This is a genomic window from Pelistega europaea, from assembly GCF_013133775.1.
In the GTDB taxonomy this organism is placed as follows: Bacteria; Pseudomonadota; Gammaproteobacteria; order Burkholderiales; family Burkholderiaceae_B; genus Taylorella; species Taylorella europaea.
Map to the genome: position 1 here is coordinate 1 of NZ_JABGBO010000011.1, position 93,808 is coordinate 93,808.

Consider the following 93,808-nt stretch of genomic DNA (forward strand, 5'->3'; position numbering starts at 1 on the left):
CCTAACTCCTTCGCTATCGTCTTCTTTGGGTGAAAATGCAAAAGCCTTTCGCAAGCTTGTTTTTTTATAGATACGGATATCGTCATATTTTGGACTCCTTACTGTCCAAATTTTCCGTACCAGTACACTTTCAAGTGGAGAAAAAAGCCTTAATGCCTTTGTTGTTGAGGCTATTCGTGAACGAGTAATGGTAGTGAATAAAAGAGTTCTATAACATATTGATTTTATTCGATTAAACATCATTATACATCGAATGTATAATGATGTATAAAATCGAAGAAAGTGAAGAGACTATGGTGGGACATTATTTTGACAATAATTAAGCCTATCTGAGCCAATAAAAAGGGCTACCCACAATGAATAGCCCTTTTAGTCTTTAAGTTCTCAAACAATTTATAAAATCGTCATTAAACTTGCATTACCACCTGCAGCTGCGGTGTTAGTACTAATAGATTGTTCGTGTACCAAAGCAATCTCAGGGTAACTAGCGCCGTCACGTAGCTCATTGCTTGATAAGCCATAAGCAATAACAATAGGACCGCTACGCTTGCTCAAGCGAATATTTAATTCACGGAGCATATCGCTATCTCCCTCAAACACGGCACCATCAATAGCGACAGTATCCAATTCGTTGTCTTGAATAAAGCGAATTGTATTGCGTAATTTAGCATCTACTGTATTGAGCCACTCACGTACAGAAGGAGTGTCCACGATAACAACCTTATTACCACTTTGTTGAAGCTGGGTTAATTGGCTGACCAAACCGAGAGCCGTTGCAGGTACCGCCAACATAGTACCACGGGGGATGAGACGGTATGCATTGCTTTCACCGGTAGGACCTGGTAATAGCGTATGTAAGCTATTCTTATCTTTTAGGTTAAATGGTTTGGGTAGACTTTGATTGCCTGCACTGAGCAAGCGGAACAAGTAGAGAGGGCCACCAGCTTTAGGGCCAGTTCCTGATAAACCTTGACCACCGAATGGTTGTACACCAACAACAGCACCAACAATATTACGGTTGACGTAGATATTGCCTGCATGAATGCTGTCTGTCACATGTTGAATAGTTTCATCAATACGTGAGTGGATACCGAAAGTCAATCCGTAACCAGTAGCGTTGATGTCATTAATAAGTTGATCGAGGTTTTCTCGTTGGTAACGAAGTACATGTAGCACAGGGCCAAACACCTCACGTTCTAGGTCTTTAACAGAGTTAATCTCAATTAAAGTAGGAGGCACGAAAGTACCAAATTCTGCACTAGCAAGGGGTTTGATTTGTTCTACTTTGTGACCTTTGGCACGCATATTGTCTACATGTTTGTCGATGATAGCCTTGGCTTGTTCATCAATAACAGGACCAACATCAGTAGAAAGCACATGTGGGTTGCCTACACGCAGTTCATGCATCGCCCCCTTAATCATACCAAGCACACGGTCGGCACCATCTTCTTGTAAGCAAAGAATACGTAATGCAGAGCAACGTTGACCTGCTGAGTCAAAGGCTGAGTTTAATACGTCAGCCACTACTTGTTCTGCTAAAGCAGATGAGTCAACAATCATAGCGTTTTGTCCACCTGTCTCTGCGATAAGTGGGATAGCATGACCGTTTTTATCAAGGCGAGTGGCAAGTTTGCTCGCAATAAGACGAGCCACTTCAGTAGAGCCTGTAAACATCACACCGTGAATGCCATCACTAGAGATGAGTTGATCGCCGACTGTCTCACCACGACCAGGCAATAATTGTACGGCATCAGCAGGAATACCTGCTGCATGAAGAATGGCAATACCTTGTGCAGCGATAAGAGGTGTTTGCTCCGCTGGTTTGGCAAGTACAGTATTACCTGCAGCAAGAGCTGCCGCCACTTGTCCCATGAAAATAGCAAGAGGGAAGTTCCAAGGGCTGATGCACACAACAGTACCAAGTGGACGTTGTTGTTCTAAATCAAAGTTTTCTTCGATTTGATCAGCATAGTAACGTAAGAAGTCGACTGCCTCACGCACTTCTGCAATACCATTATTGAATGATTTGCCTGCTTCGCGTGTAATTAAACCGAGAAGATTTTGCATATTACCTTCTAATAAGTCGCCAGCACGACGAAGTAGGGCGGCACGCTCGGTAATTGGAGTGGATTGCCAGATAAGTGACATTTTTTGAGCTTTATCTATTGCCTGTGCGACTTCTTCCGAAGAGGCTTCAATCACTTCGCCCACCTTGTCTCGGCGATCAGCGGGATTTATTACAGCAACTGCACGCGAAGCATCCCAGTCAGCTAATGTGCTAGGAGCCGCTTGCCACTTGGTATTGCCGCTGCTAAGGAGTGATGCTGCTAGTGAACCAAGTCGATGCTCGTTACTAAGATCTAAACCAGTTGAGTTCTCACGTGAGCTAGTAGGAGTCTTGTATAGGTCACGAGGTAGAGGAATCTTCTCATGTGGAGCACCAAGAGGGGTGATTTTATTTGCAAGATCAATAGGACTTTGAACAAGAGAGTTAATATCAACATTGTCACTGGCAACTTGGTTAACAAATGAAGTATTTGCACCATTTTCCAATAGACGACGCACTAAGTACGCCAATAAAGTCTCATGTGTTCCTACAGGAGCGTACACACGGCAAGGACGGTTAAGGTTTTTTTCTCCAACCACTTCTTCATATAAAGGTTCACCCATGCCATGCAAGCATTGGAACTCATATTGACCACGGTAATAGTTGTTACCTGCAAGGTGGTAAATAGAAGAGAGTGTCTGTGCATTGTGTGTTGCAAATTGAGGGTAGATAGCCTCAGGAGCAGAAAGTAGCTTTTTAGCGCAAGCAAGGTAAGACACATCAGTATAAACTTTGCGTGTATAGACTGGGTAGCCTTCTAGACCGTCTAATTGAGCACGTTTAATTTCGCTGTCCCAGTAAGCTCCTTTAACAAGACGAACCATAAGACGGTGATTCGTGCGGCGTGCTAAATCAATTACGAAATCAATGACAAAAGGAGCTCGTTTTTGATAGGCTTGGATAACAAAACCAATACCATTCCATCCTTGAAGTGAGGGTTCTTGGCAGAGAGCTTCAAGTAAGTCTAAAGAAATTTCTAGGCGATCAGCTTCTTCTGCATCAATATTTAAGCCGATGTCATAGTGGCGACATAACTGCGTCAACTTAATCACACGGGGCAGTAGCTCACTCATGACACGGTCATACTGGGCACGAGAGTATCGAGGGTGTAAGGCAGATAATTTAATAGAAATACCTGGGCCTTCATAGATACCACGACCAGCAGATGCTTTACCAATGGCATGGATAGCTTGTTCGTAGTCGCGATAATAACGTTCTGCATCTTCCTCTGTGGTTGCCGCTTCGCCCAGCATATCATAGCTGTAGCGGAAACCTTTGGCTTCATATTTACGACTGTTGGCAAGTGCATCGGCAATGGTTTCACCAGTGACAAATTGCTCTCCCATCATGCGCATAGCCATGTCTACACCTTTGCGAATGAGAGGTTCACCGCCTTTGGCAATCATACGAGTAAGTGCACTAGAGAGGTTTTTCTCGCTATTGACAGCGACAAGTTTACCAGTAATCATCAAGCCCCAAGTTGCAGCATTGACAAACATTGAAGGTGAGCCACCCATATGTGATTTCCAGTCGCCATGACTGATTTTGTCACGGATAAGGGCATCGCGTGTGGCTCGGTCAGGGATGCGAAGCAATGCTTCTGCTAAGCACATCAATGCAATACCCTCTTGGCTAGATAGGGCAAACTCTTGAATCAAACTTTCAACACCTCCTGAAGGTGTTTTTTCCTTGAGAGCCTTGACAAGACGTAATGCTAACTCACGAGTTTTTTCTGGTTCGGCAATGCTAGCATTTTGCAATAATACGGGTACGCATTCAGTCTCTGGACGACGATAGGCAGAGGTAATTGCAGAGCGGAGGACAGACTGTGATTGAATATCTTGGCCAAACTCGAAGAATGGTGGGTAAAATTGAGGCTCCTCGGTGGTGACAGTAACCTCCTCTGTGGTTTCTTCGGTAGAGAGATGGGCAAGCTCTTTAGGCATTTCACCTCGCTCAATTTTATCCAAATAAGCCATCAGAGCTTGTTTGTGTAACCAATGTGGTGTGCAGTTGAGTTTGCGTGCGCTGGCTTGTAAGCGCTCCTTTGTGGTACTGTCTACTTTAATACCAAGCGTCGTATTATCAGTCATAAAAATGTCCTATGAAAAAATTAAGATGTGATAAGGGTAGTATTTTTTTATCGAAAATAATACTAGGGTTTACCCTAATATGAAAATAGTTAACCTATTATTTTTTAAGAAAAAAGTTGAATTTTATTGTGTTGTTAAAGTAGAGGGGGGAGATAAAAATCTTATCTTGTAATAGAGATAGGGGGAATCGTTAGGTCTGGAATTTATTTTGATGTGGGTATAATCCGCACCTAAAAGGAGCAGATTATATAACTAGGATTTTTTTGTAGAGTATGGTCTTTTTCATGATTGTTTCATTATCAGGGCGTCAACGATAAAACATGCTTCAGTTTTTTGATAAACTCAACCGTTCTTGCAAGAAAGTTTGTTAAAATGAGCAATTATTCTTATTTTCTCAATAGTTATGGTATCTAAGACAAAACATGCTTCCGAGATTATTCTGCAACTAGAGAATGTTTCGCTAGGCTATGGTGACCGTACCATCCTGTCGGATTTAAATATCCGCGTACACAAAGGAGAGGTGGTGGCACTTATTGGTGGCTCTGGTTCGGGGAAGACAACTTTGCTGCGTGCTGCAACAGGACAGATAATGCCTCAAGCAGGCAAGGTTAGTGTCTATGGACAGGATATTGCACAGGCATCTTCTGTGCAGTTGCGAGAATTGCGTCAGCGTATGGGTGTTTTGTTCCAGCAAGGGGCTTTGTTCACAGATTTGGGAGTCTTTGATAATGTGGCGTTCCCGCTACGAGAGTTAACACAAGATAGTGAGACGGAGATTTTTAATAAGGTTCTAAACAAACTTGAAGCAGTGGGGTTGCGTTCTGCTGCTCATTTAAGTCTCTCGGAAATTTCTGGTGGTATGGCACGTCGTGTGGCATTGGCACGGGCGATTGTTCTTGAACCAGAGCTTATCTTATATGATGAGCCGTTTGCTGGGTTAGATCCTATTTCTCTTGGTATGACAGCTAAGTTAATCCGTGATACAGCGACACGACTAAATTGTGGGTCTGTATTGATTACACATGATATTGAGGAATCTTTCCATATCGTGGATTATGTTTATATGGTAGGACGCGGTACTTTGATTGCGGCAGGCACTCCCGATGAGTTGCGAGCATCAGAAGATGCTTATGTACAGCAGTTTTTACATGGAAATGCCAAAGGCCCAGTGGTGTTTGAGTATCCTGATACCCCACATTTCCAACAATGGTATGCACAACGCAAGGAGCAATTAAATGTTGGCAAATAGTATTGCAGTACTTGGGCGTTATGTGATAAATGCTATCGTTGGCATGGGTGTGTTTTTCCGTTTGTTGCTAAGCTTATTAGGACATTCTGTCATTGCCATTCAACGTCCTCGGTTAGTGACTCAGCAAATTCATTTCATTGGTAATTATTCCCTGTCTATTATTGCGGTATCGGGCTTATTTGTAGGCTTTGTATTGGGGTTGCAAGGGTATAACACGCTCTCTATGTATGGTTCTGAAGAAGCACTGGGTTTGCTGGTTGCTCTGGGATTGATTCGAGAATTGGGGCCTGTGGTGACAGCATTGTTATTTGCTGGGCGAGCAGGTACCTCTATTACTGCTGAAATCGGTTTGATGAAGTCAGGTGAGCAAATTAATGCAATGGATGTGATGGGGATTAATCCTCTTCGTCGTATCTTGGTGCCTCGTTTCTGGGGGGGTGTTATTGCAATGCCTGTGTTAGCAGCAATTTTTTCTGCAGTTGGGATTATTGGTGGCTGGTTTGTTGGTGTTGTGCTTATTGATGTGGACCCTGGGGCTTTCTGGTCACAAATGCAAGCGGGTGTAGATATTTGGGAAGATGTACTTAATGGAGTAATCAAGAGCATTGTTTTCGGTGTAATGGTGATGCTGGTGTCACTATACGAAGGTTGGTATTGTCAGGCTACTCCAGAAGGGGTGGCAAGAGCGACAACACGTACAGTAGTTAGGGCGTCGTTGTTAGTATTGGGTTCAGATTTCATCATGACAGCATTGATGTTTTAATATAGGTTATAGATATGCAAGACAAAAAAACCGATTTTCTAGTTGGGCTGTTTGTACTTTTAGGTTTTTTAGCTATACTGTTTTTGGCATTAAAAGCAGGTAATTTAAGTACTTTTTCTTTTGAACGCACTTATAAAGTTATCGCTAAGTTTGATAATGTGGGTTCGCTTAAGATTCGAGCTCCAGTCAAGAGTAATGGCGTAGTTGTGGGTCGGGTTGCTGATATTAGTTTTGATAACAAAGAATTCCGTGCTGTAGTGGCGCTGAATATAGAGGCGAAGTATCAGTTCCCTATGGATACATCGGCTTCCATTCAAACCGCTGGTTTATTGGGTGAGCAGTATATTGGTTTGTCTGCTGGTGCCGAGGAAGAAAATCTCAAAGAAGGCAGTGAAATCACATATACACAAAGTGCAGTGGTTTTAGAGGAGTTAATCAGTAAATTCTTATTCTCTTCAGCAGAAAAAGAGGGTAAATCCGACTCTACTGATAATAAAGCGGACAAATAAGAGAGAGATGCTATGAAAAAAATATTTTCTATTGCTGTAGTAGGTGTGTTGCTGAGTGCATGTACAACGGTGAAAAATCCGTCACCAGAGGATCCGCTAGAAAGCTATAACCGTGCTATGTTTAATTTTAATGAAAAAGTAGACAAGGCAGTATTGCGTCCTGTGGCTAAGGGATATGAGGCAGTAGTGCCTCAGCCTGTACGTAGCTGTGTGCATAACATCTTTGGTAATCTTGGGGATGTTTGGTCTGGTATTAATAGTATGCTCCAAGGTAGGGGGTTAGACTTTGTAAATACTATGGGTCGAGTATTGTTTAACTCTACTGTGGGTTTAGGTGGTTGCTTTGATGTGGCCTCCAAAACCGGTGCCAAGAAAATTCCTAATGACTTTGGTATTACATTGGGAGTTTGGGGTCTTAGTGATGGAGCTTATGTTGTGCTACCTATTTTGGGGGCAAGCTCTGTTCGTGATTCTATTGGTCTGTTGGGTGATGGTGCAGGAACTCTTTACACCTCTACAACACCGTGGGCTATTGATAATGTCCCTCTACGCAACAGCTTAGTGGCTGTTCAGGCCGTGGATAAACGAGCAGCCTTGTTAAATGCTGATGATATAGCAAGTGATGTGTCTATTGATAAATATGCCTTTATTCGTGATGCTTACAAGCAGAATCGTATGGCTTTGTTACGCTCTAAATTTGAGGACGAGATTACTGACGGCACACCAGATACTGCATATCTTTACGAAGATACGACAGAGAGCGGTATTGTAATTCCGGGTCAAGAGCGTCGTACAGCCTATCGCAAGAAATTACGTGAAAGACGTTTAGAGAAACTAAAGTCTTTTGACAAATTTTCTGTGCCAGAATATGAGGATCCAGGCGAGTAATTGAATTGAGATACAAGGGGCTAGTGTATCCAAAGGGTATATTTACCCCCCCTATCAAGGTCTGGATTTGATAAACAACAATGACTATAAGGAGTGCGATAATGAATCCATTCGTTTCAAGTTTGAATAAGGCTTTTTTATCATCTATGCTAGCTGTAGGTTTGGTCTCAGTAGCACATGCAGAACAAACACCCAATCAGTTTGTTGAGCAAGTGGTTAATGATACCTTGACAGCCATCAAGAGCAATAATGCTGCCCGTAGTGGTGATATTGCTGCGATTAATCAGATCGTGAATCAACATGTGATGCCCTATGCCAATCTTGAGAAAACCACGCGTTTGGCGACAGGAGCCCCTTGGCGTAAGGCAACACCAGAACAGAAACAGCAATTAGTTGAGGCTTTTAAAGGTACATTGATTCGTACTTATAGTGGTGCCTTTAAAAATGTAAACGACTCAACTAAAGTTACCTTGCAACCTTTCCGTGGTGATTCTAGTGCCAAGGATGTAGTGGTGCGTTCTACCATTTCAGCAGCCAGTGGTCCTGTATCAGTAGATTATCGCTTAGAGAAATCAGGCGATAGTTGGAAAGTATATGACTTTAATGTTGAAAATATTTGGTTAATTGAGAATTATAAAAATCAATTCCGAGGAGAAATCAATAAGGGCGGTATTGATGGCTTAATTCGTAGTTTACAAAAATAATTTATGAGTGCTGTTTCTGTCCAACAACTTAGCAAAATTTACCCTTCCAATGATAGTCTATGGTCACGTTTTTTGGGTAAAACCAATGCATCAGGCTTTCAGGCACTGAAAGATGTAAGTTTTTCTGTGGAGGAGGGGGAGTTTTTTGGGTTGTTGGGTCCCAACGGAGCAGGCAAAACCTCTCTCATTTCAGTCTTGGCAGGGTTGTCTAAGCCCACACAAGGTAGTGCTAGTATTTATGGCTATGATGTCCAACGCGATTACCTGCAGGCAAGACGTACTTTAGGGGTAGTACCACAAGAGTTGGTATATGATCCTTTTTTTACCGTGAGAGAGACGTTACGTAATCAGGCAGGCTATTTTGGTCTATACCATCAGGATGATTGGATTGATGAGGTATTAACCAACTTAGGCTTATCTGACAAGGCTGATACCAATATGCGAGCCCTTTCTGGTGGTATGAAACGCCGTGTCTTGGTTGCCCAAGCATTGGTACACCGTCCTCCAGTGATTATCTTAGATGAACCCACTGCAGGGGTTGATGTGGATTTACGTCATAGCCTGTGGGAATTTATTTCTAGCTTGAATCGCAAGGGGCATACTATTATTCTCACTACGCATTATTTGGATGAGGCGCAGGATTTGTGCCACCGTCTGGCTTTTTTACGTAAAGGTGAACTCATTGCTTTGGATAAAACCGACAATATTATTCAGCAATTTGGTGGTCAGGATTTAGAAGAGGCATTTTTACAGATTATGCACTCAACTCATCGTGAGAAGCAAAGTATATCAAAAGAGAGTATCTGATATGAGCGATGTTCAGGCCCCAACAACAGATGCCAGCAAGAGCCAATGGCATTCTTTGCAAGCCAATCTTCAATTTGGTTCTGGTTTTCCTGCTTTACTTCGCAAAGAGGTGATGCGATTTTATAAGGTGTCGCTCCAGACAGTGGGGGCACCTGTGCTGACAGCAGTACTGTACATTGTGGTGTTTGCTCAAGTGATGCAAGATAGGGTACAGGTATATGAGGGAGTTTCTTACCTTGATTTTCTGATTCCTGGTCTTGTGATTATGAGTATGATGCAAAATGCGTTTGCAAACTCATCATCCTCTCTGATGCAAAGTCGTATTACAGGAAATCTTGTTTTTATCCTATTGCCCCCGCTATCCCCGAGGGAAATATTTACAGCTTTTGTGTTAGCTAGTATTTTACGTGGTTTGGTTGTAGGAATAGCTTTGTGGCTAGCTGGGTTGTTTTTTGATGCAGCTGTTCCATTGCATGTCGGTTGGGTACTTGTGTTTGCCTTTATGGCATGTGCTATTATGGGGTGTTTTGGTTTGGTGGCAGGCTTATGTTCTGAGAAGTTCGACCAACTGGCTGCATTCCAGAATTTCTTAATTATGCCAATGACATTCTTATCAGGTGTGTTTTATTCTATTCATACACTACCAGATTTTTGGCAAAAAGTATCCTACTTTAACCCAGTTTTTTACATGATTGATGGCTTTCGTTATGGTTTTTTTGGTATTTCAGATGTATCGCCATGGCGTAGCTTTTGCATAGTACTTTTTACTTTTTTACTTGTTACTGCAATTGCTTTAAGAATTTTAGCAAGCGGTTATAAACTACGGACCTAATACATGACAGTTACACCAGAACAAATTCGAGAATATATTACTAGTCACCTACCCTGTGAGCATTGTGAGGTTGAGGGTGATGGAGCACATTTTCAAGCAGTCATTGTGAGTGAAGTGTTTGTTGGAAAACGTTCCATTGCTAGGCATCAGCTTGTGTATGCTGCATTAGGCGATCGAATGAGAGAAGAAATTCACGCTTTATCAATGAGCACATTAACTCCAGAGGAATTTAAAAATAATGGATAAATTACGCATTGTTGGTGGTACGCCGCTGCGTGGGGAAATCACGATTTCTGGGGCTAAAAATGCGGCTTTACCTATTTTATGTGCGGTATTGTTGACTGATGAGCCTGTTATTCTACGCAATGTCCCTGATTTAAATGATGTTAAAACAACAATCCGAGTGCTGGAGCAACTTGGGGTTAAGGTGGAGTGGCTTGAACCAGAGGTGGTTAAGCTGCAAGCCGACAAAGTAACCTCGTATGAGGCACCTTATGAGTTGGTGAAGACTATGCGTGCTTCTATTCTCGTATTGGGTCCGCTTCTTACAAGATTTGGTTCTGCCAAGGTGAGTCTACCTGGCGGTTGTGCTATTGGGCAACGTCCAGTAGATCAACATATCAAGGGGTTAGCAGCGTTATCTGCTGATATTCGAGTTGAACATGGTTTTGTGGTGGCACAAGCCAAGCGTTTAAAAGGAGCCAATATTCGCACTGACATGGTGACGGTGGGAGGTACTGAGCAATTCTTGATGTCTGCAGCTCTTGCTGAGGGTACGACTATTCTTGAGAATGCCGCACGTGAGCCCGAGGTTGTCGATTTAGCAGAGTTATTGATTGCTATGGGTGCAAAGATTTCAGGTCATGGTACAGACCGTATTGTGATTGAAGGCGTGGACAAACTTCATGGTGCCGATTACACTGTAGTAGCAGACCGTATTGAGGCAGGGACATTTTTATGCGCTGTGGGTGCTACAGGTGGTGATATTACTTTACGTAAAGCTGCCCCTCATACGATGGGGGCCACACTGGACAAGCTAATTGAAGCGGGTCTTGAGATTGAAACAGGCGAAGACTGGATTCGTGCCCGCATGAATAAACGACCCAAGGCGGTAAGTATTCGTACACATGAGCATCCAGGCTTTGCGACAGATATGCAAGCCCAAATGATGGCACTCAACACTGTTGCAGAGGGTACGTCTGTTATTGTTGAGAATATTTTTGAAAATCGTTATATGCATGTTCCTGAGCTAGTGAGATTGGGAGCTGACATTTCCCTAGATGGACATACTGCTGTGGTTAATGGAGTAGAAAAACTTTTTGGCGCTAAGGTAATGGCAACAGACTTGCGTGCTTCTGCAAGTCTAGTAATTGCTGCTTTGGTGGCGGAAGGGGAGACGATTATTGATCGTATCTACCATTTAGACCGAGGTTACTCCAAAATAGAAGAAAAGCTTAAAGCCGTTGGTGCCAAAGTTGAACGCATCAAGGGCTGATGGAAAGATGATGAACACTGTAAATGATAATGTGGTAGCCGATGTGAATACTACTGAACAAGATCGTCCTTTAATTACTTTAGCCTTATCTAAGGGGCGAATTTTTGAAGATACATTGCCTTTATTGGCAGAGGCGGGTATTTCTGTAGCAGAAAGTCCAGAAAGTTCCCGCAAATTGATTTTTCCCACTAGTGATCCTTATCTGCGCTTGTTAGTGGTGCGAGCCTCTGATGTGCCTACCTATGTACAATATGGTGCAGCGGATATTGGTATTGCAGGCAAAGATGTCTTGTATGAGCATGGCAAAGAGCATCCTGGCGGACTTTATCAACCGATTGATTTGGATATAGCTAAATGTCGCTTGTCCGTTGCAGTGCGTAGAGGGTTTGATTATGAGGCCGCTGTTAAGCAAGGAGCTCGTTTGCGTGTTGCCACCAAGTATGTGAATGTAGCACGAGAACATTTTGCTCGTAAGGGTGTATATGTTGATATTATCAAACTCTATGGTTCGATGGAGTTAGCCCCTCTTGTGGGATTAGCAGATGCAATTCTAGACGTAGTATCTACTGGAGGCACGCTGCGTGCTAATGATTTAGTAGAAGTAGAAGACGTGTGGCCAGTGTCATCACGATTGATAGTGAATCAGGCCTCTTTAAAAACGAGAGCGAAGTATTTACAACCGTTGATTGATGCCTTTGCAAAAGCTAGCCAAAAATAACCATCTATATGGTTTTAGGTTTACAATGTTCCGATAAAGGATGAAGAAAGGATTTACTATGTCAGTCATTAATCGTTTAGACTCAAAAGAGGTAGATTTTCAATCGCGATTGAAAGCTCTGCTTGCTTTTGAGGCGAGTCAGGATGACGCTATTGAGAGTGCAGTTGCCAATATCTTGCGCGAAGTCAAGGAACAAGGGGACGCAGCTGTGCTTGCTTATACCCAGAAGTTCGATAAGGTAGACGCACAATCCATACAGGATTTAGAAATTCCGTTGGCTGAATGTCAGGTCGCATTGTCATCGTTGCCACCGGCACAGCGCCAAGCGTTGGAGGCCGCTGCCGCTCGTGTGCGAGCGTATCATGAGCGTCAGAAGGCTTCTTCTTGGACATATACCGAGGAGGATGGTACTGTACTAGGGCAGAAGATTTCCCCTATGGACAAAGTGGGTCTCTATGTACCTGGCGGTAAGGCTGCTTATCCCTCTTCTGTGTTAATGAATGCAATCCCTGCCAAGGTTGCCGGTGTAGGTGAAGTGGTCATGGTAACACCCACCCCCAATGGTCAACGTAACCCGCTGGTTTTAGCTGCAGCAGCAGTAGCTGGTGTTGATCGTGTTATCGCGATTGGAGGGGCTCAGGCTGTTGCGGCATTGGCTTATGGTACAGACACAATTGCCCAAGTGGATAAGATTGTCGGTCCTGGTAATGCATTTGTTGCCTCAGCCAAACGTAGAGTCTTTGGTACTGTGGGTATTGATATGGTGGCAGGACCCAGCGAGATTCTGATTGTTTGCGATGGATCGACTCCTGCGGACTGGATTGCAATGGACTTGTTCTCTCAAGCAGAACATGATGAGTTGGCACAAGCTATTTTGCTATGTCCTGATGCAGACTATCTTAATGCTGTAGAAACTTCCATTATGCGTCAGCTAGACGAGATGCCTCGCAAAGATATTATTCGTACGAGCTTGAAAAATCGCGGTGCATTAATTCATGTGGCTGATTTAGATGAGGCCTGTGAGATTGCTAATTTTATTGCCCCTGAACACTTGGAGTTATCTGTGAAGAATGCACAACAATGGGTGGATAAAATTCGTCATGCAGGTGCGATTTTCTTGGGGGCATATAGCTCGGAATCCTTGGGAGATTACTGTGCTGGACCTAATCATGTATTACCCACTTCACGAACAGCACGTTTTTCATCACCTCTGGGTGTTTATGACTTTCAAAAACGCTCCAGCATTATTCAAGTATCGCATACTGGAGCACAGACATTGGGGCGTATTGCAAGCGAGTTAGCTTATGGCGAGGGATTGCAATCCCACGCACGTAGTGCAGAATACCGCCTGGATACTAAAACTTCCTCTTAATCCGCTTACTACTGGAATTGTATATGCGTACAGCAGAGATTACTCGTAATACCAATGAGACTAAAATTAAGGTCTCTATTAACCTAGATGGCACAGGCAAACAATCCATTAACACTGGGGTCCCTTTTCTTGACCATATGATTGATCAAATCGCACGTCATGGCATGATAGATATTGCGATTGAGTGTGATGGTGATACGCATATTGATGACCATCATACAGTAGAAGATATTGGGATTAGTTTGGGTATGGCGGTTGCACAAGCTGTGGGCGACAAAAAGGGGCTTACGCGTTATGGTCACGCATATGTGCCATTAGATGAAGCATTGTCTCGTGTGGTAATTGACTTTTCAGGTCGTCCCGGATTGGAGTTTCATGTGCCATTTACTCGAGCTATGATTGGGCGTTTTGATGTGGATTTGGTACGTGAATTCTTTCAAGGATTTGTGAACCATGCACTAGTGACTGTGCATATTGATAATTTACGCGGAATTAACTCACATCATCAAGCAGAAACAGTGTTTAAGGCATTTGGCAGAGCATTGCGTATGGCAACGACACCGGACCCTCGTGCAGCGGGTATGGTGCCATCAACCAAAGGAGTGCTCTAATGCGTACAACGATTGCCATCGTTGATTATGGTATGGGTAATATCCACTCAGTAGAGCGTGCATTGCGTTATGCTGCACCTGAGGCAAATGTCTATCTTGCCAATACGGTTGAAATGCTTGAGAAAGCCGATCGAGTTGTGCTGCCAGGCCAAGGTGCCATGCGTGATTGCATGCAAAATCTGGAGCAATCAGGTCTCAAAGAGGCTCTTTTAACAGCCTCTCGCACTAAGCCTTTATTGGGGGTTTGTGTTGGTGAGCAGATGTTGTTTGAACACAGCCAAGAAGGAGGAGTGCCTTGCCTTGGTATTTTCCCAGGAGAGGTCAAAAAATTTGAAGGGGAGCTTTTTGCTAAGCCTCATCATAATGACCACCAAGAGCATCTTAAAGTCCCTCATATGGGTTGGAGTCAAGTCAAACAAGAACGTGACCATCCCATATGGGATGGGATTCCTGATAATAGTTATTTTTATTTTGTTCATAGCTATTATGTACAACCAGCAGATACTGACCTAACAGTAGGTAGTACCTTATATGGTTATCCTTTTACTTGTGCAGTAGCACGTGATAATATTTTTGCGGCCCAGTTCCACCCTGAAAAGAGTGCAGAACAGGGACTACGTTTGTATCGTAATTTCGTAGAATGGAAAATTTAATGTTTTCTCTACGTAAATGAGGTATAAATACACTTTGATGGGAACTTTGCTTAACAAGTGAAGCATTTTTGGCAATTTTTATAGTTAAACTTTTATGTTGTTAATTCCTGCAATTGATCTTAAAGATGGTCGTTGTGTACGCTTACGCCAAGGCGAACTTAACGATGCGACAGTTTTTTCTGATGACCCTGCTGCTATGGCGCAACAATGGCTAGATAAGGGTGCCAGTCGACTGCATTTGGTTGACTTAAATGGAGCTTTTGCAGGTAAACCGAAAAATGCAGAAGCAATCAAGCAAATTTTAAAAGTCATTGATGATGAAATTCCTGTTCAAATTGGTGGAGGTATCCGTAATATGGATACGATTGAAACCTATCTTGATATGGGATTGGAGTATGTGATTATTGGCACAGCTGCTGTTAAAGACCCCTTATTTCTACAAGACGCATGCTCAGCATTCCAAGGGCATATCATTGTGGGATTGGATGCCAAGGACGGCAAAATTGCTACTGATGGCTGGAGCAAAGTGACTAAGCATGATGTGATTACAACTGCTCAACGCTTTGAAGATTTAGGTGTAGAGGCGATTATTTATACTGATATAGGTCGCGATGGCATGTTGTCTGGTGTCAATGTAGAAGCGACATTAAAGCTTGCTCAAGCAGTGAATATTCCTATTATCGCTTCAGGTGGCGTACATGATATGAATGATATTCGCACATTGGCTCCTTTGACCAAAGATGGTGTTGAGGGAGTTATTCTTGGTCGTAGCATTTACGAGGGTACACTGGATTTTGAAGAGGCTTTACGCTACGTAGAGGCTTTAGAGGACGAAAATTGAATACACCATTGTCCACACTCACTAAGCGCATTATCCCTTGTTTAGATGTGACAGCAGGTCGTGTTGTAAAGGGGGTAAATTTTGTTGAACTGCGCGATGCAGGAGATCCTGTTGAGATTGCCCGTCGCTATAATGAGCAAGGTGCTGATGAACTGACTTTTCTAGACATTACAGCAACAAGTGATGATCGGGATTTGATTTTGCCGATTATTGAACAGGTGGCTTCACAGGTTTTTATTCCGCTCACTGTTGGTGGTGGGGTAAGGGAAGTAAAAGATGTGCAACGCTTGTTGAATGCAGGTGCTGATAAAGTGTCTATCAATAGTGCGGCTGTTCATCGTCCTGAATTAGTGTTAGAGGCAAGTCAGTACTATGGCTCTCAGTGCATTGTGGTGGCGATTGATGCTCGTAAGGTAAGTCAAGTGGGTGAACCCAATCGTTGGGAAGTTTATACTCATGGAGGACGTAAGCCTACTGGTATTGATGCTGTAGAATGGGCTATGAAAATGGCGGACTATGGTGCTGGCGAGATTTTGCTAACCAGCATGGACAAGGACGGCACAAAATCAGGTTTTGATTTGGACTTAACTCGTGCAATTTCTGATGCTGTTGCTATTCCAGTTATTGCCTCTGGTGGGGTAGGAAATTTACAGCATCTTGCAGATGGCGTGACCAAAGGACGAGCAAGTGCAGTATTGGCAGCAAGTATTTTCCATTATGGAGAGCATACCATTGCTGAGTGTAAAGATTTTATGGCACAACAAGGGATTGTCGTAAGGAGAGCATAATGAGTGCTTGGTTAAAACAAGTGCACTTTGATGATAATGGATTAATTCCAGCCATTGCCCAAGATTATCAGACGGGTCGAGTATTGATGATGGCATGGATGAACCATGAGGCTTTACAAGAAACAGTAAAGACCAAGGTGGCAGTGTACTGGTCGCGCTCTCGCAAGAAATTATGGCGTAAGGGTGAAGAGTCTGGCCATACACAAAAAATTCATGAAATTCGTTTAGACTGTGACCAAGACGTGATTTTACTTAAAGTAGAGCAGGTTGGTGGAATGGCTTGTCATACTGGTCGTGAGAGTTGTTTTTACCTGCGTTTAGAAGGCGATGATCCTCAATGGGTAGAGGCAGATGCTGTGATTAAAGACCCTAAAGATATTTATAAGAATCCCCATGAATAATACTGATATGTCTCATTTTTTAGCGGAATTAGCAGATACCATAGAAAGTAGATTACCTGCTCGAGGTGGAAACCCTGAAACATCCTATATTGCTAAACTCTATCACAAAGGTGAGGATAGCTTTCTTAAAAAAATTGGGGAAGAAGCAACAGAACTTGTGATGGCGTGCAAAGATGCTAAACACGATAGAATCGTTGCTGAAGCTGCTGATTTGTGGTTTCATAGTATGGTGGCCTTGGCTTATTATGGTCTCCGTCCTGAACAAGTGATTAATGAGTTGGCGCGCCGAGAGGGTGTTTCAGGGCTAGTCGAGAAAGCCTCACGCAAAGAGTAAATTTTATCTTTTAACAAAATTGATGTAACTAAATGATTAGGAGTGATTATGGGTGGATTAAGTATTTGGCACTGGTTAATTGTGCTTCTTGTAGTAGTATTAATCTTTGGAACAAAGAAACTTCGCAATGTGGGTGAAGACCTGGGTGGTGCTGTGAAAGGCTTTAAAAAAGGGATGCAAGAAGCAGATGATCAAGCTGCACTCACACAAAAGAAAGCCGATGATACCACGACAGCAGATGTTAATGCTAAGGAAAAGGCAGAATAATTCCTTACCTAGGGATAATTATTTATGTTCGGTTTGAGTTTTAGTGAGCTGTTGGTCATTGGTGTAGTGGCTCTGATTGTGTTAGGACCAGAGCGTCTGCCTAAAGTAGCACGTACTGTGGGATTGCTAATGGGGCGTGCTCAACGTTATATGAGTGATATTAAAAGCGATATACAACGCGAGATGGACATCCAGGAGCTTAGTAAGGTAAAAAATGAGGTGGAGTCCGCTGCATCGCAGATTCGCCAAAGCCTCGATAAAACCGTTGCTGATATTAAAGATCCTTTATCTGTCTTAAAAAATGAGGTAGAAGATAGGGCACAGCAGCTCAAACAGGAAATTACTCAAGAATTACCTGATTTATCGGCACTAAAACCCAAAACGGATACTAAAACAGACAATCAAGATAATCCTGACAAGAAAACGACATCATGAGCCAACAACAACCTCAATTAGAAGGCCCTGAGGATAAAGACGAATCACTGATTTCGCACTTAATAGAGTTGCGTTCGCGGTTATTATATGCCGTGCTTTCAGTGCTGGTTGTCTTTATTGTGTTGTGTATTTTTCCTGGTAGCAAGGCACTATATGATTTTCTCGCCCATCCTATGGCAGCTACCTTGCCCGCAGGGGATAAAATGATTGCCTATGGGGTTATCACTCCGTTTTTGGTTCCTTTGAAAGTGACCTTGTTGGTGGCCTTTGTGGTGGCATTGCCCTTTGTTTTGTATCAAGTTTGGGCATTTGTGGCACCAGGGTTATATAAACATGAAAAACGGCTTGTGCTTCCTGTGATTGTTTCTAGCTACATCCTCTTTTTTGTGGGGATGGCATTTTGCTATTTCTTCGTCTTTCAGACAGTTTTTCACTTTATCGCTACCGTTTCACCAGACAGCATTAATTTTGCTCCTGATATAGAAGCCTATCTGGATTTTGTGATGACTATGTTTATGGCATTTGGTCTCACTTTTGAGGTGCCTGTCGTTGTGTTGGTGTTAGTCGGTACAGGTATGGTGAGTGTGGATAAGCTCAAGAAAGCTCGAGGCTATGTCATTGTCGGTGCATTTGTTGTAGCGGCTGTGCTTACCCCTCCTGATGTGATTAGTCAATTTATGATGGCAGTCCCTTTAATCCTGCTTTATGAGTTAGGTATGGTAGCTGCAAAGTTGGTGCGTCCTAAGTCTGACTGAGCTGTTTTTTTAGTCTGGGCGAGTTCCTAATACAACAGGGACGGTTGCTGTTTTTCCATTGTGCAACACCTTGAGAGTAATTTCTGTGCCAGGCTTGAGTGGAGAGATGGCGTTCATCAGCTGATTCGCACTGATGATGCTTTTCTGATTGAGCTCAACCACGATGTCTCCCACGGCTAGTTTTGCTTTGGCAGCAGGACCATTAGCAACAACAGAGGCGATAATCACACCACGAGTTTCTTTGAGATTAAAAGCTTTGGCAATATCGGTAGTGACCTCTTGCAACTCCACACCGAGCCAACCACGAGTTACTTTACCTGTTTCAATGATTTCATGCATGATTTTAAGAGCCGTCTCAGCCGGAGTTGCAAAACCAATGCCTAGTGATCCGCCAGCATCTCCTTCGGAGTAAATAGCTGTATTTATTCCGATAAGATTGCCATTGACATTAATAAGTGCCCCGCCAGAATTACCAGGATTAATGGCCGCATCAGTTTGGATAAAATTTTCATAAGTATTAAAGCCTAGCCCAGAACGTCCTAACGCAGAAATAATCCCCATGGTTGTTGTTTGACCTACATCAAAAGGATTCCCAATAGCGAGAACCACATCACCAACATGAAGTTTTTCGTTTGCATCATAAGGGATGGGTACGAGACCTTGAGCTTCAATTTTAAGTACTGCTAAATCAGTATCTGGGTCTGCACCGATAAACTTACCTTGAAATTTGCGTCCGTCATAGAGGGCTATCTCAATAGAGTCGGCAGCTTCTACAACATGGTAGTTAGTAAGAATATAACCATCTGCTGTAGCAATGACACCCGATCCTAAGTCAGTTGGGGTGTTAAGTTTTTGGCGACGAGCCTGTTCTTGAATAAAAGCACGTAGAGCAGGGACATCAGGGAGGTTTTTAAACGACGAGTCTATCCGTTTGGTTGTGTATACATTGACCACAGATGGAGTGGCTAATTCTACCGCTCCTGCATAAGAAGTAATAATGGTTGTGGTTTGATCAGGCTTGTCTGCTGGGGCATCTTGAATCTTAACGACAGCTGTTGGTTGCTGGCTAAGCGGAGTATTTAGTAGGAATTTATGCACCCACGCAGGACGTAATGTTGCCAAAATAAACACGATGGCAAGACAAACAGCGACAGTTTGAGAGAAAATAGACCATATACGTTGCATAAAGGTGATCTTCAATGAGTTTAGTTAGTCGTCAAATGTTAAGCCAATGGCTTAGTCAGTCCCTAGAAATTTATAACTTTAAAGATTATGCCCCGAACGGTTTACAGCTACAAGGAAAGCCTTTTATCAAAAAGGTTGTCATGGGTGTGACCGCCTCCAAAGCATTGTTGGAACATGCTGCTCACATCCATGCTGATGCTGTTATCGTTCATCACGGTTGGTTTTGGAAAAACGAAAACCCATGCATTACTAGTATGAAGTATGAACGTATCGCGTATGCGATTCAACAGGAATTAAATATTTTTGCATATCATTTACCTCTTGATGCCCATCCCGTATGGGGAAATAACGCCCAACTTGCACGTGTGTTGGGCCTTCAGGTTAGTAGGGTGGATAACAAGCCAGAGACCTGCGGACAGGGTAATTTAATCTGGATGGGTAGTCCACCAGACGGTCTAGAGAAACTAGGCGATTTAGAACTACACATTGCTACAATTTTGCAGCGCAAACCGTTGTTTATAGGCAACAAAGAACAACGTGTTTCCCGTATTGCATGGTGTACAGGGGGGGCACAAAGCTTTTTTGAAGATGCAATTGCGGCAGGTGCAGAGGCATTTATTACAGGAGAGGCTTCCGAACAAAATTTTCATATAGCCAATGAAACTGGTGTGGCCTTTTTTGCTGCAGGCCACCATGCTACTGAACGTTATGGGGTGCAGGCTTTAGGGCATGCACTCAAAGAGCAGTTCCCTGCGCTAGAGGTGGTTTTTGTAGACATACCAAACCCTATCTGACGTATAACCATGCCGTTTTTCGTGTTGCAGTTACACCGTATTTTATAAAAGTGTCGTATTCTTGCTACGGTCTATGGCAACGTTTTTGTATTATTTGGTGAGGTAGTTTGCGAGTAGCTGTAAAAATTTTATGCAAAAGCCCCAAAACTTCATGTTGGGGCTTGCTACTACTCAGGCTATTCAATTCAACTTAAGTCAATAATCAGTTATTTTTTAAGTGCATCGCGGATTTCGCGTAATAAAACAATATCTTCTGGATCTGGTTCTGCAGCTTTTTCTTCTTCAAAGCGGGCACGTGCCTTGGCGATAGATTTCACGAAGATAAAGACAACCAACGCTAAAAGAATGAAGTTAATTAAGATGGTGATAAAGTTTCCATAGGCAAAAACCGTTGCACCTGCCTCTTGTAAAGCAGCTAAAGTTTGTGGGCCTGTATAGCCTTCTGGTTGTGATAATACAATGAATTTATTAGAAAAATCGACATTTCCGCCGATGAGAAAATTTACTAAAGGCATAATCACGTCTTTGACTAAAGAGTCAATAATCTTACCGAAAGCTCCTCCGATAATCACACCGACTGCTAAATCAATCATATTGCCTTTAACTGCAAATTCTTGGAATTCTTTTAAAAAACCTTTACTCATAATTTGTGTCCTTTATTTCCTTGAATTGAATAGACGGTATATAATAATAAGATAAGTTTAAATAAACTATCATAAATGTGTTATTTTTTTACACCTTGGCAGTATCAATAAGGATCGATAATGAGTCAGGATTCAAATTTACATCAAAATGAAGGGCAGTCTTCACCAGACGTCTTGCCCGATGACCCTTCGCGTCGTTTCTGGTTAGGCACGGCCTGTGCTGTGGGTGGTGTGGCTGGTGTTGCGACGTTGACACCGTTTGTCGCATCAATGAACCCATCTGATCGCGCAAAAGCAGCTGGTGCTCCTATCACTGTTAACTTGAGTGTTATTGCTCCAGGCACGATGATTACCGCAGAATGGCAAGGTAAGCCAGTGTGGGTATTACATCGCACACCTGAGATGATTGAAGGCCTCAAGAAAAATGACCCTTTCCTTGCCGATCCCAACTCTGATCGTCCAGGATTTACCCCAGACTATGCTAAAAATACCAATCGCTCTCGCAAACCAGAGTGGCTGGTAGTTGTTGGTATTTGTACACACTTGGGCTGTTCTCCTTCTCCTCGCTTTGCCGTGGGTGGTTCAGAGGGTATGCCAGCTAACTGGGAAGGTGGCTTCTTGTGCCCTTGTCACGGTTCACGCTTCGATTTGGCTGGTCGCGTGTTTAAAAACCAACCAGCTCCAGATAATCTTTTGGTGCCACCATATTACTTTGTGGATGACAACACAATTATGGTTGGTTTGGAACAAGCAGCAGGCTAGTTTTGCCTCATTAACTAAGGGAGCCTTTACATGGCCGGCGATAAAGTTGTAGAAACAAAGGGATTTTTAGGTTGGATTGACCACCGTTTCCCTGCAAGTAAACTCTGGAAAGAACATCTCAGTGAGTACTATGCTCCTAAGAATTTCAATTTCTGGTATTTCTTTGGTTCATTGGCATTATTGGTATTAGTGATTCAAATCGTCACTGGTATCTTTATGGTGATGCACTATAAACCTGATGCAGATTTAGCGTTTGCTTCGGTTGAGTATATTATGCGCGAAGTGCCTTATGGCTGGATTATCCGCTATATGCATTCTACTGGCGCGTCTATGTTCTTCGTGGTGGTGTATTTACATATGCTACGAGGTATGTTCTATGGTTCATACCGTAAACCTCGCGAACTAGTGTGGATTTTTGGTGTGGCAATTTTCCTCTGTTTGATGGCAGAAGCTTTCTTTGGCTACCTCTTACCTTGGGGCCAAATGTCATTCTGGGGAGCACAAGTAATCGTTAACTTGTTCTCTGCAATTCCTTTTGTTGGTCCAGACTTATCTGTATGGATTCGTGGTGACTTCGTGGTATCTGATGCGACACTTAATCGCTTCTTTGCTTTCCACGTGATTGCTATTCCATTAGTGCTTATTGGTTTGATTGCTGCTCATATTATTGCGTTGCATGAAGTAGGCTCTAATAACCCAGACGGTATCGAAATTAAGGCCAAGAAAGACGCCAATGGTCGTCCACTAGATGGTATTCCATTCCACCCTTATTACTCAGTGCATGACTTGGTAGGTGTGTCTGGTTTCCTTATCGTGTTTGCAGCGATTATGTTCTTCGCTCCAACTATGGGCGGTTACTTCTTAGAGTCTAATAACTTCTTACCAGCTGACCCATTCAAAACTCCTCCTCACATTGCACCAGTATGGTATTTCACACCTTTCTATTCTATGTTGCGTGCAACAACTGACGAGTTTACATGGGCATTGGTCGCTTTTGCATTAATCTTTGCTGTGGGTATCCTTCTTAGCAAGAAGATTAAAGCACCTTGGAAACTTATCTTCCCTGTAATTTTAGTGGTGGTAGCCGTATTGCTTCGTGTCTTTGATGCGAAGTTCTGGGGTGTGGTTGTTATGGGTGGTACAGTGGTTATCCTTGGTTTCTTGCCTTGGTTAGACCAATCACCAGTAAAATCTATCCGTTATCGTCCAGGTTGGCACAAACTTGTCTACGCTATCTTCATTATTGACTTCGTAGTATTAGGTGTTATTGGTACTAAAGCACCATCTCCTGTGCTCAATATCATTTCACAAGTGGGTACGGTTGTGTATTTGGCATTCTTCTTCTTTATGCCAATTTGGAGCCGTTTGGGTACGTTCAAGCAAGTGCCTGAGCGTGTAAATTACCACCCTCACTAAGATTTTTGAGGAAATAACATGATTAAAAAGATTTTAGGCGCATTACTTATGGTGGTCTCAGTCGGTGGCGGTGTAGCCACCGCTTCTGAGGGTGGCTATCCTTGGGACGTTGCTCCTGTGCCAGTCACTGATAAAGCTGCTTTACAACATGGTGCGAAGTTATTTATTAACTACTGTATGAACTGTCACGGCGCAAGCTTATTGCGTTACAACAACCTCACTCAAATTGGTCTTACAGAGCGCCAAATTGAAGAGAACTTGTTATTCACAGGCAAGAAAGTGGGCGATAAAATGACAATCGCAATGAAACCCAAAGATGCTAAGTTATGGTTTGGTGCAACACCACCTGACTTGTCTTTGATGGCACGTGCTAAGGCAGAGAACTTAGGTCAACCAGGTACAGATTATATCTATACCTACTTACGCACTTTCTATCGTGATCAGTCACGTCCTTTAGGTTGGAATAATCTTGTATTCCCTAATGCAGGTATGCCTAACCCACTTTGGGAAAAACAAGGCCCTGTAGAGGTGACTTTCAAGGATATTCACAAGGTTGAAAAAGACGGTGCAGAGCAATGGGTTGAGACCGTCTCTAAAGTAGACGCTCAAGGCTATAAATCTGTTATCAGCGAGACTGCCCTTTCTGACTATAAAGGTGAAGGTGGTAGTCATGCAGAGATTCATTACCTTGATAAAGACAAACAAGCCCTCTATGATAAAGATGTGGCTGACTTGACTGCCTTTATGGGCTGGATGGCTGAGCCTCAACAAGAGTTCCGCAAGACACTTGGTGTGTGGGTATTGTTCTTCTTGTCAATCTTATTTGTTGTTATTTGGCAGTTGAATAAAGCCTACTGGAAGCATGTTAAGTAATTGCTAGCGTTCGCTTTCAAAAAGGGTGAGCCATGTGTTCACCCTTTTTGTTTATCCTGTTTTGTGGATTTCTCTTTTTTTTATTTCCTCTGAAAGTGTTGAGGTTCTCGGCTGTTGTGAGTAAGTCTAGGTGGACAGTATTTGCTCATAAAATAAGGCAAATAAGAAAGAGGGGGTTATAGGAAATAAGAGAGGCGGTTTGAAATTGCTATAGCATTTCTTGTAGAATAGTAGATTGTAATTTGTGAAGCTAGATAGGGTAGTGGGGTGGTCAGTTTTGGTACGACCAATGCTGGCATAGCTTACTAGATTTCTAAAAATATCCCTGATTTTGGCATTTTTGCTAATACATTTTTATAAAAGGAGTCGCACATTATGATGGTGCTTTACTCTGGCACAACGTGCCCATTTTCACAACGTTGCCGTTTTGTTTTGTATGAAAAAGGCATGGATTTTGAAATTAAGGATATCGACCTATTTAATAAGCCAGAAGATATTTCTGTGATGAATCCTTATGGTACTGTGCCTATCTTAGTTGAGCGTGATTTGATTTTGTACGAATCTAATATTATTAATGAGTACATTGATGAGCGCTTCCCTCATCCACAGTTGATGCCTGCGGATCCTATTATGCGCGCGCGTACTCGTTTGTTCTTGCATAACTTTGAGAAAGAGTTATTTGTGCACGTATCTGTGTTAGAAGACCGCACTAAAGCGCATGACGAGGCTTTGTTGAACAAAACGCGTGCGATTATTCGTGATCGTTTATCGCAAATTGCACCATTGATGGTGAAAAATCGCTATATGCTTGGTGATGAGTTCTCTATGTTAGATGTAACTATGGCTCCATTATTGTGGCGCTTGGATTACTATGGTATTGAATTGCCTAAAGGTGCTGCACCTATTCAGAAATATGCTGAGCGTATTTTCTCTCGTCCGGCCTTTATTGAGGCGCTGACACCATCAGAGAAAGTGATGCGCCGTTAATTAAGCATTGCTTAAGTATTTTCTTGAGTCGACTTTTGATTTTTCAGTTACTTGTTTTGTTGAGGCTAAATCGTTATTTAATAGTGCGGATTGCGTTATTAGCAAGTAGATGAGTTGTGCATCGTTGAATGATAGGATGCAGTTTCGTTGAGCAACGGTTTGTATTTGATGGTCGATAAAATATATTGACTGAAATAAGAAGTGGGATGAGATTGGGCATTGGCTGTATTGGTTGATGCCCTTATTTTTGAAAAAATATTTATTGTTGAGGAGTTCCTATGTTACCTCCTAGTAGCAAACCTTATTTAGTCAACGCCATTTATGAATGGTGTGTAGATCAAGGTTATACCCCCTATATGATGGTTAAGGTGGATAAGCATTGCCGTGTGCCACAAGCCTATGTACGTGATGGTAGTATTGTGCTTAACGTGAATCCTGAGGCTGTTAAGGATTTTGTCATGAGCGACGGTTGGGTGGGTTTCACCGCACGTTTTAATGGCGTAGCACAGATGGTGAGCTTTCCCATTACGGCGATTGCTGCCGTATATGCACGCGAAACCCAAGAGGGCATGGGGTTTGAGGTGACGGAGTATCAAGGGGACGATAGTCCTAGCGATGATGGTGATGCTGATGCTGATGCTTCTTCTTCAAATACACCTCCTAAGAAACCGACATTTAGTTTGGTGGAGTAGGGAAGCTAAAGGTTTTGTGTTCAGATGACCTTTCGGTGCACTGATATTGATTGATGTGCTATGAATGGAAAGGTCGTCGCTATGACGTTTGACATGAGGATGGATTCACAAACACAATGCTTTCTTTCTTTAGAATGAGTCATGAAGCAGTAAATTTGTTGTTAAACAACAACGCTGATGCAAATAAAGCAAATTAATTGCGGTAACACTTGCCAAAACCTAAAAACCTACCTATAATTATATCTTCTTTCGATGCCGGCTTAGCTCAGCAGGTAGAGCAGCTGATTTGTAATCAGAAGGTCACGAGTTCGATTCTTGTAGCCGGCACCACAGAATTTTAAGCCCATATCTTCGGATATGGGCTTTTTACGTTTCTGGTTTGTAAACAGGTGTAGAACTCTTGCGCCTTTTTAAACATAAAGTCTCTCTGGTTCACACAATGCTAGATATAGCTAATTTTTAAAGACTACCTTATCGAAAGACGCATATTTCATTATTTGATGAAATAAATTTACCTCTTCCTTATTTTTGGATTGCCATTTTTGCAAATGATGACGATGACCAAAGAACAGAAGATGACGTCTTGCCCGTGAGCAAGCCACATTTAATCGCTTTTTATCCAAGATGAAGTTAAGATTGCCTTCTGTGCGAACTGTAGAGTAGCACACAATATCGGCCTCACTGCCTTGAAAAGCATCGACGGTGTCCACGGCTACAGAAACAGCACCAAGTTTTTCATCTTGCATATTCCAGCCGATTTGACCAAGGATGCGACGAATACAATGCTTCTGTGCGCTATAGGGTGTAATTACTGCAACGGAAATGGGGTTCGGATAATCACGCTTGGAGAGTATTTTTAGGAAATCAGCAATGGCAAAGGCTTCAAGTTCATTGCTTTTGCTTGTACCGCATTGCTTTTGCGTGCCCTTCACATCAACCCAATAAATACTCTTTTCTAAGAGATATTGACTGTCAAAATGCGTGTCAGAAAGCCCATTAAAGAGCCTCCGTTTACCCTGTGGACTATAAAAAAGATTAGCCACGAGATTGCCAATATCAGGTGCCATGCGATATTGTTTATTCAGTGTTTCCTTACACTCGGCAGGCAAGCGATTAAACATCAATTCAAAAAAGCTTTCTTCAAAGAAATTTTCTTGTAAAAACTCGAGCGCTTGCGTTGCTTCGTCATCGCGAAGCATGGGAGCAATACTTGGCGGTAGTTGATAGTGATCGCCCACCAAAACCACTTTTCTTGATCGTAGAATAGGAATGAGAATTTCAGGGACTGTTGCTCGCCCAGCTTCGTCAATGATGGCGACATCAAATTGAAGTTGGTCAATGCCTCCTTTGTTTGTCGCTAACCCTACACAAGTTGCTCCTACTAAGTTACGATTATTAAGTAAAGTGATAAAGAGCTCTTCTTGTCCTTTAGGGTTTTGTGAGAGCTGAGTAAGTTTTGCATACCATGAATAGCAAAGCGTTTGTTCATCCCCTGCTAAATGAGTTGCTGCTTGGATAGCGCTATTATTTAATTGACTTATAAAGTCGTTATATTGTTTGTTAAAAGACAAGGTCTGCACACTGGCACTCATTTTGTCCTGATTACCAATGCGTATGGCTTGTAGGGAGGAAGAAAAGCGAGATTGGTGTTTTTCTAAAAACTTGCTTAATGCATTGTCAACAGCGGTGTTTTGTTGAGAAACGACCAGCACACGGCAATGTGGATTTCTCAAGAATAATTGATAAAGAATTTCTACAATGGCTGTCGTTTTCCCTGCACCCGGTGGACCTTGAATCAAGGCAATATTAGGCTCTCTCAGTGCTAAACGCACCACATCTTTTTGGCTTTCGTCCAATTGGGTAGACCAAGCAATGTCGGTAGATATTTCTTCCTGATTAGGTAGGTAGTTTTCAGGCGCTAATAAAATATTCTTCAAGGCTGGATTAACCATGCGATCCATGGAAAAATCCTCTAGTGCTTGTTCCTGTCGTTTGAGAGGGACACTAGGAATGCTGACGACTAGGCGTAGCATGCAATCTGCATCGTTGTTGAAAAGGAATGAACCCTCAATTTTGATGCGACCTTCTTGCGAGGTATAGAGAGGTGGACGGTAATCGTAACGTGTTGCAGGAACATAGTCAGCTCGCTCTTTGTCCCAGTAATCTAAATGGATGCAGTATTCAGGACGAAGAGAGGATTCTTCATCAAGCACTTCCTTGAGTTTTGGATATAATTGATTAAAGTGATCAATGAACGGTTCTGGTAATAAGGCTTTTGAAATGGTTAGCGTGTTATTCGCTAAATCGTAATCGGCTATGCTTAGGGGAAATGTCAATACCGTGTTTTCATCTAGGTTTCGTTGGTACGCGATGACGCGTTCCCAATGTTGGTAAAAGCGTGCTTGTGCAAGACGAATCGGCGAATCACTTAAGTCTCGCATAGCTTGGGTACAGAAGTGGAGAAATTCTTTTATTCCGTAGTCCCAGCCTATTTGTTCGGCACGTGCGAGTTTGTGATCAATGAGAATGAAACTGAAAGGAGTATCTAGCCCAACGGATAAGTGATTGCCTTGGGTGACTTGCTGGACTTCTAATAGTGAGAGGTCGTTGCTCACTTGACAATCTATTCTGACAGACGACTTAGCAAGAGAAATCATGCCGGTAGCAGGGATATATGCTAATAGTGTCCAATGTTCGTTGGGGTGCCAGAATGCATCATCCGTAATTTGTCGAAGATGATGTTCTTGAATGCTGATGTAGAGCTGTTGGTATTGTTGGGCGGATTTGGTAGCATAATTAAATTGACTTACTTCAATGCCCCAACCATCTGGATTAAATGGATTTTTATGTAATGTTAAATCGTATGCACTCGGAAAAACAAGTATTTTTTGACCTGTTAGAAGTTTTAGTCCTGGGTGTTTTAGTTGATCTAGAGGCAGATGAGCCGGTACCATCCCATCACAGAGGAATCCTCTAGCATTTTTTCCCTTAATGCGGTCTACAACGAATTCTATGGGTTCTTCAGGCAGGATATGGTGGTAATAAATCTCACCACGAGCAACACAGCCATAGAAAAGATGGGAGTGTTCTTTATGTACAGACTTAATCAGTACAGGGATATCATCGCCATATTTTAGGGCGAGAGCGTTTTGGGTATTGTACTCGCGACCAAAGGAAATGGTATGATTAAAGGGGGCTAATTCTTTGCCTACTTCACTCATGGAAACTAACACGAGTTTGCCAGGATAAAGCCATTCAAGGGGCAAAGAAGAATTAATAGGAGGCAACCCAATCAATTGTTCAAAGTTTTCTTGTTCTACGAAATCATCTATTAGCACTTCCATATAATCAAGATAGCGGCGATATTCTTCCAACCGTATGAAGGCATCTTCCAAGCGTGCGTACTCGCGTCGTAACGCTGATTTGCGATAAGGGCTGGAGGTTTTATCGTTAATTTCTTGATCAATTGTGAGCCTTATGTGCTGCAAGTCTTCTGGTATACTTGCAACAGCAGTTCGGCGCTCTTGAATGTTCTTTTTCAAAAACTGAGCTTGAGCATCAGCTAGCGTTCGTTGGTGTTTTTGACGTGCAATGGCATCCCACGTCTGTGCTTTTTCTAGCTCCTGCAAATTCTTTTGTCGTCTTTCTTCGGCTTGCTTTTGTCGCTCTTTTTCTTCTTCTGTGTTGATGTCATAAAGCCAATCAATAGCGGTGGCGCTGGCTAGTACGACGAGCCCCGCTATAATAATGATAGTTTTCTCATCCATCTTATCTTAGTCTTGATTTTGTAATGCCTTTAACAGATTGCAAGCCTCTTCAGCCGAAATGGTTCCTGACGCTAACAAATCAAGAATTTTTTCTCTCGCCGATGCTTTTTTATCAAGGTTCTGCCCCTGTTGGGTTAATGCGGTCATATTGCGTTCATGTTGATCTTTGTTGGCTTCTTTTTCATTATCCAACTCAGCGAGGCGTTCAGTGTGTTTTAATTGAGATTTTGCTAAGTCTTTTTGAGCAAGATTTACCTCTTTTTCGCATTCTATGTGGATTTGTTTAGTTTTTTCTTTTTCTTTGGCGAGATCAAAACTAGCTTTGAAAGTATCTATCGATTTACCTACGAGGTTTAACGTCTTGTTTAAATCAAGGTTTCCTCCTGTTTTAGGTTCTGTATTGTTATCATTCTTTTTTTTCGTTGTCGCTAGAGCATGTTTCATTGGGACCTCCAGTTATATCCAGTAAAAGTGATAGCGTACTATTAATACAATTGTCAAGTAAAACCTGTAAATGAATGAGTTCCCCAAATGCGCCAGATTGTGACCGTTGTTTCATCAGCAACTGATGCATACGTTTTAGCAGAGCGAGTTGGTCGCGAATCTGTTGTTGAGTGAGTTGACTTTGTTTATTATATTCTATTGATTGGTATTCTTTTTTTTGTAGGAATATTTCTTGTTCTTTTTGTAATTTTTGTCGGCCTAAATCGTTTTTTTCTAATTGCAGACTGAGCTTTTTTTCGAGTGTCTCGTTTTCTATGCGGAGTTGTTTGGTGATTTCAGTTTCTGCACAATAGCGCAAATATGAGCCAGTAGCTTGAATAACTGCTTTTGTGGCATCTATCCATACCAGAATAGGGTTCATCTTGCTGACTGCCCCTTTAGCACCGTGACGGATAAGCATTCCACCATATTTGAGGAGATGCTCATTTTGGTGGGCGTTGTCTACAACTCTAGCGAATATATCAACTGTTTTCATACTGCTAATGAGAAAGTGTGTTTTTAACGAAGGAAAGAACTTATAACGAAATCTATAATTTGCTCTGCAGTAGTTTTTTCTTCTTGTTTCGGAACTGTATAGTGCCTTGTTCTTGGTGCGGTCACCTGTTTCTTTACAGAATTGGAGGATTGTTTTGCTTTATGATGAGGCATGACATCAGCCTGCGCATCACGCGAGAATCTTTTTCCAGAGTGTTCGTTTAGTTTTGTTCTCGTATTTTGGGTGTGTCTTTGGGCTGTACTCGTAGTTTGTTTTTTAACCTCATCAATGTTCTTCTTTATGATAGGTTCTTGCTCGTCAACAAAGAAAATACCCTCTTTGGGAGTGTTTTTTAGGTTTTTGATGAGAAAATCTCGGTTAAAAGAGAGTGGTTGCCAGTTCTGTATGAGGCGGTACTGACGATTAAAACCTATATCGCGTGTAAGTTTGAGCTGCTTAAGTAAATCTGGAACAGCATTTTGCAGGCATATCTCGTCTACATTAGGCCAATACCATTTTGTTCCCAATGCCGCACATTGCTGCTCATCTAGGAGTTGTTCGGGGGTAACATCTAACTTGCTAAAATTATTCATGAGCAAGCTATCCTCTGGCAGTCTATCCTGTAATGAAGCAGGGAAACCGGTTGGTAGGCTATAGCTTGTTTTTAGACAGAGAACTGGACTGAGTAATTTGTATTGTCCACTATGACCTATGAGTAAGTTCCGTGTATCCAGAGGGACGCTAATAGCATACACTTTACCGATGTCAGGAGGCGTGTATCGTACAACCAGTTCCCATTCTTTTTCATAAAAGCTACCCTCTGGAAAGCATTCATTAAAAACACCAAAAATGTGATGAAAGTAGGCCTCGTGGCGATGTAGTAGACGTCTTTTTTGCCTTTCACAGTCTTCGTTCCAGTCTTGGGTGGACCAAAAATTTTGCTGTTTAGCCTTGTCATCTGTGGGAGAGTCATGAATTATATAGCATGAAGCAGGGGAGTCGATAATTTCTGGCATCAGAGAGTCATTGCCCCAGAAATCGTGTGTTCGGTATTGACAATCCAACCAAATATAATGTGGTTTATCGTGTAAACACTGCTGCCATTTTGCTAGTTCACGCCCTTTGCTGGTGAGTGTAAAATTATCACTGACGAGCCCCACTCCTTGCAAACGAGTCAGGATGGGGTGTAGTTGTTGTCTCGTTAATCCAGTGATAGTGGACACAATCTCAAGACCATCAGTGTCGGATGTCAGGTCAGGACTATCTGAATTTGACATCACGAGTGCTTCTAGTATCAAATGAGAAAAATCACCCAGCTGGCTTAGCAAACGATGTCTTAGCGTCAATTCGTAGCGACGTACGGGAACGTAGGCGATGAGATCGTCTTGAAAATCGTGCATATGATTGTGAGTGTTCCTTGCAAAGTTAGCAACCGTTACCAAATTATCAGGGTCTTTGATATTGCGTATAGTAGCATCTGGCTATAGTGATGAACAATTATTTCTCTTGAGGAATAATCGTTACAGGACACACGCCAGAGTTAATAATTGCATAGCTGACACTGCCAAGCACACCGCCAAAGAAAGGATTAGTTCCTCGAGAACCCATAATAATTAAATCAATAGGGTTATCTGTGCCGTGGCTTTCTTTCACTTTTTCAACGATAACTTCTTTAGGGTCGCCTACACCCATCTCTAATGAGTAATCTAATCCAGAAGCTTTTAATTGATCCTCGACACCTTCGGTATTTTCTTTAAAGAGCTGTGTTTGATATTCCTCAATATCTTTGTGATTAAATAATGCTTTAGCATGAACAGTACCAAAACTTGGTTGTACATTTATCACACGTACACGGGTGCCAGAAAGTTTAGCGGCACTAATCGCCCACGCGAGAGCCTTTTTTGCGTTATTCGATGCGTCATAAGGAACGAGATAAGTACGAGCCATAAAAACCTCCATTGGCATAAATTTAATCTTGATGCTTCTATTCTACCCTAGAAATAGTGTTTTCTTAGAGAAACTTGAGTGCGATAGGGGAGAAAAAAGCTTGCTTGCCTTATTGAACATATTGGAGAACTTAAATGTGATAGGAAAATAAGCGTACATCGTTTTATTCTGATGTTTTGTGGGTTTCTGGTGTGTGGCAGGAAAATAAGCATACGTCATCTTATCCTGAATTTTTTGAGGATTCTGAGTGTGATGAGGTGAAATTGTTTTGTCGTATTAAGGGAATAAAAATTTGGAGAGAAAATTTTTTTGCGGTACGATAGAGAGAGTCAAATTCAAGAGGTAAATGATGAAAAACTGGATTAAAACAGCATTGTTAGTGGCTACAGCTTCATTAAGCGCAGTGGTTTATGCTCAACAACAAACCACGATTAAGGGTGAAGTACGTCGTATTGATTTGGATAAGGGCAAAATTGCGATTAAGCAAGATGCCGTATCGGATTTTAAACTCCCTGCGATGACATTGATGTATGAAGTTAACAAAGGTTTGCTCAATGGTGTAAAAGCAGGAGATAAAGTGAAATTCACAGCGACACAGCAAAACAATCGCTATATTATTAACGAGATTAAGGTGGATAATTAATTTGTAAAGTGAGGGGGTATCTCTCTAATGTCAGTTTGATAGGCGGATTTCATATTGATTATCCATGTGATTATATGAATAAAACCCTCTTTAAATAGAAAATCTGCCCTTATGCAATTTCTATGTGATTTATGACTGAATGATGGGCGCAATCTTCTCTTGCCTGCTGCATATCAATCACTATGTGACTTATGCTAGGCATGACGAAATTTAATGAATAAAGGAATCATAATGAAGATGAAATATGGAGTAGTTCTCAAAGAGTTCTAAGTTTTTTAACTTAGAAGGAGAACTCAATGAGTCGAAGTTATAGAAAGAATCCCATCGTAGGGTATTCTTGTGCAGAAAGCGAGAAAAAGGATAAGCAGTTAGCGAATCGTAAATTTAGACGTAGAGCAAAGGTCGCTATTCTTGCTGGTCGCGAACCACCCGTTCGTATGCGTGAGGTGGTTTGTGTATGGAGTTTTGCCAAAGATGGTAAGCAGTATTGCTCCAAAGAAACCATCAAAGCCTATCCTTCCATTATGCGTAAATAAGAAAGTCCCTGTTAGTAATAACAGGGACTTTTACATCCGATACAGTTTTAAGATATTTATAAGTAGGTAAAATTTGTCTTGCAAAACAATTGAGTTATTGCTAGACTACGAAAAGGATGTTTTCGGATGTGAAAAATGAGGTATATAGGATCTAAAAGATTATTGTTGCCATACATTAAAGATGTTCTTGATAGCCATACTACAGGCGCGGAAGAGACTTTTTTAGATTTGTTCGCAGGCACAAATTCTGTCGGGCTTTTTTTTAAGCCTAACTATACCATTTATAGCAACGATATCCTTTATTTCAGCTACGTAAACGCAAAAGCGCTCATCGAAAACAATCGGCTCTTAAGTTTTTCTCGCTTAAGAGAAGAAGGAGTATATCACCCTATAGAATATTTAATGGAATTAACTTCTCCTCTCGAGGGGTATTATGAGCGCTCTTACTCTCCGACAGGGGAGGCGATGTATTTATCGGTATCCAATGCCAAAAAAGTGGATGCTATCCGTGAGTGTCTAGAGGGGTGGCGTATTGGAGGATTAATTGGAGAATATGAATATTTTTATCTTTTAAATGCACTTATAGAAGCTATTCCTTTTGTAAGTAACATCACTGGAACTTATGGTGCGTTTTTAAAACATTGGGATAAGCGGGCTTATGACGAATTGAAGTTACGGACGCCATTGGTGTTCGATAACGGTCGCCGTAATGTTGCTTTCAATGAGGATGCCAACGAATTGGTTAGAAGGGTGCATGCAGACATCACTTATATCGACACTCCTTATAATGCTAGGCAATATGCCCCCAACTATCATGTACTCGAAAATATCGCTAGACATAAGAGGCCTATCTTGGCAGGTCGTACCAAGATGTTCGATTGGAAAATGCTCAGAAGTAGGTATTCTACATCTAAAGACGCTTTGCGGAGTATGGATGACTTATTACGGGATTTACAGTCTACACACGTGTTGTTAAGCTATAACAATGAGGGGCTTATTTCTGAGGCAGACTTGTATGATGTCATTCGTAAACATGCCCGATTGGGGTGCGTTGAGGTACATCGCATTCCATACAGAAAATATCAATCTAAGAAGAAATCCGAAAACATGGAATTGTATGAGTTGTTATTCTATTTCCAGAAAAAGAAACCTACCTATAGGTTACATGAACCATCTGTTGCATATGAGGTTCAACCAAGTCTTAATCTGATTAGCCAGTCACAATTGGTGAAGAGCCCTCTTAATTATGTAGGAGGGAAATACCGTTTGTTAAAACAAATTATTCCGTTGTTCCCTACTCAGATTAATGTTTTTGTCGATCTGTTCAGCGGTGGAGCCAACGTTGGTATTAATGTTCCAGCACGCAAGCATATTTTTAATGATATGAATTATCGTATTAACGAGATGTTTAGGTATTTTCAGTCATGTAATCCAGTTCAACTAATTCAGCAAATAGAGAAGCGCATATCGGAATATGATTTGAGCAAGACTAACGAAGTATCGTTTATGCGTTTCAGAGAAGCATACAATAAGGCACCTAATCCGTTAGACCTTTATGTGCTAGCATCTTACAGCTATAACTATCAGTTCCGCTTTAATAATCAGATGCAGTTTAATAATCCTTTTGGGCGAAATAGGAGTAGTTTTAATGTGAGCATGAAGAATAATCTATTGTGTTTTTTAAGTAAACTTCAAGGTATGAATGCTCAATTTACCGATTTTTTCTTCCATGAATTTGATATTTCTGGATTATCAGAGGGAGACTTTGTATATTTAGATCCACCTTACTTGATTACGACTGCTAGCTATAATGACGGCAATCGTGGTTTTTTGAACTGGGGTGAGACCCAAGAAAAACAAATGTATCAACTCATGCTAAAGTTGCATGAACAGAAAGTTAAATTTGCGTTGAGCAACGTCCTTGAGCATAAGGGCAAGGAAAATTTCCTGCTCAAGAAATTTGCGCGACAGCATGGTTTCATGGTACATAAATTAGATTACCACTACCGAAATGCCTCATACAACACAAACAAAGGGGATAGTGTCGAGGTGCTAATTACGAACTACTGATGCTTGTCAATAATGGAGTCAGCGAAGAAGATTTCCTTGTTATTGAAGTGATTAGCAATACTATCGGGGGGCAATTCTTTTTTAAGAATCATGTCAGCACCAAGTAAGAGCTGTTCTACGTTTAGTGCACCTCCGTTTGTTTTAGTTTCCCTCGCTGTGCTAGTGAGCTGTTCGGCAAATTTTCCTATAAAGCGGCTGGATACCCAAAGAAAATAATAATTTTCGATACTAGCAGGAAAAGCTGTCCACCATTGAGTAGGATTCCTGGCTTTATCTCTTAGTTTGTTGTCAGTGATATAGCGAACCATTTCGTCTTCTTGAGAGATGTTTTTTGAGTAGCCTTCGCTATAGGCTTTCGTATCAACGATGATTCCAAATGTTGATCGGAAACAAATCCCATCAGGCTTTCTTCCCCCACCTAGCAGAACCGTATTCATGCCATAAATCTTTTTAAATAGTTCCATCGTCATTATTTCAAAGTCTCTTGAGCGTTTACCGTCATACGCAATATCAAGTAATTCAATATATTCGGGAGGCAATAAAGTGTATTTTAGGAAGAGGGATTTACGACGTAAACTTTCCTCATCTGCTAACTCTTGTGTAAGATTAAGATGAGGGATAGCGAAGTCATTAACCTTATCTAGAAGTGTAAATTTTTTATTTTTTTCTTGGATGCGCAAACCAAATTTTTTAAGTCCTGCAATATCATTAACAATAATCTGTTGTTCATCTTGAAACCCTTTTGTTTGCAATGTTTCAAGCAGTTTTTTTAATGATAACGGTTTTTCTTGAAGTGCTTTGATAATATACGCACGACGTGTTCGAGTGTAATTTCGGTTAATATCGTTGGTTGCAAGGAATTCCCACATAATAAATTTCTCCAACTGTGCATTGGAAGAATTTCCTTGGGACTGTTTAAGCGCATGAATCCCTGAACCTGTAATCCTATATCCGGGGAATTTTACAGTTGTGTTGTTGACCTTTGTTACAAAATCGTCTTGTTCGACTAGTCCTACTTTAATAAGCCAACTGCAAATACCTCTAGCATATTTATCGCTAGTGCCTTCCACATCTGTCCGGATTTTTTTCTTTTGTGCTGGGTCTGTTTCTCTAGCTAGCCATTCAAGTATAAGTTCTTCATTATAAGAACTGAATCCTTTTTCTCCGCGAAAACCTAAGTGTTCACCAAGTGCAAATTTGGTCCTAAACTGCGTAGGTGTTTGACTTAATAAAGTGAGGATTTGTGTTGCAGGAGGATAGGCTAGTAGAGCTTTTTTAAGAACTTGTCTTTCTTCGTCGCTGTCATCTTTAGTCTTGGCAAATGCCATGCCTTTGGGCGTAATTCGAAAGGTATCTTTACTAGTATTTACCTCAATAAAATTTAAGCTTATGGCCCAACGCAAGTAACCATCAGCAGTCCAGTTATCGGTCCACGTTTTCCCTGTTGTTGATGCTTTTTGTGATGGAATGCTAATTTGAATTAGTGAATTTGCGACAGCGTTACTTCTTGAACGAGGAGATTTTCCATTTTTATCTTTTGATGAACCTACTAGTTCAGTGTATGTAAATTCTGTTTTTTTCTTATCGAGTTTATCTCGAAGTTCTTGACGGAGATTGGTAAAAGGTATGAGGTCAAGTAATGAGTTTTTTAGATTTTGGTAATGGGTAGAAGAGGGTACAAATATTTGAACAACTTTTTTGAGGTGTAGAAAAGACGAAGGGTTTTGAACCCAACCGTATGTTCTAATAATCATAATAGTCCTATCCTTTACTAAAAATCTGGGGGTAGGATAGGTATAACGCAAGAGATTGGTTATACCGCCTACCCAACATTACTCAAAAAGATGTGAGGAGGTTACTACTTCTCCCCTCGCATCAACTTAGCTGCTTCAATGGCAAAATATGTGAGAATGCCGTCAGCACCAGCGCGTTTGAAAGCAATGAGAGATTCCATCATTACCTTATCGTGATCTAACCAGCCATTTTGAGTTGCTGCTTTTAACATAGCATACTCACCACTGACTTGATAGACATAGGTAGGCATTTTGAACTCATCTTTGACTTCACGCAAAATGTCCAAATAAGGTAAACCTGGTTTTACCATAACCATATCAGCCCCCTCGCGAATATCAGCAGCAACTTCGCGTAAGGCTTCATAACGGTTAGCTGGGTCAATTTGATAGGTCATTTTGTTGGACTTACCTAGATTGCTTGCCGAGCCTACTGCGTCACGGAAAGGACCGTAGAATGCACTTGCATATTTAGCAGAATACGCCATTATGCGAGTATAGATATAGCCGTTATCCTCTAAACTCTTACGAATGGCACCGATGCGTCCATCCATCATATCGCTAGGGGCAATGTAATCTGCACCAGCCTCAGCTTGGGCAAGAGCTTGCTTGCGTAGAATTTCAACTGTAATGTCGTTAAGTACATAACCATCTTCATCAATGACACCGTCTTGGCCATGACTGGTGTAGGGGTCTAGTGCTACATCGCACAATACGCCTAATTCAGGAAACTCTTTTTTTAGACTACGAACTACTCTTGGGATTAAACCATCAGGGTTGGCTGCTTCAATGCCATCAGGAGTTTTCAGGCTAGCATCAATAGAAGGGAATAGGGCTAACACAGGTATGCCTAGACGCACACACTCTTCAGCGACTTTTAAAATCGTATCAGGTGAATAACGTACTTGACCCGGCATAGATGGGATAGGTTGTAAAACATTAGAACCCTCTTGTACAAAGACAGGGTAAATAAAATCATCAGGGGTTAAGGTAGTCTCACGTACTAAACGACGAGAGAAATCATCGCGACGATTGCGACGAGGGCGACTATAAGGAAAGTCTGCAGTGATAATACTCATACGTTGTCCTTTGGGATAATCCAGTTAACAATATGTGCGTCCGTTTCTTCGAGGCCAATGCGCTCTGTTGAAGAAAAAGGAATAACTTTGATGGCACCGATGTTTTTCAGTGCTTTAGTAACATCAAAGACCGCACGAACACGCTGTCCATAGGGGAGTTTATCCGCTTTTGTCAATAAGGCAAGTACAGGAACTCCAGAAGGGGCAATCCATTCGGCTAATCGGCGGTCCAGGTCAGTCACACCACGGCGAATATCAATTAAAAGCACAATGCCAGCAAGCGACTCTCGCTCACGGAGATAGGCTCCGAGTACATCCGCCCATTCTTCACGTGTGTTTTGTGCTACAGAAGCAAATCCGTAGCCTGGTAAGTCCACCAAGAAACCCAAGGCTCGGCTAGGATCCTCAGGATTGGGGATGCCAAACATATTAATCAAACGGGTGCGACCAGGGGTCTTACTCGCAAAAGCCAAGCGTCTTTGATTGGTGAGAACATTAATTGCAGAGGATTTACCTACATTAGAGCGACCAACAAAGCAGACCTCAGGGACGGAAGCGGCAGGAAGTTGATTGAGTTTAGCCGCTGAAACGAAAAACTTAGTTTGATGTAAAATTGACACAAGCGACCTTAGATAAGCCAGTTATAAACCATTATTGTATAATTTTATGCGTCAAAAGTAAGTAAATTTCCCATAATCGGTTTATACTGACGTATTAAGCGAAAGTTTTTTATAAAATAGAGCTATTCCATGCGAATAGATTTATTGAAAATAACCAATTTGATCTTTGATCGAGGGTCTAAATGAAGCAAGTTTTTTCTAAGGTTCTACTAGCAAGCAGCCTAGTAATGGGCTTTACTGCCGCAGCCCAAGCACAAAATGCAGCACTGCCTGACGCAAAACGTGGCGAGGCTTTGTACACCCAGGGTGATGTTAAAAGAGGCATTCTTCCCTGTATCGCCTGTCATGGTGTTCAGGGTAATAGTGCATTAGCTATGTATCCTCATTTGGCTGGTCTGCCTGCTGGTTATATTGTTAACCAGTTGAAAAACTTTCAAGTTCCACAAGGTGCTACACATAGTGCACGTATGAATGCAGATGGTTCACCAACTCCGATGGCACCCATTGTGATGCAGATGACTGATGCTGATATGCACGATTTAGCAGCTTATATTTCTGAGCAGCAATTAACAAAACCTGCTTTTGCTAAACAAGCTGCGGATATTGATTTTGTTCACCGTGGTCGTGATATTTGGCGTGCAGGTATTCCAGAGCGCAATGTACCGGCTTGTGCTTCTTGCCACGGTGCCAATGGTAAGGGTCTTCCTGCAATTTTCCCTGCCTTGTCTGGTCAACATCCTGAGTACATTCTTGCTCAGCTTAAGGCGTTTGCAGATGGCTACCGTACTAATGGTGGGGCAGAAAATATGATGGGTACAATCGCCAACCGCATGAGCAATGCAGATATGAAAGCTGTAGCAGATTATGCCGCAGGTATTCGTTAATTTAGCGTTGTTTGTTTGATTACTCATACCATAATAAATAACCACAGGGGATGCCTATAGGTATCCCCTTGTTTTTGAGAATTGATTGTGACTACCAAGAAATATAAGCGTCAATGGGGTGCAGAGCTGTTTGAACTATTCGGCTCTATGCGATTTGCGATTTGTTTACTTGTTATTGTTTGTGTTGCAAGTGCCATTGGTACCTTGCTCGAACAGAATCGGGAAGAGATTTTTTATATCGACCGTTTTGGGACTTACTGGTATCAAGTTTTTAGCAAGTTTAATGTTGCTCAGATTTATAATACAACCTGGTTTCTGGTCGTGATGGGGGTATTGGTTGTCTCTACTACGATTTGCTTGATTCGCAATGTCCCTAAAATTCTCAAAGATGTGCGTTCTTTTAAAGAGTATATCCGTGTAGGGAGCTGGCGTGCTTTTCCGCATAAGTTAGAGGTGCATACGGCATACCCTCTAGAGCAAACCGCTAGTATGTCTAAAGTCTGGCTCAAAAAGCATGGTTATGTCTTTAGAGAGAAAGTCGATGGAGATACGGTTTTATTAGCCTCTAAAAAAGGAAGTATTAACCGACTGGGGTATATTTTTGCCCATCTCTCTATTGTTGTGGTTTGTATTGGTGGTTTGCTGGATAGTGAGTTGCCAAACCGCCTACAAATTTGGTTGGCTGGCAAGGAGCCTATTCCAGATACTGCTCGTTATGTTTCTGATGTGCCTGCCAGCTCGAAGTTTGGCGTGGATAACATCAGTTTCCGAGGGAATGTAGGCATTAGCGAGGGTGAAAGCTCGAATATTGCTTTATTAAAATTAGGTGAAGACACTTACCTGCAAACATTACCTTTTGATGTTCATCTTAATCGTTTTATTATTGAATACTATGAGATGAATGGTATGCCTAAGCGGTTTGCTAGTGATGTGACCATTACAGACTATGAGACCGGTAAACAAGAGCGTCAGGTAATTGAGGTAAATCATCCTTATGAGTTGCACGGCATCACTTTATATCAATCAAGTTTTAGTGATGGTGGTTCTAAGGTGGATTTATCCGTGGCACCTATTAAAGGTGCTACAGTAGCAGTGAAAGATATTAAAACAGCAGTGGGTAAGACGACTGATTTAGCTGTAGAAGTAGAGGGCAAGACGATTCCTTATAAGCTCACCATTAATGACTTTAGACCGATTAATGTTGAGAACTTGGATACGGCATCAGGTACATTGTCACAACCCAAGGATTTTGAACAACAGATCTTGGCTGTGACAGGGAGTGCAGCAAAGAAGCAAACAGGGCTGCATAATGTAGGGCCTTCGGTGCGTTATACTTTGACAGATGACAGTAATCAGTCAGTTGAGTTTCAGAATTACATGCTGCCTATTAAGTTAGATGGCAGATTGGTTTTCTTGGTAGGGATGAAATTACCAACTGATGGTGGTTTTAGCTATATTCGTATTCCTGTAGATGATAAAAGCAGCATGGGAGAATTTTTGGCCCTAAGAGCTGCATTTGATGATTCAGCGATGCGACATAGAGCTGCACAAGCCTATGCTGCCAAAGTGCAAGATACGCGTATTGATAAGAGAAGTATTGAAACACTGGCTGAGCGTGCTTTGGAGATTTTTGCTCAGCGTGGTTTTAAAGGATTAGATGATTATGTAGATGGTGTGGGTGTGCCAGAAGCTGATCGCGTACCTGAAAAGATTCGTGAACCCATGCGTGGTATTCTGCGTGATTATTTGATTTTCTCTGCGATTGAGTTACGTAACTTTGCTCGTGAAAAATTACAATTACCTGCATTAACCTATGCTGATCAGGAAAATGCTGAGAAGCAGGCACAGTGGTTTGATACAGCATTACGGGGCTTGTCAGATATGGCTTTTTATCCATCGCCAGTGATTTTACAGTTACGTAGCTTCCAGCATATCCAAGCCACAGTATTACAGGCAACCCGTTCTCCAGGTAAATTTATTGTGTACCTAGGATGTTTGTTTCTCATTATTGGCGTATTTGTGATGTTTTATATTCGCGAGCGCCGTTTATGGTTATGGGTAACTAGAGAAGAGCAAGGAAGTGTCATTCGTATCGCGATGACTTCTCAAAAACGCACTTTGGATTTCCAACGTGAGTTTGATGTATGTAAACAAGACTTTAGCGAGTTAGAAAGGAAAGATGATGTCTGAAGCACCAGTATCTACTCTCAATGAGCCTATGGATGCCCCGTCTAGTAAATGGGTGGAAAAGTCAGAAACTGCCAATCCTATGCGTGGGCGGTTGAATTGGACAGATGGTGTCTATCTTGTCGTCTTGTATGCTGCTGTGGCGTATATTTTGCGTACATGGCCAGACAGTATGGACAGCTATGAGAAAGGTATCTTAGCGATTACACCATTGTTTTTGGTGTGGTTGGGCTGGTTATGGCGTCCTTTGCGCTCCTTGAGTATTGGTGTGATGTTAGCAGCTTTACTGGCAATTTGGTTATACAACGGTGAGTTAGCCAATGCCCAATCGAAGTTTCTTCTAAAGTATTTAATTTCCTCCCAATCAGCCATATTGTGGATGAGTGCATTGTTCTTTATGGCTACACTCACCTATTGGATTTCCTATTTTAGTCCTAGAGTAGACTGGATGGGTACCCTGTTGACTTGGGCAGGGGTGAGTATGGGTTTTATCGGCTTATTGGTGCGTTGGCGTGAGGGGCATCTTATAGCGGCAGACATGGGGCATATTCCTGTCAGTAACCTCTATGAGGTATTTGTACTGTTTTGCCTAATCACAGCATTGTTTTATCTCTATTATGAGAAACGTTATAACACACGTGCTTTAGGTGGTTTTGTTTTATTGATTATCTCATCTGCTGTCATTTTCCTCATGTGGTACACCTTTGAGCGAGATGCAGCGACGATTACCCCATTGAATAATGCCCTAAACAGCTGGTGGATGAAGTTACATGTGCCTGCTAACTTTGTGGGGTATGGCACATTCTCTCTAGCTGCAATGGTTGGCTTTGCTTATTTGGTTAAACAGCATGGCAATACCACCTCGTGGTTACCATTGATTCCTTTGTTGCTTGTTGGAGGAGCCTTGGTTGCAGAAGCCTTTATCCTAGGTTCTCGTGGCAAAGAGGTCTCGGTCTTCTGGCTAGTATACTTTGGTATTAGCGTGATGATTGTTGCTTTGATTCTTATGGCACGTAAGCAAATTGCAGCGAGATTGCCATCGTTTGAGGTACTAGATGATATTATGTATCGGGCCATCGCGGTGGGGTTTGCATTCTTTACTGTAGCAACTGTGCTTGGAGCATTGTGGGCAGCAGATGCATGGGGTACTTATTGGCAATGGGACCCTAAAGAAACCTGGGCTCTTGTGGTGTGGCTAAACTATGCATCATGGTTACACCTTCGTCTTATGAAGGGGATGCGCGGAGTGGCGGCAGCTTATTGGGCGCTTATAGGGCTTGTAGTTACGACTTTTGCATTTATCGGTGTGAATATTTTCCTTTCGGGATTGCATTCATATGGGGAACTCTAGAGCGGCATAATAAGTGATTTAGGTGGTGTATATATCACCACCTAGTCCGATAAGCCCTTTGCTAAGAGGTGTGGTAGGTCACTACACCTCATAATCAATTGTGAGTGGGGCATGGTCAGAAAAGCGTTCATCTTTATAGATAGACACTGCTCTAGCCTTGGCTGCGATGCCAGGTGTGGCAACATGGTAATCAATCCGCCATCCGACATTCTTTGCCCATGCCTGTCCACGATTACTCCACCAAGTGTATTGGTCTGCCTCTTGGTTTAAGAGACGAAAGACATCGACAAATCCATGCTCATCAAATAATTGGGTCATCCAAGCACGTTCTTCTGGCGTAAAGCCAGAATTTTTGAGATTGCCTTTCCAGTTCTTTAAATCAATTTCTTTATGGGCAATATTCCAGTCCCCACAGATAATATAGTCATGACCCGTCTCACGATAATGTTGCATCATGGCATCAATCCATGGGGTGAACTGATCAAGAAAGCGAAATTTTGCCTCTTGTCGTTCTGGACCGCTAGAACCCGATGGGAGGTAGGCACTGACTACAGTGAAATCACCAAAATCAGCACTGAGTAAACGCCCTTCTGCATCAAACTCTTCACTCCCCATTCCACTGGTGTAACGGGCGGGTAATGCTGTATAGATACCTACACCACTGTACCCCTTTTTTACTGCATGATGAAACTGTCCACGGTATTGCAGAGGATGACGCAAATCATCGGTTAAGTCAGCATCACTAATTTTGATTTCTTGTAAGCACACAATATCTGCTTGATTTTTGTGTAGCCACTCAAATAGCCCTTTTTTTACAGCAGAACGAATGCCATTCACATTGATGGATGTAATTCTTAACACGAGAAGTCCTTTTTAGTGTTTTTTACTGGGATAGACTGCTGCCCCGATAATCAAGGCACCCCCGATAATCATTTTAAGGGTAGGCTCTTCATTAAACAGCAGCCAAGCTACTACAATAGCATAGACAGGCTCTAATGCAATAATTAGCCCTGTGGTACGCGCACTGATAAACTGTACACTGCTTACAAAGAAATAGTGAGAGAGAGCAGTACAAATAATGCCTAGTATAGCCAACCAGAAAAGGTCAGTCGTTGTCATGGTGAGGTTGGCAAAGAATAATAAGGGTAACGTCGATATGGCAACAACAAGATTTTGCCAAAAAGAAATGACAACTGGGTTGATTTGATTCCCCATAGTGCGATTAACCACAGCAAGACAAGCAAAGCTAAAGCCAGAGAATATCCCCCATAATAGACCCTCGGTATTGCTATTTTTAAAATCAAAATCAGGCGATACTAGCACTAAGCCCACCATCACCGCTAATACAAGGACCCATGAGGTCTTGCTGACTTTATCATGTAATACAAAACGCTCAATCAGGGTAATAAAAGCAGGGAAGCTCGCAAAACCCAGTGTTGCCATGGCTACACCACCAATCTTGATGGAGTAGAAGAAGGTTGTCCAGTGGATTGAGAGTAAGATGCCAGAAAAAATAAGAGAGAAAATTAACCTGCGGGTAATCCCCTTGGTCATACTAATCTTAAATAAAAGACCTGCAACAAAAAGACTGATAAAAGCAAAGGTTGAACGCCCTAAGGTGATGAGGGCAGCATCTGTCTGGATAAGAGCACCAAGAATGCCAGTGAGTCCGAATAAAACGGCAGCAGTGTGGGCGAATAAAAGTCCTTTTTGGTTGTCGGTCATGGGGGTACCTGTTAAGCAAACAAAACGAACAGCACACTCTCAAGAAGTGTGCTGTATCTTTCTACATATGCTAGATTACCATAAGTTGGCTAGGAAACAAATAGTAAGTACTTATAACATACGTTCAAATCTAAAATGAAAAGCCAGTAGACTGCTAAGATGCCAAATGTTCACTTGATAGTACCCCAAGGAGTTTAACTTTCAAATCTAAACTTTGTCAGCCACAAAAGGGCTGTGTTCACTTGACAGTCCCCCAAGGAGTTTAACTTTCAAATCTAAACCCACTGGCAGCAATACCTCCCATCGTATTATCTTCATGATAGTGTAAGAAAGCCTTATCCTCTCCTGCTGCACCAACTGCTACCATTAGTGGAATGAGATGGTCCTCCATGGGGTGGGCAAAGCGAGCGGATGGTGCTTGTTCCCATTGGAGAAGCGCATTCTTGCGAAGATTAAAGACACTCATCGCAGCAGCGGTTTCAACCAGTATTTGTTCACGTAGCCACTCATCAAATTGGAGTGAAAATGCGGCACCAGCAGGGTTAAACATCCGCATATTATGAAAACTTAAGCCACTACCAATAATCAACACATTCTGATCGCGTAAATAGCTCAATGCTTGTCCTAGGCGAATGTGATAGGCTGGGTCAAAAGAGCGCTCAATGGACAGTTGCACTACGGGTATATCAGCATCTGGGAAGGCTAGCGCCAGTGGAACAAAAGCACCATGATCAAAACCACGCTCGCTGTTTTCCACGATATTAAAACCAGCAGCGATAAGATGTGTCTCTATATCTTTGGCCAATATAGGATCCCCTGGAGCAGGATACTGGATATGGTAAGTATGTTCAGGAAAACCGTAGTAGTCGTAGAACATGTCAGGTTTGGGATTGGTCATAATAGCTAATCCACCCTGAGTAACCCAGTGTGCGGATACCATCAATATAGCACGAGGTTTCTGTGGTATCTCGTTGGGGATATTTGCTGTTGCTTGACGTAATCCTTGATAACGCTCATTCCACTCAGGAATCCAAGGCCAAGGGCCACCACCATGAGAGAGAAAATAAACAACTTGTTTCATAATAAATTCCTTGTCAATACAGTCTCTACCCTGTCTACCACCACTTTTAGAAGCTCTGTAACTTGGTTCATAAAGAATTTTAGACAACTATTCACTATTGTCTGGCATACATTTTTTGATAGGAGTAGAGACAAGTTTAGTCACTGATGTTATTGTATGTGCAACTATAAAGAAGAAATAGAGAGAAAATGGCGAAGCAGCATTTCCTAATAGGAAATGATGAATAATTCACCTAATTCGTATTAAAATAATGTTTTCATTACTGCTTTTTAGGAACTGTTATGTCACAAAACAATCGACTTGATTTTGTCCGCTTTGCCCTAGACCAAGGGGTATTAAAATTTGGTGAGTTTAAAGTAAAGTCAGGTCGATTAAGCCCTTATTTTTTTAATGCAGGTTTGTTTAATAGTGGCCGCTCTATTGGTGCATTAGCACAGTTTTATGCTAATGCACTAGTTGATTCTGGGGTAGAATTTGATATGCTTTTTGGTCCAGCTTACAAGGGGATTTCTCTAGCAGCAACTACAGCGGTTGCTTTAGGGGCTCACCCTAAATTGAATAAAGATGTGCCATTTGCGTTTAATCGTAAAGAAGCCAAGGATCATGGTGAGGGCGGTGTATTAGTGGGGGCTCCACTCCAAGGCAAGGTGGTCATTATTGATGATGTCATTACTGCTGGAACATCAGTACGCGAATCTGTTGAAATTATTCGTCAAGCAGGAGCAACACCAGCAGCAGTATTGATTGCTCTTGATCGTATGGAACGTGCTGGTACTGATGAGGCCTTATCAGCACATTCTGCAGTCCAAGAAGTAGAACAGAAATACGGTATGCCAGTAGTAAGCATTGCGTCACTTAGCGACATTATGCAGCTGCTAGAGCAAGAGCCTCAGTTTGCTGAACATAAAGCACGTGTAGCAGAATATCGTGCTCGCTATGGGGTATAAAAGTTAATAAAAATCTGCTTCGCCCTCAGGCCTTGTCTTAAAGCGTCGATGCACCCAGTAGTACTGTGCTGGGTCACGACGAATCCATTCTTCCAGTAGCTGGTTAATGCGGGCGGTTGCTTCTTCGATAGAGTCTTCACCAGGGAAATCTTCTAGCGCTGGTAATTGTTCAATGTGGTAGATTCCTGTTTCAATATCTAAACGAGTCACAACCGGGGTGACTTTAGCATTAAACATTTTGGCAATCTGAGCAGTGCTGGGTAAGGTTGCACTTTGGATATTAAAAAATGGTACAAAAATTGATTCATCGCGTCCAAAGTCCATATCAGGAAGATAGTACAAAGGAATGCCCTTGCGCAAAAAGCGCACCAATCCTCGAAAGCCATCTTTACGACTGAGTAAATGGACGATATTGAAACGAGCACGCCCTTTACGGATAATCTCATCCATGTCAGGATTGCGTTGAGATTTATACATAGTACAACCCTCTGGCACAATAGAGGTAAGTACAGTCGCGGCCGTATCTAAACCAATAAAATGGGGTGCAAGAATAATAGTGGGCTCACCAGTATCTAGCAACTTTTGTAAGTTTTCAAATCCTGTAAGACAAGAGATTTCATGAATCTTCTCTAGTGGTGCGTACCACAACACTGCTCTATCAATAAAAGATTGTGTAGTGAGGCGGATGTTTTGTTTTACCCAATCTTCAATCTGAGCTTCAGAAGCCTCGGGAAAGCATAAACGCAAGTTTGTCCGGACAATATGTGCACGACGTTTAGCAATTTTAGGAAAAAGCCATGACAAGAATGCCCCTAATTTAAGGCGGTTTTTATGAGACATTCCTGCTATTTTTCTAAATAAGAATTCAATCAAACGATAGGTAAACGACTTTTGCATAAGTTAATTAAAACAACAACATCTCTTAACGAGAAAATGACATCACTGCTTAAAAAGCCTAAGCAATTGATGTTTGTATCTGGGGGGTGATTCATTGGTCAATGACACGGCTTATCACACAGCACTTGTTATAACAGTACATCCACTATTCTGCTATTGTAAATGAATAACCCTATAAGACAAAAAGAAATTTTGCCTTTTTAGCAATTTTGGATTACAATAGCCGACTGATTTGCTGAGTTAAACAGACAACTTGCGGGGCAAATCAGGCAAAAATTAGACAAAACCGCTAAAGCGTCGCATCTTATCTTACAAGTTGCTACGCGTTCTTCTTTGCTTACTATAGGACGCATTCTCATGTCTCAAAACGATTTTTTATTTACTTCTGAATCTGTGTCTGAAGGGCATCCAGATAAAGTAGCAGATCAGATTTCTGATGCTATTTTAGATGCTATCCTTACGCAAGACCCTAATGCACGTGTGGCTGCGGAGACTTTATGTAATACGGGTTTAGTGGTACTTGCAGGTGAAATCACTACTAAGGCCAATGTAGACTATATTGATGTTGCTCGTCAAACCATCAAGCGTATTGGCTACGATAACACTGATTATGGTATTGACTACAAGGGTTGTGCTGTATTGGTTGCTTACGATAAGCAATCACCTGATATTGCTCAGGGAGTAGACCGTTCCGAAGAAGAAATTCTTAATCAGGGTGCCGGCGATCAGGGATTGATGTTTGGCTATGCCTGCGATGAGACCCCTGACTTGATGCCAGCTCCAATTTGGTACGCACATCGTTTAGTTCAACGTCAGAGCGAATTGCGTAAAAATGGCACACTTTCTTGGTTACGCCCAGATGCAAAATCACAGGTGACTTTCCGCTATGTGGATGGTCGTCCTGTCGAAGTGGACACAGTGGTGTTGTCTACCCAGCATCATGCGGATGTGTCTCAATCTACCATTCGCGAGGCAGTGATTGAAGAAATCATTAAGCCAAGTTTTGCTGAAGGGTTGATTACCCCTAAAACTAAGTTTTTTGTTAATCCTACAGGTGTGTTTGTGATTGGTGGTCCTCAAGGCGACTGCGGCTTGACTGGTCGTAAGATTATTGTGGATACCTACGGAGGAGCTTGCCCTCATGGTGGTGGTGCCTTCTCTGGTAAAGACCCTTCCAAAGTAGACCGTTCAGCGGCATATGCAGCTCGCTATGTAGCCAAGAACATCGTTGCTGCTGGGTTGGCTCGTCAATGTCAGATTCAAGTGAGCTACGCTATTGGTGTGGCAGAACCTATTAATATTACTGTCTATACCGAAGGGACCGGTGTTATTCCTGATGCGGAATTAGCTAAACTAGTTAGAGAGCATTTTGATTTGCGTCCACGCGGTATCGTACAAATGCTTGATTTACTCCGTCCAATCTATAGTAAATCAGCCGCTTATGGTCACTTTGGTCGTGCTGAACCTGAGTTTTCTTGGGAAGCAACTGATAAAGCCGCTATTCTCAAGGCAGCTGTTGGTCGATAATTAAAAAGTTTTCGTCTTGTTTGAGGGGCGCTGCAACAGAACTCTCTGCTAGGCTCAAGCAAGACTGTGGTAAATAACGGCGCTCATCGTATCTGCATAAGGCAATATGATGAGCGTTTTTTTATGCAGAAAATTCGAAATAAACGGAGTACAAGGCTTTTTTGAATCAAAATCCATATGATGTTCATAGACATAAATAAACTATGTTGGTGTCTTGGATGATTGATAGAAAGAGTAGTCAGTGCTCCTATTGATAAAGGATAATTAACTATGAGTAAAGTAGATTACAAAATTGCAGATATTGGGTTGGCCGATTGGGGTCGTAAAGAGTTAAGCATTGCTGAGACAGAGATGCCAGGATTAATGGCAACACGTGAAGAGTTTGCAGCAGCACAACCATTGAAAGGAGCTCGCATTGCTGGTAGTTTACACATGACTATCCAAACAGGCGTGCTAATCGAAACACTGGTGGCGTTGGGGGCAGAGGTGCGTTGGGCTTCATGCAATATTTTCTCTACCCAAGACCATGCGGCGGCTGCCATTGCAGCGCGTGGTATCCCTGTGTTTGCAGTGAAAGGTGAGAGTCTTGAAGAGTATTGGCAATATACACATAAGATTTTTGAGTGGCCAGGAGAAGAACAAGCCAATATGATTCTTGATGATGGCGGTGATGCAACATTGTTGTTGCATCTTGGTAGCAAGGCAGAAAAAGACATTAGTATCTTGGATAACCCCACAAGTGAAGAAGAGCGTGTGTTATTTGCAGCTATCCGTGCAAAATTAGCCCAAGATGCAACTTGGTATTCTACTCGTTTGACCCAAATCAAAGGGGTTACAGAAGAGACCACCACTGGTGTACATCGTCTTTATCAGATGTCACAAAAGGGCGAGCTTCGCATCCCTGCAATTAATGTAAATGACTCTGTGACTAAATCAAAATTCGATAACCTTTATGGTTGCCGTGAGTCTTTGGTGGATGGCATCAAGCGTGCGACTGATGTGATGGTGGCAGGCAAGGTTGCCGTTGTGGTTGGTTTTGGTGATGTGGGCAAAGGTTGTGCACAAGCACTTGCAGCATTGCGAGCCCAAGTATGGGTATGCGAGATTGACCCTATCTGCGCGTTGCAAGCCTCTATGGAAGGTTATCGTGTTGTTACTATGGACGAAGTAGCTGATAAAGCAGATATTTTCGTTACAGCGACAGGTAATTACCATGTCATTACTCGTGAGCATATGGACAAGATGAAAAATGAAGCCATCGTGTGCAATATTGGTCACTTTGATAATGAAATTGATGTAGCTTCTTTAAGTGACCTTCAATGGGAAGAAATTAAGCCACAAGTGGATCATGTGATTTTCCCAGATGGCAAACGCATTATCCTATTAGCGAAAGGTCGTCTTGTTAATCTTGGTTGTGCAACAGGCCACCCATCATTTGTGATGTCTGCTTCATTTACTAACCAAACTATTGCTCAAATTGAATTGTTCACACGTGGTGAGCATTATGAAACAGGCAAGGTATATGTATTGCCCAAACACTTGGATGAGAAAGTAGCACGCCTACATTTGAAAAAATTAGGTGTTCATTTATCAACATTGACACAGCAACAAGCTGATTATATTGGTGTGTCTGTTGAGGGTCCTTATAAACCAGATCACTATCGTTACTAATATGAGTCGTCAGAATTTCTTTAGTTTAGAGTTCTTCCCTCCACGAGATGTGGAGGCGGCAGAACGTCTCCAAAAGACTACCCAAGAGTTGCTGGTGATAAATCCTGATTTTATCAGCGTGACTTTTGGGGCAGGTGGTTCTACCCAAGAGGGGACATTGGAAACCGTACGTATGCTAAAAGCACAAGGGATTAAGGCGGTTCCTCATCTATCTTGCATTGGCAATAAAGCCGACCGTATCCTAGGTATTCTTGAGCAGTTTAAACAAATGGGAGTTGACCGTATTGTGGCATTACGTGGCGACTTACCTTCTGGGATGGGCTTGGTAGACAATGGTTTGCGTTATGCGAGCGATCTAGTCAGTTTGATTCGCCAGCATCATGGCGACCATTTTCATATTGAAGTGGCAGCCTACCCTGAGATGCATCCCCAAGCAGATTCACCAAGTGCAGATTTAGATCACTTTATTACCAAGGTTAAAGCAGGTGCAGATAGTGCGATTACACAATATTTTTATAATGCTGATGCATATTTTGATTTTGTGAATCGTTTGCAAGCTAAAGGTATCAATATCCCAGTAATTGCCGGAATTATGCCTATTACAAACTATTCGCAACTTAGTCGCTTTTCGCAAATGTGCGGAGCCGAAATTCCTCGTTGGATTCGTCTACGTTTGGCTGAGTTTGGTGATGATAGGGCTTCTATCCGTTCTTTTGGTATTGAAGTGGTATCACAACTTTGCCAGCAGTTGATTGATAATGGAGCTCCTGGTATCCATTTCTACACGCTTAACCAATCTGCAGCGACGTTGGCTATTTGGAATAATCTAAATAACGCTTAGCTATCACTTGTCAAGATGATGAAATTCTCTCAAGATAATTTCATCATCTTGATGTCTTACATACCTTCTTGCTAGAGTACTCCTCATCTGATAAATAAGAAAAGGAGGATACGACAATGTTCTATGCAAGTAGTCATTATTTGATTTCATTGACCCCTAGAGAAATCCAAGTTATGTGGTTATTGGTGCGTGGGATGCCCAATAAAATTTGTGCTGAAAAGTTGGGTTGCTCCACTCGTACGATAGAGATACATCGTGCCCGCGTTTTCCAAAAATTAGGCGTACGTAATGTGTTGGAGATGACAATAAAACTGCATAAATTTGGGGTATAAATGAGTATGGTTTCTGTATATGCAGAATCCCTTATAGCACTCAGCCCCATGCTGAGTGCTTACCTAATCATTCTCAGTATGATGATAGTGGTATTGCCGCATATATATCGCTATCTTGTCTATTGCTGCTACTGCCAATTTCCTAAAGATTCACACTTTTTTCGATTGAAAACCTATCAACATTTTCAGTGTCGGTACTGGGTTGTCTTGTTATTTTTATTGTATTTAGGGGCAGCACTGGGATTGAGGGTGGCAAATAGTGGATATTATGAGGAGTCTAGTGAGCTAGAGGGGCTCGTATACATGCTTTTTACAGATGGGTTTGTGTTGGGAATTTGGTATATGCTTTTGGCAGCACTGCTTGCCTTAATGAGTAGTGTGGATTTTAAGTTGCACCTGATTCCTTTACGATTATTGTTAATGCTTTTATTTTGGGTGGTTATCTATCATTTTATTTCATTGGGAGCATGGCAGAAAGAGGGCTTTGGGGTTGGTAATATGCCTGTGAATCCTATGATTACTCTGTCATGGTGGGTGAATAGAGGTCTGTGGTCAATAGCCCTCTGGCTTATATATAGGTTGGTGCGTTATGGGATTGGTATGGCAGATATTTATTTCCTATGGGTATTGATGTTTTTGTTTGATGGGTATTCATGGCTGTGGGTGGTATGTATCGCTTGCCTTTTAGGGGTAGGTTATGCTTTTTTCTCCTGGTTGGCAGATATATGGCGTGTAGTTCTCCTAGAAATTCTTTTTAGGCAAAAGCGGGCTATTGAGCAGCATTTTAAACAGATGCAAATGCAGTGGATGCGACATAAAACAGTGCCATTTGGACCTTGGATTGCTTTAGCTGCATGGTTGGTTTTATTTGCAGGATAAATGATAAAGGTTTTTTCTACTTGTGATTTCATGGCATCTCAGGTAACCTAGAAGCATCATCAAGTGAAATAAGTGATGAGTAAGTATTGTTTAAGAAGTTTTGGTATGCTTGTTGGTAAGTGGAATAAGGGATGGATAACCGTAATCGTTTGTTTATCGGTCTGACAGGAGGCATAGGCTCGGGTAAGTCTACAGTATCGGCTTACCTAACACAGCAAGGTGTGACGGTAATTGATGCCGACCTGATTTCTCGTAGTTTGACACAGGCTGATGGATTAGCTATTCCTGCAATAAAAAAGGCTTTTGGCGGGCAGGTGATAGACGCACATAATGCACTAGACCGGGCAAAGATGCGACAATTAGTTTTTTCTAACCCTACAGCCAAAAAGCAGCTTGAACAAATCATCCACCCTTTGGTTAAAGAGCAGATGATAAAACAGGCAATGGAGGCAGAAAGCAGCCCATATATTGTGTTTGATGTGCCTCTATTAATTGAGTCTATTCATCACTATAGACTATGGTTAAGTCGAATATGTGTGGTAGACTGTGAACCAGAGACTCAAATTGTGCGGGTGATGCAACGCAGTGGTCTAGCAGAAGAGATGGTACGTCAGATTATTGCACAGCAGGCTAGCAGACAGCAGCGGTTGGCTAATGCAGATGATATTGTCCATAATGGTGCAGGAGTCCTCTTAGAGGAGTTGCACCAGCAGGTAGATAAATTGCATGCACAGTGGTTGATACTGGCATAATCTTACAAGGATAGAGACAGTTTTGATTTTATACGAACACCCCTTTAACGAAAGAACTCGGTTTATGATGCGATTGGAGTATCTGTTTCAACAGCTACTTGCATTTAGCCAGAGCTCACATGCTGAAGACCAGCATGTGGCGTTAGGGGCGTTGTTTCAATTACTCGATGTTTGTGACCGTGGTGATTGTCGTACATGGGTACTCCAAGAACTAGAAAAACAAAAGATGAGTCTTGAGTCTTATCGCGAATTCCCAGAGATAGATACTAGTGCATTGGATGCAACGATTAAAAAACTCAATACTGTTGCCCATAATCTGGCAAGTGGTAATAAGTTGGGTACACATATTCGAGAAAATAGTTGGCTATTGACGCTACGCAATCGTTTTCTTATGCCTGGTACGACATCACCGATGGATTTCCCAGCCTATGCAGCTTGGTTAAGTGGTCCAGAGCAAGATAGAGTGCGAGTTATCCAAGGGTTAGTTAAGCCGTTTTTACCACTATATGAGGCTATCCAACAGTCTCTTGCTTTGTTGCGTGATGCTGCAGAGCCACAGACAGAATGTAGTAAATCCAATGGTATATTTGAGAAATCAATTGGTGGTAAGGTCTATCAAATGGCAAGGATTTGGGTGCCAAGTAATCGCCGTATTTACCCAGAGATGAGTGGTAATAAGCATATGGTGATGATTCGATTCTTCCGTATAAATGATAATTTCAGTCATCAGTTGTTAAATGAGCCACTAGCCTTTAAGATGGCACTGTGTCAAATCTAGTATTGTTTAATATACACCTAGGCTGATTTAGCGTACGATAGGTGTATTGTTTGGTATAAACCTAGGCTGATTCGAGGTTAGGGCTATAGGCGTATTGTTTTAATGGCTTGAAAAGAAATAATCGTGTTTCAGGACATTGCGGTGTCCCATTATCGTTATAAGATGAGCGACAATAACGAAAAAGATTCTTATTTCTCAATCATGCGTAAAGTCATTCATTTAATTCTTTTGTTGGTTGTTATCGCTGGTGCAATTTATTTTTGGCATCATTTTACTCATTCTACAGAGGCTGCACCATCTGCCCCAACCACTAATACCTCTAGTTCATCTAATCAAACCTCCAATCCAGAAACCAAGAGATCATCTGCTTCTCGTAATCGTACAGCATCTTCACAAGGAGGCATGGAGGGTATGGACAATGTGGTGACTTATGTGAAAGTCACCTCTCCCCAGCAAGCCCCCATTCAAGAGGTCGTCACAAGTTTAGGAACAGTACTTCCTTCTCAGTCGGTGACTGTACGCAGTCAGGTAGGCGGTACTTTACAAGAAATCTTATTTAAAGAAGGGCAATCAGTTAAAAAAGGGGATGTCCTTTTTAAAATAGATCCTCGTACTTATCAAGCTGCATTAGATCAGGCCAAAGGATCACTAGCGCAGAATAACGCCAAGCTAGTTAATGCACGCCAAGATCTGAAACGCTATCAGACACTTTTTAAACAAGACTCAATTGCTCGTCAAGAGGTGGACACTCAGCAGGCCTTGGTGCGGGAGTATGAGGCTTCTCAACAGAGTTTACAAGCGGCTGTCGAGCAGGCTCAACTTAATTTAGATTACACCACTGTTACGGCTCCTATGGATGGGCGAGTCGGGTTGCGTACAGTGGATGTGGGAAATTTAATTACGGCGAATAGTACTGATGGGTTGGTGACTATTACACAGACGCAGCCTATTGATGTTAGTTTTTCAATTCCTGATGCTTACATTAGCAAGGTAGCTAAACCTTTTTATGATGGTCAGCAACTCGTTGTTGATATTTTTAACAAAGATAATTCACAACAACTAGCCAAGGGACACCTGCTTTCTATGGATAACCAGGTGGATACTACAACAGGTACAATTAAATTAAAAGCACGGTTTGAGAATGAGGATTATGCTTTATTTCCCAATCAATTCGTCAATGTGAAAATTGTTTTAAATACCATACCTGATGCGATTGTTTTGAGTAATGATGCCATTCAGTATGGTAATGAAGGTGCTTTTGTTTATGTGGTGCAGGCTGATAATACGGTGAAAACCCAAAATATCACACTGGGTATTGTCAATAATGGTTTTACGCAGATTGTTAAAGGGGTAACGACCAGTGATAAGATTGTCACTGAAGGTCTAGATCGTTTGCGTGATGGTTCTAAAGTAGAGATTGTACAGTGAATATCTCGCGTCTATTTATCCTCCGGCCGGTAGCGACTATTCTTTTGATGATTGCCCTAGTGATGGGTGGCTTGTTGGGATATAAACAGCTTTCAGTATCGGCCCTACCACAGGTAGACTATCCTACCATACAAGTTACTACACAATATCCAGGAGCTAGTCCTGATGTGATGGCTGCTTTAGTCACTAGCCCCTTAGAGCGTCAATTTGGACAAATGCCAGGGTTGACTTTAATGCGCTCATCTAGCTCAGCTGGCAATTCGGTAATTACATTGCAGTTCTCTCTGAATCTCTCCATGAGCGTGGCAGAGCAACAGGTTCAGGCAGCGATTAACGCAGCGAGTAATTTACTTCCTGATGACTTACCCAGCCCTCCTGTCTATAACAAGGTTAATCCAGCAGATACGCCAGTGATGACGCTAGCTGTGACCTCAGCCAGTATGCCTTTATATGAGGCACGAGATGTCATTGAAACGCGTATTGCACAGAAAATTGCACAAATTGATGGAGTGGGTTTATTAAGTATATCTGGTGGTCAAAAACCAGCTATTCGGGTACAAGTTAACCCACAGAAACTCGCTAGTAATGGCTTAAGCCTTGGTGACATTCAAACTGCTATTAATGCAAATAACATCAACTCTCCTACAGGAAATTTTGATGGAGCTAAGCGTTCTACCACAATTTATGCCGATGGTCAGCTACGTAGCCCCGAGCAATATCGTAATCTTATTCTGAGTTATAACAATGGTGCTGCACTACGCCTAAAAGATGTTGCTGATGTGGTGAGTGATGCAGAAGATATTCGTCAGGCTGCCTGGTATGGACAAAAACCTGCTTTATTGTTAAATATCCAGCGGCAACCTAATGCGAATGTTATTCAAGTAGCCGAACGAGTACAACAACTTTTACCTAGTCTACGACAAAGTCTTCCATCTACTATTGATATTAATATCGTATCCGATAGAACTATATCAGTGAAAGAATCCATTGCCCATGTGCAAAATGAAATGCTGATGGCGATTGGTCTTGTAGTGTTGGTAACTTTTGTCTTCTTACGTAGTTTAGCGGCAACATTTATTCCCTCTATTGTGGTTCCTCTTTCCATTGTGGGGACTTTTGCAATTATGTATTTTCTAGGTTATAGCTTAAATAACCTATCGTTGATGGCGTTAACTATTGCAACAGGATTTGTGGTGGATGATGCTATTGTGATGATTGAAAATATTGCAAGGCATATTGAGGAGGGGAAAACACCACTACAAGCGGCACTTGAAGGTGCTCAAGAGATTGGTTTTACCCTATTGTCACTGACAATTTCCTTAATTGCTGTATTGATTCCTCTGCTTTTTATGGGAGATGTGATTGGTCGCTTATTCCAAGAGTTTGCTGTAACACTAGCAGTATCCATTTTGATTTCCTTAGTGATTTCTTTGACACTTACTCCTATGCTTTGTGCATATTTGTTGAAATCACACCAAAGTACGGCAGAAGAGAAATCTTGGCAAAGGCTATTACGTTTGTTAATCGATAAGATTTATGATGTCTACGAACGGGCATTGAGGGTTGTGTTACAACATCAACGTCTCACCTTATTGATTGCGGTGGCCACATTGGCATTGACTGCATTACTTTACTGGGTAGTGCCTAAAGGATTTTTCCCTGTACAAGATACGGGTATGATTCAGATGGTGACTGAAGCTCCTCAATCCTCCTCATTTGCACAGATGTCACAGCGTCAATTACAGGTGGTGAAATTACTTCAAGAAGATAAAGATGTCGAATCAGTATCGTCTTTTGTAGGGGTAGATAGTTCCAATACGACAATGAATACAGGCCGTATTCTTGTACAACTGCACAATAATCAGTCACGTGACGATGTTAAAACGGTAATGAGTCGTCTAGAAGAAAAAGTATCACAACTCTCCGATATTCAAGTGTTTATGCAGGCTGTGCAGGACCTAACCATTGATACCCAAGTTTCACGTACGCAATATCAACTCACCATGAGTGCTATGGATGGAAATTTGCTCAAGAAGTGGGTGCCATTGGTTGTGGAAAAATTAAAAACATTGCCTGGTCTATGGGGAGTGACTGATAACTTTCAGACCAATGGATTACAGGCAAAGGTAGATGTCAATCGTGAGGAAGCATCGCGGTTAGGCGTGACTATGTCGGATGTAGAGGATGCCCTTTATAATGCTTTTGGTCAACGCCTAATCTCGACGATTTTTACTCAATCAGCACAGTATCGTGTGATTTTAGAGGTGACCCCTGAGTTTAGACAATCCATGCAAAATCTATCGCAAGTTTATGTCAAAGGTAGTGATGGCATGGTGCGATTAGATCAAATTGCTACTATTACTTCGGGTAGTACGGAGTTAGAGCTTCAGCGTCTTGATCAGTCACCAGCAGCGTTGATTTCGTTTAATCTCAGCGATGGTTATGCTCTATCAGATGTGGTGGATGATATTTACTCGGTAGCACAAGAGATGGGTATGCCAGAGACCATTTCTTTGCAATTACAAGGAGCTGCACAGGCGTTTGAGGCCTCATTGAGTAATACCTTGTGGTTGTTATTGGCTGCGGTATTTACCATGTATATCGTACTAGGGGTGTTATATGAAAGTTATATTCATCCAATATCTATTCTCTCGACATTGCCTTCTGCCGCTGTTGGTGCTTTGCTAGCATTACTGTTAACAGGGAAAGAGCTTGATATGATAGGCATTATTGGTATTATCTTGTTGATTGGTATTGTCAAGAAAAATGCCATTATGATGATTGATTTTGCTTTACACGCCGAGCGTGAAGAGGGTTTACCACCGCAGGAAGCAATACATAAAGCAGCATTATTACGCTTTAGACCAATTCTGATGACGACATTAGCCGCTTTATTTGGAGCTATTCCCTTGATGTTGTCTACTGGTTTAGGAGCTGAATTACGCTCTCCTCTCGGTATTGTATTGGTGGGTGGTTTATTGTGTAGCCAACTGTTAACTGTATTTACGACCCCAGTGATTTATTTGTTTTTCCATCGTTTCCAAAAAGCAGGGGCAGTTAAGATGGAGAGTGAATAATGATGGTGGGTGAGAGACTACAAATAGCAAAATCAGGTGTAGGTATCCCTAGCTTGGATACAGTAACCACAGCAAGAGGAAATGGGCTATGAGCTTCTCCTCTATCTTTATTCGTCGTCCTATAGCTACTACTTTACTCGCCTTGGCGTTGAGTGTACTGGGGGTGGTGAGTTTTTTCTTTTTACCTGTAGCCCCTTTGCCACAGATGGCATTGCCTATGATTTTTGTGCGAGCACAATTATCTGGGGCTAGTGCAGAGACCATGGCAACGAGTGTTGCGACCCCTTTAGAGCGTTCATTGGGTGGTATCTCTGGCTTGAGTGCAATGAGTTCTAATAGCTCAGAGGGGGAGACACAAATTTTCTTAGAGTTTGACTCCAATAAGGATGTTGATGAGGCAGCACAAGAAGTGCAAGGGGCGATTAATGCAGCTAGACCGTTATTGCCCAGCAGCATGAAACAGCCCCCTTCCTATAAAAAACTTAACCCTTCATCATCGCCAATTATGTCATTGGCCTTGACTTCAGAAGTGTATGATCAAGGGCAACTCTATGATATAGCAAGTACCATATTAAGTCAGAAATTAGCACAGATTGAGGGAGTCGGCGAGGTCTCTTTAGGGGGGAGCTCACTACCCGCAGTGCGTGTGGATTTAAATCCTTATGCGATGAATGCTTATGGAGTGAGCATAAATGAAGTGCGTCAGACTATTAGTGCGGCAAATAGTATTACACCGACAGGCCTAGTAGAAGATGAACATTATCGGTGGCAAATTAAGACCAATGGTAAGTTAGCTAAAGCAAAAGATTTTCGTGACTTGGTGGTGCGTTGGCAGGGGGATAATGCCTTGCGGCTTAAAGATATTGCCAATGTCTATGACTATATAGAAAGCGAGTTCAATAGCGGTTTTTATAACGATAAGAAAGCAGTGAACCTTATTATACGTCGAGAAGAAAGCGCCAATATTATCAAGACTGTCGATAGCATTAAGGCAAGTATACCTAGTCTGCGGGCATTATTGCCTGAAAGTGTGACATTGACTGTAGCACAGGATAGGAGCCCTAGTATTCGAGCTACACTACAAGAGGCAGAGTTAACACTAATCATTGCCATTGTCCTTGTTGTGATGGTGGTGTGGTTATTCTTGGGACGTTGGCGAGCAACACTCATTCCTGCGATTAGTGTGCCAGTGTCCTTGCTAGGTACGTTTATTGCGATTTATCTATTAGGTTACTCCCTAAATACCATTTCTCTGATGGCACTTATTGTGGTGACAGGTTTTGTGGTGGATGACTCCATTGTCGTGCTTGAGAATATTATGCGCTATATTGAGCAAGGAGAGTCTCCTTATAGAGCAAGTATTAAAGGAGCTAGTGAAGTTGGGTTTACCGTACTCAGTATGAGTTTATCGCTGATTGCTGTGTTCATTCCACTCTTATTGATGAATGATTTTATTGGACAGCTATTTAGGGAGTTTGCGGTGACGCTATCAGTCTCTATTTTAGTGTCTTTAGTAGTTTCATTGACCCTTACTCCAAGTCTTTGTGCACGATGGTTGCACAGAGATAGCGAAGAAAAACCCAAACCTCGTTTTTTTGTTTTGTTCGATAAGTTCTTTAACTTTTTACAAGCTGTCTATAAGAGGAGTTTGGCATGGGTATTGAAGTTTAAATTTACGACATTGATGGTGTTTCTCGTTACGGTTGCCTTAAATGTGGCAATGTTTATCGCCATTCCAAAGGGTACCTTTCCTACTCAAGATACGGGGGTCGTGATGGGCTTTTTCCGAGTGGATACAGGGACCTCATTTCAGGCAATGCTACCTAAATTGGATTACTATCGTAAGATTATCTTGGCAGATGAAAATGTGGATACAGTGATGGGGTTTGCTGGTGGACGAGGAGGGTCAAATAGTAGTTTTCTGTTGATTCAGCTTAAATCTGTGGAACAAAGGCAGCTCAGTGCACAGAAAGTAATCGATGAGTTGCGACGTAAATTTGGTAAAGTGCCAGGAGCCCAGATTTCCCTTGTGGTACAACAAGATATTCGTTTGCGAGGCGGTCCTCCTGGAGGTTCAACAGGCTCGTACGATGTGATATTAAAAGGTAGTGATTTAGCCTTATTAAAGGAGTGGACACCCAAGGTTAAGATGGCACTAGAAAAACTACCAGAATTAACAGATGTCATGGAGGGTATTAGTGACCAGGGACGCCGTGTGGAGTTAAAGATTAACCGTGATGCTGTGGCAAGACTGGGTATTAATATGAATCTAGTTTCTAATATGCTAGGCAATTTATTTGGCAGCGGCCAAGTATCGGTATTGTATGAAAACTTAAACCAGTATTATGTGGTAATGAATGTGGCACGGGAGTTTTCGCAAGACCCGAGTATCCTAAAAGATATGATGATTGTGACTACTGATGGAGCAAGAATTCCTCTCAGTGCTATTGCAGAATTTACTACAGGTAGCTCCCCCTCAAGTGTACGTCATCAAGGCTTGCAAGTATCTAATTCAGTCTCGTATAACCTAGCGCCTGGCATTACTGCAGCACAAGCCACCCAAGCTATACAACAAGCCGTAGAAAAGATTTCTCTCCCCACAAAGTCGATTCAGTTGGAAATGGGTTCAGATGCTCAATTACTACAACAAACAGAGCAGCAACAGCCCTTATTAATTCTTGCAGCAATTATAGTGATGTATATTGTGCTGGGAATTTTATATGAGAGTTTTGTATTACCCATCACAATTTTGTCGACACTTCCTTCAGCAGGGTTAGGTGCCTTTATGGCATTGCGCATGGTGAATATGGAATTTACCTTGATTGCCATGATTGGTGTATTTCTATTGATTGGTATTGTGAAGAAAAACGCTATTATGATGGTGGATTTTGCGGTTAGTCGTGAACGAGCATTTAATGAGCCGCCTGAGAAAGCAATTTTTGAAGCTTGCGTGACACGATTTAGACCCATTATGATGACAACGTTTGCAGCTATTCTAGGGGCTATTCCCTTGATTATTGCAACTGGGGCAGGTGTAGAAATGCGTCAACCATTAGGAGTGACTATTGTTGGTGGGTTGGTGTTAAGCCAGTTGTTAACTCTATATACTACCCCAGTGATTTATCTGTTGTTGGATAAAATGCGACACCATTTTATGAGAAAAAGGTGAGTAATAAACATATAAGGAAAAGATAGTAACTTGAGATTGAAATAGCGGCTATGATTAGGTCGTAGGGGTGTGTCAATGATGGCAAAAAGCATAATGAATAATGTTAGAAAAAATGTATGGAAATTAGTGATAGCAGGTATGCCCTTATTACTGGCTGCTTGTGCTATTGGTCCTGACTACAAAAAAGCACCTGATGTGGACATCGGTACTAGCTATAAAGCGGCAGCGGCCTATGATGCCCAGTTCCCTCAAAAACCCACTGTAGCACAATATCAGGCCGCAGCTAATCAGGCTTGGGTGCAGGCCAATGTCGATGATTTGTCTAAAGGCGACTGGTGGTTGCGTTTTGAAGATGCTCAGCTTAATCAACTGATGAATGAACTCAATACATCTAACCTAGAGATTGAGCAAGCGTTAGCGCGTTATGATGCTGCGGTGGCGAGTTTGCGATCATCACAGGCTAGTTTATTTCCTACTTTAGCGGGGAGTGCTTCTAGCACTCGTTCAGGAGGGGATGAGCAACAGGTCGGTAACGCTTATAAAGCTACTGCAAGTCTAAGCTGGGAATTGGATTTGTGGGGTAAGATTCGCCGTCAGGTACAAGCGAGTAAAGCACAAGCACAGGCAAGTGCAGCTGATTGGGCGAATGTGCGGCTAAGTATGCAAGCACAATTAGCTAAAGCCTATTTTGGCCTACGCATGATAGATGAGCAGATAAAATTACTAAATCAAATAGTAGCAAGTGATGAGCAAGCTGTTGCTATGAACCAACGGCGCTACAACCAAGGAGTGGCTGCTCGAGCAGATGTGGTCAGTGCCATGACACAATTAGAGAGTGCAAGGGCACAGGCTATTAATATTCAATCTACTCGTCAACAATATGAGAGTGCTATTGCAGTTTTGTTGGGTAAAGCACCTAGTCAGTTCGTTTTAGTCGCCCAGCCTTTTGTAGCACATATCCCAACGATTCCTACGGTGTTGCCATCGGTATTATTAACTCGACGTGCAGACATTTACTCAGCAGAAAGAGCTGTGGCTGCAGCCAATGAACAAATTGGTATTGCCCAAGCTGCGTGGTTGCCAAGCTTATCGTTGAGTGCCAGTAGTGGTTGGCAGGCAAGCAGTTGGTCTGATTGGTTTGCTGCCCCATTAAATGTCTGGTCACTCGGTCCTCAACTTGCTTTAAGCCTCTTTGATGGGGGAGCACGATCAGCTGCTTTAGCCAGTAGTAAAGCCCAATATCGTGAGCAAGTGGCAGCCTATCGCCAAACTGTGTTGACAGCCCTAAAGGAGGTTGAGGACAATATGACACTTGTGAGTACATTGGCTCAGCAGTATGAGGTGCAACAACGAGCCTTGTCTGCTGCAAGAGAGTCACTTACTATCACACGCAATCAATATCAAGCAGGTATGGTAAATTATCTTAGTGTGATTCAAGTAGAAAATACTACGTATAATACAGAGATTAGTACATTGCAGCTTATCAACCAACGTTTATCTGCAGCGATTGATTTAGTCGTTGCATTAGGAGGTGGTTGGTCGGCTCCGATTGAGGGAAAATAGTTTTTATGCCAGTTTATAAATGTGATGGTCAACAACCATTTAAATTTGATCAAGAAGAAATTGTTAAAGGATTAAGAGATGTCCGCCAGGTATGGCGCACCCAACAAAATCGTCTAAAAGAAGTGGGGGGGCGCCATTTACCGTCTCCCACGGTGATTGATACAGCCATTAAGCAGTTAAGTGGTGCCTTATTCCCTATGCGGTTAGGTCCTGATGATTTGCTCCAAGAAAATGAAGACTTCTACGTGGGTTATACCATTGGTTTGGCATTGAGTGCATTACTTAATCAGATTAAATTAGAAATTCGTCATCATCATCGCCATGAGAAAATAGATGAATGTCAGTTGGAGCAGACAGCTGAGCGTATTGTGCGTGAATTTGCTAAAAGTCTGCCCAGAATTCGTTCTCTACTAGATAGTGATGTGATGGCAGCTTATGCAGGTGATCCAGCAGCACGTAGCGTAGATGAAGTATTGCTGTGCTATCCAGGCATCCAGGCAATGATTTATCACCGTATTGCCCATGAGTTATATAAATTGGGTATTACGCTGATTGCTCGTATTATTGCTGAAATTTCCCATAGTGCGACAGGAATTGATATTCATCCTGGAGCACAGATTGATTCTGGCTGTTTTATCGATCACGGCACCGGCGTGGTGATTGGTGAAACTGCAATTATCGGTAAGAATGTTCGCATCTATCAGATGGTGACTTTGGGAGCTAAGCGTTTTACTGAAGATGAAAACGGTATGTTGCATAAAGGACAACCACGTCACCCAATCGTTGAGGATGGTGTAGTGATTTATGCTGGGGCGACAATTCTAGGACGTATTACCATTGGTAAAAACGCCATCATTGGTGGTAATACATGGGTGACAGATGATGTGCCAGCAGGCGAGTTTGTACGTATTGAGAGTTCGCATTCCAGAGAAGGGAATTTCTAGATTAAGAATAATCCTTGTGGATTATTTTTCACTAGTTCTTTCCCCTCTGATAAACGCAATTCCATGTGCCCCATGTTCACGGGCAGTTTCAAGGGTTTTTTCCGACTGCCCACCGATGGCAAATACCGGTCTACCTGCCTCCATGGCAAACTGCTGAAACTGCTCCCAGCCTAGGGGTGTGCCATCTGGGTGAGAAGAGGTAGGGAGTACATGACCAAGTACCATAAAGTCTGCATTCAAATGATTGGCATAAAGAATATCAGCTAGATGATGACAAGAAATTCCTACTAGTTTATCGGATGGCAAGGGGCGTTCTTCAAGTTGTACAGCATCCTGACTACGGAATTGTACGCCATCAGCTTTTGCCCACCATGCTTTAGGGTGGACGCTATTGATGATTAATCTCGCTCCGTGGGCATGACAAGTAGCTAGCATACGCTCAAACAGCACTTGTAATGAGGCACTGCCTGTCCCATCGGGCCAATGAGGCTCTCTTAGTTGGAATAATTTTACGCCGCAAGCCAATAGGGCTTCAAAACGAACCCAATAAGCATCAGTCAATTCCGGTGATTGGAATTGACTAATTGCGTACCTATCTGGGATAGTCAACCATTGTACTGGGGCAATAGATGCTGGTAATAAATCGCCCAGTTGGTGTGCTTGTGCAGGAGTCGTCCATGAGAAAGCCTGATTTTCTAATCCTTGAATTTCCCCTGACCAGTTATAGATACGTAAGAAAGAAAGCTCTACCTTGGTTTTAGGATATTCGTAGATAAAACCTACCCAAGGATAGGTTTTACTTACTTCAATGCCCAGCTCCTCTTTAAGTTCTCTGACAAGGGCTTGATGAGTGGTTTCGCCTGCTTCAATTTTGCCTCCTGGAAACTCCCACCAACCAGCCCAAGGCTTGCCCTCTGGACGCTGGGCCAATAATACTTGTCCGTGGTTATCTAAAATCACACCAGCGGCAACACGGATAAAAGGTTTTTGTTCCATAGTAAAGCTCTCTACATATGCCTTGCAGTCCAGTCACGAGCAAAGTGTCTAGCAATACGACCAGAGCGTGAGCCGCGTTGGATAGCCCATTGCAATGCTTCTGTATGGCTTGTTGCAATAAACTCCTCAGGACACCCTAACTCGCGTAACCAATAATCTACGATAGCTAAATAATCATCCTGACGAAAAGGATAGAACGATAACCACAGACCAAAGCGTTCAGACAAGGAAATTTTTTCCTCAATGGCTTCACCAGGGTGTACTTCTCCATCATCTTGGTAGTGAGTGGAGAGGTTTTCGCTCATATATTCAGGCATGAGGTGGCGACGATTAGATGTTGCATAAACCAATACATTTTCACTGCGTGCTGAGATAGAGCCGTCTAGGATAGATTTCAATGCTTTGTAACTCACTTCCCCTTCATCAAAGGACAAGTCATCACAGAAAATGATAAAGCGCTCAGGACGCTGATGAATTCTATCTACAATATCCCCCAAGTCACCTAAATCGCCTTTATCTACTTCAATCAACCGTAAACCTTGGTCAGCATATTTGGCGAGCATGGCTTTAACCAAAGAACTTTTGCCTGTGCCCCTAGCCCCTGTCATTAATACGTTATTAGCAGGTTTGCCTTGGACAAAAAAACGGGTGTTAGCATCAATCGCTTGTTTCTGTTGGTCAATATGTAATAAATCATCTGGCTCAATGACATCAATAACCTTAACCGCTTCTAACCAAGATGTTTCTCCTTTTTTGCGCCAACGAAATGCTTTGGCGGTCCAATCAGTTTGATTAGGAGTAGGTGGCAGCCATGCTTCTAACTGAGAAAGTACGCACATTGCCTTATTAATGAGTTGTTGTACAGAGTAGTCAGCCATGTTTTTTCCAAAAGATAATATTGGGATTAGGATAGCATTTCTTGCTGACAAAACCAAACTCAAACCCTGCGTAGTGATAAATCAGCTTCTTTTTCCATATTACCTAATGGTGTCGCAGTTTTAGGTAAATGGTGTAGAATATAGCCATCTTATTTTTTAGCATAGGTTTGCTGTGAGCGTTCAAGAAATTTTTAGTCCGATTGCTGCAGATATGCAAGCGGTGGATAGTGTAATTCGTTCGCGACTGAATTCTGAAGTTGTGATGATTCGTACCATTGGTGAATACATTATCAGTGCAGGTGGTAAGCGTATGCGTCCTGCATTGGTGTTGATGGTAGCCAAGGCACTTGGTTATCAGGGTGATTTACATCATTTATTGGCAGCTGTTATTGAGTTTATTCATACATCGACTTTACTTCATGATGATGTTGTCGATGAGTCTGATATGCGTCGTGGGCGAGAGACGGCGAATGCAGTATTTGGTAATGCGGCAAGTGTTCTTGTCGGTGATTACTTGTATTCTCGCTCATTTGAAATGATGGTGGAAGTGGACTCCATGAGAGTAATGCAAATTCTTTCTCAAGCGACAACTGTGATTGCAGAAGGAGAAGTGTTGCAATTACTCAATGTCCATGATCCAGATGTGACTGTAGATCGTTATATTCAAGTAGTTCGTTATAAGACAGCAAAGCTATTTGAGGCTGCTGCACAGGTTGCTGCAGTGATTTCTGGCGCATCTCCTGAGGTTGAGCAAGCGGTTGCTGCTTATGGGCGACATATGGGCACAGCGTTTCAACTCATTGATGATGTACTTGACTACTCTGGCTCTGTAGAAAGTCTAGGTAAAAATGTAGGGGATGATTTACGCGAAGGAAAGCCTACATTACCACTTATCCGAGTGATGCAAGTTGGCACCGAGGAGCAGCAAACCTTGATTCGTCAGGCGATTGAGACTGGTGAGGCAGATTTTGATGCTGTGGCACAGGCGATTCAGTCTACAGACGCGTTGGACTATACACGTCAGATGGCAGAGCGTGAATCTCACATTGCTCTTGAGGCTTTAAATTCCCTACCTGATTCTGCATATAAGCAATCAATGAAGACCCTAGCTCATTTTGCAGTTAGCCGAGATCGTTGATGTCTATTTGATTGGTAGACTAAATTTTTCAACATAAGGCTTGCTTAAAAAGTCTCCCCAAAGGCTTAACATAGCACAATAATGTAGCTTAGATACTTAAAAACGCCCCTTTTTGGGGCGTTTTTATTGGTTTAAGATGCATATAAGACACAAATTTCATGAAATAGTTGCTTAAGGCAGACAAGGGTATATCCTAATAAAAATTACATGAGACTTCATGTTAAATTGCAACTCGCGATACCGTCCCATGTCCATGGGGAGGATTCTTTTACTCACTTTTTTTGAGGATAGTGAATTATGTTAAAGAAAAAACTTGCTGCAGCTTTTCTTGGTGTGACTACTGTTTTCGCACTTTCTTCTCAAGCATTAGCCAAAGATTTGATTTTGGCCACAGACACAGCATTTGTACCTTTTGAGTTTAAAGAGGGGGATAAATACACTGGTTTTGATATTGACTTGTTTGCTGCTATTGCTAAAGAAGCAGGTCTTACTTACAAAATTCAAGGTATGGATTTTAATGGTATCGTACCTAGCCTACAAACACGTAATGTGGACATGGCCATTGCGGGTATTTCAATTACTGATAAGCGTAAAGCCGTAGTTGACTTCTCTGACCCATATTATGACAGTGGTATCGCTATTATGGTCAAAACAGCAGATGTAGACAAGATTAAGAGTTTAGACGATCTTAAGGGTAAGAATGTTGCTGTTAAAACAGGTTCAGGTCCTGCTGATTTTGTTAAGAAAAATGCTCCTGAAGCCAAGCTCAAACTCTTCCCTAACAGCGAGAATATGTTCTTAGATTTACAGTCAGGCGGTTCTGACGCTATTGTGTACGATACTCCTAATCTTCAATACTATGTTAAAACAGCAGGTAATGGCAAGGTGGCTGTAAGTGCTATTCTTAACAGTGATGACCACTATGGTATTGCCTTCCCTAAAGGTAGTGACCTAGTTCCTAAAGTAAACGCTGCTTTGAAGAAAATTCGTGAAAATGGCGAATACGATAAAATCCATGCCAAATGGTTTGGTGAAAAAGCTGCTAAATAATGTTTAGCGAGAAGCACACTAAATAGTATTTAGTAAAAATAGCGGGCAGCGTGTTGATGAAACCGCTGCCTAGATTTTAATACCAACAAAGAAGCTAACGATGGATTTTGATTTTAGTGTCATTTGGGAAGCACTGCCTGACTTGTGGGTAGGTACAGAACTTACGATAAAGATTACCCTTTTAGGTTTGATTGGTGGTGCTATTGTGGGGGCTTTGATTGGTATTGTGCGTGCTTATGCCCCGTCTATCTCAGATAGCGAGTTTAGAAGTAGACACCCAGTTGCTGGTGTGGTGCTGCCTGTTCTGGCGTTTATCGCCCGTTTATATGTGCTACTGATTCGTGGCACCCCTATGGTGGTACAGGTGATGTTTATTTACTTCGCTTTTCCTTTGCTGTTCCAAACTCGTGTAGATGGAGTCTCTGCTGCCATTGCCACATTAGCAGTGAATTCAGGTGCTTATATCTCTGAAATTGTGCGTGGTAGCTTGCTCTCTGTGCCTAGAGGTTTATATGAAGCAGGTCTAGCGATGGGCTTACCTTTTCACAAAATTATTGCCAAGATTATCGGCCCTATTGCCTTTCGTCGAATGATTCCTGCTCTAGGTAATCAATGTATTATCAGTCTAAAAGACACGTCTATCTTTATTGTGATTGGTGTTGCTGAGTTGACTCGTGCAGGTCAAGAGATTATGGCGACCAATTACCGAGCTGTGGAAATTTGGGGGACTGTGGCATTCCTATACCTGATATTGACAGGAATTATTGCTGCAGTGTTGAGAATCATTGAAAAGAGAATGAGAATACTATGAGTACTACACCGATTGTTCAATTTAAGCAAGTGGTTAAGAAATTCGGTGATCATACCATTCTTAACGGCGTAGACCTCACTATTCATCAGGGAGAAGTGGTCGTTGTTATTGGGCCTTCAGGCTCAGGAAAATCGACCTTTTTGCGTTGTATTAATGCACTAGAAACTATCCAGGGTGGAGATTTAATCGTGGGGAATCATAGTGTAAAGTCCTCTCCAGAAGAGTTGCGTGCGTTGCGTCGAGAGGCAGGCATGGTATTCCAACAATTTAATCTATTCCCACAGATGACAGCATTAGAAAATGTCATGTTTGGACCTCGTCAAATTCGCGGCACTAGTAAAGAGCAGGCAAGACAAGAAGCTGAGGTATTGCTAAGAAAAGTGGGTTTAGCAGAGCGTATGCACCATTATCCTAATGAGCTTTCAGGAGGACAACAACAGCGTGTCGCTATCGCTAGGGCTTTAGCCATCAAACCAAAGCTAATGCTTTTTGATGAGCCAACATCAGCACTTGACCCAGAATTGCGTCATGAGGTATTAAAGGTGATGCAGGACTTGGCACAAGAGGGGATGACTATGGTAGTGGTAACACATGAAATTAGCTTTGCTGAGAAAGTGGGGACAAGGTTACTCTTTATTGATGGTGGTAAGGTGGCACACGATGGCCCACCAAAAGAATTGATTAATAACCCCCCTAGCCAACGCCTGATTGATTTCTTACAACATGTGAAGTAGAGGTTCTTGCTATAGACTTCTTGCACCATGTGAAGTAGCCCGTGCTATTAAATATCTCGAAATATGTACAGAGTCTTAGTAGATGCATAAGTATCTACTGAGACTTTTGTTTTTTAATGATGGTGGTACAATAGTTTCTTATTTGTTTTTATTTCACGGGAAGATTATTATGCCTGCGTATCGTTCTAAAACCTCCACTCATGGCCGTAACATGGCTGGTGCTCGTGCATTATGGCGTGCTACTGGTATGAAAGATGCTGACTTTGGTAAGCCAATTATTGCAGTGGTGAACTCTTTTACTCAGTTCGTCCCTGGGCATGTGCACCTGAAGGACCTTGGTCAGTTAGTGGCTCGTCATATTGAACAAGCAGGTGGTGTAGCCAAAGAATTCAACACCATAGCGATAGACGATGGTATTGCTATGGGACATGGAGGTATGTTGTATTCACTACCTTCGCGAGATTTGATTGCTGACTCTGTAGAATATATGGTGAATGCACACTGTGCTGATGCTATGGTCTGTATTTCAAACTGCGATAAGATTACCCCAGGGATGTTGATGGCTGCTATGCGTCTTAATATTCCTACAATTTTTGTCTCTGGTGGCCCTATGGAAGCTGGTAAAGTGGTGCTGCCTGGTTCTGAACAAGTGATTAAACTTGACCTTGTGGATGCCATGATTAAAGCGGCAGACCCTAATGTCTCAGATGAAGAAACGCACAGTGTTGAGCGAAGTGCCTGTCCAACTTGTGGCTCTTGTTCTGGCATGTTTACTGCGAATTCAATGAACTGTTTGACTGAAGCACTTGGTTTATCACTCCCAGGTAATGGCACCATTGTGGCCACCCATGCTTTACGCAAGACATTGTTCGAGCAGGCTGGCCATTTGATTGTCGATTTGGCCAAGCGTTATTATGAGCAAAATGATGCTAGTGTTTTGCCACGCAGTATTGCAACTAAAGCGGCTTTTGAAAATGCGATGGTACTTGATGTAGCAATGGGTGGCTCAACCAATACAGTTTTGCACTTGCTAGCGACAGCACAAGAAGCAGGGGTAGATTTCACGATGAAAGACATTGATGCGATTTCTCGTCGTGTCCCTTGTCTCTGTAAAGTAGCACCTGCGACTAGTAAATATCATATTGAAGATGTTCATCGTGCTGGCGGTATTTTGGGTATTTTGGCAGAGTTAAATCGAGTTGGACTCATTGATCCTTCAGTAGGCAATATCCACAGTGGTACTTTGGGCAAGGCTATTGCTGCCTGGGATGTCCGTGCGGATAATGTAAAACCTGAAACATTACAGTTTTATAAGGCAGCACCTGGGGGCGTTCCTACACAAGTTGCATTTAGCCAAAATCGCTACAATACGGAATTAGATTTAGACCGTGAAAATGGTTGTATCCGTGATAAGGAGCATGCTTATTCGCAAGATGGTGGTTTAGCCGTACTTTATGGTAACTTAGCTGAGAATGGTTGTATCGTTAAGACAGCTGGTGTAGATGAGCGTATTCTTAAATTTACTGGCAAAGCAATTGTATATGAAAGCCAAGAAGATGCAGTTGAGGGTATTCTTAGTGGTGAAGTGAAAGAAGGGCATGTAGTGATTATTCGCTATGAGGGTCCTAAAGGTGGTCCTGGCATGCAAGAGATGCTTTATCCAACCTCTTACCTCAAATCTATGGGATTAGGTGCCAAGGCAGCATTACTCACAGATGGTCGATTTTCAGGAGGCTCTTCAGGGTTAGTGATTGGTCATGCCTCACCAGAAGCTGCAGAGGGGGGTAATATTGGCTTGGTGGAGGATGACGATGAAATCCAAATTGATATTCCTAACCGCACAATTCATTTGGCCATCTCTGCTGATGAGCTAGCTCGTCGCCGTGAAGTGATGAATGGGCGTGGTGAGGCAGCATGGAAACCTGCTAACCGCGAACGCTATGTATCGCAAGCGCTTCAGGCCTATGCAGCGATGGCAACATCAGCTGATCGTGGTGCTGTGCGTGACTTGAGTCAATTAAAGCGTGTCAAATAATCCTTTTATTTGAGCAGAGAGTCCGGACCTTATCCTATAATAGGTGTAAGGTCTGTTTTTTTTAAGCTACTGAGTAGATGTTGGAGTTTTGAATACGACAGCAATTAGTAAGTGTTTACCTCAATAATGGTGGATAAGGAATGATGTATCAGCCCTCTATCGTGATTTTGCCACTATGGTTAGTGTTTATCTATCAACTAGGACTATTGTCTGCTCATCGTTATGTGATGGCACGGACATTTGTCCCTCAGGATATTTGGCAAAATGCAGGACATCAGGCGGCCCTTGCACGTATGTTTAATTTAGGGTGGCGATTTGATACTAAAGTGTTATCTATTGTATTGGGTGTGCCTTTATTGATTGGGAGTATTGCAATCTACTTTACGCCAGCAGTAGCAACTGGGCTGGCAAGTGTCATTGGGGTATTTTGTCTCATAATTAACGGTATTATTGTGGGCAATTTTTACTATTTTAAAACCTACAATAATTACTATGATATTTTTATGTTTGGGCTAGTTGAGGATGATACCCAGGCTGTTCTTAAAAATATTTATGAAGATTATCCGATTATTCGTCTGTTTGTTGGGGTTCTAGTCAGTGCATTTATACCTGCTTGGTTTCTTTATTACGCTATATCACAGCAGTGGTTTTCCAGTGAAAGTATAGTTTGGCAAATCATATTATGTGTGTTAAGTCTTGTGGTGCTTATTTTTGCTGCTAGAGGGTCAGTGCACTCAAAACCGTTGGGAAGAGGGCATGCACAAGTGAGTACTTTGAGTATTATTAATAAAATGGTGCCAAATGGTCTTACTGCAATGAGTTGGGCTTGGTCGGATAGGCACAACCAGATTAGCTTTGAGCCTGTAAGCAAGGAAGAAGGGGAACGTTTACTTAAGACTTTTATGGTAGATGTTGTTCAAGCTGAGGGGGGGGCTGAAACTGTATTAGCGGCAACGGTCCCTCATAATATTTTTCATCACCACACGGCGACCAATGAATACCTAGCACAGCATAAACCACATGTTGTTTTTGCGTTGATGGAAAGTTTTGCTACGAATTTTTTGATATATGATGATGAACAACACAATGACTTATTAGGCAGGTTACGTCCTTATTGGCAAAAGGATTTTGTATTTGAGCGGTTTTGTTCAGACTACAACGGTACAGCCCCTAGTCTAGCAGGCATCTTTTTCCATAGTCATGTTCAAAATATTAGCCAATCTATTGCACAAAATAAACCCTTAAAAGAGACCCCGTTTGAAGTGTATAAGTCCCAGGGATACAAGACTGCATTTATCACAGCAGGCAATATGATGTGGCGTAATTTAGCGAATTACCTCCCATTACAAGGGGTAGATGCTATGTATGACCAAAACACCATTATGGAGTGTTTCCCTGAGGCAAAAGATTCTCTCTCCTATTGGGGGATTGCAGATGAATATGCTTTTAAAATGGCAGAGAAACTTTTGAAAGAAAGTCAGGAACCCTTATTTATTGCTATTTTATCCATGACCAACCATCCTCCTTATGTGCTTCCTTCTCATTATCAGAGCAGGCCATTGCAAGCAGATTGTCTAGTAGGGCGTTATGGTAAGGATGATAAGGAGAGGTTACTCTCTTTGGGTACTTACCAATATGCATGTGATGCAATTGGTGGATTTATTCAAGCTATAGAAAAGAGTGCGTTGGCAGAGAATATCGTGATTGCAGTGACGGGTGATCATCATGTGCGGGGTGTTTATGCAGATATGCCCAAGGAGTTATTCGCATCCAAGGCAGTACCATTTTTTGTACATCTTTCAGATTCATTGAAAGCTCATTTATCACTTGAGTTTGATGCACAACGTTTGGGCTCTCATAAAGATATTATGCCTACCCTATACCATGTGAGTTTGTCAGGAGCGACATATTGGCATGGGGGAGGGAGTAATCTATTTGCTACCCCTCATATTCGTCCATTTGCCTTTAATGAAACGCTTTTTGCAACAGAGGATTATGTGGTGGATACTTCAGCACAACCTTTGGTGGCTTATCGCTGGGCAGGCAGCGGATTATTGGTGGGAAGTCCTCACACACTGTCTGAGGCGGAGCACAAGCAGGTGGAGGCTTTCCAACAGTTTTTAGTATGGCAGACGAATTATCTGGTGGCTTAACCTGAGTTTCTCAAACCAGCTGCAATACCATTAATCGTTAAATGCACACTGCGTTCATCACGCAAATTATCATAGCGACTTTGGTGGTTTTCTGCACGGTGTTTACGTAGACGGCCAATGACCTCTACTTGTAGATAGTTAAGAGGGTCAATATAGGCAAAACGTTCGTGTAACGTATTGGCAAGTACCTCATTATGGGCAAGTAATTCGTCGATTTCTAAAATTTCTTTGACGCAGGCTACGGTCAATGTATGTTCATGTTGAATCATACTAAAGATGCGTTGACGCAATTCCTCATCTTTGACCAAGGTACTGTATTCTTCTGCAATCTTAAGGTCTGACTTCGCTAACACCATTTCCATATTAGAAAGCATGGTTTGGAAGAACCGCCAGTTTTTTGCCATATCACGAAGACGAGCGAGACGCTCTGCACGGCTTTCAGGTTCACCAGAAAAGCCCTCTTCTAAGTATGTATGTATTGCAGTACCAAAACCATACCAACCTGGTAAAAGCACACGACATTGAGCCCATGAAAAGCCCCAAGGAATGGCACGTAAATCCTCAATGCGTTGCCCCTTTTTGCGAGAAGCTGGACGAGATCCAATATTTAAACCTGCGATTTCATTAATTGGAGTAGCAGCAAAGAAATAGTCCACAAAACCTTTAGTTCCGTATACAAGTTGACGGTAGGTGCGTTGAGAGAGTTGAGAGAGTTGCTCCAGTAAACTTTGATATTTTTGCAAAAAAGTGTCGGGTGCCGATGCTTGAGATCCTACAGAGGTGCGTAGAGTTGCACTTAGCAGCAACTCTAAATGCCATTTACCAAGAGGAGCAGAGCGGTATTTGTTTTGAATCACTTCGCCTTGTTCAGTCAGGCGAATTTGTCCTGCCACAGAACCAGGGGGCTGAGCAAGAATTGCATCAAAACTAGAACCACCACCACGACCAACTGCACCACCGCGACCGTGGAACATACGTAAACGTACACCATGCTTCTTGAATACTTCTACGAGAGCCACTTCCGTCTTATAAAGAGACCAGTTAGAGGTGAGGTAGCCACCATCTTTGTTGCTATCAGAATAACCTAACATCACTTCTTGTAAACCAAGTTGGGCTTTCATCACACGCTCGCGTACTAGAGGGATACTGAGCCATTGATCCATAATCTGAGCCCCTGCTTCTAGGTCAGGGATAGTTTCAAATAATGGTGCCACAATTACTCCATCGTGAGGCTCTAGAGGCAAGAGTTGGCCTTGTTCGTCAGTCTCCATGCGGATAAGCCCAGTTTCTTGCTGAAGTACAAGGACCTCCAATAAGTCGCTTAATGTCTCTGTATGTGACACGATATATTGTTGAATTGCACGGTGTCCATAGCGAGTACGCATTTGTGCTGCTGTACGTAGAATGTCCAGCTCTTTACTCGTTTGCTCACTATAGTGTTGCCAGGGAGAAGCAAGAGGCCGGGTATTTTGAAGTTCCTCTAGTAGAAGGGAGACTTTTTGCTCTTCACTTAGTTCAGCATATACAAATGGTTTACCTTCAAAAGTGCTGTGACTGCGGGCAAAAAGTTCGGTCAATACGGCCTCGTGCACATCAGAGCTTTGACGTAAGTCCACTGTAGCAAGATGGAACCCAAAAATCTTTACTGCTTGGATGATATTATTCAAGCGTAAATCAGCAATAGAAGCACCATGATTAAGACGAAGCGACTCGGCAACAAGATTCAAATCAGCCAAAAACTCCTCTGGTGTTTGATAAGCTTCTGCAGGTTTGACATTAAGAATTTGTAATTTACCGTCGGAGAAGAGTTTGGCTGTTGCAGCAAGTTTGGCATAGACGGTGATAAGCACACGACGATAAGGCTCATCCAGACGATGGGGGGAACTGTCTAAGCTATGGTCAGAGCGTTCTTTGAGACTATCTGATACATCAGTGAGTAAGGTACTCATGGATAGTTCTGTTGCAAGTGCACGGACTTCTTTCAAATAATATTGAAATAGTGTGACCGCCTGTTTACGGAAAGCTGAGCGTAAAGTTTCTGCGTTGACATTAGGATTACCATCGCGGTCACCTCCAATCCAAGAGCCTAGTGTGAGAAAACAAGGCAGTTCAAACTGTTGAGTATTAAACAGCTTGTCCATTTCACGTTGGAAACGTTTATATAAGGTCGGTAAAGCGGGTAAGAATGTTGTTGCAAAATAGTTATTAACATTGTCTAGCTCATTGTCGACGGTTAGTTTATTTGCGCGTAGCATACGAGTGAGCCAGAGAATCTTAATATGTGCAGCTAGGTCAGAGACAATCTCTTCTTGGTCTGCTTCGTCTTCTTGTTGGTGATAAGCGATGAGTTTATTGGCAATAGCTTGATGAGCATCTAGCGTACTTTTACGTTGTACTTCTGTAGGGTGGGCAGTAAGTACAGGCACAAGATTAGTATATTGCAATGCTTTAAGCAATTCTTCTGCACTGATGCCCTCTTGGGCTAGGGTAGCAAGTGTATGCTCTAAACTAGAAGCTGTATTTTGCGATTTTAAATGACGTTGTTGTTCGTGATCTTCAGCAATATTGGCGAGATGTAGAAAATAGCTAAAGGCACGGGCAACAGTATTAGCCTCATCATCCGTCATTTGGTCAATGGCTTGGCTTAGGGCTTGGGTATGGGCTTCAGATGGCTCACGTCGAGCCCGTACACCAGCACGGCGTAACTCTTCGATTCCGTCAAAAACCTTTTGTCCCTCAGTAGATTGGATTGCATCACCAAGCAACTTGCCTAGTAAGTAAATATCGTCATGCAGGCGTTTATTGACCTTTTTGATGGTATTGGACACAAGTACCTCCTTATTGTTGTCACTTATCTAAATAGATGCCTAACTGTTCAACGAAGAAAAGTTGAGCCACTAAGGCATTTTATTTTAAAGAATAAATAAAAGAAAGACCTGAATCAGGCTTTAATCCTGTAAGTTGTAATTTAATGCAATGGCATAGGGAGAATATCGTGGTTTAATCATCGCACGGGATTGCCATAGCTAGCATTACTTGCGAATAATAATTAAGTTATCACGGTGAATTAACTCTTCATTGTGAATGCTACCCAGAATATCAGCAATATGCTGTGTGGGCTGGCGTAGAATACGGCGAGTGTCAGATGATGCGTAATTAATTAGTCCACGGGCATATTCCACACCATTTTCATCAATACAAGACACTAAATCCCCTCGTTTAAATGTCCCTATGACATCTATCGCTCCTACGGGTAATAGACTCTTGCCATGCTCAGTCAATGCACGTATGGCACCTGCATCAATAACAATTTTTCCACGAACTCTGAGCTGATCTGCTAGCCATTGCTTGCGAGCAGAACGGATACTATGCTCTGCGTGTAACTCAGTCCCGATATGTTCGCCTGCGGCAAGACGCACAAGAACATCGGGCTCATGTCCTGAAACGATAACGGTATGTGCTCCAGTGCTAGCGGCACGTTTAGCTGCCAGAATTTTGGTAATCATACCGCCTGTTCCAACAAAAGAACCGCTACCTCCTGCCATTTCTTCTAATGCAGGGTCTCCTGCTCGGGCAGTGTGTACAAATTTTGCATTGGGATTTTTACGAGGATCGCTATCATAAAGCCCGGATTGGTCGGTAAGAATGATAAGTGCATCTGCTTCTATTAGATTAGTAACAACAGCACCTAGTGTATCGTTGTCCCCCAAACGAATTTCATCAGTCACTACCGTGTCATTTTCATTCACGATGGGAATCACCCCCAAGTCTAATAAGGTAAAGAGGGTAGAGCGTGCATTGATATAGCGAAGTCTATCAGCAAGGTCTTCGTGAGTGAGGAGAATTTGGGAGGCAAGAAGGTGGTGATGAGAAAAAGCCTCTTCATATGCTTGCACTAAACCCATTTGTCCGATAGAAGCAGCGGCTTGCTGTTTGTTGACCTCTCTGGGGCGAGAAGTCCATCCTAATCTTGCCATGCCTTCTGCAATGGCACCGCTTGATACAAGTATAATTTGCTTGCCTGCTTGATGTAACGAGGCTATTTGTTGTGTCCAGTTCTCGATGGCCTGATGGTCTATCCCCTTGCCGTAGTTGGTAATGAGAGAAGAACCAATTTTAACGACAATACGCTGGGCAGATTGAATAACAGAGGTAGAGGACATAATAAGTACTTCACTTAATGACAAATACAAAAAAGGTTTTTTATTGTACTCTTCCCCATGAAAAAGAGGAAACCAAAGCGAGTTTCCTCAGAGAAAAATATGTAAGTTTTATCTATAAGGAAATGAGTGGATATTTTTATCCATGAGGAGTTTTCTGGATAGTTTTCTTTGTGCATCGGGATAAAAATATTTGGATAGAGATGATAGAGGGAATAAGTAGTAAGTCTTCCGCGCAAACGAAAAGCCAGCAGAGGCTGGCTTTCCACATAAACTAGGGGGTAGGCTTGTCGCCCTCAATAGACCCTAGCAAACACTTTTATTCTAAGGCTAAAATATGACAAAATCAAGTATAGATATATTTTGTATTAGGCGAGTATTGTCAGCTCCAAGGTTGTCGACTTATGAAAAGAAAACGCACCAACTTGCTTCCGCGATAAATCTTTATCAATGGAATATGCAAATTGCTTCGGCTTTATTTGAGTGTCTTGGGGTGTGCGAAATTGTTGTCAGAAATGCTGTTGCCCAAGCCATACAATCGATACATGGAGAGCAGTGGGTTTTTAGCCCGCGTTTTTTACGCTCTATACCCCAGAAAAGAAGGGAAGACTTAGTCCGAGCCAGACGCTCTACGGTGGATAAAACCATTCCTGAACTTCCTTTTGTTTTTTGGCAGAGTTTTTTCACTGCACGTTTTGAAAAAGATATTTGGTATAAACAATTCCGTTATGTGTTTCCTTATGCAGAAATGGATGACTTAGCTAGTTTAAGGAGAGACATTTTTTGTAGTTTGGGACGGATACGGATGCTTAGAAATCGTATTGCGCATCATGAGCCTATTTTTAATGAGAACATTGAGGAGTATTACAAGGCAATTATTAAAATCATCGCTTATCGCTGTGAGGATACTGCATATTGGTTGGAGCAACATCAGCGAGTGAGTATTGTGATGGCTAAGAAGCCTACATATTAGACCGTGTTTGGCAGATTTTTAATAAAAAAAGAGGAAACCAAAGCAGATTTCCTCTGATAAAAATATATCGATTACTCTACTGGACGAAATCTAGGGTCATCATCACTTGGTCGAAAACGAGGATCATCATCGTCAGGTTGGTAGGTTTTCGCTTCACCAACATTGGCACGAGTTTGATTAAATCGAGGGTCTTCGGGAGTGTAATCCTCAGCTTGCTCATCTGCTGCTTGATTTTCCTTTGCTTTTTCTTGGTCCAAATAGTCTTGTAACGCCCAAACGAGTTCTTGCGTGCCATCACCTGTCAAGGCTGAAATAGCGAACACTGGGCCTTTCCAGCCAAATTGACGGCAAAAGTCCGCTTTTACTTGCTCTGGGTTGTCAAGCATATCAAGTTTGTTTAGCACTAGCCAACGGGGTTTGTCATACAGCTCTTGACTATACTTTTGGAGTTCAGTGACAATTGCTTTAGCATCGGCAACAGACTTCTCAATAGTATCCACTTCAGGGTCTAAACTTGATACATCAACCAAATGTAATAACACTCGTGTGCGAGTGAGGTGACGTAAGAAAAGATGTCCTAAGCCAGCTCCTTCTGAGGCACCCTCAATCAAACCTGGAATATCAGCAACTACAAAACTACGAGAAGCCGATGTACGTACTACTCCAAGGTTAGGATGCAACGTTGTAAAAGGATAATCGGCAATTTTAGGGCGAGCATTGGAAATTTTTGTAATAAGTGTGGATTTACCTGCATTAGGTAACCCTAGCAAACCGACATCAGCTAGTACTTTGAGCTCTAGACGCAATTTACGGCGTTCACCCTCCTTACCGTAAGTGAATTGACGAGGTGCTCGATTGACACTAGATTTAAAGTGCAGATTGCCTAATCCACCCTGGCCTCCAGCTGCCAAGGTTACTTGTTGTCCGTGACGATCTAAGTCGAATAATTGCTCACCTGTCTCATCATCATAAATTACAGTACCAACAGGAACCCGTAAAGTGATGTCATCTGCTGCTGCACCATATTGGTCAGAGCCTCGACCATTTTCACCATTGCGTGCTTGATGTAGACGAGCATAGCGGAAGTCAATTAAGGTATTAATATTGCGATCAGCCACAGCCAAAATACTTCCGCCTCGACCCCCGTCACCGCCATCGGGGCCACCTTTGGGAATAAATTTTTCTCGGCGAAAACTCGCAGAGCCATTACCGCCTTTACCAGCGATTACCTCAATTCGGGCTTCATCAACAAATTTCATGATATACCTTTGTAAAAATCTATTGGCGTAGGATATTCTTTATGTAGTCACGCCGTTATAGAAAGCTTGACGTATCCATTATTTAGGGAAGTACGCCATACTGTCAACGATTTTATCGTTGCTTAGAAGTCTAGTGTTGAGATGGACAACAGATAGAAACTCGCTGTACTGACTATGTGTTCAAGTTGACCTTTTGTATAAGTCAAACACCGCTTCTTCTCAAAATACAAACGCCGCTCAAAACAATAGCTTTGAACGGCGTGTATAGTAAAAAAGTCGCTAATTACTCTGCTGCGATAACAGATACTGTTTGCTTGTTAAGCGCACCGCGAACTGAGAATTTAACTTGACCATCTACTAAAGCGTAAAGCGTATGGTCTTTACCCATGCCTACGTTAGTGCCAGGGTGGAAACGAGTACCACGTTGGCGAACGATGATAGAGCCAGCAGGGATAGATTGACCACCATAAACTTTAACACCTAAGCGTTTAGCTTCTGAGTCACGACCGTTGCGGGTTGAACCGCCACCTTTTTTCTGTGCCATGTTTTAACTCCTGCTATTAAGCTGTGATAGATTCGATAACGATTTGAGTGTAATTTTGGCGATGGCCTTGGCGTTTTTGATAGTGCTTACGACGACGCATCTTGAAAATTTTCACTTTATCGTGACGACCGTGTGCAAGAACCTTAGCCTTAACCACAGCACCAGCAACCAAAGGCGTACCTACTTTTAAAGACTCACCTTCGCCGACTGATAAAACTTGATCTAGGGAGATTTCTTGACCGATGTCTGCTGGTATCTGTTCTACCTTAAGTTTTTGGCCTTGGGCAACACGATATTGTTTGCCGCCGGTTTTTATGACCGCATACATATGGGTAACCTCTCAATAAATTTAAATAACAACTACCCACACATGTGGGTAGCCTGCTATTTTAACTATAAAACTCTTTAAAAGTCAAATAATTAGTGTATGAATAACAACAGATGGTGGGTGTGGAGAATAATCACTTCTTCTAAATATAGCAATACGTAAGGAGGCAGTGGTATCACACAGTAGGTGATACCAGTCTAAAAACTTTTATTCACATTCAAATAAACACCCCATGAATCACGGTTATAGGAGTCAGGGAGGTTGCTTTTGGTCTTGGTGTACTTCACATCCAAAATGTGCATGAAATCGTAGATGAAAGGTTATCACGAACGATAATCTGCATTAATACTCACATAATCATGAGAGAAGTCGCAGGTGTATACAGTTTCGGTGATTGCTCCACGATGTAGTACGACACGAACAAGGATTTCGGCTTCATTCATCACAGCCTGACCTTGCTCTTCACGATATGCAGGATTGCGCCCTCCATCTTTAGCCACTAATACATCACCGAGATAGAGCTCAAGCTGACTAGTGTCTAAATCAGTCACTCCTGCGTAGCCTATTGCGGCTAAAATACGTCCCAAGTTAGGATCTGAGGCAAAGAAAGCGGTTTTGACAAGGGGAGAATGAGCAATGGCATAAGCGATTTTGAGGGCCTCTTCAGAGGTTTTAGCCTGTTCAATTTGCACCGTAATGAACTTGGTGGCACCTTCCGCATCTCGGATAATCTTTTGAGCGAGTTCTTTGGCAATATCGGTGAGAGCCGCATATAACGTTTTAAAGTCTTCACTATCCACCGCTGGTGCAACACCACTTTGTCCTGTGGCGGCGATAATAAAAGAGTCATTGGTGGAGGTGTCTCCATCAACGGTAATGCGATTGAATGATTTATTCGCAATTTCAGTAGTGATTTTTTGAAGAACTTCAGCCTCAATAGCCGCATCGGTTGCCATAAAGCCTAGCATGGTCGCCATATTAGGGCGAATCATGCCTGCACCTTTGCTAATCCCTGTGATGGTGACTGTTTGACCACCGAGTTGCAGCTGTTTAGAAGCAATCTTGGGTACTGTGTCTGTCGTCATGATACTATGCGCAGCATTAAACCACTCATTGTCAGCAAGGTGGCTTACTGCTTGGGGAATAGCAGGGAGAATTTTATCGACAGGTAATGGCTCTAGAATAACGCCTGTTGAAAAAGGAAGTACTTGATCGTCATGGATGGCGAGTGCTTGTGCGAGTGCGGCAGAGGTAGTCAATGCATCTTGATACCCTTGCTCGCCTGTGCCAGCATTTGCATTACCTGTGTTGATTAATAGAGCTTCTATATTTTGACGTACGGCAAGGCGCTTTTTACAGATTTGTACAGGGGCAGCACAAAAACGGTTGGTGGTAAATACTCCTGCGACTTGTGTTCCTGGAGTAAAGCGGAATACCGTGATGTCTTTCTTGCCCGGTTTTTTAATTCCAGCAGAGGCAATCCCAATTTGTACCCCTTTGACAGGGTGAATATCGCGGGTATCGGGAATATGGAAATTAACAGGCATAACACTCTCCTTTAGGTAGGACTACGTCAAACAACAAAAATTACATCGCTGCTACTTTAGCAAAAGCCTTATCGGCCGCCTCAAAGGTTCGAGCAAGAACAGCTTCATCATGGCAAGCAGAAACAAAGCCTGCTTCAAATGCAGATGGAGCAAGATGCACACCTTCTTCTAGCATGGCGTGGAAGAACACTTTGAAGGCTTCAACATTGCTATCTTGCACCTCGCTAAAACTGGTTGGAACGCTTTCACGGAAATAAATACCAAACATACCACCCACAGAGTCAGCACTAAAGGTCACACCATGTTTAGCGGCTTTTTCTCGAAGTCCAGCAACCAGAGCACTGGTAGTGGCAGTGAGTTTTTCATAAAAGCCAGGGCGACATAAAATCTCAAGAGTTTTAAGACCAGCAGCCACAGATACAGGGTTACCAGAAAGAGTACCTGCTTGGTATACTGCACCAAGAGGTGCAATGCATTGCATCACATCACGACGACCACCAAAAGCACCAACAGGCATACCACCACCAATGACTTTAGCTAATGTAGTTAAATCAGGTTTGATGCCGGTAAGACCTTGAACACCTTTAGGGCCAGCACGGAAGCCAGTCATCACTTCATCAAAAATCAATAAAGCACCGTATTGTGTGCATACATCACGAAGCCCTTCTAAGAAGCCAGCTTTGGGTTTCACTAGGTTCATGTTGCCAGCGACAGGTTCAACAATAACGCAAGCAATATCATTTCCTACTTCAGCGAAAGCTTGTTTAACCGCATCGAGGTTGTTGTATTCTAGGACAATGGTATGGCTCACAAATTCTTCAGGAACGCCTGCGGAGGATGGATTGCCGAAAGTTAATAATCCAGAACCAGCTTTGACTAGCAGGCTATCAGAGTGACCGTGATAGCACCCCTCAAACTTGATGATTTTGCGACGATTAGTAAAACCACGAGCTAGACGAATAGCGCTCATTGTGGCTTCTGTGCCAGAGCTTACAAGACGGACTTGCTCAATCGACGGTAGCAGTTCACTGATTTTTTCTGCTAACAATACTTCAGCTTCAGTGGGTGCACCGAATGATAAACCGTTGGCTGCGGCTTCTTGTACAGCTTTGACAACTTCTGGGTGAGAATGACCCACAATCGCAGGCCCCCAAGAGCCTAGGTAATCAATATATTGTGTACCCTCTACGTCCCAGATATAGGCACCTTCAGCACGAGCAATAAAACGAGGTGTGCCACCTACTGATTTAAATGCACGTACAGGAGAGTTAACTCCACCAGGGATAGAGAGCTGAGCTCGTTCAAAAATAGCTTGGTTTTTCATAGGATTTACTTCAATTAAAATATTCTGCAATAATAATCATTGGTAGTGTGATAATGACACTCTTAATAAAAAGTAGATGCTACTACACTACCGCAAGCGAGTAAGGCAACATACCACCTTACAAAGGATATATAAATTTTAATGCTTCGTTGCAAAGAGAGTCATAAAATCTTTGCAAGTTTGATAAATATCTGCTGTTTCAAATAATCCAGAAATGACAGCAATGCTGTCTGCTCCTGCATCAATGACTTGTTTAGCATTGGACAAAGTGATGCCGCCAATGCCCACAATGGTTGGGCGAGTAGGGGGGGTAAGTATCATATCCAATGAGTCTACAGTGGCTGTTGTGTCCGATGCGTTGAGCATACTATTTGGTAGTTGCGGTGATAAAGAGGCTGTCAATAATTGCTTTGCTTCCTCAAATAAGTGTAACGGTGCATGTACGGCATCAGGTTTAACTGTAGAGGGAAATACTGCACCAAAAGCAAAATAATCTACCTCATTGGCTATCGCTTGTTGTGCTAGCTCAATCTGGTTATAACAACTGACTCCAATAAGCAGATGTTTGCTGGCAGCAGCGATGTCTGCTTTTGCCTCTTGTATATCTCCATCATCACGCCCTAAGTGTACTGCATCAGCTCCAACTTCTAGTGCTAAACGCCAGTCGTCGTTGACTACGAAGAGGGTTCCATGATGTTGACAGCAGAGAGCAACACGCCGTGCTTGTTCGCAAGCCAGTTCAAAAGGGGTGTGTTTGCGACGCCATTGCAGTATAGGCAAACCAGCAGCACATGCTTGTTCAATGGCGTGGTATAAACGGTCAAAATCCGACCAATCAGGAGTGATGCCATATAGTCCAGTAGGGAAACGAGTTGCTATTGTCATTATTACCCTCCAATCAGTTCTGGTGCGATATAGTTCACTTGAGGTGATCCCATCCCTAATCGAATAGTATCTTGAGTTTGGCTGAGGGCAACACTTAGTGCGGTTTTTGTTGCGTCCTCTGCGGATAGTCCTTGAGCTAAACTACAAGCTAATGCAGTACCTGTTAAGTCAGCGAACTCTGCATGTGTGCTGATGTGTGCAGGATGCTCAAAGATAAACTCATCATCAGATTGATGAATAAGGCGGTGACATAGTTTCCCGTTGGTATCTCTTTGGTTTAGAATTAGGCAGTATTCAGCACCTAGGTCAAGGATATGTAGGAATAAGTCTTCCTCTGTAGTAATATCAAAGTCCTCAGATGTCCAATGGGTGGCGTAATTTAAGTCGACGACAGCGATGTAGGATAAAGGAGACAGAATATCTAAGTAAGCATCAGTGAGCATTTCAGTGTAGAGGGCATTATCATCAATATCTACATACTCATAGAAATGCTTACCAAATACAGTCACTAATGGAATTTGATTGTAATCTGCAAAAATAGTGGCAAGCGAGTCCAATGTCTCAATGGAGAATACATGATTAACTTTAAACGCTTGTGGACTCACATCTTCTAGTAAACAGCGTGCCTGAGCCTCAATACTATCTTCTCGTAAGGGCTGAACTTCAATAACTGTATTGGTATCTCGAATAGCGAGGGCAGTAACAACTGAATTTGAAAAAGTTCGCAACTGAGCGGCAGTCACACATTCCATCGGAAGATGGGCACGATGACTCGGATCAAACAGATTGAAAAACAAAACGCTAGAAGGGGAAGAGGCTGTCATAGTGAAAAAAATCCAAGTTGAGGTACAATAGCCAAAGTATCAGTGATGAGGCAGTACCTAATATATTGTCTTATTTTAACGTAGTGTTTTAAGGATATTGTGATGAAAACATGGATGTGTTTAATTTGTGGCTGGGTTTATGATGAGGAAGCTGGTGCGCCTGAAGAGGGCATTCCTCCCGGCACCAAGTGGGAAGATGTTCCGCCTAACTGGACATGTCCAGAATGTGGGGCACGCAAAGAAGACTTTGAAATGATGGCAATTTAGCTGTTGTTTGATTTGAAACTAGTGATGGTTTCAAAACTCACATAAGGATACTATGAGCGATAAACCTATTAATCTTAGCGGACATTTTTTAATTGCCATGCCCTCATTAGATGGTGATTTATTCGAGGGTAGTCTGATTTATGTCTTTGACCATAATGATGATGGGGCTGTTGGGTTGATTGTTAATCAACCATCAACAGTACCTTTTTTAGATTTATTGGGCGATATTAGTGCTATTGATGATGTGGATGAAGAGAAAATTGAAAACAATGTAGCCAATACACTAGTGTATTTTGGTGGCCCAGTCAATAATGACAAGGGGTTTGTATTACATAGTGCAGACAAGTCATATCGGTCTACTATTGGCAACCAAGAATTATTGATGACCTCTTCCAAGGATGTGTTATTTGATTACGCTCGTGGGCAAGGTCCCAAGCAATTTATGCTGGCTTTGGGATATGCAGGATGGTCTCCTGGTCAATTAGAACAAGAAATTGCAGATAATGCTTGGCTAACCGTACAGGCATCAGCGGATATTATCTTTAATGTTCCTGTGGCGGAGCGTTACTACCGGGCAGTCAAGTTGTTGGGGTTTGACCCACATTTGTTGCAAGGTGATATGGGGCATGCTTAATGTCAGAGAAAACCGTATTAGCATTTGATTTCGGTTTAAAAAAAATTGGAGTGGCACAAGGCAATACTTTGTTGAAATATGCTGCTCCTTTGGAAATTATTCGTGTGCCTACCAAACAGGGGCGATTTGCAGCAATAGAGTCCTTAATTCAACAATGGAGGCCTGATTTACTGGTGGTTGGATTACCTTTGACGACAGAGGGTGAGGAGCAATATGCCTCAGGCCATGCCCGCCGGTTTGCGAATCAGTTGCATGGGAGGTTTGGTTTGCCCGTACAATTAGTTGATGAGCGAGGCAGTAGTATGGAGGCACAGCGTCGTATTGCCCCCAATGAAGATGATGATGCAATGGCGGCTGCTATTATTTTAGAACGATATTTTGATAGTCTTTAAGGTCGCTTCTTAGTCCCTGATGGGGATTGAGTATATGAAGTGACTTTACAAATATTCTTGCATGTTGCTATTGGTTTGTTTCTATGATGGCTGTAACCTGTTTTTTTTGATGGTGATAGATAGGTATTTGATAACGTTTCAAGCGAGTTTCTCAAGATATTTTACTGTGGTTTGCGGTACAATAAGGGGACTTAAAAAGGAGTGAATATGCAAATACCTACCGCTGAGCAGTTATACAGTAAGTTAAAGACTGGTGTTGAAGAACTCATTAAAACAAAGCCCATTGATAAGGTGTTTTTGGTAGGTATTTATTCAGGAGGAGCATGGATTGTAGAGCGATTGCAACAAGATTTAGCTTTGCAAAATCCTGCAGGCTTTCTTAATACCAGTTTCTACCGTGACGATTTCAATAAAATCGGTCTTCACAAACAAAAACAACCTACCCAGATTCCCTTTGATGTAGATGATGCCCACATTATTGTGGTGGATGATATTCTTTACACTGGTCGTACAATTCGTGCCACGATGAATGAGTTGTTTGACTATGGAAGACCTGCATCTATTTCTCTGGCAGTGCTGATTGACCGCGGTGGACACCAGTTACCTATTGCTGCTGATGTAGTGGGTGGCGAGATTCCTTTACCTAAAGGGACAAATTTCGTTCTCTCTTACAACGAGCAGCATCTTTTTGACATCGATATTGAAAAGGAAGACGTCCGTGTATAATCCCCAACTTAATCGTCATGGTGAACTCACGCACTTGCTAAGTACTGAGGGGCTGTCCAAAGATATTATCACGCATATCCTAGATACTGCACAGAGCTTTGTGCCATTAGCCGAACGTGATATTAAAAAAGTGCCACTACTACGTGGTAAAAGTGTTTTTAATCTCTTCTTTGAAAACTCAACGCGTACGCGTACAACATTTGAAATCGCAGCTAAGCGTTTATCTGCGGATGTTTACAATCTCAATATTAGTTCTTCTTCCACAGCCAAAGGTGAGACATTACTCGACACGATTAGCAATCTCACCGCTATGCAGGCAGATATTTTTGTTGTGCGTCATGAGGCTAGTGGAGCTCCCTATCTGATTGCTCAACATGTTGCACCCCACATTCACGTGGTTAATGCAGGGGATGGTCGTCATGCTCATCCTACACAAGCGTTATTGGATATGTATACTATCCGTCATTTCAAGAAAGATTTTTCTAATCTCACAGTAGCAATAGTGGGAGATATTCTACATTCTCGTGTCGCGCGTTCAGATATTCATGCCTTGACGACATTAGGTGTGGCAGAAATTCGAGCAATTGGCCCGTTGACATTATTGCCAGGTGGATTAGAGCAGATGGGGGTACGCGTTTTTACCGATATGAATGAGGGGTTAAAAGGCGTTGACGTAGTGATTATGTTGAGGTTGCAGAATGAGCGTATGAAAGGGGCCTTGTTGCCTTCTTCTCAAGAATACTTTAAACGCTACGGTCTTACACCAGAAAAACTCGCTTTAGCTAAACCTGATGCGATTGTGATGCACCCAGGGCCGATGAATCGTGGTGTTGAAATTGATTCAGTAGTGGCAGATGGACCACAAGCAGTGATTTTAAATCAAGTAACGTTTGGTATTGCTGTTCGTATGGCGGTGATGAGTATTGTGGCAGGAGCAAGCGCATGAAATTAAGAATTATCAATGGTCGATTACTCAACCCTACCACACAGCAAGATGAAGTGGCGACAATAGATATTGCTTCTGGGCGTGTAGTGGGCATTAATACACCTGCTGAATTTATGCCTGATCAGACGATAGATGCACAAGGTAAGGCAGTGATTCCTGGTCTTGTAGATTTATCTGTGCGTTTGCGAGAACCAGGCAACGAACACCGAGCTACCCTAGAAACTGAGATGCGTGCTGCATTGGCAGGTGGTGTAACTAGTTTGGTGTTGCCCCCAGATACTGATCCTAGCCTAGATGAGCCAGGATTGGTAGAAATGTTAAAACACCGGGCACGTAAGCTAAATCAAGCTAATTTATACCCCCTTGGAGCAATGACTTTGGGGCTTAAAGGGGAGGTTCTGACTGAGATGGCGGAGTTGACAGACGCTGGTTGTGTGGCATTTTCTCAGGCTAATAAGGGGCTTCCTCATTTATCGGTGCTTAACCGTGCGATGCAATACGCTAAAACATTTGAGTATGCATTGTGGATTCAACCATCAGAAGCAGATTTGGCGAGTTCTGGTGTAGCAGCAAGTGGCTCGTTTGCTTCGCGTTTAGGCTTAGCAGGCATTCCTGTGCAAGCAGAGACGATTGCATTGCATACTTTGTTTGAGTTGCAGAAAAGTAGCCGTGTGCGTCTACACTTATGTCGTATCAGTAGTGCTGAAGGTGTTGAGTTAGTTCGTCAAGCCAAGGCCGCAGGGCTACCAGTAACTTGTGATGTTTCTATCAATCATGTGCATTTAACAGATACAGACATTGGTTTCTTTGATAGTCAATGCCGTTTATATCCGCCCTTACGCTCACAAAGAGATCGAGAGGCGATTACTCAGGGCTTGTTGGACGGTACCATTGATGCAATTTGTTCGGATCATACACCAGTAGACGACGAAGAAAAATTATTGCCATTTAGTCAAGCTGAGCCAGGTGCTGTGGGCGTAGAGTTGCTGTTTAGCCTAGTGTACAAATGGGCGGTAGAGCATAAGGTTCCTCTATTAGATGCTTTAGCCAAGATTACAGTCAACCCTGCAAGTATTTTGCAGCAGAGCGCACCTGTATTACCACCTTGCGGGCAGATTAAAGTGGGCTTACCTGCGGACTTAGCCATCGTAGACCTAGATGCTTATTGGAAGGTGTCTCGCCAAACATTGTTAAGTCAAAGTGCTTACACCCCGTTCAACCAATATGAGGTACCTGCAAAGGTGGTAATGACGATAGTGGGTGGCCAAGTGGTTTGGCAGGCTTAATGGTATCAGAGCATCAGCCCCTGCCCAACTGGCTAGGGATTCGTATGGCGGACGATACTGTCTGATTGTGTTTGATAAAGGGTACCCTGATGAAGGGTATCCTTTGTTGTGTATAGGTTTAATGTTGTGTTAGACATGAAAGGGTTTGATGAATGGCGGTTTTGCGTTTTCTAATTCGAGTCATTGGGTTAATCGTTGTGTTGTTGGCAGGACTTTTTATTGTATTTATTTTCTTTGGTTGGATTAGCAAAGCAGCCAGAGAGCGGACAGTGCAACTGTGGTCTCAATGCTTGATGAAAACTACAGGTGTTCAGGTGGTACAAGAAGGAAAACCGATTCTTGATGGGCCTGTTATGCTGGCTGCTAACCATGTTTCCTGGATTGATATTTTTATTATTAATAGTCAGCGTGCCACTTCTTTTATTGCTAAGTCAGAGATTCGCCAATGGCCTGTGATTGGTTGGTTGGTGTATGCCGTTGGGACGATTTTTATCCAGCGTGGGTCACGTCAAGCGGTGATTGATATTAATGCAGGCATGGATAAGTATTTTAAAGAGAATATATGCATTGGTTTATTTCCCGAGGGAACAACGAGTGATGGCCTCAGTGTATTACATATGTTCAGTGGCCTACTTGAGGGAGCGATGAACTCTCGGGTGCCTATCCAGCCTGTGGCATTGTTGTTTACTTATAATGGTGAGCGTAGCGGGCGAGTAGCCTTTGTGGGAGAGCAGACACTTGTCGCAAATATTTGGGTGTTATTAAGCAGTAAGAATGTGGGGGTGACGGTTCGCTTTTTACCGCCAATCACACAAGCTGGTGAAGAGGTGCTTATCCCTCGTCAGGAGTTGGCGGACAATATTCGTGCAGTATTGCTTAAAGAAATTGAGGAATAGTGCATTGTTAAAGTGGTAGCAGGGAGCATAGAGGTGATGTATGGACTTGCAGCTCCCTGCTTTTTTCTTTAATAGAGTTGCACTATTGTGGAAGTGAACGGAGGTAGACAATTCAAAATGCCTTTGCTTTTTTTCCCTAATAGGAGTTGCACTACTGTGGAAGTGAACGGCGGTAGACATCCAATGCCTTAAGTCCATAATGTGTGCATACGATAATGGAAAATACTGGCATTACAAATCCCATGAAAGGAATAAGAGACAAGGCGGAGCACACAAAACCAATAAACCAGAAGCCATTCTTATATTCGCGAAGAATATATTGACGTTCTTCTGCTGTAGCATGTTCAACAATCGCATCAACCTTGGACATATTGGCAAATACATATGCTCCCCAGAAAAGCGACAACACAATGGACATAAATGGGATAAACCAAAAAGGCAGGGTGAGCAACCAACCTACTACGAAGATAACGGAAACCTTGACAGCATTGTAGGTACTAACAGAGTTGACGTTTTGACCTTTTTTCTCAAGATGAGGAAAGTAGCGTTCGCTAATAAACTTGACTGCCATTGGTGTCACCATGATAGAGGCAGCGGCCAATCCAATGACTACACCAATAGCAACAAGAGCAATAAAAGACAAGACACTGGACAACCAACCACTGATGGCAAGAATTCCCCAATCACTCAAAGATGATAAAGCCCCTTGAAACCAAGACCATTTAGAAGCGGCATCTATAAACCACCCATCCAAAGCCCCCCAGCCAAACATTAATAAAACGATAGAACTACCTAGAGCAATGACAAAAGGCAGTACGATGGCAAACAACATACGTGGTTGTAATTGAGTGACAAAGCCTTTAGAAAAAGAGTCAGAGGTACTAAGATGTGCCATAAATGTCCTATTGTGTAACGATAAATAATTAAAAGACTTTTCGTCTAGCTGATGTATTTATACCACGAGAGATACGTTGCGTCATATGAGTGGTACTGATAAGTATTTTAGATGGTGTCAAAAAAGAGAAAAGCAATAGTAAAGAGGGGATATAGGCAGAGTAGCTGGGCAGGCGAGAGCAAAAAGCATTATGTAGACGGGTGGATATATGGGACAAGGTGATTGAATGAAAAGAGTATAGGAGGGTGGATAAGTTGAGTTGCATTTTCACAACATTCGAAAAAAAGGGGTGTTTGTTGTATTTTCGCTACTATTTGTTAGTGGGTGGGTATAGGGTTAATACGTAGATAGTGGGTTGATTTTTAGGAAAAAAATAGGAGATTTTATGGGGGGTATAGGAGGGGGAGAGAGGGGAGGGGGATAGGATTTTTTATCAAAGGGGGTTGCCAAGGGGGTAAAAAGGGTTCATAATGCGAATCTTTCCTGATTCACGCAATCAACAAACTGTTGAGAGGTGAAGAGGGGTCAAGTGAGTGATTGACTGAAAGAAGTTGATTGCGGTTTTAAAAATAAAAAATATTTTTAAAAAGTGCTTGACAGGATGTAGTTAGATAGTTCATAATTACGTTCTTTGCTGCTAACGAGCAATATCGTTAGACGGATTAAGTGATGATTTAATTCGGGATGT

The 93,808-nt window shown here is 42.3% G+C and carries 87 protein-coding genes, 1 tRNA gene and 1 riboswitch; of the genes, 60 read left to right on the plus strand and 28 right to left on the minus strand.

Annotated elements, in window-relative coordinates:
- Together HKX40_RS10650 and putA are read right to left on the minus strand one after the other, a co-directional pair.
- Positions 1 to 243: hypothetical protein (locus HKX40_RS10650; protein WP_216605220.1), on the minus strand; the 243-nt coding region annotated here is incomplete at its 3' end.
- A gap of 150 nt (positions 244 to 393) precedes the next feature.
- On the minus strand, positions 394 to 4,200 hold the full coding sequence (putA, locus tag HKX40_RS09395) for a trifunctional transcriptional regulator/proline dehydrogenase/L-glutamate gamma-semialdehyde dehydrogenase (RefSeq protein ID WP_171589322.1): 3,807 nt from the start codon (positions 4,198 to 4,200) through the stop codon (positions 394 to 396).
- Between the two features lie 403 nt (positions 4,201 to 4,603).
- Here putA and HKX40_RS09400 point away from each other — a divergent pair, with 403 nt between their 5' ends.
- The 20 genes from HKX40_RS09400 to tatC all read left to right on the plus strand — a co-directional run bounded on the left by HKX40_RS09400 (position 4,604) and on the right by tatC (position 18,622).
- Entirely contained in the window at positions 4,604 to 5,449 is an 846-nt protein-coding gene (locus HKX40_RS09400; RefSeq protein WP_171589323.1) for an ABC transporter ATP-binding protein, read from the plus strand.
- Positions 5,436 to 6,212, plus strand: a complete 777-nt coding sequence (gene mlaE / locus HKX40_RS09405; RefSeq protein WP_171589324.1) for a lipid asymmetry maintenance ABC transporter permease subunit MlaE — start codon at positions 5,436 to 5,438, stop codon at positions 6,210 to 6,212. Before HKX40_RS09400 ends, mlaE begins: the two co-directional genes overlap by 14 nt.
- Before the next feature lie 14 nt (positions 6,213 to 6,226).
- Positions 6,227 to 6,721 (plus strand): outer membrane lipid asymmetry maintenance protein MlaD, encoded by a 495-nt coding sequence (mlaD, locus tag HKX40_RS09410; protein ID WP_171589325.1) that lies wholly within the window; start codon positions 6,227 to 6,229, stop codon positions 6,719 to 6,721.
- A gap of 12 nt (positions 6,722 to 6,733) precedes the next feature.
- Positions 6,734 to 7,609 (plus strand): MlaA family lipoprotein, encoded by an 876-nt coding sequence (locus HKX40_RS09415; RefSeq protein WP_171589326.1) that lies wholly within the window; start codon positions 6,734 to 6,736, stop codon positions 7,607 to 7,609.
- A 101-nt stretch (positions 7,610 to 7,710) separates the two neighbouring features.
- On the plus strand, positions 7,711 to 8,313 hold the full coding sequence (locus HKX40_RS09420; protein WP_171589327.1) for an MlaC/ttg2D family ABC transporter substrate-binding protein: 603 nt from the start codon (positions 7,711 to 7,713) through the stop codon (positions 8,311 to 8,313).
- 3 nt (positions 8,314 to 8,316) lie between these two features.
- Positions 8,317 to 9,120, plus strand: coding sequence for an ABC transporter ATP-binding protein (locus HKX40_RS09425; protein WP_171589328.1), 804 nt, complete (start codon positions 8,317 to 8,319; stop codon positions 9,118 to 9,120).
- 1 nt (position 9,121) lies between these two features.
- Entirely contained in the window at positions 9,122 to 9,952 is an 831-nt protein-coding gene (locus tag HKX40_RS09430; RefSeq protein WP_171589329.1) for an ABC transporter permease, read from the plus strand.
- Between the two features lie 3 nt (positions 9,953 to 9,955).
- On the plus strand, positions 9,956 to 10,198 hold the full coding sequence (locus tag HKX40_RS09435) for a BolA family protein (RefSeq protein WP_171589330.1): 243 nt from the start codon (positions 9,956 to 9,958) through the stop codon (positions 10,196 to 10,198).
- Entirely contained in the window at positions 10,191 to 11,447 is a 1,257-nt protein-coding gene (murA, locus tag HKX40_RS09440) for a UDP-N-acetylglucosamine 1-carboxyvinyltransferase (protein WP_171589331.1), read from the plus strand. Before HKX40_RS09435 ends, murA begins: the two co-directional genes overlap by 8 nt.
- A 7-nt stretch (positions 11,448 to 11,454) precedes the next feature.
- Entirely contained in the window at positions 11,455 to 12,165 is a 711-nt protein-coding gene (hisG, locus tag HKX40_RS09445) for an ATP phosphoribosyltransferase (RefSeq protein WP_246233667.1), read from the plus strand.
- A 58-nt stretch (positions 12,166 to 12,223) separates the two neighbouring features.
- The gene (gene hisD / locus HKX40_RS09450; protein WP_171589332.1) at positions 12,224 to 13,537 is read left to right on the plus strand and encodes a histidinol dehydrogenase; all 1,314 of its coding nucleotides are present in this window, start codon (positions 12,224 to 12,226) and stop codon (positions 13,535 to 13,537) included.
- A 23-nt stretch (positions 13,538 to 13,560) separates the two neighbouring features.
- On the plus strand, positions 13,561 to 14,148 hold the full coding sequence (hisB, locus tag HKX40_RS09455; protein WP_171589333.1) for an imidazoleglycerol-phosphate dehydratase HisB: 588 nt from the start codon (positions 13,561 to 13,563) through the stop codon (positions 14,146 to 14,148).
- Positions 14,148 to 14,801, plus strand: a complete 654-nt coding sequence (gene hisH, locus HKX40_RS09460; RefSeq protein WP_171589334.1) for an imidazole glycerol phosphate synthase subunit HisH — start codon at positions 14,148 to 14,150, stop codon at positions 14,799 to 14,801. The genes hisB and hisH overlap by 1 nt, the downstream gene beginning before the upstream one ends.
- A 94-nt stretch (positions 14,802 to 14,895) precedes the next feature.
- On the plus strand, positions 14,896 to 15,642 hold the full coding sequence (hisA, locus tag HKX40_RS09465) for a 1-(5-phosphoribosyl)-5-[(5-phosphoribosylamino)methylideneamino]imidazole-4-carboxamide isomerase (protein WP_171589335.1): 747 nt from the start codon (positions 14,896 to 14,898) through the stop codon (positions 15,640 to 15,642).
- Positions 15,639 to 16,430 carry an imidazole glycerol phosphate synthase subunit HisF gene (gene hisF / locus HKX40_RS09470; RefSeq protein ID WP_171589336.1) on the plus strand — a complete coding sequence of 264 codons (792 nt, stop codon included), beginning with the start codon at positions 15,639 to 15,641 and terminating at the stop codon, positions 16,428 to 16,430. Before hisA ends, hisF begins: the two co-directional genes overlap by 4 nt.
- Complete coding sequence (gene hisI / locus HKX40_RS09475) at positions 16,430 to 16,831, plus strand: phosphoribosyl-AMP cyclohydrolase (protein WP_171589337.1); 402 nt, start codon at positions 16,430 to 16,432, stop codon at positions 16,829 to 16,831. Before hisF ends, hisI begins: the two co-directional genes overlap by 1 nt.
- Positions 16,824 to 17,165 (plus strand): phosphoribosyl-ATP diphosphatase, encoded by a 342-nt coding sequence (locus tag HKX40_RS09480; RefSeq protein ID WP_171589338.1) that lies wholly within the window; start codon positions 16,824 to 16,826, stop codon positions 17,163 to 17,165. The genes hisI and HKX40_RS09480 overlap by 8 nt, the downstream gene beginning before the upstream one ends.
- A 48-nt stretch (positions 17,166 to 17,213) precedes the next feature.
- On the plus strand, positions 17,214 to 17,432 hold the full coding sequence (gene tatA / locus HKX40_RS09485; RefSeq protein ID WP_171589339.1) for a Sec-independent protein translocase subunit TatA: 219 nt from the start codon (positions 17,214 to 17,216) through the stop codon (positions 17,430 to 17,432).
- A gap of 24 nt (positions 17,433 to 17,456) precedes the next feature.
- Positions 17,457 to 17,867 (plus strand): Sec-independent protein translocase protein TatB, encoded by a 411-nt coding sequence (gene tatB / locus HKX40_RS09490; RefSeq protein WP_171589340.1) that lies wholly within the window; start codon positions 17,457 to 17,459, stop codon positions 17,865 to 17,867.
- Positions 17,864 to 18,622: a twin-arginine translocase subunit TatC gene (tatC, locus tag HKX40_RS09495; protein WP_171589341.1), complete on the plus strand. Its 759-nt coding sequence runs from the start codon at positions 17,864 to 17,866 to the stop codon at positions 18,620 to 18,622. Before tatB ends, tatC begins: the two co-directional genes overlap by 4 nt.
- A gap of 9 nt (positions 18,623 to 18,631) precedes the next feature.
- On the opposite strand, the gene HKX40_RS09500 is transcribed toward tatC, so the two are convergent.
- A complete protein-coding gene (locus tag HKX40_RS09500; RefSeq protein WP_171589342.1) occupies positions 18,632 to 19,807 on the minus strand; it encodes a trypsin-like peptidase domain-containing protein in 1,176 nt (391 codons plus the stop codon).
- A gap of 14 nt (positions 19,808 to 19,821) precedes the next feature.
- Between HKX40_RS09500 and HKX40_RS09505 the strand changes: the two genes are divergently transcribed.
- Complete coding sequence (locus HKX40_RS09505; protein ID WP_171589343.1) at positions 19,822 to 20,601, plus strand: Nif3-like dinuclear metal center hexameric protein; 780 nt, start codon at positions 19,822 to 19,824, stop codon at positions 20,599 to 20,601.
- A 206-nt stretch (positions 20,602 to 20,807) separates the two neighbouring features.
- Here the strand turns inward: HKX40_RS09505 and mscL are convergent, their stop codons facing one another.
- Complete coding sequence (gene mscL, locus HKX40_RS09510) at positions 20,808 to 21,245, minus strand: large conductance mechanosensitive channel protein MscL (RefSeq protein ID WP_171589344.1); 438 nt, start codon at positions 21,243 to 21,245, stop codon at positions 20,808 to 20,810.
- A 120-nt stretch (positions 21,246 to 21,365) separates the two neighbouring features.
- Here mscL and petA point away from each other — a divergent pair, with 120 nt between their 5' ends.
- The 6 genes from petA (at position 21,366) to HKX40_RS09540 (ending at position 26,305) form a co-directional block, all read left to right on the plus strand.
- Entirely contained in the window at positions 21,366 to 22,007 is a 642-nt protein-coding gene (gene petA, locus HKX40_RS09515) for a ubiquinol-cytochrome c reductase iron-sulfur subunit (protein ID WP_171589345.1), read from the plus strand.
- A gap of 30 nt (positions 22,008 to 22,037) precedes the next feature.
- Positions 22,038 to 23,423: a cytochrome b gene (locus tag HKX40_RS09520; RefSeq protein ID WP_171589346.1), complete on the plus strand. Its 1,386-nt coding sequence runs from the start codon at positions 22,038 to 22,040 to the stop codon at positions 23,421 to 23,423.
- Positions 23,424 to 23,441: 18 nt separating this feature from the next.
- Positions 23,442 to 24,296: a cytochrome c1 gene (locus HKX40_RS09525; protein WP_171589347.1), complete on the plus strand. Its 855-nt coding sequence runs from the start codon at positions 23,442 to 23,444 to the stop codon at positions 24,294 to 24,296.
- A gap of 375 nt (positions 24,297 to 24,671) precedes the next feature.
- The gene (locus HKX40_RS09530; RefSeq protein WP_171589348.1) at positions 24,672 to 25,283 is read left to right on the plus strand and encodes a glutathione S-transferase N-terminal domain-containing protein; all 612 of its coding nucleotides are present in this window, start codon (positions 24,672 to 24,674) and stop codon (positions 25,281 to 25,283) included.
- 278 nt (positions 25,284 to 25,561) lie between these two features.
- Positions 25,562 to 25,975: a ClpXP protease specificity-enhancing factor gene (locus HKX40_RS09535; RefSeq protein WP_171589349.1), complete on the plus strand. Its 414-nt coding sequence runs from the start codon at positions 25,562 to 25,564 to the stop codon at positions 25,973 to 25,975.
- Between the two features lie 254 nt (positions 25,976 to 26,229).
- Positions 26,230 to 26,305: transfer RNA gene (locus HKX40_RS09540), tRNA-Thr, on the plus strand.
- Positions 26,306 to 26,427: 122 nt separating this feature from the next.
- Here HKX40_RS09540 and HKX40_RS09545 read toward each other — a convergent pair.
- The 5 genes from HKX40_RS09545 to HKX40_RS09565 all read right to left on the minus strand — a co-directional run bounded on the left by HKX40_RS09545 (position 26,428) and on the right by HKX40_RS09565 (position 32,668).
- Positions 26,428 to 29,742: a DEAD/DEAH box helicase gene (locus HKX40_RS09545; RefSeq protein ID WP_171589350.1), complete on the minus strand. Its 3,315-nt coding sequence runs from the start codon at positions 29,740 to 29,742 to the stop codon at positions 26,428 to 26,430.
- 6 nt (positions 29,743 to 29,748) lie between these two features.
- On the minus strand, positions 29,749 to 30,186 hold the full coding sequence (locus tag HKX40_RS09550; RefSeq protein WP_171589351.1) for a hypothetical protein: 438 nt from the start codon (positions 30,184 to 30,186) through the stop codon (positions 29,749 to 29,751).
- The gene (locus HKX40_RS09555; protein ID WP_171589352.1) at positions 30,149 to 30,721 is read right to left on the minus strand and encodes a hypothetical protein; all 573 of its coding nucleotides are present in this window, start codon (positions 30,719 to 30,721) and stop codon (positions 30,149 to 30,151) included. The genes HKX40_RS09550 and HKX40_RS09555 overlap by 38 nt, the downstream gene beginning before the upstream one ends.
- 23 nt (positions 30,722 to 30,744) lie before the next feature.
- Positions 30,745 to 32,121: a hypothetical protein gene (locus HKX40_RS09560; protein ID WP_171589353.1), complete on the minus strand. Its 1,377-nt coding sequence runs from the start codon at positions 32,119 to 32,121 to the stop codon at positions 30,745 to 30,747.
- Between the two features lie 97 nt (positions 32,122 to 32,218).
- Complete coding sequence (locus HKX40_RS09565) at positions 32,219 to 32,668, minus strand: universal stress protein (RefSeq protein WP_171589354.1); 450 nt, start codon at positions 32,666 to 32,668, stop codon at positions 32,219 to 32,221.
- A gap of 346 nt (positions 32,669 to 33,014) precedes the next feature.
- On the opposite strand from HKX40_RS09565, the gene HKX40_RS09570 reads away from it, so the two are divergent.
- From HKX40_RS09570 to HKX40_RS09580, 3 genes are all read left to right on the plus strand, one after another.
- Positions 33,015 to 33,311 carry a copper-binding protein gene (locus tag HKX40_RS09570; protein WP_246233668.1) on the plus strand — a complete coding sequence of 99 codons (297 nt, stop codon included), beginning with the start codon at positions 33,015 to 33,017 and terminating at the stop codon, positions 33,309 to 33,311.
- A 296-nt stretch (positions 33,312 to 33,607) separates the two neighbouring features.
- The gene (locus HKX40_RS09575) at positions 33,608 to 33,847 is read left to right on the plus strand and encodes a hypothetical protein (RefSeq protein WP_171589355.1); all 240 of its coding nucleotides are present in this window, start codon (positions 33,608 to 33,610) and stop codon (positions 33,845 to 33,847) included.
- Between the two features lie 135 nt (positions 33,848 to 33,982).
- Positions 33,983 to 35,917: a Dam family site-specific DNA-(adenine-N6)-methyltransferase gene (locus HKX40_RS09580; RefSeq protein WP_171589356.1), complete on the plus strand. Its 1,935-nt coding sequence runs from the start codon at positions 33,983 to 33,985 to the stop codon at positions 35,915 to 35,917.
- Here the strand turns inward: HKX40_RS09580 and HKX40_RS09585 are convergent.
- The 3 genes from HKX40_RS09585 to yihA form a co-directional block, all read right to left on the minus strand.
- Positions 35,911 to 37,671 (minus strand): restriction endonuclease FokI recognition domain-containing protein, encoded by a 1,761-nt coding sequence (locus HKX40_RS09585; protein WP_171589357.1) that lies wholly within the window; start codon positions 37,669 to 37,671, stop codon positions 35,911 to 35,913. The genes HKX40_RS09580 and HKX40_RS09585 overlap by 7 nt on opposite strands.
- Positions 37,672 to 37,775: 104 nt before the next feature.
- Positions 37,776 to 38,786, minus strand: coding sequence for a porphobilinogen synthase (hemB, locus tag HKX40_RS09590; protein WP_171589358.1), 1,011 nt, complete (start codon positions 38,784 to 38,786; stop codon positions 37,776 to 37,778).
- Positions 38,783 to 39,406, minus strand: a complete 624-nt coding sequence (yihA, locus tag HKX40_RS09595) for a ribosome biogenesis GTP-binding protein YihA/YsxC (protein WP_171589359.1) — start codon at positions 39,404 to 39,406, stop codon at positions 38,783 to 38,785. Before yihA ends, hemB begins: the two co-directional genes overlap by 4 nt.
- Before the next feature lie 182 nt (positions 39,407 to 39,588).
- Between yihA and HKX40_RS09600 the strand changes: the two genes are divergently transcribed.
- From HKX40_RS09600 to ccsB, 3 genes are all read left to right on the plus strand, one after another.
- The gene (locus HKX40_RS09600; RefSeq protein ID WP_171589360.1) at positions 39,589 to 40,290 is read left to right on the plus strand and encodes a c-type cytochrome; all 702 of its coding nucleotides are present in this window, start codon (positions 39,589 to 39,591) and stop codon (positions 40,288 to 40,290) included.
- Positions 40,291 to 40,377: 87 nt separating this feature from the next.
- Positions 40,378 to 42,480, plus strand: a complete 2,103-nt coding sequence (locus HKX40_RS09605; protein ID WP_343043074.1) for a cytochrome c biogenesis protein ResB — start codon at positions 40,378 to 40,380, stop codon at positions 42,478 to 42,480.
- A gap of 28 nt (positions 42,481 to 42,508) precedes the next feature.
- Complete coding sequence (ccsB, locus tag HKX40_RS09610; protein ID WP_425500460.1) at positions 42,509 to 43,828, plus strand: c-type cytochrome biogenesis protein CcsB; 1,320 nt, start codon at positions 42,509 to 42,511, stop codon at positions 43,826 to 43,828.
- Positions 43,829 to 43,909: 81 nt separating this feature from the next.
- Here the strand turns inward: ccsB and HKX40_RS09615 are convergent, their stop codons facing one another.
- The 3 genes from HKX40_RS09615 to HKX40_RS09625 form a co-directional block, all read right to left on the minus strand.
- Positions 43,910 to 44,689, minus strand: coding sequence for an exodeoxyribonuclease III (locus tag HKX40_RS09615; protein WP_171589361.1), 780 nt, complete (start codon positions 44,687 to 44,689; stop codon positions 43,910 to 43,912).
- Positions 44,690 to 44,701: 12 nt separating this feature from the next.
- Positions 44,702 to 45,553 carry a DMT family transporter gene (locus HKX40_RS09620; protein ID WP_171589362.1) on the minus strand — a complete coding sequence of 284 codons (852 nt, stop codon included), beginning with the start codon at positions 45,551 to 45,553 and terminating at the stop codon, positions 44,702 to 44,704.
- Between the two features lie 262 nt (positions 45,554 to 45,815).
- Positions 45,816 to 46,634: a DODA-type extradiol aromatic ring-opening family dioxygenase gene (locus HKX40_RS09625; protein WP_171589363.1), complete on the minus strand. Its 819-nt coding sequence runs from the start codon at positions 46,632 to 46,634 to the stop codon at positions 45,816 to 45,818.
- A gap of 281 nt (positions 46,635 to 46,915) precedes the next feature.
- Here HKX40_RS09625 and pyrE point away from each other — a divergent pair, with 281 nt between their 5' ends.
- Positions 46,916 to 47,581: an orotate phosphoribosyltransferase gene (gene pyrE, locus HKX40_RS09630; RefSeq protein ID WP_171589364.1), complete on the plus strand. Its 666-nt coding sequence runs from the start codon at positions 46,916 to 46,918 to the stop codon at positions 47,579 to 47,581.
- Between the two features lie 3 nt (positions 47,582 to 47,584).
- Here pyrE and HKX40_RS09635 read toward each other — a convergent pair whose 3' ends face one another.
- Positions 47,585 to 48,478, minus strand: a complete 894-nt coding sequence (locus HKX40_RS09635; RefSeq protein WP_171589365.1) for a lysophospholipid acyltransferase family protein — start codon at positions 48,476 to 48,478, stop codon at positions 47,585 to 47,587.
- Between the two features lie 357 nt (positions 48,479 to 48,835).
- On the opposite strand from HKX40_RS09635, the gene metK reads away from it, so the two are divergent.
- The 12 genes from metK (at position 48,836) to epsC (ending at position 65,439) form a co-directional block, all read left to right on the plus strand.
- Entirely contained in the window at positions 48,836 to 50,005 is a 1,170-nt protein-coding gene (gene metK, locus HKX40_RS09640) for a methionine adenosyltransferase (RefSeq protein ID WP_171589366.1), read from the plus strand.
- 16 nt (positions 50,006 to 50,021) lie between these two features.
- A riboswitch (S-adenosyl-L-homocysteine riboswitch) is annotated at positions 50,022 to 50,097 on the plus strand.
- Positions 50,098 to 50,275: 178 nt separating this feature from the next.
- Positions 50,276 to 51,676 carry an adenosylhomocysteinase gene (ahcY, locus tag HKX40_RS09645; RefSeq protein WP_171589367.1) on the plus strand — a complete coding sequence of 467 codons (1,401 nt, stop codon included), beginning with the start codon at positions 50,276 to 50,278 and terminating at the stop codon, positions 51,674 to 51,676.
- A gap of 1 nt (position 51,677) precedes the next feature.
- Complete coding sequence (metF, locus tag HKX40_RS09650) at positions 51,678 to 52,517, plus strand: methylenetetrahydrofolate reductase [NAD(P)H] (RefSeq protein WP_171589368.1); 840 nt, start codon at positions 51,678 to 51,680, stop codon at positions 52,515 to 52,517.
- Positions 52,518 to 52,633: 116 nt separating this feature from the next.
- Entirely contained in the window at positions 52,634 to 52,849 is a 216-nt protein-coding gene (locus HKX40_RS09655) for a LuxR C-terminal-related transcriptional regulator (RefSeq protein ID WP_171589369.1), read from the plus strand.
- Positions 52,850 to 53,152: 303 nt separating this feature from the next.
- The gene (locus tag HKX40_RS09660; protein WP_171589370.1) at positions 53,153 to 53,728 is read left to right on the plus strand and encodes an A24 family peptidase; all 576 of its coding nucleotides are present in this window, start codon (positions 53,153 to 53,155) and stop codon (positions 53,726 to 53,728) included.
- Positions 53,729 to 53,859: 131 nt separating this feature from the next.
- Positions 53,860 to 54,480: a dephospho-CoA kinase gene (gene coaE / locus HKX40_RS09665; RefSeq protein WP_171589371.1), complete on the plus strand. Its 621-nt coding sequence runs from the start codon at positions 53,860 to 53,862 to the stop codon at positions 54,478 to 54,480.
- A 22-nt stretch (positions 54,481 to 54,502) separates the two neighbouring features.
- A complete protein-coding gene (zapD, locus tag HKX40_RS09670; protein WP_171589372.1) occupies positions 54,503 to 55,258 on the plus strand; it encodes a cell division protein ZapD in 756 nt (251 codons plus the stop codon).
- A 162-nt stretch (positions 55,259 to 55,420) separates the two neighbouring features.
- The gene (locus HKX40_RS09675) at positions 55,421 to 56,686 is read left to right on the plus strand and encodes an MdtA/MuxA family multidrug efflux RND transporter periplasmic adaptor subunit (RefSeq protein ID WP_246233672.1); all 1,266 of its coding nucleotides are present in this window, start codon (positions 55,421 to 55,423) and stop codon (positions 56,684 to 56,686) included.
- Positions 56,683 to 59,763, plus strand: coding sequence for an efflux RND transporter permease subunit (locus HKX40_RS09680; protein ID WP_171589373.1), 3,081 nt, complete (start codon positions 56,683 to 56,685; stop codon positions 59,761 to 59,763). Before HKX40_RS09675 ends, HKX40_RS09680 begins: the two co-directional genes overlap by 4 nt.
- Before the next feature lie 88 nt (positions 59,764 to 59,851).
- The gene (locus HKX40_RS09685; RefSeq protein WP_171589374.1) at positions 59,852 to 62,932 is read left to right on the plus strand and encodes an efflux RND transporter permease subunit; all 3,081 of its coding nucleotides are present in this window, start codon (positions 59,852 to 59,854) and stop codon (positions 62,930 to 62,932) included.
- Positions 62,933 to 63,025: 93 nt separating this feature from the next.
- Positions 63,026 to 64,495, plus strand: coding sequence for an efflux transporter outer membrane subunit (locus HKX40_RS09690; RefSeq protein ID WP_171589375.1), 1,470 nt, complete (start codon positions 63,026 to 63,028; stop codon positions 64,493 to 64,495).
- A 5-nt stretch (positions 64,496 to 64,500) separates the two neighbouring features.
- The gene (gene epsC, locus HKX40_RS09695; RefSeq protein ID WP_171589376.1) at positions 64,501 to 65,439 is read left to right on the plus strand and encodes a serine O-acetyltransferase EpsC; all 939 of its coding nucleotides are present in this window, start codon (positions 64,501 to 64,503) and stop codon (positions 65,437 to 65,439) included.
- Between the two features lie 21 nt (positions 65,440 to 65,460).
- Here epsC and HKX40_RS09700 read toward each other — a convergent pair whose 3' ends face one another.
- Positions 65,461 to 66,435 carry a Nudix family hydrolase gene (locus tag HKX40_RS09700; protein ID WP_171589377.1) on the minus strand — a complete coding sequence of 325 codons (975 nt, stop codon included), beginning with the start codon at positions 66,433 to 66,435 and terminating at the stop codon, positions 65,461 to 65,463.
- A gap of 11 nt (positions 66,436 to 66,446) precedes the next feature.
- Positions 66,447 to 67,313, minus strand: a complete 867-nt coding sequence (locus HKX40_RS09705; protein WP_171589378.1) for an ATP-binding protein — start codon at positions 67,311 to 67,313, stop codon at positions 66,447 to 66,449.
- Positions 67,314 to 67,524: 211 nt separating this feature from the next.
- On the opposite strand from HKX40_RS09705, the gene ispB reads away from it, so the two are divergent.
- The 6 genes from ispB to HKX40_RS09735 all read left to right on the plus strand — a co-directional run bounded on the left by ispB (position 67,525) and on the right by HKX40_RS09735 (position 75,234).
- Positions 67,525 to 68,451: an octaprenyl diphosphate synthase gene (gene ispB, locus HKX40_RS09710; protein WP_216605229.1), complete on the plus strand. Its 927-nt coding sequence runs from the start codon at positions 67,525 to 67,527 to the stop codon at positions 68,449 to 68,451.
- A gap of 297 nt (positions 68,452 to 68,748) precedes the next feature.
- Positions 68,749 to 69,501 (plus strand): glutamine ABC transporter substrate-binding protein GlnH, encoded by a 753-nt coding sequence (glnH, locus tag HKX40_RS09715; RefSeq protein ID WP_171589380.1) that lies wholly within the window; start codon positions 68,749 to 68,751, stop codon positions 69,499 to 69,501.
- 100 nt (positions 69,502 to 69,601) lie between these two features.
- The gene (locus tag HKX40_RS09720) at positions 69,602 to 70,312 is read left to right on the plus strand and encodes an ABC transporter permease subunit (RefSeq protein ID WP_171589381.1); all 711 of its coding nucleotides are present in this window, start codon (positions 69,602 to 69,604) and stop codon (positions 70,310 to 70,312) included.
- Positions 70,309 to 71,046, plus strand: a complete 738-nt coding sequence (gene glnQ, locus HKX40_RS09725; protein WP_216605221.1) for a glutamine ABC transporter ATP-binding protein GlnQ — start codon at positions 70,309 to 70,311, stop codon at positions 71,044 to 71,046. Before HKX40_RS09720 ends, glnQ begins: the two co-directional genes overlap by 4 nt.
- Before the next feature lie 169 nt (positions 71,047 to 71,215).
- Positions 71,216 to 73,081, plus strand: coding sequence for a dihydroxy-acid dehydratase (gene ilvD / locus HKX40_RS09730; protein ID WP_171589382.1), 1,866 nt, complete (start codon positions 71,216 to 71,218; stop codon positions 73,079 to 73,081).
- A 140-nt stretch (positions 73,082 to 73,221) separates the two neighbouring features.
- Complete coding sequence (locus tag HKX40_RS09735) at positions 73,222 to 75,234, plus strand: LTA synthase family protein (protein WP_216605222.1); 2,013 nt, start codon at positions 73,222 to 73,224, stop codon at positions 75,232 to 75,234.
- On the opposite strand, the gene ppc is transcribed toward HKX40_RS09735, so the two are convergent.
- Together ppc and proB are read right to left on the minus strand one after the other, a co-directional pair.
- Positions 75,231 to 78,062, minus strand: a complete 2,832-nt coding sequence (gene ppc / locus HKX40_RS09740) for a phosphoenolpyruvate carboxylase (RefSeq protein ID WP_171589383.1) — start codon at positions 78,060 to 78,062, stop codon at positions 75,231 to 75,233. The genes HKX40_RS09735 and ppc overlap by 4 nt on opposite strands.
- 204 nt (positions 78,063 to 78,266) lie before the next feature.
- Complete coding sequence (proB, locus tag HKX40_RS09745; protein WP_171589384.1) at positions 78,267 to 79,397, minus strand: glutamate 5-kinase; 1,131 nt, start codon at positions 79,395 to 79,397, stop codon at positions 78,267 to 78,269.
- Positions 79,398 to 79,731: 334 nt separating this feature from the next.
- On the opposite strand from proB, the gene HKX40_RS09750 reads away from it, so the two are divergent.
- Positions 79,732 to 80,367, plus strand: a complete 636-nt coding sequence (locus tag HKX40_RS09750) for an Abi family protein (protein ID WP_171589385.1) — start codon at positions 79,732 to 79,734, stop codon at positions 80,365 to 80,367.
- Between the two features lie 71 nt (positions 80,368 to 80,438).
- Here the strand turns inward: HKX40_RS09750 and obgE are convergent, their stop codons facing one another.
- From obgE to HKX40_RS09785, 7 genes are all read right to left on the minus strand, one after another.
- Positions 80,439 to 81,626: a GTPase ObgE gene (obgE, locus tag HKX40_RS09755; RefSeq protein ID WP_171589386.1), complete on the minus strand. Its 1,188-nt coding sequence runs from the start codon at positions 81,624 to 81,626 to the stop codon at positions 80,439 to 80,441.
- Between the two features lie 283 nt (positions 81,627 to 81,909).
- A complete protein-coding gene (gene rpmA, locus HKX40_RS09760; RefSeq protein WP_171589387.1) occupies positions 81,910 to 82,170 on the minus strand; it encodes a 50S ribosomal protein L27 in 261 nt (86 codons plus the stop codon).
- 16 nt (positions 82,171 to 82,186) lie between these two features.
- Positions 82,187 to 82,498: a 50S ribosomal protein L21 gene (gene rplU, locus HKX40_RS09765; RefSeq protein ID WP_171589388.1), complete on the minus strand. Its 312-nt coding sequence runs from the start codon at positions 82,496 to 82,498 to the stop codon at positions 82,187 to 82,189.
- Between the two features lie 323 nt (positions 82,499 to 82,821).
- Positions 82,822 to 84,045 carry a bifunctional glutamate N-acetyltransferase/amino-acid acetyltransferase ArgJ gene (argJ, locus tag HKX40_RS09770; protein ID WP_171589389.1) on the minus strand — a complete coding sequence of 408 codons (1,224 nt, stop codon included), beginning with the start codon at positions 84,043 to 84,045 and terminating at the stop codon, positions 82,822 to 82,824.
- Between the two features lie 40 nt (positions 84,046 to 84,085).
- Positions 84,086 to 85,369 carry a glutamate-1-semialdehyde 2,1-aminomutase gene (gene hemL, locus HKX40_RS09775; protein ID WP_171589390.1) on the minus strand — a complete coding sequence of 428 codons (1,284 nt, stop codon included), beginning with the start codon at positions 85,367 to 85,369 and terminating at the stop codon, positions 84,086 to 84,088.
- Between the two features lie 138 nt (positions 85,370 to 85,507).
- A complete protein-coding gene (locus tag HKX40_RS09780) occupies positions 85,508 to 86,254 on the minus strand; it encodes a thiamine phosphate synthase (RefSeq protein WP_171589391.1) in 747 nt (248 codons plus the stop codon).
- 2 nt (positions 86,255 to 86,256) lie between these two features.
- On the minus strand, positions 86,257 to 87,078 hold the full coding sequence (locus HKX40_RS09785) for a bifunctional hydroxymethylpyrimidine kinase/phosphomethylpyrimidine kinase (protein ID WP_171589392.1): 822 nt from the start codon (positions 87,076 to 87,078) through the stop codon (positions 86,257 to 86,259).
- A gap of 96 nt (positions 87,079 to 87,174) precedes the next feature.
- Between HKX40_RS09785 and HKX40_RS09790 the strand changes: the two genes are divergently transcribed.
- From HKX40_RS09790 to HKX40_RS09820, 7 genes are all read left to right on the plus strand, one after another.
- Positions 87,175 to 87,345 carry a rubredoxin gene (locus tag HKX40_RS09790; protein WP_171589406.1) on the plus strand — a complete coding sequence of 57 codons (171 nt, stop codon included), beginning with the start codon at positions 87,175 to 87,177 and terminating at the stop codon, positions 87,343 to 87,345.
- A 52-nt stretch (positions 87,346 to 87,397) separates the two neighbouring features.
- The gene (locus tag HKX40_RS09795; RefSeq protein WP_171589393.1) at positions 87,398 to 87,979 is read left to right on the plus strand and encodes a YqgE/AlgH family protein; all 582 of its coding nucleotides are present in this window, start codon (positions 87,398 to 87,400) and stop codon (positions 87,977 to 87,979) included.
- Positions 87,979 to 88,371, plus strand: a complete 393-nt coding sequence (gene ruvX, locus HKX40_RS09800) for a Holliday junction resolvase RuvX (protein WP_171589394.1) — start codon at positions 87,979 to 87,981, stop codon at positions 88,369 to 88,371. Before HKX40_RS09795 ends, ruvX begins: the two co-directional genes overlap by 1 nt.
- 207 nt (positions 88,372 to 88,578) lie before the next feature.
- Complete coding sequence (pyrR, locus tag HKX40_RS09805) at positions 88,579 to 89,097, plus strand: bifunctional pyr operon transcriptional regulator/uracil phosphoribosyltransferase PyrR (protein ID WP_171589395.1); 519 nt, start codon at positions 88,579 to 88,581, stop codon at positions 89,095 to 89,097.
- Positions 89,090 to 90,043, plus strand: a complete 954-nt coding sequence (locus HKX40_RS09810) for an aspartate carbamoyltransferase catalytic subunit (RefSeq protein WP_171589396.1) — start codon at positions 89,090 to 89,092, stop codon at positions 90,041 to 90,043. Before pyrR ends, HKX40_RS09810 begins: the two co-directional genes overlap by 8 nt.
- Positions 90,040 to 91,329: a dihydroorotase gene (locus HKX40_RS09815; RefSeq protein WP_171589397.1), complete on the plus strand. Its 1,290-nt coding sequence runs from the start codon at positions 90,040 to 90,042 to the stop codon at positions 91,327 to 91,329. The genes HKX40_RS09810 and HKX40_RS09815 overlap by 4 nt, the downstream gene beginning before the upstream one ends.
- Before the next feature lie 152 nt (positions 91,330 to 91,481).
- A complete protein-coding gene (locus HKX40_RS09820; protein ID WP_216605225.1) occupies positions 91,482 to 92,225 on the plus strand; it encodes a lysophospholipid acyltransferase family protein in 744 nt (247 codons plus the stop codon).
- Positions 92,226 to 92,376: 151 nt separating this feature from the next.
- Here the strand turns inward: HKX40_RS09820 and HKX40_RS09825 are convergent, their stop codons facing one another.
- Complete coding sequence (locus HKX40_RS09825; RefSeq protein WP_171589398.1) at positions 92,377 to 93,120, minus strand: EI24 domain-containing protein; 744 nt, start codon at positions 93,118 to 93,120, stop codon at positions 92,377 to 92,379.
- Between the last annotated feature and the right edge of the window lie 688 nt (positions 93,121 to 93,808).

Coding starts and splice junctions, on each gene's coding strand:
- putA (WP_171589322.1), bottom strand. CDS start 4,200: ATGACTGATAATACGACGCTTGGTATTAAAGTAGACAGTACCACAAAG.
- HKX40_RS09400 (WP_171589323.1), top strand. CDS start 4,604: ATGGTATCTAAGACAAAACATGCTTCCGAGATTATTCTGCAACTAGAG.
- mlaE (WP_171589324.1), top strand. CDS start 5,436: ATGTTGGCAAATAGTATTGCAGTACTTGGGCGTTATGTGATAAATGCT.
- mlaD (WP_171589325.1), top strand. CDS start 6,227: ATGCAAGACAAAAAAACCGATTTTCTAGTTGGGCTGTTTGTACTTTTA.
- HKX40_RS09415 (WP_171589326.1), top strand. CDS start 6,734: ATGAAAAAAATATTTTCTATTGCTGTAGTAGGTGTGTTGCTGAGTGCA.
- HKX40_RS09420 (WP_171589327.1), top strand. CDS start 7,711: ATGAATCCATTCGTTTCAAGTTTGAATAAGGCTTTTTTATCATCTATG.
- HKX40_RS09425 (WP_171589328.1), top strand. CDS start 8,317: ATGAGTGCTGTTTCTGTCCAACAACTTAGCAAAATTTACCCTTCCAAT.
- HKX40_RS09430 (WP_171589329.1), top strand. CDS start 9,122: ATGAGCGATGTTCAGGCCCCAACAACAGATGCCAGCAAGAGCCAATGG.
- HKX40_RS09435 (WP_171589330.1), top strand. CDS start 9,956: ATGACAGTTACACCAGAACAAATTCGAGAATATATTACTAGTCACCTA.
- murA (WP_171589331.1), top strand. CDS start 10,191: ATGGATAAATTACGCATTGTTGGTGGTACGCCGCTGCGTGGGGAAATC.
- hisG (WP_246233667.1), top strand. CDS start 11,455: ATGATGAACACTGTAAATGATAATGTGGTAGCCGATGTGAATACTACT.
- hisD (WP_171589332.1), top strand. CDS start 12,224: ATGTCAGTCATTAATCGTTTAGACTCAAAAGAGGTAGATTTTCAATCG.
- hisB (WP_171589333.1), top strand. CDS start 13,561: ATGCGTACAGCAGAGATTACTCGTAATACCAATGAGACTAAAATTAAG.
- hisH (WP_171589334.1), top strand. CDS start 14,148: ATGCGTACAACGATTGCCATCGTTGATTATGGTATGGGTAATATCCAC.
- hisA (WP_171589335.1), top strand. CDS start 14,896: ATGTTGTTAATTCCTGCAATTGATCTTAAAGATGGTCGTTGTGTACGC.
- hisI (WP_171589337.1), top strand. CDS start 16,430: ATGAGTGCTTGGTTAAAACAAGTGCACTTTGATGATAATGGATTAATT.
- HKX40_RS09480 (WP_171589338.1), top strand. CDS start 16,824: ATGAATAATACTGATATGTCTCATTTTTTAGCGGAATTAGCAGATACC.
- tatA (WP_171589339.1), top strand. CDS start 17,214: ATGGGTGGATTAAGTATTTGGCACTGGTTAATTGTGCTTCTTGTAGTA.
- tatB (WP_171589340.1), top strand. CDS start 17,457: ATGTTCGGTTTGAGTTTTAGTGAGCTGTTGGTCATTGGTGTAGTGGCT.
- tatC (WP_171589341.1), top strand. CDS start 17,864: ATGAGCCAACAACAACCTCAATTAGAAGGCCCTGAGGATAAAGACGAA.
- HKX40_RS09500 (WP_171589342.1), bottom strand. CDS start 19,807: ATGCAACGTATATGGTCTATTTTCTCTCAAACTGTCGCTGTTTGTCTT.
- HKX40_RS09505 (WP_171589343.1), top strand. CDS start 19,822: ATGAGTTTAGTTAGTCGTCAAATGTTAAGCCAATGGCTTAGTCAGTCC.
- mscL (WP_171589344.1), bottom strand. CDS start 21,245: ATGAGTAAAGGTTTTTTAAAAGAATTCCAAGAATTTGCAGTTAAAGGC.
- petA (WP_171589345.1), top strand. CDS start 21,366: ATGAGTCAGGATTCAAATTTACATCAAAATGAAGGGCAGTCTTCACCA.
- HKX40_RS09520 (WP_171589346.1), top strand. CDS start 22,038: ATGGCCGGCGATAAAGTTGTAGAAACAAAGGGATTTTTAGGTTGGATT.
- HKX40_RS09525 (WP_171589347.1), top strand. CDS start 23,442: ATGATTAAAAAGATTTTAGGCGCATTACTTATGGTGGTCTCAGTCGGT.
- HKX40_RS09530 (WP_171589348.1), top strand. CDS start 24,672: ATGATGGTGCTTTACTCTGGCACAACGTGCCCATTTTCACAACGTTGC.
- HKX40_RS09535 (WP_171589349.1), top strand. CDS start 25,562: ATGTTACCTCCTAGTAGCAAACCTTATTTAGTCAACGCCATTTATGAA.
- HKX40_RS09545 (WP_171589350.1), bottom strand. CDS start 29,742: ATGGATGAGAAAACTATCATTATTATAGCGGGGCTCGTCGTACTAGCC.
- HKX40_RS09550 (WP_171589351.1), bottom strand. CDS start 30,186: ATGAAACATGCTCTAGCGACAACGAAAAAAAAGAATGATAACAATACA.
- HKX40_RS09555 (WP_171589352.1), bottom strand. CDS start 30,721: ATGAAAACAGTTGATATATTCGCTAGAGTTGTAGACAACGCCCACCAA.
- HKX40_RS09560 (WP_171589353.1), bottom strand. CDS start 32,121: ATGCACGATTTTCAAGACGATCTCATCGCCTACGTTCCCGTACGTCGC.
- HKX40_RS09565 (WP_171589354.1), bottom strand. CDS start 32,668: ATGGCTCGTACTTATCTCGTTCCTTATGACGCATCGAATAACGCAAAA.
- HKX40_RS09570 (WP_246233668.1), top strand. CDS start 33,015: ATGATGAAAAACTGGATTAAAACAGCATTGTTAGTGGCTACAGCTTCA.
- HKX40_RS09575 (WP_171589355.1), top strand. CDS start 33,608: ATGAGTCGAAGTTATAGAAAGAATCCCATCGTAGGGTATTCTTGTGCA.
- HKX40_RS09580 (WP_171589356.1), top strand. CDS start 33,983: ATGAGGTATATAGGATCTAAAAGATTATTGTTGCCATACATTAAAGAT.
- HKX40_RS09585 (WP_171589357.1), bottom strand. CDS start 37,671: ATGATTATTAGAACATACGGTTGGGTTCAAAACCCTTCGTCTTTTCTA.
- hemB (WP_171589358.1), bottom strand. CDS start 38,786: ATGAGTATTATCACTGCAGACTTTCCTTATAGTCGCCCTCGTCGCAAT.
- HKX40_RS09600 (WP_171589360.1), top strand. CDS start 39,589: ATGAAGCAAGTTTTTTCTAAGGTTCTACTAGCAAGCAGCCTAGTAATG.
- ccsB (WP_425500460.1), top strand. CDS start 42,509: ATGGATGCCCCGTCTAGTAAATGGGTGGAAAAGTCAGAAACTGCCAAT.
- HKX40_RS09620 (WP_171589362.1), bottom strand. CDS start 45,553: ATGACCGACAACCAAAAAGGACTTTTATTCGCCCACACTGCTGCCGTT.
- HKX40_RS09625 (WP_171589363.1), bottom strand. CDS start 46,634: ATGAAACAAGTTGTTTATTTTCTCTCTCATGGTGGTGGCCCTTGGCCT.
- pyrE (WP_171589364.1), top strand. CDS start 46,916: ATGTCACAAAACAATCGACTTGATTTTGTCCGCTTTGCCCTAGACCAA.
- HKX40_RS09635 (WP_171589365.1), bottom strand. CDS start 48,478: ATGCAAAAGTCGTTTACCTATCGTTTGATTGAATTCTTATTTAGAAAA.
- metK (WP_171589366.1), top strand. CDS start 48,836: ATGTCTCAAAACGATTTTTTATTTACTTCTGAATCTGTGTCTGAAGGG.
- ahcY (WP_171589367.1), top strand. CDS start 50,276: ATGAGTAAAGTAGATTACAAAATTGCAGATATTGGGTTGGCCGATTGG.
- metF (WP_171589368.1), top strand. CDS start 51,678: ATGAGTCGTCAGAATTTCTTTAGTTTAGAGTTCTTCCCTCCACGAGAT.
- HKX40_RS09655 (WP_171589369.1), top strand. CDS start 52,634: ATGTTCTATGCAAGTAGTCATTATTTGATTTCATTGACCCCTAGAGAA.
- HKX40_RS09660 (WP_171589370.1), top strand. CDS start 53,153: ATGCTTTTTACAGATGGGTTTGTGTTGGGAATTTGGTATATGCTTTTG.
- coaE (WP_171589371.1), top strand. CDS start 53,860: ATGGATAACCGTAATCGTTTGTTTATCGGTCTGACAGGAGGCATAGGC.
- HKX40_RS09675 (WP_246233672.1), top strand. CDS start 55,421: ATGAGCGACAATAACGAAAAAGATTCTTATTTCTCAATCATGCGTAAA.
- HKX40_RS09685 (WP_171589374.1), top strand. CDS start 59,852: ATGAGCTTCTCCTCTATCTTTATTCGTCGTCCTATAGCTACTACTTTA.
- HKX40_RS09690 (WP_171589375.1), top strand. CDS start 63,026: ATGAATAATGTTAGAAAAAATGTATGGAAATTAGTGATAGCAGGTATG.
- epsC (WP_171589376.1), top strand. CDS start 64,501: ATGCCAGTTTATAAATGTGATGGTCAACAACCATTTAAATTTGATCAA.
- HKX40_RS09700 (WP_171589377.1), bottom strand. CDS start 66,435: ATGGAACAAAAACCTTTTATCCGTGTTGCCGCTGGTGTGATTTTAGAT.
- HKX40_RS09705 (WP_171589378.1), bottom strand. CDS start 67,313: ATGGCTGACTACTCTGTACAACAACTCATTAATAAGGCAATGTGCGTA.
- ispB (WP_216605229.1), top strand. CDS start 67,525: ATGCAAGCGGTGGATAGTGTAATTCGTTCGCGACTGAATTCTGAAGTT.
- glnH (WP_171589380.1), top strand. CDS start 68,749: ATGTTAAAGAAAAAACTTGCTGCAGCTTTTCTTGGTGTGACTACTGTT.
- HKX40_RS09720 (WP_171589381.1), top strand. CDS start 69,602: ATGGATTTTGATTTTAGTGTCATTTGGGAAGCACTGCCTGACTTGTGG.
- glnQ (WP_216605221.1), top strand. CDS start 70,309: ATGAGTACTACACCGATTGTTCAATTTAAGCAAGTGGTTAAGAAATTC.
- ilvD (WP_171589382.1), top strand. CDS start 71,216: ATGCCTGCGTATCGTTCTAAAACCTCCACTCATGGCCGTAACATGGCT.
- HKX40_RS09735 (WP_216605222.1), top strand. CDS start 73,222: ATGATGTATCAGCCCTCTATCGTGATTTTGCCACTATGGTTAGTGTTT.
- proB (WP_171589384.1), bottom strand. CDS start 79,397: ATGTCCTCTACCTCTGTTATTCAATCTGCCCAGCGTATTGTCGTTAAA.
- HKX40_RS09750 (WP_171589385.1), top strand. CDS start 79,732: ATGACAAAATCAAGTATAGATATATTTTGTATTAGGCGAGTATTGTCA.
- obgE (WP_171589386.1), bottom strand. CDS start 81,626: ATGAAATTTGTTGATGAAGCCCGAATTGAGGTAATCGCTGGTAAAGGC.
- rpmA (WP_171589387.1), bottom strand. CDS start 82,170: ATGGCACAGAAAAAAGGTGGCGGTTCAACCCGCAACGGTCGTGACTCA.
- rplU (WP_171589388.1), bottom strand. CDS start 82,498: ATGTATGCGGTCATAAAAACCGGCGGCAAACAATATCGTGTTGCCCAA.
- argJ (WP_171589389.1), bottom strand. CDS start 84,045: ATGCCTGTTAATTTCCATATTCCCGATACCCGCGATATTCACCCTGTC.
- hemL (WP_171589390.1), bottom strand. CDS start 85,369: ATGAAAAACCAAGCTATTTTTGAACGAGCTCAGCTCTCTATCCCTGGT.
- HKX40_RS09780 (WP_171589391.1), bottom strand. CDS start 86,254: ATGACAATAGCAACTCGTTTCCCTACTGGACTATATGGCATCACTCCT.
- HKX40_RS09785 (WP_171589392.1), bottom strand. CDS start 87,078: ATGACAGCCTCTTCCCCTTCTAGCGTTTTGTTTTTCAATCTGTTTGAT.
- HKX40_RS09795 (WP_171589393.1), top strand. CDS start 87,398: ATGAGCGATAAACCTATTAATCTTAGCGGACATTTTTTAATTGCCATG.
- ruvX (WP_171589394.1), top strand. CDS start 87,979: ATGTCAGAGAAAACCGTATTAGCATTTGATTTCGGTTTAAAAAAAATT.
- pyrR (WP_171589395.1), top strand. CDS start 88,579: ATGCAAATACCTACCGCTGAGCAGTTATACAGTAAGTTAAAGACTGGT.
- HKX40_RS09815 (WP_171589397.1), top strand. CDS start 90,040: ATGAAATTAAGAATTATCAATGGTCGATTACTCAACCCTACCACACAG.
- HKX40_RS09820 (WP_216605225.1), top strand. CDS start 91,482: ATGGCGGTTTTGCGTTTTCTAATTCGAGTCATTGGGTTAATCGTTGTG.
- HKX40_RS09825 (WP_171589398.1), bottom strand. CDS start 93,120: ATGGCACATCTTAGTACCTCTGACTCTTTTTCTAAAGGCTTTGTCACT.